At 31.9% G+C, this 115,343-nt stretch carries 94 protein-coding genes, 1 tRNA gene, 1 pseudogene and 1 riboswitch (2 of these 97 cut by a window edge); of the genes and pseudogenes, 56 read left to right on the top strand and 40 right to left on the bottom strand.

Going from position 1 to position 115,343, the window contains the following annotated elements; all coding sequences use genetic code 11:
* Nucleotides 1-258, top strand: the 3' portion of a protein-coding gene (locus GFJ99_RS05575; RefSeq protein WP_008254844.1) for a LexA family transcriptional regulator. 180 nt of this gene lie to the left of the window's left edge; 258 of the gene's 438 nt are visible here — the last part of the coding sequence; its start codon lies beyond the left edge, outside the window; its stop codon occupies nucleotides 256-258.
* Nucleotides 259-311: 53 nt separating this feature from the next.
* Here GFJ99_RS05575 and GFJ99_RS05580 read toward each other — a convergent pair whose 3' ends face one another.
* The 7 genes from GFJ99_RS05580 to GFJ99_RS05610 all read right to left on the bottom strand — a co-directional run bounded on the left by GFJ99_RS05580 (nucleotide 312) and on the right by GFJ99_RS05610 (nucleotide 7,909).
* Complete coding sequence (locus GFJ99_RS05580; RefSeq protein WP_153207885.1) at nucleotides 312-2,369, bottom strand: peptidylprolyl isomerase; 2,058 nt, start codon at nucleotides 2,367-2,369, stop codon at nucleotides 312-314.
* 100 nt (nucleotides 2,370-2,469) lie between these two features.
* Entirely contained in the window at nucleotides 2,470-3,735 is a 1,266-nt protein-coding gene (locus GFJ99_RS05585) for a hemolysin family protein (RefSeq protein WP_153207886.1), read from the bottom strand.
* Between the two features lie 6 nt (nucleotides 3,736-3,741).
* On the bottom strand, nucleotides 3,742-3,933 hold the full coding sequence (locus GFJ99_RS05590; protein WP_153207887.1) for a hypothetical protein: 192 nt from the start codon (nucleotides 3,931-3,933) through the stop codon (nucleotides 3,742-3,744).
* Between the two features lie 47 nt (nucleotides 3,934-3,980).
* On the bottom strand, nucleotides 3,981-4,508 hold the full coding sequence (gene lptC / locus GFJ99_RS05595) for an LPS export ABC transporter periplasmic protein LptC (protein WP_238990083.1): 528 nt from the start codon (nucleotides 4,506-4,508) through the stop codon (nucleotides 3,981-3,983).
* A gap of 34 nt (nucleotides 4,509-4,542) precedes the next feature.
* Nucleotides 4,543-5,904: a lipopolysaccharide assembly protein LapB gene (locus GFJ99_RS05600; protein WP_153207888.1), complete on the bottom strand. Its 1,362-nt coding sequence runs from the start codon at nucleotides 5,902-5,904 to the stop codon at nucleotides 4,543-4,545.
* A 21-nt stretch (nucleotides 5,905-5,925) separates the two neighbouring features.
* Nucleotides 5,926-7,182 (bottom strand): hypothetical protein, encoded by a 1,257-nt coding sequence (locus GFJ99_RS05605; RefSeq protein WP_153207889.1) that lies wholly within the window; start codon nucleotides 7,180-7,182, stop codon nucleotides 5,926-5,928.
* A complete protein-coding gene (locus GFJ99_RS05610; protein WP_153207890.1) occupies nucleotides 7,175-7,909 on the bottom strand; it encodes a type III pantothenate kinase in 735 nt (244 codons plus the stop codon). The genes GFJ99_RS05605 and GFJ99_RS05610 overlap by 8 nt, the downstream gene beginning before the upstream one ends.
* A gap of 122 nt (nucleotides 7,910-8,031) precedes the next feature.
* Here GFJ99_RS05610 and GFJ99_RS05615 point away from each other — a divergent pair.
* Nucleotides 8,032-8,104: transfer RNA gene (locus GFJ99_RS05615), tRNA-Phe, on the top strand.
* 49 nt (nucleotides 8,105-8,153) lie between these two features.
* On the opposite strand, the gene GFJ99_RS05620 is transcribed toward GFJ99_RS05615, so the two are convergent.
* Both GFJ99_RS05620 and GFJ99_RS05625 read right to left on the bottom strand, forming a co-directional pair.
* Nucleotides 8,154-9,068, bottom strand: coding sequence for a GYDIA family GHMP kinase (locus tag GFJ99_RS05620; protein WP_153207891.1), 915 nt, complete (start codon nucleotides 9,066-9,068; stop codon nucleotides 8,154-8,156).
* Nucleotides 9,069-9,082: 14 nt separating this feature from the next.
* Nucleotides 9,083-10,399 (bottom strand): hydroxymethylglutaryl-CoA reductase, degradative, encoded by a 1,317-nt coding sequence (locus tag GFJ99_RS05625; RefSeq protein WP_153207892.1) that lies wholly within the window; start codon nucleotides 10,397-10,399, stop codon nucleotides 9,083-9,085.
* A gap of 123 nt (nucleotides 10,400-10,522) precedes the next feature.
* Between GFJ99_RS05625 and GFJ99_RS05630 the strand changes: the two genes are divergently transcribed.
* From GFJ99_RS05630 to GFJ99_RS05650, 5 genes are all read left to right on the top strand, one after another.
* Nucleotides 10,523-12,694, top strand: a complete 2,172-nt coding sequence (locus GFJ99_RS05630; protein ID WP_153207893.1) for a S9 family peptidase — start codon at nucleotides 10,523-10,525, stop codon at nucleotides 12,692-12,694.
* A gap of 24 nt (nucleotides 12,695-12,718) precedes the next feature.
* Complete coding sequence (locus GFJ99_RS05635; RefSeq protein ID WP_153207894.1) at nucleotides 12,719-14,395, top strand: peptide MFS transporter; 1,677 nt, start codon at nucleotides 12,719-12,721, stop codon at nucleotides 14,393-14,395.
* A 79-nt stretch (nucleotides 14,396-14,474) separates the two neighbouring features.
* Nucleotides 14,475-16,133: a peptide MFS transporter gene (locus tag GFJ99_RS05640; RefSeq protein WP_153207895.1), complete on the top strand. Its 1,659-nt coding sequence runs from the start codon at nucleotides 14,475-14,477 to the stop codon at nucleotides 16,131-16,133.
* 1 nt (nucleotide 16,134) lies between these two features.
* The gene (locus tag GFJ99_RS05645; RefSeq protein ID WP_153207896.1) at nucleotides 16,135-17,637 is read left to right on the top strand and encodes a peptide MFS transporter; all 1,503 of its coding nucleotides are present in this window, start codon (nucleotides 16,135-16,137) and stop codon (nucleotides 17,635-17,637) included.
* A gap of 54 nt (nucleotides 17,638-17,691) precedes the next feature.
* Entirely contained in the window at nucleotides 17,692-18,159 is a 468-nt protein-coding gene (locus tag GFJ99_RS05650; RefSeq protein ID WP_153207897.1) for a thioredoxin fold domain-containing protein, read from the top strand.
* Between the two features lie 6 nt (nucleotides 18,160-18,165).
* On the opposite strand, the gene GFJ99_RS05655 is transcribed toward GFJ99_RS05650, so the two are convergent.
* The 3 genes from GFJ99_RS05655 to surE form a co-directional block, all read right to left on the bottom strand.
* Nucleotides 18,166-20,178 (bottom strand): ComEC/Rec2 family competence protein, encoded by a 2,013-nt coding sequence (locus GFJ99_RS05655; RefSeq protein ID WP_153207898.1) that lies wholly within the window; start codon nucleotides 20,176-20,178, stop codon nucleotides 18,166-18,168.
* 97 nt (nucleotides 20,179-20,275) lie between these two features.
* Nucleotides 20,276-21,391, bottom strand: coding sequence for a lipid-A-disaccharide synthase (gene lpxB / locus GFJ99_RS05660; RefSeq protein WP_153207899.1), 1,116 nt, complete (start codon nucleotides 21,389-21,391; stop codon nucleotides 20,276-20,278).
* A gap of 10 nt (nucleotides 21,392-21,401) precedes the next feature.
* Nucleotides 21,402-22,169, bottom strand: coding sequence for a 5'/3'-nucleotidase SurE (surE, locus tag GFJ99_RS05665; RefSeq protein WP_153207900.1), 768 nt, complete (start codon nucleotides 22,167-22,169; stop codon nucleotides 21,402-21,404).
* Nucleotides 22,170-22,312: 143 nt separating this feature from the next.
* Between surE and GFJ99_RS05670 the strand changes: the two genes are divergently transcribed.
* Together GFJ99_RS05670 and GFJ99_RS05675 are read left to right on the top strand one after the other, a co-directional pair.
* Entirely contained in the window at nucleotides 22,313-24,466 is a 2,154-nt protein-coding gene (locus GFJ99_RS05670; RefSeq protein ID WP_153207901.1) for a carboxy terminal-processing peptidase, read from the top strand.
* A 74-nt stretch (nucleotides 24,467-24,540) separates the two neighbouring features.
* Nucleotides 24,541-25,323, top strand: a complete 783-nt coding sequence (locus GFJ99_RS05675) for a DNA/RNA non-specific endonuclease (protein WP_370454301.1) — start codon at nucleotides 24,541-24,543, stop codon at nucleotides 25,321-25,323.
* Here the strand turns inward: GFJ99_RS05675 and rodA are convergent, their stop codons facing one another.
* From rodA to GFJ99_RS05710, 7 genes are all read right to left on the bottom strand, one after another.
* Entirely contained in the window at nucleotides 25,324-26,580 is a 1,257-nt protein-coding gene (gene rodA / locus GFJ99_RS05680; protein WP_153207902.1) for a rod shape-determining protein RodA, read from the bottom strand.
* Nucleotides 26,581-28,509: a penicillin-binding protein 2 gene (locus GFJ99_RS05685; RefSeq protein WP_008254809.1), complete on the bottom strand. Its 1,929-nt coding sequence runs from the start codon at nucleotides 28,507-28,509 to the stop codon at nucleotides 26,581-26,583.
* Nucleotides 28,506-29,009 (bottom strand): hypothetical protein, encoded by a 504-nt coding sequence (locus GFJ99_RS05690; protein ID WP_040470295.1) that lies wholly within the window; start codon nucleotides 29,007-29,009, stop codon nucleotides 28,506-28,508. Before GFJ99_RS05690 ends, GFJ99_RS05685 begins: the two co-directional genes overlap by 4 nt.
* Nucleotides 29,010-29,840: a rod shape-determining protein MreC gene (gene mreC / locus GFJ99_RS05695; RefSeq protein WP_153207903.1), complete on the bottom strand. Its 831-nt coding sequence runs from the start codon at nucleotides 29,838-29,840 to the stop codon at nucleotides 29,010-29,012.
* 10 nt (nucleotides 29,841-29,850) lie between these two features.
* A complete protein-coding gene (locus GFJ99_RS05700) occupies nucleotides 29,851-30,879 on the bottom strand; it encodes a rod shape-determining protein (RefSeq protein ID WP_008254806.1) in 1,029 nt (342 codons plus the stop codon).
* Nucleotides 30,880-31,022: 143 nt separating this feature from the next.
* Nucleotides 31,023-32,555: a bifunctional phosphoribosylaminoimidazolecarboxamide formyltransferase/IMP cyclohydrolase gene (purH, locus tag GFJ99_RS05705; RefSeq protein ID WP_153207904.1), complete on the bottom strand. Its 1,533-nt coding sequence runs from the start codon at nucleotides 32,553-32,555 to the stop codon at nucleotides 31,023-31,025.
* A gap of 181 nt (nucleotides 32,556-32,736) precedes the next feature.
* Entirely contained in the window at nucleotides 32,737-33,285 is a 549-nt protein-coding gene (locus tag GFJ99_RS05710) for a transposase (RefSeq protein WP_008254803.1), read from the bottom strand.
* Nucleotides 33,286-33,412: 127 nt separating this feature from the next.
* Between GFJ99_RS05710 and GFJ99_RS05715 the strand changes: the two genes are divergently transcribed.
* The 3 genes from GFJ99_RS05715 (at nucleotide 33,413) to GFJ99_RS05725 (ending at nucleotide 37,528) form a co-directional block, all read left to right on the top strand.
* A complete protein-coding gene (locus GFJ99_RS05715; RefSeq protein ID WP_153207905.1) occupies nucleotides 33,413-34,663 on the top strand; it encodes an ABC transporter permease in 1,251 nt (416 codons plus the stop codon).
* Nucleotides 34,664-34,704: 41 nt separating this feature from the next.
* Nucleotides 34,705-35,238 carry a hypothetical protein gene (locus GFJ99_RS05720; protein WP_153207906.1) on the top strand — a complete coding sequence of 178 codons (534 nt, stop codon included), beginning with the start codon at nucleotides 34,705-34,707 and terminating at the stop codon, nucleotides 35,236-35,238.
* A 94-nt stretch (nucleotides 35,239-35,332) separates the two neighbouring features.
* Nucleotides 35,333-37,528 (top strand): TonB-dependent siderophore receptor, encoded by a 2,196-nt coding sequence (locus GFJ99_RS05725; RefSeq protein ID WP_153207907.1) that lies wholly within the window; start codon nucleotides 35,333-35,335, stop codon nucleotides 37,526-37,528.
* 56 nt (nucleotides 37,529-37,584) lie between these two features.
* On the opposite strand, the gene accD is transcribed toward GFJ99_RS05725, so the two are convergent.
* The 3 genes from accD to GFJ99_RS05740 all read right to left on the bottom strand — a co-directional run bounded on the left by accD (nucleotide 37,585) and on the right by GFJ99_RS05740 (nucleotide 42,181).
* On the bottom strand, nucleotides 37,585-38,439 hold the full coding sequence (gene accD / locus GFJ99_RS05730; protein ID WP_008254795.1) for an acetyl-CoA carboxylase, carboxyltransferase subunit beta: 855 nt from the start codon (nucleotides 38,437-38,439) through the stop codon (nucleotides 37,585-37,587).
* Between the two features lie 75 nt (nucleotides 38,440-38,514).
* Nucleotides 38,515-39,582: a class II fructose-bisphosphate aldolase gene (fbaA, locus tag GFJ99_RS05735; protein WP_040470289.1), complete on the bottom strand. Its 1,068-nt coding sequence runs from the start codon at nucleotides 39,580-39,582 to the stop codon at nucleotides 38,515-38,517.
* Nucleotides 39,583-39,631: 49 nt separating this feature from the next.
* Nucleotides 39,632-42,181: a BamA/TamA family outer membrane protein gene (locus GFJ99_RS05740; RefSeq protein WP_153207908.1), complete on the bottom strand. Its 2,550-nt coding sequence runs from the start codon at nucleotides 42,179-42,181 to the stop codon at nucleotides 39,632-39,634.
* 36 nt (nucleotides 42,182-42,217) lie between these two features.
* On the opposite strand from GFJ99_RS05740, the gene GFJ99_RS05745 reads away from it, so the two are divergent.
* Nucleotides 42,218-42,943, top strand: coding sequence for an RNA methyltransferase (locus tag GFJ99_RS05745; RefSeq protein WP_153207909.1), 726 nt, complete (start codon nucleotides 42,218-42,220; stop codon nucleotides 42,941-42,943).
* 4 nt (nucleotides 42,944-42,947) lie between these two features.
* Here the strand turns inward: GFJ99_RS05745 and GFJ99_RS05750 are convergent, their stop codons facing one another.
* The 10 genes from GFJ99_RS05750 to GFJ99_RS05795 form a co-directional block, all read right to left on the bottom strand.
* Nucleotides 42,948-43,640, bottom strand: a complete 693-nt coding sequence (locus GFJ99_RS05750) for a porin family protein (RefSeq protein ID WP_203228776.1) — start codon at nucleotides 43,638-43,640, stop codon at nucleotides 42,948-42,950.
* Between the two features lies 1 nt (nucleotide 43,641).
* Nucleotides 43,642-44,373, bottom strand: coding sequence for a bifunctional demethylmenaquinone methyltransferase/2-methoxy-6-polyprenyl-1,4-benzoquinol methylase UbiE (gene ubiE / locus GFJ99_RS05755; protein ID WP_008254785.1), 732 nt, complete (start codon nucleotides 44,371-44,373; stop codon nucleotides 43,642-43,644).
* A gap of 176 nt (nucleotides 44,374-44,549) precedes the next feature.
* On the bottom strand, nucleotides 44,550-45,035 hold the full coding sequence (locus tag GFJ99_RS05760; RefSeq protein WP_008254783.1) for a dihydrofolate reductase: 486 nt from the start codon (nucleotides 45,033-45,035) through the stop codon (nucleotides 44,550-44,552).
* Nucleotide 45,036: 1 nt separating this feature from the next.
* Nucleotides 45,037-45,507: an energy transducer TonB gene (locus tag GFJ99_RS05765; protein WP_153207911.1), complete on the bottom strand. Its 471-nt coding sequence runs from the start codon at nucleotides 45,505-45,507 to the stop codon at nucleotides 45,037-45,039.
* 9 nt (nucleotides 45,508-45,516) lie between these two features.
* Nucleotides 45,517-46,341 carry a thymidylate synthase gene (locus GFJ99_RS05770; protein WP_153207912.1) on the bottom strand — a complete coding sequence of 275 codons (825 nt, stop codon included), beginning with the start codon at nucleotides 46,339-46,341 and terminating at the stop codon, nucleotides 45,517-45,519.
* A gap of 11 nt (nucleotides 46,342-46,352) precedes the next feature.
* Entirely contained in the window at nucleotides 46,353-46,697 is a 345-nt protein-coding gene (locus GFJ99_RS05775; RefSeq protein ID WP_153207913.1) for a hypothetical protein, read from the bottom strand.
* Between the two features lie 33 nt (nucleotides 46,698-46,730).
* Nucleotides 46,731-47,990 (bottom strand): nucleoside permease, encoded by a 1,260-nt coding sequence (locus GFJ99_RS05780; protein ID WP_040470287.1) that lies wholly within the window; start codon nucleotides 47,988-47,990, stop codon nucleotides 46,731-46,733.
* 18 nt (nucleotides 47,991-48,008) lie between these two features.
* Entirely contained in the window at nucleotides 48,009-48,638 is a 630-nt protein-coding gene (locus GFJ99_RS05785) for a bifunctional nuclease family protein (protein WP_153207914.1), read from the bottom strand.
* 206 nt (nucleotides 48,639-48,844) lie between these two features.
* The gene (locus GFJ99_RS05790; RefSeq protein ID WP_153207915.1) at nucleotides 48,845-49,813 is read right to left on the bottom strand and encodes an electron transfer flavoprotein subunit alpha/FixB family protein; all 969 of its coding nucleotides are present in this window, start codon (nucleotides 49,811-49,813) and stop codon (nucleotides 48,845-48,847) included.
* Nucleotides 49,814-49,902: 89 nt separating this feature from the next.
* The gene (locus GFJ99_RS05795) at nucleotides 49,903-50,649 is read right to left on the bottom strand and encodes an electron transfer flavoprotein subunit beta/FixA family protein (protein WP_153207916.1); all 747 of its coding nucleotides are present in this window, start codon (nucleotides 50,647-50,649) and stop codon (nucleotides 49,903-49,905) included.
* A 262-nt stretch (nucleotides 50,650-50,911) separates the two neighbouring features.
* Here GFJ99_RS05795 and GFJ99_RS05800 point away from each other — a divergent pair, with 262 nt between their 5' ends.
* The 8 genes from GFJ99_RS05800 (at nucleotide 50,912) to GFJ99_RS05835 (ending at nucleotide 64,393) form a co-directional block, all read left to right on the top strand.
* Entirely contained in the window at nucleotides 50,912-51,898 is a 987-nt protein-coding gene (locus GFJ99_RS05800; RefSeq protein WP_370454318.1) for a pyruvate dehydrogenase complex E1 component subunit beta, read from the top strand.
* 61 nt (nucleotides 51,899-51,959) lie between these two features.
* The gene (locus GFJ99_RS05805; protein ID WP_153207918.1) at nucleotides 51,960-54,443 is read left to right on the top strand and encodes a DUF5686 and carboxypeptidase-like regulatory domain-containing protein; all 2,484 of its coding nucleotides are present in this window, start codon (nucleotides 51,960-51,962) and stop codon (nucleotides 54,441-54,443) included.
* Between the two features lie 82 nt (nucleotides 54,444-54,525).
* On the top strand, nucleotides 54,526-55,056 hold the full coding sequence (locus GFJ99_RS05810) for an inorganic diphosphatase (protein WP_153207919.1): 531 nt from the start codon (nucleotides 54,526-54,528) through the stop codon (nucleotides 55,054-55,056).
* A 114-nt stretch (nucleotides 55,057-55,170) separates the two neighbouring features.
* The gene (locus GFJ99_RS05815) at nucleotides 55,171-57,777 is read left to right on the top strand and encodes a sodium-translocating pyrophosphatase (RefSeq protein WP_153207920.1); all 2,607 of its coding nucleotides are present in this window, start codon (nucleotides 55,171-55,173) and stop codon (nucleotides 57,775-57,777) included.
* 81 nt (nucleotides 57,778-57,858) lie between these two features.
* Entirely contained in the window at nucleotides 57,859-60,129 is a 2,271-nt protein-coding gene (locus GFJ99_RS05820) for a family 20 glycosylhydrolase (protein WP_238990101.1), read from the top strand.
* 6 nt (nucleotides 60,130-60,135) lie between these two features.
* Nucleotides 60,136-61,134: an isoaspartyl peptidase/L-asparaginase gene (locus GFJ99_RS05825; protein ID WP_153207921.1), complete on the top strand. Its 999-nt coding sequence runs from the start codon at nucleotides 60,136-60,138 to the stop codon at nucleotides 61,132-61,134.
* A gap of 81 nt (nucleotides 61,135-61,215) precedes the next feature.
* On the top strand, nucleotides 61,216-61,896 hold the full coding sequence (locus GFJ99_RS05830; RefSeq protein ID WP_153207922.1) for a copper homeostasis protein CutC: 681 nt from the start codon (nucleotides 61,216-61,218) through the stop codon (nucleotides 61,894-61,896).
* 94 nt (nucleotides 61,897-61,990) lie between these two features.
* Nucleotides 61,991-64,393 carry a glycoside hydrolase family 2 protein gene (locus GFJ99_RS05835; RefSeq protein WP_153207923.1) on the top strand — a complete coding sequence of 801 codons (2,403 nt, stop codon included), beginning with the start codon at nucleotides 61,991-61,993 and terminating at the stop codon, nucleotides 64,391-64,393.
* A 33-nt stretch (nucleotides 64,394-64,426) separates the two neighbouring features.
* Here GFJ99_RS05835 and GFJ99_RS05840 read toward each other — a convergent pair whose 3' ends face one another.
* From GFJ99_RS05840 to GFJ99_RS05850, 3 genes are read right to left on the bottom strand one after another with little or no spacing between them, the layout of a single operon-like run.
* On the bottom strand, nucleotides 64,427-65,017 hold the full coding sequence (locus GFJ99_RS05840; RefSeq protein WP_008254751.1) for a carboxymuconolactone decarboxylase family protein: 591 nt from the start codon (nucleotides 65,015-65,017) through the stop codon (nucleotides 64,427-64,429).
* Between the two features lie 6 nt (nucleotides 65,018-65,023).
* Nucleotides 65,024-65,638, bottom strand: coding sequence for a deoxynucleoside kinase (locus GFJ99_RS05845; protein WP_008254749.1), 615 nt, complete (start codon nucleotides 65,636-65,638; stop codon nucleotides 65,024-65,026).
* Complete coding sequence (locus GFJ99_RS05850) at nucleotides 65,638-66,435, bottom strand: hypothetical protein (protein ID WP_153207924.1); 798 nt, start codon at nucleotides 66,433-66,435, stop codon at nucleotides 65,638-65,640. The genes GFJ99_RS05845 and GFJ99_RS05850 overlap by 1 nt, the downstream gene beginning before the upstream one ends.
* A gap of 122 nt (nucleotides 66,436-66,557) precedes the next feature.
* Between GFJ99_RS05850 and GFJ99_RS05855 the strand changes: the two genes are divergently transcribed.
* Together GFJ99_RS05855 and GFJ99_RS05860 are read left to right on the top strand one after the other, a co-directional pair.
* Nucleotides 66,558-67,466: a GLPGLI family protein gene (locus GFJ99_RS05855; protein ID WP_153207925.1), complete on the top strand. Its 909-nt coding sequence runs from the start codon at nucleotides 66,558-66,560 to the stop codon at nucleotides 67,464-67,466.
* A 12-nt stretch (nucleotides 67,467-67,478) separates the two neighbouring features.
* A complete protein-coding gene (locus GFJ99_RS05860; RefSeq protein WP_162523969.1) occupies nucleotides 67,479-70,223 on the top strand; it encodes a carboxypeptidase-like regulatory domain-containing protein in 2,745 nt (914 codons plus the stop codon).
* A gap of 71 nt (nucleotides 70,224-70,294) precedes the next feature.
* On the opposite strand, the gene metK is transcribed toward GFJ99_RS05860, so the two are convergent.
* Complete coding sequence (gene metK, locus GFJ99_RS05865) at nucleotides 70,295-71,545, bottom strand: methionine adenosyltransferase (protein ID WP_153207926.1); 1,251 nt, start codon at nucleotides 71,543-71,545, stop codon at nucleotides 70,295-70,297.
* Between the two features lie 514 nt (nucleotides 71,546-72,059).
* Here metK and GFJ99_RS05870 point away from each other — a divergent pair.
* From GFJ99_RS05870 to GFJ99_RS13890, 7 genes and pseudogenes are all read left to right on the top strand, one after another.
* The gene (locus GFJ99_RS05870) at nucleotides 72,060-72,755 is read left to right on the top strand and encodes a phosphoadenylyl-sulfate reductase (protein ID WP_153207927.1); all 696 of its coding nucleotides are present in this window, start codon (nucleotides 72,060-72,062) and stop codon (nucleotides 72,753-72,755) included.
* A gap of 24 nt (nucleotides 72,756-72,779) precedes the next feature.
* A complete protein-coding gene (gene cysD / locus GFJ99_RS05875) occupies nucleotides 72,780-73,685 on the top strand; it encodes a sulfate adenylyltransferase subunit CysD (protein WP_153207928.1) in 906 nt (301 codons plus the stop codon).
* An 18-nt stretch (nucleotides 73,686-73,703) separates the two neighbouring features.
* Nucleotides 73,704-74,942, top strand: coding sequence for a sulfate adenylyltransferase subunit 1 (locus GFJ99_RS05880; protein WP_153207929.1), 1,239 nt, complete (start codon nucleotides 73,704-73,706; stop codon nucleotides 74,940-74,942).
* Between the two features lie 7 nt (nucleotides 74,943-74,949).
* Nucleotides 74,950-75,777, top strand: a complete 828-nt coding sequence (gene epsC / locus GFJ99_RS05885) for a serine O-acetyltransferase EpsC (protein WP_153207930.1) — start codon at nucleotides 74,950-74,952, stop codon at nucleotides 75,775-75,777.
* Between the two features lie 20 nt (nucleotides 75,778-75,797).
* On the top strand, nucleotides 75,798-76,709 hold the full coding sequence (gene cysK / locus GFJ99_RS05890; protein WP_153207931.1) for a cysteine synthase A: 912 nt from the start codon (nucleotides 75,798-75,800) through the stop codon (nucleotides 76,707-76,709).
* 81 nt (nucleotides 76,710-76,790) lie between these two features.
* Nucleotides 76,791-77,609, top strand: coding sequence for a uroporphyrinogen-III C-methyltransferase (cobA, locus tag GFJ99_RS05895; protein WP_153207932.1), 819 nt, complete (start codon nucleotides 76,791-76,793; stop codon nucleotides 77,607-77,609).
* A pseudogene (locus GFJ99_RS13890) lies at nucleotides 77,599-78,123 on the top strand (flavodoxin domain-containing protein); the annotation flags it as partial. The gene cobA and the pseudogene GFJ99_RS13890, both read left to right, overlap by 11 nt.
* Nucleotides 78,124-78,258: 135 nt before the next feature.
* On the opposite strand, the gene GFJ99_RS13895 reads toward GFJ99_RS13890, so the two are convergent.
* Nucleotides 78,259-78,441 carry a DUF3718 domain-containing protein gene (locus GFJ99_RS13895; protein WP_370514019.1) on the bottom strand — a complete coding sequence of 61 codons (183 nt, stop codon included), beginning with the start codon at nucleotides 78,439-78,441 and terminating at the stop codon, nucleotides 78,259-78,261.
* Nucleotides 78,442-78,462: 21 nt separating this feature from the next.
* On the opposite strand from GFJ99_RS13895, the gene GFJ99_RS13900 reads away from it, so the two are divergent.
* The 12 genes from GFJ99_RS13900 to GFJ99_RS05955 all read left to right on the top strand — a co-directional run bounded on the left by GFJ99_RS13900 (nucleotide 78,463) and on the right by GFJ99_RS05955 (nucleotide 95,307).
* On the top strand, nucleotides 78,463-79,260 hold the full coding sequence (locus GFJ99_RS13900) for a hypothetical protein (RefSeq protein WP_370454316.1): 798 nt from the start codon (nucleotides 78,463-78,465) through the stop codon (nucleotides 79,258-79,260).
* Between the two features lie 39 nt (nucleotides 79,261-79,299).
* Nucleotides 79,300-80,946: an NADPH-dependent assimilatory sulfite reductase hemoprotein subunit gene (locus tag GFJ99_RS05905; RefSeq protein ID WP_153207934.1), complete on the top strand. Its 1,647-nt coding sequence runs from the start codon at nucleotides 79,300-79,302 to the stop codon at nucleotides 80,944-80,946.
* Nucleotides 80,900-81,676, top strand: a complete 777-nt coding sequence (locus GFJ99_RS05910; protein ID WP_153207935.1) for a DUF2490 domain-containing protein — start codon at nucleotides 80,900-80,902, stop codon at nucleotides 81,674-81,676. The genes GFJ99_RS05905 and GFJ99_RS05910 overlap by 47 nt, the downstream gene beginning before the upstream one ends.
* Nucleotides 81,677-81,688: 12 nt before the next feature.
* Entirely contained in the window at nucleotides 81,689-83,131 is a 1,443-nt protein-coding gene (locus GFJ99_RS05915) for a TSUP family transporter (protein ID WP_153207936.1), read from the top strand.
* Nucleotides 83,132-83,551: 420 nt separating this feature from the next.
* Complete coding sequence (locus tag GFJ99_RS05920) at nucleotides 83,552-84,844, top strand: O-acetylhomoserine aminocarboxypropyltransferase/cysteine synthase family protein (RefSeq protein ID WP_153207937.1); 1,293 nt, start codon at nucleotides 83,552-83,554, stop codon at nucleotides 84,842-84,844.
* A 64-nt stretch (nucleotides 84,845-84,908) separates the two neighbouring features.
* On the top strand, nucleotides 84,909-85,874 hold the full coding sequence (locus tag GFJ99_RS05925; RefSeq protein WP_153207938.1) for an alpha/beta fold hydrolase: 966 nt from the start codon (nucleotides 84,909-84,911) through the stop codon (nucleotides 85,872-85,874).
* Between the two features lie 94 nt (nucleotides 85,875-85,968).
* Complete coding sequence (gene thrA, locus GFJ99_RS05930) at nucleotides 85,969-88,383, top strand: bifunctional aspartate kinase/homoserine dehydrogenase I (protein WP_153207939.1); 2,415 nt, start codon at nucleotides 85,969-85,971, stop codon at nucleotides 88,381-88,383.
* 116 nt (nucleotides 88,384-88,499) lie between these two features.
* A complete protein-coding gene (locus GFJ99_RS05935) occupies nucleotides 88,500-89,672 on the top strand; it encodes a PLP-dependent aspartate aminotransferase family protein (protein ID WP_153207940.1) in 1,173 nt (390 codons plus the stop codon).
* 152 nt (nucleotides 89,673-89,824) lie between these two features.
* A riboswitch (SAM riboswitch) is annotated at nucleotides 89,825-89,933 on the top strand.
* 80 nt (nucleotides 89,934-90,013) lie between these two features.
* Nucleotides 90,014-91,006, top strand: coding sequence for a homocysteine S-methyltransferase family protein (locus GFJ99_RS05940; protein WP_153207941.1), 993 nt, complete (start codon nucleotides 90,014-90,016; stop codon nucleotides 91,004-91,006).
* Nucleotides 91,007-91,166: 160 nt separating this feature from the next.
* Nucleotides 91,167-93,842: a methionine synthase gene (gene metH, locus GFJ99_RS05945; RefSeq protein WP_153207942.1), complete on the top strand. Its 2,676-nt coding sequence runs from the start codon at nucleotides 91,167-91,169 to the stop codon at nucleotides 93,840-93,842.
* Nucleotide 93,843: 1 nt separating this feature from the next.
* Complete coding sequence (gene metF / locus GFJ99_RS05950) at nucleotides 93,844-94,800, top strand: methylenetetrahydrofolate reductase [NAD(P)H] (protein WP_153207943.1); 957 nt, start codon at nucleotides 93,844-93,846, stop codon at nucleotides 94,798-94,800.
* A gap of 117 nt (nucleotides 94,801-94,917) precedes the next feature.
* The gene (locus GFJ99_RS05955; RefSeq protein ID WP_008254727.1) at nucleotides 94,918-95,307 is read left to right on the top strand and encodes a hypothetical protein; all 390 of its coding nucleotides are present in this window, start codon (nucleotides 94,918-94,920) and stop codon (nucleotides 95,305-95,307) included.
* Between the two features lie 80 nt (nucleotides 95,308-95,387).
* On the opposite strand, the gene gldA is transcribed toward GFJ99_RS05955, so the two are convergent.
* Nucleotides 95,388-96,290, bottom strand: coding sequence for a gliding motility-associated ABC transporter ATP-binding subunit GldA (gene gldA / locus GFJ99_RS05960; protein ID WP_153207944.1), 903 nt, complete (start codon nucleotides 96,288-96,290; stop codon nucleotides 95,388-95,390).
* Between the two features lie 266 nt (nucleotides 96,291-96,556).
* Here gldA and GFJ99_RS05965 point away from each other — a divergent pair, with 266 nt between their 5' ends.
* The 10 genes from GFJ99_RS05965 to aroA all read left to right on the top strand — a co-directional run bounded on the left by GFJ99_RS05965 (nucleotide 96,557) and on the right by aroA (nucleotide 106,604).
* Nucleotides 96,557-97,384, top strand: coding sequence for a prephenate dehydratase (locus GFJ99_RS05965; RefSeq protein ID WP_153207945.1), 828 nt, complete (start codon nucleotides 96,557-96,559; stop codon nucleotides 97,382-97,384).
* A gap of 42 nt (nucleotides 97,385-97,426) precedes the next feature.
* Entirely contained in the window at nucleotides 97,427-98,512 is a 1,086-nt protein-coding gene (locus GFJ99_RS05970) for a bifunctional 3-deoxy-7-phosphoheptulonate synthase/chorismate mutase type II (RefSeq protein WP_153207946.1), read from the top strand.
* Between the two features lie 90 nt (nucleotides 98,513-98,602).
* Nucleotides 98,603-99,124: a hypothetical protein gene (locus GFJ99_RS05975; protein WP_008254717.1), complete on the top strand. Its 522-nt coding sequence runs from the start codon at nucleotides 98,603-98,605 to the stop codon at nucleotides 99,122-99,124.
* A 144-nt stretch (nucleotides 99,125-99,268) separates the two neighbouring features.
* A complete protein-coding gene (gene rsgA / locus GFJ99_RS05980; RefSeq protein WP_153207947.1) occupies nucleotides 99,269-100,246 on the top strand; it encodes a ribosome small subunit-dependent GTPase A in 978 nt (325 codons plus the stop codon).
* Between the two features lie 64 nt (nucleotides 100,247-100,310).
* Entirely contained in the window at nucleotides 100,311-100,763 is a 453-nt protein-coding gene (gene dtd / locus GFJ99_RS05985) for a D-aminoacyl-tRNA deacylase (protein ID WP_153207948.1), read from the top strand.
* Nucleotides 100,764-100,848: 85 nt separating this feature from the next.
* The gene (locus tag GFJ99_RS05990; RefSeq protein WP_238990100.1) at nucleotides 100,849-102,687 is read left to right on the top strand and encodes a DUF3857 domain-containing protein; all 1,839 of its coding nucleotides are present in this window, start codon (nucleotides 100,849-100,851) and stop codon (nucleotides 102,685-102,687) included.
* Between the two features lie 6 nt (nucleotides 102,688-102,693).
* Complete coding sequence (locus GFJ99_RS05995) at nucleotides 102,694-104,697, top strand: DUF3857 domain-containing protein (RefSeq protein ID WP_238990099.1); 2,004 nt, start codon at nucleotides 102,694-102,696, stop codon at nucleotides 104,695-104,697.
* A 2-nt stretch (nucleotides 104,698-104,699) separates the two neighbouring features.
* Nucleotides 104,700-105,026 (top strand): nucleotide pyrophosphohydrolase, encoded by a 327-nt coding sequence (locus GFJ99_RS06000; RefSeq protein WP_153207950.1) that lies wholly within the window; start codon nucleotides 104,700-104,702, stop codon nucleotides 105,024-105,026.
* Nucleotide 105,027: 1 nt separating this feature from the next.
* Nucleotides 105,028-105,354: a multidrug efflux SMR transporter gene (locus GFJ99_RS06005; protein WP_153207951.1), complete on the top strand. Its 327-nt coding sequence runs from the start codon at nucleotides 105,028-105,030 to the stop codon at nucleotides 105,352-105,354.
* On the top strand, nucleotides 105,354-106,604 hold the full coding sequence (aroA, locus tag GFJ99_RS06010) for a 3-phosphoshikimate 1-carboxyvinyltransferase (protein WP_153207952.1): 1,251 nt from the start codon (nucleotides 105,354-105,356) through the stop codon (nucleotides 106,602-106,604). The genes GFJ99_RS06005 and aroA overlap by 1 nt, the downstream gene beginning before the upstream one ends.
* A 6-nt stretch (nucleotides 106,605-106,610) precedes the next feature.
* Here the strand turns inward: aroA and GFJ99_RS06015 are convergent, their stop codons facing one another.
* Both GFJ99_RS06015 and GFJ99_RS06020 read right to left on the bottom strand, forming a co-directional pair.
* Nucleotides 106,611-107,357, bottom strand: a complete 747-nt coding sequence (locus tag GFJ99_RS06015) for a LytTR family DNA-binding domain-containing protein (protein WP_153207953.1) — start codon at nucleotides 107,355-107,357, stop codon at nucleotides 106,611-106,613.
* A 1-nt stretch (nucleotide 107,358) separates the two neighbouring features.
* Nucleotides 107,359-110,238 (bottom strand): histidine kinase, encoded by a 2,880-nt coding sequence (locus GFJ99_RS06020; protein WP_153207954.1) that lies wholly within the window; start codon nucleotides 110,236-110,238, stop codon nucleotides 107,359-107,361.
* A gap of 180 nt (nucleotides 110,239-110,418) precedes the next feature.
* Here GFJ99_RS06020 and GFJ99_RS06025 point away from each other — a divergent pair, with 180 nt between their 5' ends.
* From GFJ99_RS06025 to queA, 4 genes are all read left to right on the top strand, one after another.
* Nucleotides 110,419-112,224: a T9SS type A sorting domain-containing protein gene (locus GFJ99_RS06025; RefSeq protein WP_153207955.1), complete on the top strand. Its 1,806-nt coding sequence runs from the start codon at nucleotides 110,419-110,421 to the stop codon at nucleotides 112,222-112,224.
* A 237-nt stretch (nucleotides 112,225-112,461) separates the two neighbouring features.
* On the top strand, nucleotides 112,462-114,648 hold the full coding sequence (locus GFJ99_RS06030; protein ID WP_153207956.1) for a LamG-like jellyroll fold domain-containing protein: 2,187 nt from the start codon (nucleotides 112,462-112,464) through the stop codon (nucleotides 114,646-114,648).
* A complete protein-coding gene (locus tag GFJ99_RS06035; protein ID WP_153207957.1) occupies nucleotides 114,648-114,974 on the top strand; it encodes a hypothetical protein in 327 nt (108 codons plus the stop codon). Before GFJ99_RS06030 ends, GFJ99_RS06035 begins: the two co-directional genes overlap by 1 nt.
* Nucleotides 114,975-115,145: 171 nt before the next feature.
* Nucleotides 115,146-115,343, top strand: the start of a protein-coding gene (queA, locus tag GFJ99_RS06040) for a tRNA preQ1(34) S-adenosylmethionine ribosyltransferase-isomerase QueA (RefSeq protein WP_008254706.1). Its footprint extends 852 nt past the window's final position; only the first 198 of its 1,050 coding nucleotides appear in the window; its start codon is at nucleotides 115,146-115,148; its stop codon lies off the right edge, out of view.

The raw sequence follows: 115,343 nt of genomic DNA on the forward strand, positions 1-115,343 counted from the left end.
GCTAGTGGAAATTCAATGATAGGAGCCGGAATAGACGATGGAGATATATTAGTAATTGATAGAAGTTTAGAACCTAGAAACAACGCAATTGCTGTTTGTTTTATTGATGGTGAATTTACTGTAAAGCGAATTAAGAAAGAAAATGATGAAGTATATTTAATTCCCGAAAACGCACAATACAAAGCTATTAAAGTAGCCCCTGAAAATGAATTAATAATTTGGGGTATTGTAACTTATGCAATTAAACAAATGAAATAAAAAAAGAGGCTGATTTTTAAATCAGCCTCTTTTTTTATAAGGAATCAATAAGATTAGAAATTTGATCTATTATCTTTAATTTCTGCTTTTTCTTTCAAAGCCATATAAGCCATTGAACTTGCATAAGATTGATTTTGTGATCTGTATTGAGTAATGTAAGTTGTATAACTTGGTACTTCTGGTGCTTTAGTTACAGCTTTAGCTCTTATCATAAACATACCCGAATTACCTTCAATAATTTCAGAAGTTTTACCTGCTGCTAAACCAAATGCTTTACCAATAACTTTTGGCTCGTTACCAATGTTAGGAAGGTTTGGTGTTTTTAATGTAACTCCAATTGCTGGCTGTACAGAAGCTCCAGATTTTTGAGCAACAGCTTCTAAAGAAGTGCCATTCATTTTTTTCTTGATAATTTCTGCTTTTTTCTGGTTTTTTATTAAAACTTCAACAGATTGTCTTGCGATATCAATTGGTAATAAACCACTTTCGTTTTTGTCTTTTAATTTTGCAATTACAAAACCTTGAGGTACTTCAAAACGTTTTACATCTCCAATTTCAGTATCTTTATTAAAAGACCATCTTACGATTTCTCTTTGAGAACCTACACCTTGAACATATTCGTCAGATCCTTTTAAGTTCGTTGCTGGAACTACTTCTAAACCTGCTTTTTTAGCGATAGCAGCAAAATCAGAATTTTCATTAGCATCTGCTTCTAATTGACTTGCTTTTGTATAAATAGCATCAATAGTTGCGTCAGATGGTTGAATTTTTTGAGCTACAGTTCCCATTAAAACAGAATTGTATTTATCCATTACTTTAATTACATGGAAACCATAGTCTGTTTCAACAACACCAATTGAACCAATTGCATTGTTAAATACAAAATCGTTAAATTGAGGAACCATTTGGCCTGGAGTAATGTTATCGTACTCACCGCCATTATTTTTAGATCCTGGATCGTCAGAATTTGCCATAGCTAAAACTGCGAAATTTCCTGGATTTGCTTTTGCTTGTGCTAATAAATTGTTAGCTAAAGCTTGTGCTTCTTCTTTAGTTCTAGTTGCAGAAGATTGTGGTGCACCTTTGTAAGCTAATAAAATATGACTTGCTTTAGCACTTGCATTCGCTTTTTTACTAATCATTCTAGAAATACATTGGTGTCCGTTGAAAACATAAGGTCCATAAACGCCACCAACAGGTAAATTGAATAATTGTTCTTGATAGTCAAGAGGTAAATCTTTTTTAGTTACATAAGTTGAATCAAATTTAATGTCTGAGTTTGCATTAACAAATTCTCCTACATTTACAACTGAATCAAATTTAACTTTAACATCACCAATAGATGATAACATAGCTTGCTCATCTTCTTTAGAAGGTTTGTTTTCTACTAAAACGAACTCAATGCTAGATGTGTTATCTGATTTGTATTTTTTAGGCGACTTTTTCATAAAGTCGATAATTTCTGAGTCAGAAACTTTTACCTCGTCATCATTTACAGTTGAAAAAGCAACTGTTACATAATCGAAATCAACTTTGTCGTTTTCTAAAGTATATTGAAATTTTCCTTCGGCTTTAGTAGTATAAACACCAGATTTAATCATAGTGTTATACATTTGCTCTACTGCATATTTTTCAATATTTTTTTCAAATTCTTTCCATTGTAACCATTGCGTTTGGTCTGGAGCGTTTTTGATGCCTTTTAAAGATTCTTTGAATTTATTTTCGTCAAACTGACCAGCAGCATTTAAAAACTGAGGATTTTGAGCTAAATTAGGGTTTTGTTTGATAACGTTAATTAATTGTTCGCTTCCAATTTTTAATCCTAATTTATCAAATTCTTCTGTAAGAATAATTTTTCTAACTTCTTGTTCCCAAGCACTATTCATTGCTTGTGTAGTACTAGTTCCTTGTCCTTGTTTTTCAATCATTGCAACATTTTGCATGAATTGTTGTGCTTCAATATCAGTCCCGTTAACAGAACCTACATCGTTTGCTCCTGTTCCAAATGTTCCACTTTGAATAACATCTGCTAATACAAATGAAAACAAAGCTAAAGCAATGATGATAATTAGGAAGAATGAACGTTGTCTAATTTTAGATAAAACTGCCATTTTTATTTGTGTTTAATTTTTTTTCAGAGGGCGAAAATACAATTATCTATTTAATAATAAAATAGTAAAGTCATATTTTAATTCAAATTTTTAAAGATTTTTATCTTTTTTCTTCTTTTATTGATAAACGAACCAATTCAATTTTTTTATTACTTGCCGAATGTATGATAATTTCAAAATTTTCTACATTAATTTTTTCTTCATTTGACGGAATTTCTTTGGTATGATTTACTATAAAACCGCCTAAAGTAGAATATGAATCTGATTCGGGAATTTGTAAATTGTATTTTTCGTTCAAAAATTCAACATCTAATCGTGCAGAGAATAAATAAGTGTTTTCTTCTACGACTTCATCTATTAAAGTTTCTTCCAAATCGTGTTCGTCTTCAATCTCGCCAAAAAGTTGTTCAATAATATCTTCCACAGTAATTATTCCAGAAGTTCCGCCATATTCATCTAAAACGACGGCTATACTTTTTCTTTTTTTAGTCAGTAAATCAAGCGCATCTTTTATAAAAATAGTTTCCGGAATATATTCAACAGGAATCATGATGCTTTTTATTGTTTTAGGCTTGTTAAAAAGTTCAAATGAATGTACATAGCCTAAAATATCATCAATAGAGTTTTGATAAATCAGTAATTTCGAATAACCGGTTTTTACAAATGTATTTTTTAAATCAACAACTGAATCTAAAATTTCTGCACCACTAATTTCTGTTCTTGGTGTCATGATATCCCGTGCTTTTAAATCAGAAAATTCAAGTGCATTTTGAAAAATTTGAATTTCTGAATCAATCTCGTTTTCATTAGACACATTATTCATTTGTTCTGTAATGTAGTTTCCTAATTCCACTTTACTAAAATAATCTTGTACTTGGTCTCCTGGAGTTTTAAAAAACTTTCTTAGCACAATATCTGAGATCCAAATTATAAATTTTGTTGGCCAAAAAAATAATTGATAAAAGAAATAACTTGGAACAGCAAAAAACTTAATAAATGAGTTGGCGTAAATTTGAAAAAAAACTTTAGGTAAAAATTCGGCCGTTAATAAGATGATAGCTGTAGAAATTAAGGTTTGCAAAAGTAACCCTACAAATGCTGTAAGATTGAAATATCCTTCGAGCCAATTGATAATTAAATCTCCTGAATAAATACCATATACTACTAGTACTACATTGTTTCCAACGAGCATTGCGGTAATAAATTGGGAAGGTTTTTCGGTAAGTTTGTTTAGAATAGAGGCATTAAAGTTTTGTTGTCTTTTCTCAATGGATAGATATACTTTGTTTGAAGAAATATAGGCAATTTCCATTCCAGAAAAGAAAGCAGAAAGCAACAAACAAACTACAATAATGGTTATTTCCATTTTAAGTTATTGCTTTTTTTGGTATTTGTTGTGAAAATGTCTTCTAAAGAAAAACATACCCACAGCTACAATAGCTATAGTTAAACTTAGAAGAATATCATTTAATTCTTTTCCTTCTTGATATTTTCTAAAAGCATCATATACAAAGAAACCTGCAAAAATTAAATAGATATATTGAATCAATTTTAAGTAAGACATAGTAAAATATTTTTATCAAATGTAATAAAAAGAGAAATGCAAAGCAATTATTTGTCTGTTGTGTTTACTTCGCCACTACTTTGTTGCATGTTAAATATTTTAAAGTCTTTACTAAAGTCTACTCCTGGACCTTCTAAGTAAACACCAGATTCATCTGAATATTTAAAATGTTTTTCGGTAAAAAACCATTCGTTTTTTTGATCAAAGTACAATTGTTCTGTTTCTAATTTTTTGCCGTTTTGTGAGCTAATAGTTACATTGCCTTGTAAGTCGATGATACTGGTTTTTTTATAAGATATGGCATAATCGGAAACAATAGTTGTGGTGTTTCCGTTGTTGTCAAATAGTGTAACGTGTATTCCTTTTGGAAATTCTGTAAAGGGATTTGTAATGCTACTGTAGTCTAGCATTTTTGGACTCTTTAAAATAGATTTTATTCGTCCAGAATCGGTGTATTTTAAATTTATTGTGTCGGCTTCCCCAGTAGGAATAAAAATAGTTTCGCTAAGATGCTGTACTTTTTTGATGTCGCTTTCACATGAAAAAAACATAGTCACGATTAAAATCGTGACCATGTTTAAAATATTATTTTTAATAAAGAGTTTCATCTTATAAACTTGGAACTACAATACTTTCTCCTACCCAACAATTAAAGGCAATTCTTTGGCCCGCTTTATTTTCTTGGAAAATTTCTGTTTTAGTAGGTGCAGCTGCTCTGTATTTTGCAGCATCGCTACTCGCTTTTCCTTTTAAAGTTGAATCTGCAGCAGCTGCTTTATCACAGTATTGAGCCGCTAACCAGTACATAGCTCTTTTTTCGAATTGAGTAGTTCCACATTCGTTTATGCTACTTCCGTAAAGAGATGCAATTAATAAGTATGCTTTTCCATAAGAAGGTTTTACTTGAATTGCTTTTCTTGCATACGCACGAGACTGCACTTTATTTGATTTACTATATAAACTTGCTATCTTGTAATAAATATTAGCTTTTTTAGTGTTATCTGTATGTAAATCAGCAGCTTGGTTAAAATACTCCATTGCTTTTGTTACATTTTTTCTTTGATATTCAACAACGCCTAATTTTTCAGCTGCTTCTGCACTTGGGTTTAATTTGTAAAGCGCTTCAGACATTTTAGAGAATAAAGGATCAGAATCACATTCTTTTGCTTCTAAACGATTAGTTGCTCTTTTTAACCATTCTTCATTGGTTTTGTTTTGCTCAAAACCTTTTTGATAGAAAGGAATTAACTTAGCACAAGTTGAAAGTTCTAGAATAATATTATCCATATCATTTCTTACGCTTTCAAATATCTCTAAATTATTTTCAAGTCTAGCTTTTCTTGTGTTTTCTTTGTCAGTTAAAGCTTGTCCAGCTTCTTCTTTACTTAATAAACCATCTTTTTCATTAGACAATTCATCTTCTTCTTCGTCTAATTTTTTAGATAAATCGTCATATTTATCAAATACTTGTTGTAACTCAACTCCTTTATTAGCTTTGTGGTTGCTTACTAAGATTTCAAAGTAAACATACATTGCTTTTGCGTATTTAAAATTAGCATAATCAGTTTTAAATGCCACATCTAATAATTGAAATACTTCGTCAGATGTTCCAATTTTATTATCAAATAAAGCCAATCCTTTTTTCATTTTATTTCCATAACCATTGTCTGGAAAAAACTGATCGTGTTCATCATATAATTTAATTAAATCACGAACAAATTTTTCTTTTTCCTGAGGATTTGTAGCTTTTTCAATTTTAAGTTTAATAGCTACTTCACCATATGAATAAATACTTTTATGAAAAGAAGGGCAATCTTTTCTTAAAGTGGTTAAATAATCATAGGCTGACACATCTTTAGCTTTAGCTGAAGTTACCATTAAACTTAATGTTTCAGTGCAAGCCTCTGAGTTTTGTGCTTGAACAAAAAAACTAGCTGTAGCTATAAGTAGCAAAGTTAATTTCGTTTTCATTTTTCTGCTTATAAATAATTATTAATCAATTTTTCTTCTTTCAAACCATTTTGCACTAAGATTTAATCCAATGCTTAAATTAAAATAGTTTTCTTCAATTAATCCGTTTGTTGTGGTTCCTCTTTTTCCAAATTCAAAACCTAAATCAACTTTAGAAAAACCTAGTGGTACACCTAAACCAAAATTCATGCCATAGTCTTTTATGCTTTCATTATTTATAACTAAACCTGTGTTTTCGTATTTGAAACCAGCTCTATAAACAATTCGTGCAAGGTAATTTGTAAAAGAATCATATTTTGGAATGTAATATCCGCCTAAAGCAAATCGTGTTGAATTTTCAAACGATACATTGGTGTTTTCAGCAAATCTATTAACTAAGTTTTTGTTTTGAGTAAAAGTAAGCTCAGTTCCTATTAACCATTTTTTATTTTCACCTAAACCTAAGCCTAAGCTTAATCGGCTTGGCATGATTAATTTTTTATTTGGTAAAGTAATATCTTCACTATCACTAGATAATTCTGTTCCAGAAGTTGTGTAAATAACAGTGGCTATGTTTCTAGAATTATCAGTACTTAATTTACCTTCAGTTGAATAAGTTAGGCTCGATTGTAGTGTTAATTTAGAATCTATTTTGGTGTTGTAAAGTAATCCTAAGTTAAATGAAACACCACTTAACTGAGTTATGTTTCTTTCGCGTGTTGAGTATTGTGTGAAATCTGGAGATAAAACTCTTTCGGTAAATTCATTAGTAAAATCACCAAAATGGTAAGCAATATCTGCACCAAAGCTAAAATTTTCATTAAAGGTATAAGAACTTCCTACGAATACTTTGTTGATAAATCCATTTCCTTGAGATTTGTAGTATCTTGTGTCTTCTGTAGTTTCAACCGTGTTTTCATTTCTATATCCAACGGCAGAATACGGCATTAATCCAAATGCTACTCCAAATTTACCTAAAGGCAATCCTATTGCTAGATAGTCAAAACTTGTTCTTTGCGCTTTTTCTGAAGCAACATCTGTGTTGAATTTTGTTGAAGAATTAGTTCCTCCAACTGCAAATGTTGTTAATTTTAATTTTGAATATGAAGCCGGATTCATTAGGCTTAGCTGAATACTATCTCCAGTTATTGCTAATCCTCCCATTGATTTAGAATCTTGTGTCCCTCTAAATTTTACTTCTCCTAATCCGTAAAAAGAATATGGTGATGCGGTATTGTCCTGACTCCAAGAAGCTATTGATACAAAAATACTAGCAAATACTATAAGTTTTTTAATCATTTTCATTTATGTATAGTGATAATAAGTTCAAACTTTCCAATAAGAAATTTGAATTGGCAAATATGGTGCTTTTTAATCTTTTAGCCAAAAAATCTGCATCTCCTCCTGTTAAAATTATTGTTAAATCTTGATTTTTAAGAGAATATTGTGAAATAAACCCTTCAATTTCAAAACATACACCATTAATTACACCACTATTAATTGAATTTTCGGTTGAATTTCCTGTTAAGTAATCAATTTCTTTTTTTTCTAAAAGTGGGAGTTTCGCTGTATAATCATTTAAACTTTTATACCTTGTTTTTATTCCTGGGGAAATAGCTCCTCCTAAATACTGGTTTTTATTGTCTACAAAGTCATAGGTAATACAAGTACCAGCATCAATTATTAATCTATTCTTGTTAGGATGTAAAAGTGTTGCACCAGCCGCTAATACCATGCGATCTATTCCTAATGTCTGCGGAGTTGCATATAAATTGGTAAAAGGAAATTTTGTTTTATGACTAATTTCTTCCGTTGGAAATCGGTTTTTTATAAAATGTAAAGTGTCTTCATCAAGTTTTCCTACCGAAGAAAGTATGATTTTTTTGATATTTGAATATTTTTCAAAAATATTTTCAAAGTTTTTTAAAGCATTTTTTGTCTCAAAAATGAAAAGCTCAATTTTCTTATTGTATTCAAATACAGCAACTTTAATTCTTGAATTTCCAACATCTATTGTTAAAAGCATGGTTTTGTTTTTGGAATTGCAAATATACAAATTGATTTTTTTTATTATTTGTTTTGGAAAATATAAAAATCGTTATATATTTGCACCCGCAATCAACAAGCAGTAATGCTCTAAATTGTTAAGGTACCTTAGCTCAGATGGTAGAGCAATGGACTGAAAATCCATGTGTCCCTGGTTCGATCCCTGGAGGTACCACTTAAATCCCGACATTGTCGGGATTTTTTGTTTTTAATAGGTTTTAAAATTATAAAACCATTTCTTCATAAGAAAAGATAGTTGGGTAACCTTTGTTTATAAAATAATTCGTTGGATTTTCTTTTGAAATAACCATTACAAAATCACCTCCCCAAGCGCCAAGACTTTTTACAACCCCTTTGAAATCTGGAAACAATTTTTCTTTAACTGTTTTGGTTTCTAATACATCGCTCATTATAATTTCATGTTGTTCCATTAGTTTAGCAAATTCTTTCCCTTCTGCAGAATCTATGGCTTGATATGTTATGGTGTTGATTTTTGAAATTATTTTAGTGGTTTTATGGCGTTGTGTTAAATAATTTGAAATCGCAGATTTACTACTTTGCTTTTGATTTAAATATACAAAATGAATATTTTCTTTAAATTTAGGATCAAAGTGTACGGTTTTAAAATGGGGTATTTCGTTTTCTAATTGGTAAATTATTGGCAAATTAGTTTGTGCACAGGCGATGTCATAACCACTACCACCAAAACTTTTGGTAAGTAATTCAAATGCGTTAATTTGCAGCCATTGTCCTATGTTGTTTATTAAAGTGGAAGAAGTGCCCAAACCCCATGCTCTAGGAAAACTTAAATGAGTTTCAACTTTATACCCTTCTTCATTTAAAAAGTTAGGATTTTGCAAATAAGCTTGATGTAAAATTTCTATTAAGGTATTTTTTACGCCCTCGTTTTTGTCTGTTATTTTTTCTTTTATAGAATCAAAAGAAATAGTGTCTTGAAACCAAATGCTTTTATCAGCATCAAAACTAACCCATTCTATTTGCTTATTGGTTCCTTCTTTTACAATAAGATTTTGGCCAAAACGTGTTGGTATGGCTAATGCTTTTGCGCCATCAAGTAAAACATATTCACCTGTAAGTAATAATTTTCCGTTACTATAAAACGTTTGATTTTGCATCATTTTGTAAGTGTCAATTACGCTCTTATTTTTTCTAAATAATCAATTACTAAGCTATGAGTTACGGTAGTATCTTTAAAATAAGCCACAACTTTTTGTTTTTCTTCTTTAGTAGCTTGATGTTGATTTAAGATATTCATCAAATGCATTTTCATATGTCCTTGCTGAATTCCAGTTGTGGTTAACGAACGCAATGCTGCAAAATTTTGGGCTAAGCCAGCTGCTGCAACTATTTGCATTAATTCTTCGGCAGAAGGATTTTGTAATAATTCCATTGAGAATTTCACTAACGGATGTAATGATGTTAAGCCACCTACAGTTCCAAGCGCTAAAGGAACATCCATCCAAAAAGTAAAAATGCCGTTTTCTATTTTAACGTGTGATAAACTTGAATATTGCCCTGATCTACTTGCGTATGCATGAACACCCGCTTCTACTGCTCTAAAATCATTTCCAGTTGCTACAACTACAGCGTCAATGCCGTTCATGATGCCTTTGTTGTGTGTAACCGCACGATAGGGTTCTATTTCTGCAATTTTAACTGCTGTTGCAAATTTTTGAGCAAATTCAGTTGAATCTATAGTTGTTGATTCTGAAAGCTGTTCAATTGGACAAGAAACTTCCGCTCGTACCAAACAATTAGGAACATAATTACTTAAAATACTCATGATAATTTGAACGTTTTTTTCTTCTGGTAAAAATCCGTCAAACTCATTTGCTTGCGATTCTAAAGTTTTAGCAAATTGTTCCAAACACGTATTAATAAAATTAGCTCCCATACTGTCTTTTGTGTTAAAAGTAGCATGTAATTGGTAATAGTTTGGAACTTCAGCTGTCTTGTCGCGCAGTTCAATATTTAAAATACCACCACCACGTTTTTGCATGTTTTTGGTAATTTCTGCAGTATCTAAAAAGAATTGCGGTTTTATTTGATTAAAAAAACTGTTTAATTTTTCTGATGTACCTTGGAATATAAAATGAACTTGACCAATTTTTTCGGTATTAATAATAGTGGTTTTAAAACCTCCACGTTCTCCCCAAAATTTTGCAGCTTTAGAAGCTGCGGCCACCACAGAACTTTCTTCAATAGCCATAGGTAGGGTGTAGTCTTTTTCGTTAATTATGAAATTTGGCGCTACACCATAAGGTAAATAGAAATTGGTAAGTGTGTTTTCGATGAATTCATCATGAAGTTTTTGCAAATTTTCATCAGAATTCCAATATTTGGTAAGACTGTCTTTTGCCTCATTTGGATTTGAAAAATAAGTGCTTGTTATCCAATTTATTTTTTCTTCTTTAGAAAGTTTAGAAAATCCTTTTATATTTTGATTCATATTTTATCAATAAACAACAAAGATAATAAATTTGAGATTATATGGATTTGAATAAATACAGTTAAAATTATGGTTATTTCATATATTTTCACTAAAATTGGTGTTTTTTAGAAATTAATTCTCATGAAAAAATATGTAATTACGCTATTATTTATCGTAGCGAGCTCATTATCAGTTAATGCCCAACAAAAAATCACTTTAGAAGAAATTTGGGGTGGAGCCTTCCGAACTAAAGGAATGGACGAATTAAACGCAATGAAGAACACCAACCAATACACGGTGTTAAATTTTGATAGAGCAACTAAAAGTTATCAAATAGATTTGTATGATTTTGCTACTTTAGAAAAAGTAAGTACTTTGTTTGATACCAAAAACCACAAGGAAATTTCTGCCATAGATAGTTATTCATTTGATCAAAATGAAAAGAAACTTCTTATTGCTTCTAACTCAAATCAAATTTTTCGTCATTCATTTACTGCTGATTTTTTTGTGTATGATATCGCTTCAAAACAAGTAAGTAAATTTACAAGCAATCAAATTCAAGAACCTACTTTTTCTGCAGATGGAACTAAAATTTGTTATGCTTTTGAAAATAATTTATATGTGCATGATATTATTTCTAGCGCTACCATTCAAATAACGCAAGACGGAAAGAAAAATCACATTATTAATGGTATTACAGATTGGGTATATGAAGAAGAATTTGCTTTTGTAAAAGCTTACGATTGGAATGTTACTGGAACAAAAGTGGCCTATATTAAATTTGATGAAACTGAGGTGCCTGAGTTTTCTATGGACATGTATAATGAAGGTTTGTATCCAACACAAACGGTTTTCAAGTATCCAAAAGCGGGTGAAAAAAACGCAATCGTTTCTTTACATATTTTCGATTTAAAATCGGGAACTACCAAGAAAATCAACTTAGGAGATTATAAAGATTTTTATATCCCAAGAATCAAATGGACTAATGACGCTGCCACTTTAAGTGTTCAGGTAATGAATCGCCATCAGAACAATTTAGACTTACATTTTGTAGATGCCAATTCAGGTGTAACTAAAATTGTTTTAAACGAAAAAGACGCTGCTTATGTTGATGTAACAGATAACTTAACGTTTTTAAAAGACAACAGTTTTATTTGGACTTCTGAAAAAGACGGATTTAATCATATTTATCATTATGATAAATCAGGAAAACTAAAAAAACAAATTACCAAAGGAAATTGGGAAGTAACTGCATATTATGGATTTGATGAAAAAGCAGGAACTGTTTATTATCAATCTGTAGAAAATGGTTCAATAAATAGAGATGTTTATGCTATTAAAATTGATGGAAAATCAAAAACAAGATTATCATCAAAAACCGGAACAAACTCAGCTACATTTAGCCCTAACTTCCAATTTTTTATAAACACCTATTCAAGTGCAACTTCCGCACCTATGTATACTTTAAATGATTCAAAAGCAGGAGCGGTTGTTAAAACAATTGTTTCTAACGAAGCGGTTGAAACTAAATTGGCAAAATATGATGTTACTCCAAAAGAGTTCTTCGTGTTGACTACAGAAAAAGGCCACCAATTAAATGCTTGGATGATTAAGCCAAAAAACTTTGATGCTTCAAAAAAATATCCAGTTTTTATGTTTCAATATTCAGGACCAGGATCACAGCAAGTAGCAAATCAATGGAATGGGATTAATGATTTTTGGTTTATGATGTTAGCGCAACAAGGATATATTGTAGCTTGTGTTGATGGAAGAGGTACAGGTTTTAAAGGTGCAGCTTTTAAAAAATGCACGCAAAAAGAATTAGGAAAATACGAAGTTGAAGATCAAATAGATGCTGCAAAAGTAATTGGAAAATACAATTATGTTGATGCGTCAAGAATTGGAATCTTTGGTTGGAGTTATGGCGGATTTATGTCTTCTAACTGTTTATTTCAAGGAGCAGATGTGTTTAAAATGGCAATTGCAGTGGCGCCAGTTACTTCATGGAGATATTATGATAGCATTTACACAGAACGTTACATGCAAACACCACAAGAAAACGCAAGTGGATATGATAATAACTCACCAATAAATCATGTAAGCAAATTAAAAGGTAACTTTTTATTAGTTCATGGAACTGCCGATGATAACGTTCACGTACAAAACACTATGAAAATGGTGGAAGCCTTGGTTCAGGCGAACAAGCAGTTCGATTGGGCTATTTATCCTGATAAAAATCACGGAATTTACGGTGGAAAAACACGCTTACAATTGTACACAAAAATGACAAATTTTATTAAAGAAAAATTATAATAAACCAAACTAAAACTAATTTAAATGAGCGAAGTAGTAGTAAAACAAGGACATCCAAAAGGGCTTTGGGTATTATTTGGAACTGAAATGTGGGAGCGTTTTAATTTCTATGGAATGCGTGCAATATTAACGTTATTCATGGTAAATGCTTTAATGATGAAAGAGGCCGATGCTTCCATAATCTATGGAGGATTTCTTGGGCTTTGTTATTTAACTCCAATGTTAGGTGGTTTTATAGCAGATAGATTCTTCGGAAACAGAAACTGTATCATGTTAGGTGGTTTAATGATGGCTGCCGGACAATTTTTGTTATTCTTTAGTGCAAGTGTATTTGGGTCTAATTTGTCTTTGGCAAATACATTACTTTGGTCAGCATTAGGGATTATCATTTTTGGAAATGGGTTCTTCAAACCAAATATTTCTTCAATGGTAGGGAGTTTATATCCTAAACAAGAAAAAAACAAATTAGACACTGCTTTTACAATTTTTTATATGGGAATTAACTTAGGAGCTTTCCTAGGTCAATTAATTTGTCCAATAATTGGTGACGTAAAAGATGCTGGAGGAATTAGAGATATTCATGCTTTTAAATGGGGATTTTTAGCAGCTGCTATTGCAATGTTAATTGGTACTGCTGTTTTCTATTTTTTAAAAAATAAATACGTAGTAACTCCGGAAGGCAGACCGATTGGTGGATTACCATCTAAAAATGATGCCTCAGATTTTGAAGAAGGAGAATCTCAAAAAGCAGTATTTTCTCAAACTGCTTTAATTGGAGCTGTTGCTGCATTCGTTGGTTTAGGTTTTCTTTTTCATTTTGCTTTTGGGCAAAATATTATTTATTCAGTAATTTATGCCAGTGGTTTAGCTTTGGCAGGACTAATTATTTCTGATTCTTCTCTAACTAAAATTGAAAGAGATAGAATTTTAGTTATATACATTGTTGCGTTCTTCGTAATTTTCTTTTGGGCTGCTTTTGAACAAGCAGGCTCTTCTTTAACTTTTATTGCAGACAACCAAACAGATAGAAATTTCTTTGGATGGAATATGCCTCCTTCTATGGTGCAAATTTTTAATGGTTTATTCGTTGTTATGTTTGCAGTTCCCTTCAGTATGCTTTGGGATAAATTAAGAGCAAACGGAAAAGAACCAATTTCGCCAGTAAAGCAAGCATTTGGTTTGGCTTTAATTGCATTGAGTTATTTTATTATTGCACACAATGTAAAAGATTTAGGAAATAACGGATTGTTAGCTATTCAGTGGTTAATTTTACTTTATTTAATTCAAACTTGTGCCGAGTTATGTTTATCTCCTATTGGCTTATCATTAGTTGGTAAATTATCTCCAAAACGTTTCGCATCTTTGCTTTATGGGGTATTCTTTTTATCAAATGCAGCTGGTTATGCTTTAGCAGGAACGTTAGGTTCAATTTTACCGGCAACGGGAGATAAATTTAATAAAGCAACAGAAATGGGTATCGATTTACAAGCTGTTTTAGACAAAAAAGTAGTTCCAACTGCTGAACAATTAGCTTTGTTAGATGAAAATCAAATTAGTGCTGTTAATCCTGTTTTTGCTGGATTTGAAATCACAAGTTTGTTTGAGTTTTTCATGGTATTCGTAATTTTATGTGGTTTAGCAGCTGTTATTTTATTCGCTTTAACACCAAAATTGAAAAAAATGATGCATGGCGTTAGATAATATATTTTAAAAATATTTTTTATATCTTTCAAACCTACAAGAAACCCTTGTAGGTTTGTTTTTTTTAATACAATAAATTATGTGGAAAAGTCATCCTAAAGCATTGCCTTACTTGTTTTTATCTGAAATGTGGGAGCGTTTCGGTTATTATTTAATGATTGGTATATTTACCTTATATCTTAAAGATGTTGAAGCTGGATTCGCTATGACCGAGAAAGAAGCGTCTGATTTATACGGAACTTTTATCGCATTGGTCTTCCTAACTCCTTTTATTGGTGGTTTAGTTGCTGATAGATATTGGGGCTACAAAAAATCAATCGTTATAGGTGGTTTAATGATGGGAGCCGGTTATTTCATGATGGGAATTCATGATATTACGATGCTATACATTGCTATGACATTAGTTATTGTAGGTAACGGATTTTTCAAACCAAATATCTCAACACTTTTAGGTAATTTCTATTCTGAAGATAAATTTAAAGACAAAAAAGACGAAGGTTACAATATTTTCTACATGGGAATTAATGTTGGAGCGTTCATTTGTAACTTCTTTGGTGCGGCTTTACAAATTTTATTAGGTTGGCAATATGCTTTCATGGCGGCTGGAGTTGGAATGTTCATCGGTGTTATTGTTTTCTTATTAGGAACAAAACACTATGGCACTCAAACCGAGAAAAAAGGAGTGCAACCTGGCGACATGCCTTTCTGGAAAATTGTAATGTTTATTTTAGTACCATCAGCAGTTTTTGGAGTTATTGGTTGGTTATTAAAAGGAGTAACGTCTGAGGCAAATCCAAACGGTTATATTTTTGGTTCGGATAGTACAGATGCCTTTATTTTTGCCTGTATTCCAGTAATTTTCTTCTACGGAAGTTTGTACTTCAAAGCTAAAGTGGAAGACAAAAGACCAATCGGAGCTTTATTAACCATTTTCGCAGTGGTAATTTTATTTTGGGGTGTTTTCAAATTGAATGGTTCAGCATTAAACACTTGGGCAGATCGTTATACAGATAGAGAAATCACAGGAACCACTCAAACGGTTTTTAATGGATTGAAACTAGCCAAAGAAGTAGAATACAAAAAAGACACAGTTGAATTATACGATGCCAGTTTCCGTATTCAAAAAGTAAATGGAGAAGTTCAAAAAACTGTAGATTATCCTGTTTATTTTAGAAATGTAGCAAAAGATAAATTACCTGAAGAAGGTTCAAAAGTATCGCTTTGGGCAACCAATTTAAGTCAGTCTATCAATCCAGGTTGGGTAATTATTTTAACGCCTTTAGTTGTGGCTTTCTTTACATTTTTAAGAAGTAGAAAGAAAGAACCTTCAACACCAACAAAAATCGCTTTCGGATTATTAATCTCGGCTTTGTCGGTTTTAGTAATGATTGCTGCGGTAAATATGGGTGCAAATGGTTCTGAAAAAGTAAGTGTTTGGTGGTTAGTAGCCAATTACGGAGTTATCACAATCGGAGAGTTATTCTTAAGTCCGATGGGATTATCAGTGGTTTCTAAATTGAGTCCAACGAACATTACTTCATTAATGATGGGTGGTTGGTTTTTATCCACTTCAATCGGAAATAAACTAAGCGGTGTGTTAGCAAGTCTTTGGGATACGTATGACAACAAACAAGATTTCTTTTGGATTAACTTCGGATTATTAATGTTTGCTACAATGTTGATGTTCATTTTATTGAAACAACTAAACAAAGTAATGCAAGAAAAAGGAATTCACTAAGATGCAAACAATAGAAGAAATTCAGAATTTTAAAGGAAAATATCCAAAACAGCTTTGGTATTTATTCTTTAGCGAAATGTGGGAGCGTTTCTGCTTCTACGGAATGCGAGGAATGCTTTATTTTTATATGGTTCACCATTTGTTAATGGACAAAGAAACAGCTAATCTTCAATACGGAGCAACTCAAGCTTGGGTGTATGCTTTTACATTTATTGGAGGTTTATTTGCTGATAAAATATTTGGATTTAGAAAGTCTTTATTTTGGGGTGGATTATTAATGATTGTTGGAAGTTTAATTTTAGCAATCGATCCTAAATCATTGTTTTTTGTTGGAGTGAGTTTTACCATTGTAGGTACTGGTTTTTTTAAACCAAATATTTCATCAATGGTTGGTAAGCTATACAGAGAAGGAGATTCAAGGACAGATGCTGGATTTTCATTATTTTATGCAGGTGTTAATTTAGGTGCTTTAATTGGCGGTTACGTTTGTATAGCTATTGGAAAAAGAGAAATGTTATCTTATATCATACCTGAAGGATTAGAATGGAATATTGCTTTTGGATTAGCAGCCGTTGTTATGGTTATTAGTTTGTTGACTTTTACACAAACTCAGAAAAATTTAGGAAATATTGGTTTGTCGCCTTTGCAACATATTGAATCTGGTAAAAGGAAAATTTATGAATGGGCTACTTATTTAGGCTCTATTTTGATTATTCCAATAATAATTGTAATGGTTTCTAATACAGAATATACAGATTATTTTATGTATACCATTGGGCCATTTTCATTACTATATTTAGCTTATGAAATGCGAGGGTTCTCAATAGCTGAAAATAAAAAATTAATTGCAGCAGTAATTTTTATGCTGTTTTCAATTGTTTTTTGGGCGTTTTTTGAGCAAAGTGGAGGTTCGTTAAGTGATTTTGCTGCCGAAAATCTAAATAATACAGTTTTGGGAATTACTCTAGATCCTAATGGTGTAAACAACTCAGCTAATTCATTCTTTGTAATTGCTTTTGCAGCATTAGTGGGTATGGTTTGGCTTTGGATGGCAAAGAAAAAAATTGAACCTAATACCATTATTAAATTTGGACTAGCTTTTCTATTTTTAGCAGGAGGTTTTTGGGTGTTTTATTATACCAAGTTCTTTGCAGGTCCAGATGGAAAAACTTCATTAGATTTATTTACATTCGGATGGTTTGTTATCACATTCGGAGAGTTATGTTTATCACCAATTGGTATGAGTGCAATGACTAAATTATCGCCCCAAAAAACACAAGCAGTTATTATGGGAATGTGGTTTTTAGCAAGTGCATATGGTCAATATTTTGCAGGTTTATTAGGTGCAAATATTGCAAGTGCGTCTAAAAATATGACAAATTTAGAAAAGTTAAATACTTATGCAGATGGCTACGAACAATTAGCTATTTATGCCTTAATCGCAGGAGTAGTTTTAATCGCAATTTCACCAATAGTTAGAAAATTAATGCAAGAAGTTAAGTAACTAACATTTTTTGGCATTCATTTTGCTTAATTTTGTTTTATTAAATTTTAAAATATGAAAAAAATAATAATTTTTGCTTTTATAGTATTGTCAAGTATAACAATACAAGCGCAAGACGGTTTAACTTGGCATACCGATATGTCTAAGGCATCTGAAATTTCAATGAAAGAAAACAAACCTATGTTTTTGTTTTTCACGGGTTCCGATTGGTGTGGATGGTGTATTCGTTTACAAAAAGAAGTTTTCAAAACACCAGAATTTATTAAATGGGCAAAAGAAAGTGTTGTTTTAGTTGAGTTAGATTTTCCTAGAAAAAACAATCAAACAGATGCTGTAAAAGCTCAAAACGCACAATTACAACAGCAATTGCAGGTTAGAGGATATCCAACAGTTTGGTTTGTTACAGCTACAAAAACTGCCGATGCTAAATTAAATTTAAATGCTTTAGGCAGTTCTGGTTATGTTGCAGGCGGACCTAAAGTATGGCTTGAAGGCGCAAATCAAATCATTAAGAAAAAATAAATATTTTTATTTTAATTTATAAAATCCCTTTTCGGCTATGGCATGAAAAGGGATTTTTTCTTTTCTGCAAGTAGCTTCCCAAAGTTTAACAGTGTTTTTATAATTGCTTTTGTCTGCCACAATTAATTTGGGTTTTATTTCTTGAATTAATCGGATAAGATTAATCTTTGGATTTTGAGTTAATACTACAATTTCTGGATGTAATGATGTTTTGTAAATTCCAACACTATCGATAACTAAAATTCTTTTGTTGTTAAATGAAAGCGTATTTTGAATTGGAAAAATGCGTAACGAATCAGAAAAAGTGCCTCTTACATAATGATTTAAAGTGGTGTTATGGTTTTCAGGAACATCGCTATATGCTATAACAGAATGGTTATTCTTTATTCCGATAAGTGTCGTTTTTTCATTAAAAATCACCAATTCGCTATTGTTATTTTCACTCCATTTTACAATGATGTAGCTCAATTGAAAAAGTAAAATGGTTCCCAAAATATATTTTATGTTTTTGGCTTTTGTGTGATACATCCAATAAATAAAAGCAATAATTACCAAATAAAGCGAAAAAGTAAGCCAACCTGTAAAGGAAATATTCGTAATAATTCCACTTTTAAATTGAGCAATCCAATGAATGTAATCGTTCATTAAATGGATGATAAATGATAATAATTTTCCCAAAAGAATTGCAAAATCAGGAATTACAAAATTGAATAGCAAAATAATAATTCCGCCAACTAAAACAGCTGTTGATAGTGGAATAATTACCAAATTCGCTAATAAAAATAACAAAGGCAATTGATTGAAATAATACAAACTCAATGGCAAAACACCAATTTGTGCTGCTAATGAAACCAAAACAATGTCAGTTAAGTAAATTCCGATTTTGTTTTCGGTAAAATAAAACTTTTTATAAAAAGGTTGAAACAAAACAATGGATAAAACAGCTGCATAACTCAATTGAAAGCCAATATCAAAAATAGCATTTGGTTTTACTAATAAAATTAAAAAAGCGGAAATTGCCAAAGCATTATAAATTGCTTTTGGTTGGTTAAAATAGGTTCCAATACTTATAAAACTGAATAATGTTACTGCTCTAGTTACCGAAGCTGGTAAACCTGTAAGTAAAGCAAACAACCATAAAATGGATAATACAAGTAGCAATTGAATTTCGGCTCCAAATTTTACTCTTTTTAATGGTTTTAATAAGAATACAATAAAGAAATAAATAATGGAGATATGTAATCCAGAAATGGCTAAAATATGTATAACTCCTGCGTTAGAATAATCGGCAATTGTTTCTTTGTCTAATTCCAATCGTTGTCCTAAAATTAGAGCATCGATAATCGCTTTGCTTTTGGGTTCAAAATGATGAATATCAAAACTCTTACTCAAATTATCTCTTAAATTTTCAATATAAAAACCAATTGTTTTATGCGTTTGAATGATTTTAATTTGATTTTCACGGGTATAAACCTGATGAAATACATTTTGCTTTTCTAAATAGTTTGAATAATCAAATTGATACGGATTAAAAGCTTTTGGAATTGGATAAACAGAAGCATTTAACCAAATTTCATCACCTGAGTGAAAGGTGTCTTTGTTTGTTTTTGGAACATAAAGTAATATTTTCCCAGAAGCTATTGAATCATTAAAATGCGAAAGCGAGATGAAATATTTATTATATTTTTCATTTGGTTTCAATGTATTCGTAACGATGGCTCGAATAGAATTGGTTTCTTCAATTGATTTTTTGGAATAATGATTTTTCGAATTCACATCCGAATGGACATAACAAGTTAGCATTCCTAATGTGAAAGCGAGTAGGTAAGTGGTAATTCCAAAACTACTATTCTGAAGTAATACTTTTTTACTTTTCCAGAATATTAAAGAAAAAATTCCGCTAGTAAAAACCAGAATTAAAATTAGGGTAAGAAACGACCATTGCATATAATATTCTGCAATAATTCCTATTGCAAAAATTATGGTAATCGTGAGTAAGGGAAACTTGAATGCTTTCAATTACCTTTGTTTTTGAAGTAGTTTCAGTTTAAGTAAGTTGGAATTTCTTTATCTCAAAAATATAAAAAAATCATTCGATGTTGCTAAATCTAGACAATTATTTTTTTAAAGAATTCACAATTAATTCAGCCGTTTTTTTGCTCGCGCCTTCGCCTCCTAAATTTTGTTTTAGTTGGGCATAATTTTCAAGTAAAACGGTACGACTTTCTGAATTCAAAATTTTTTCTAATTCGATTTTCAAGTTTTTCGTATTCAATTCTTCCTGAATTAATTCTTTAACCACCTCTTTGTCCATTATTAAATTAACTAATGAAATGTATTTTAACGTGATGATTCGTTTTGCAATTTGGTACGAAATATAACTTCCTTTATAGCAAACTACTTCAGGAACATTAAATAAAGCGGTTTCTAAAGTCGCAGTTCCAGAAGTTACCAAAGCGGCATGCGAATGACTTAATAAATCATATGTTTTATTCGAAATAAATTTCACATTTTCATTAGTTAAAAACGTTTGGTAAAATTCATATTCCTGACTTGGAGCACCGGCAATAACAAATTGATAATCAGGAAAGTCTTTCACTACCGAAAGCATAATCGAAAGCATTTTTGATATTTCTTGTTTTCTGCTTCCCGGTAATAAAGCAATAATGGGTTTGTCTGATAATTGGTTTTCTTTTCTAAAAATTTCATCCGAAACTTCTGTTCTATTAGCAATAGCATCAATTAACGGATGTCCTACAAAATGAACTGGGAAACTGTGTTTTTTCTCGTAAAAATCTTTTTCAAACGGAAGAATGACATACATATAATCTACATCGCGTTTAATGGCTTTTATTCTATTTTCTTTCCAAGCCCAAATTTGAGGTGAAATATAATAATGTGTTGGAATATTTCGCTCTTTTGCCCATGTTGCAATTCGCATGTTAAAACCAGGATAATCTATAAAAATTATGGCATCTGGCTGAAAGGTTTCAATGTCTTTTTTACAAATTTTGATGTTGTTCAAAATCGTTTTTAAGTTCATAATAACTTCAATAAAACCCATAAACGCTAATTCACGATAGTGTTTTACTAAAGTTCCGCCTACGTTTTGCATTAAATCGCCACCCCAAAAACGAATTTCTGCTGTTGGGTCTTTTTCATACAATGCTTTCATCAAATTTGAACCATGTAAATCGCCTGAAGCTTCTCCTGCTATGATGTAATATTTCATAAATTAGTCTTTATAAATCCCAAGAATTTAATTGTTGCATTGCATGATGTGCTGTTAAATCAAATTGCACGGGAACAATTGAAATATATCCATTTTCTAACGCCCATTCATCGGTGTCTGTTCCTTTGTCTAAATTAACAAATTTTCCAGTTAACCAATAGTAATCTTTTCCATGCGGATTGGTTCTTTTATCAAATTCTTCTTGCCACATAGCTTTCGCTTGTCGGCAAATTTTAGTTCCTTTTATGTCTTCTTTTGCTAATTTAGGAAAGTTTACATTTAAAATAACTCCTTCTGGTAATCCGTTTTTTAAAACTTCCGAGGCTATTTTTTTAATATGACTTTTAATAGGTTCAAAATTGGCATCCCAACTATAATCTAACAACGAAAATCCAATAGCGGGAATTCCTTCTATTCCGGCTTCAACTGCAGCACTCATAGTTCCAGAATAGATTACATTTATAGAAGAATTAGATCCGTGATTAACACCTGAAACACACAAATCTGGTTTTCTTTTCAGAATTTCATGTACTGCAATTTTAACACAATCTACCGGTGTTCCGCTACAGCTATATTCTTTTTCAACTTCATTGTCAATTTGTACTTTTGTAAGCTTCAGAGTGTCGTTTATGGTTATGGCATGTCCCATGGCACTTTGAGGACTGTCTGGAGCAACAACAACAACCTCGCCCAGTTCTTTCATTACGGATATTAAAGCTCTAATTCCTGGTGCTATTATGCCGTCGTCATTTGTTACAAGTATGAGTGGTCTTGCCATTTTTTGTACTTTTTTTGCTAAATTAAATAATTTAAACCGAAACCTTTTTTTTCAACACTGATTTTTGTTGGTTTAACAAAAATTTATAGTAATTTGCAGGCTTATGGCATGATTTTTTATGTAATTTAGTTGAAAATTTTTCAATGAAACGAATAGTTGAATTTATGAAAAGAAATTATAAGGTTATATTGTTGATAACTGCTTTATCAGCAATACTATGGAGTTTTGTACCGAGTGAGAAAAAAGAAGATCCAGAAAAAGATAAACTTTTATTGGAATTACTAACTTTTGTTTTAGAAAAAGGGCATTATAGTCCAATTGAGTTAAATGATGATTTTTCTAAAAAAGTTTATAAAAAGTATTTAGAAAATATCGATCCTACAAAACGTTTTTTTATTCAAAGTGATATGGATGATTTCAGTAAATATGAAACATCTATTGATGATATGATTAAAAGTAAAGATATTACATTCTTTAACTTAACAAACTCTAGATTGTTACAAAGAATGAAAGAATCAAGAGAAATTTACGAAAATGTATTAAGTAAACCATTTGATTTTAATAGTAAAGAAACTATCAATGTAGATTATGATAAACTTCCCGTAAGTAAAAATAAATCAGAGTTAGTAGAGAGATGGAGAAAGCAATTAAAACTATCGGCACTATCTTCTATAACGGATAAACAAAAATTAGAAGAAGATAAACATAAAGATGATGCTTCATATGAAATGAAATCTTTTGAAGTTATTGAAAAAGAAGTTCGAGAAAGTTCTCTAAAATCATTGAACGAGTATTTTGACTTTATTGAAAAAGAATTAGATAGAGATGACTGGTTTGCTATTTTTCTAAATTCAATTGTAGAACGTTTTGATCCACATACTTTTTATTTTTCTCCAGATGATAAAGAAAAATTTGATGTAAGTATGAGTGGAACTTTTCAGGGAATTGGCGCTCGATTACAAAAGAAAGAAACAGGCGTTGAGATTTCTGAATTAATTTCGGGAGGACCAGCTTGGAGAGGAAAAGAATTAGAAGCAGGAGATTTAATTCTTAAAGTAGCGCAAGGTAAAGAAGAACCTCTTGATATTGCAGGAATGCGCCTAGACGATGTTGTTAAAAAAATTAAAGGTCCTAAAGGAACTGAGGTTAGGTTAACCGTTAAAAAAGTAGATGGAACTATAAAAGTAATTTCAATTATAAGAGACGAAGTAGAAACGGAAGAAACGTTTGCTAAATCGAGTGTGGTGGAGAAAGAGGGTAAAAAATACGGAATTATTTATTTGCCAAAATTCTACATCAGTTTTGAAAATAAAGAAAATCGTGATGCTTTTAAAGACGTTGCTGCTGAGATTGAAAAATTAAAAGCTCAAAATATCGATGGTCTTATAATGGATCTTAGAGACAACGGTGGAGGTTCTTTAGAGACCGTTGTTAAAATGGTTGGTTTGTTTATTCCAGACGGTCCAATAGTTCAAGTGAAAGCTCCTGGTAGAAATCCGGAGATTTTACCAGATCCTGATAAAAAAGTGCAATATGATGGTCCGCTTGTAGTCATGATTAATAATTTCTCTGCTTCTGCTTCTGAAATTTTTGCGGCTGCTATTCAAGATTATAAAAGAGGAATTGTAGTAGGAAGTAAGCATTCTTACGGAAAAGGAACGGTTCAAAATGTAATAGATTTAAATCAATTTATCAGAGGTAATTCTTTTGGTGATTTAGGTGCTTTGAAAACAACAATTCAAAAATTTTATAGAATTAATGGAGGTTCAACACAACGTGAAGGTGTAAAAAGTGATATTGTTTTTCCAGATCGCTTCGCTTATTTAGATATGGGAGAACGCGATGAAGAAAGCGCTTTACCTTGGGATAAAATTGCACCAGCAAAATATGAACCATTAAATATTAATTACGATAATGTAATTGCAAATAGTAAGAAAAGAATTGCTACAAATAATACGTTTAAACTAATTGATGAAAACGCAAAATGGATTTATGAGCGTAAAGATGAGAATGTTATTAGTCTGAATTTAATTGATTTTAATAAAGAAATCGCAATTGCAGATGCTAAGATTAAGAAATTCAAACAAATTTCTGAATATAATAATAAATTTCAATTTCAATCATTGCCTGATGAATTGGCTTTATTTGAAAACGATACTTTGTTGAAACAAAAAAGAGAACGTTGGCACGAAGAAATGCAGAAAGATGTTTATATAGAGGAAACCTTAAATGTTATTGCTGATATTAAATTGCTAACGAAAGGAAAAAGCTTATCTCAGAAATTGAGTATGAATTAAAATATAAAGTCCCGTTTTTACGGGACTTTTAAATTATTGCCTGTTTGTCTAATTGCTATTTTAAATTTAATAAAATGAAGAAACCGTTCTTGTTTTTTTTATTTCTGACATTTTCTGCTTGCATGGAAAATAATCAAATCAAAAACAACGATATTGATGAATTAAACAATGATTCTTTACTTACTTCTGATTTCGATTTTTTGCCGACTTCTACAACTAATTCCGTTTATAACCACTCAGCTTATGTTTTTTCCTATTCAGAAATTCATGAACAAAGTGAATGGGTGGCATATTATTTAGATAATACCGATATAAATTCGGTTAATTTTAAAAGACCTTTTTTTGAGCAAGATCCTATTGTAGAAACTGAGTCGGCTGATTGGAGAAATTATAAAAACTCAGGTTATGACAAAGGACATTTGTGCCCAGCAGCAGATAGAAAAGGTTCTTTTGATGAGTATAACGAAACTTTTTTTACGTCTAATATTAGTCCACAAAATCATAAATTTAATTCGGGAATTTGGAATCGATTAGAAGAAAAAACTAGATATTGGGCAACTAAATGTAATGGTTTATATGTAGTAACAGGTGGTGTTTTAAGTGATGATTTAAAAACAATTGGAAAAGAAAATGTTGCTGTTCCTAATTACTTTTACAAAGTGCTTTTATCTAAAGATGGTTCTAAAATGATTGGTTTTTTGGTTCCACATGAAGATTCAAATAAAGCTTTGTATGAGTTTGTTGTATCTGTAGATGAAATAGAAAAATTAACAGGAATAGACTTTTATCCTAATTTAGAAGATAGATTCGAAAATCAATTAGAATCAAAATCAGATTATAAAGGCTGGAGCTTTTAACTACCATTCATTTACCTTATTAGCATCTAATTTAATAAAGATAAAGAGTAATATAGTAAATGACCACAAACTCGATCCACCATAAGAGAAAAAAGGTAGTGGAACTCCAATCGTAGGGAATAACTTAATAAGCATGGCAATATTTACAAAAAAATGGGTAAATAAATAGGTGGCAACGCAATACCCATAAACTCTACTGAATTTGGTTTTCTGATTTTCCGCCAAGTAAATAATTCTTAAAAATAAAGCTACAAATAGTAAGATTACGGTTAAGCTTCCTGCAAATCCCCATTCTTCACCTACAGTGGTAAAAATATAGTCGGTATGTTGTTCTGGAACGAAACCACCTTTAGTTTGTGTGCCTTCTAAATATCCTTTACCAATTAAACCTCCAGAGCCAATGGCTATCATAGATTGATTCAAGTTGTAGCCTTCTCGTTTCATGTCTACATCATCGCCAATTAACACATTAATACGGTCTTTTTGATGAGGTTCTAAAACCTTGTCATACACATAACTAACAGAAAATGAAAATCCTGCCATAACTAAGTATAATAATCCGTATACAATGGGGTTTCTGGAAATTTTTCTATTGAAAATATAATGTATTATCATTAAAACGAATAGTATACCTATTAAATAAATAGGTTGTATAACTAATGATAAAAAGAATAAAGCAACAGCAATAATTCCAGAGAAAAAATACCAACTTGGCAGACCTTCTCTGTTTAGAACAAAAATTAGTGAAAGAAAAATCATTGCACTACCTGCATCGGGTTGCATTAATATTAATAGTATTGGAATTCCTATTATTGATAATCCTATAATCTGGTGTTTTGTAAATTTTAAATTTATCTGCGAATAACTTAAATATTTTGCCAACAATAATGCGGTTGCTGTTTTTACAAATTCAGAAGGTTGAAACCCAAATCCACCAAATTGATACCAGTTGGTTTGTCCTTTTTTGGTAACTCCAAATACAAATAATCCAAGTAATAATAATATGCCTATGCCATAAAAAACAAAGGATAGGCGTTCAAATATTTTAGCATCTGAAAATAATATTATTAAAATTAGAGGAATGGTTAAACCAATGAAAAGCATTTGTCTGCCATAAATTTGAGTAATATCAAATATGGAAGTTTCTTCTAATGGTAAAGAAGCAGAATATATAGTCATCCAGCCCATTATTACTAAAGTAAAGTAAAGTAATATGCTGATATAGTCGATTCTATTTCCTACGCTTTGATTTTTCATTTAGTTTTCTTCCTCTTCTTTTTTAGCGTCACTAATTTCTACGTTTACTTTATTTAAAGAATCTTGAACCCTTGTCGGATCTACTTTTCTTTGAAAGATGATGTTTTCAATTCTTTTATATTCTTCTAATAAACTTCCATTAAGCATAGTGGTTTCTAAATCTTTTCTGGTAATTTTTCCAGTTACATATTTTTCTGCCATTAAAGTAGCTATAGGTCCTGCCCATCTGTTTCCCCAATATCCATTTTCAACTACCACTGCAATAGCAATTGTAGGATTTTCTTTAGGAGCAAAAGCTACAAATATTGAGTGGTCTTTTAATTGATATGTTTTTCCACCAACTCTAATTTTGTTTTCTGCTGTTCCAGTTTTACCGCAAATTTCTAATCCTTCTACTTTTAAATTCCAAGCGGTACCTACTTTGTACACATCAGATAATCCTTGTATCATTGGATCAAAATATTGTTCATCTATTGTAGAATAATGCTTTGTGGTAAATTTTTTATCTAAAACCTGCCCTTTTATTTTCTTAACAATATGAGGTGTATAGTAATATCCTTTATTTGCTACAACCGCCATCATGTTGGCTAACTGAATAGTTGAAGTAGAAACTTCTCCTTGCCCTATTGAGTTAGAAATGATATAGGAACTTCTGATTTTAGCTCCATTATACATTTTTTTATACATTTTAGAATCGGGCACTAATCCTTTTGAACCAATTGGCATATCGGTTCCTAAAAATTGCCCTAGCCCAAAACTTCTTACATGGTTGGCCCAATTGTCTACACTGTAATAGGAATCATTATATTTTTCAATGGTTCTCTTGTACGTGTTTCCAAAGTAACTATTACACGATTTATAAACGCCATTGTTTAATTGCAATGTATGTAAACCACAGTGGCATTTCATAAAACGACCAAAATTAGCACCATGATTACAATAAAAGGTAGTTTGTTCATCAATTACTTCTTCTTGTAAACCAATTAATCCTGTGATGATTTTAAAAGGCGAACCTGGCGGATAAGTTGCTTGAAGACCTCTATCATATAAAGGTTTTGCAATGGAATCGTTATATAGTTCTGTGTAATTTTTAGAACGTTGACGGCCTACTAACATGGCCGGGTCAAAAGTTGGTGCCGAAACTAATGCTAAAATTTCACCTGTTTTTGGTTCAATTGCAACAATTCCGCCTCTTTTGTTAATCATTAATTCGGTTCCATATTTTTGGAGTTCGTGATCAATGGTAAGTGTTAAGTCTTTTCCTTGTTGTGCAATGGTATCAAATTGACCATTTTTGTAAGGACCAATAATCTTATTGTGTTTGTCACGAAGTAAATATTTAACGCCTTTTATCCCTCTCAATATATCTTCGTATTGTTGTTCTACGCCTTGTTTTCCAATTAAATCGCCACTGTTGTAGTATTTATTCTTGTTAAGAATAGCTTCGTTAACCTGAGTAATAAATCCGAAAATATTAGCACCTTCTTTAACTTGATAATCTCGTAAAGCTCGCTTTTGAGTATAAAATCCCTCAAACTTTCTTTCTTTTTCTTGAAAAGCTGCGTATTCTGCTTTGTTTAATTGAGCTAAAAATACAGAAGGTAACATTGGACTATACACCTTTGCTTTTTCAATTTTTTTTATAAAATAATCTTTTGTAATGCGAAGTAAACTACAAAATTCTGTGGTGTCAATGTTTTTAATTTCTCTAGGAACAACCATTATGTCATACGATGGTTGGTTAGCTACTAATAGCTTTCCGTTTCGGTCGTAGATATAGCCTCTTTCAGGAAAATCGAACACTTTTTTAATTGCGTTATTTTCTGATTTAAGTTTTAAAGTTTCATCAATTACCTGAAGATAGAATATTCGAGTAATTAAAATAATTGAAGTAATAATGATTACGGCAGGTAATATAGCTTTTCTCATCGTTTACTTGGCTTAATTAAATAGATGATTAGTAAACAAATTACAAACGTAAAAAGAGTGCTAAAAAGAGTTCGAGATAAAATGGTAATAATTAAATCAAATCTAAAATATTCAAAAAAGAATAAAATAAAATGATGAATAAAAATGGCTAATAATAACAATGTAATACGTTCCGGAGAAACTTTATCAGCAATTTTAACGGTTTGATATTCATAACTCAATCCAAAAGAAAATTTAAATAAAGTAGGGCGAACGTAGGCTAAAACAATTGATGACATAGTATGTATTCCACCAGAATTACAAAACATATCTAAAAGTACTCCCATAGCAAAACTAGTAATTAGCAAAACACTTTTGTTGCTGTTTACTGGATATAATAAAATAAATAAAACATAAGGATATGGATTTAGATACCCAAACAGATTAATATTGTTGAATATTAAAATCTGAAGAAGTAAAAAAACTACAAATCGAATGCTATTTGAAATGTTATTGTTCACTTATTTTTTTGGTGCTATGGTTTGTGATTCTAATAGTTGTTTCTCTTTTTTTCTTTTGTTTTCAATAACATATACATAACCAAGCGATGTCATGTCGTTAAACAAACGAATATTGATTGTATAATAATTTGTTTTCTTATCAATGAAAATTTTGTCAATTTTCCCAATTGGGATATTCTCAGGAAAGATATCAGAGTTTCCACCAGTAACAATAGAATCTCCGTGTTTTAATGAAGCTAATCTTGGCACATCGATAAGTTGTGCATACCCTACATTTTTACCATCCCAAATTAAAGATCCAAAATGATTTGAATTTTTAATTTTCGCATTAATTTTCGATTTGGTATTTAAAACACTTTGTATGGTTGCAAAATCATTTGAGGTTTTTTCAATTAACCCTACAATTCCTTTGTCGTTAACTACTCCCATATCTACTTCAATACCAACGTTTTTGCCTGAATTGATGGTGATGTAGTTTTCTCGAGAGTTAAAAGAATTTTTTATCACTTTAGCCACTACAACATTATAATTGTTAAGATCGTTTCTAAAAAGTGTTTTCGAGGTTAAAATGGTGTCTTTTTTATTAAAAAGTAATTCTTTTAATAAGGCGTTTTCAGAAGCTAAGTCTTTATTTTTTTTCTTCAGACTAAAATATTCGTTTACTTCATTTACTTTTTCGTAATAGGTCCCTGTAACTGCATTTGCCGAATTTACATATTCGCTACGGTGGTAAGAATGCGATTTTATAATCAAAGAAAATGAGATGCCCAAAAGCAGCAAAAACAGCAATCGATGGCTGTTTTTTATGATAAAATTAATTATTTGCTGCATGGATTATTTTTTATTTAATCAGAATTCCTTTGTATTTGTTGATGTTCTTTAATGTCATTCCTGTTCCTCTTACAACCGCTCTTAATGGATCTTCGGCAATGTAAACAGGTAAATCTGTTTTTAATGAAATTCGTTTATCTAAACCTCTTAGCATCGAACCTCCACCTGCTAAATATATACCCGTGTTATAAATATCGGCAGATAATTCTGGTGGTGTTTGCGATAAGGTTTCCATAACCGCATCTTCAATACGTTGAATTGATTTGTCTAATGCTTTAGCAATCTCACGATAAGAAACATCTACACGTTTTGGTTTTCCTGTAAGTAAGTCTCTTCCGTCAACAGCCATATCTTCTGGTGGGCTATCTAAATCTTCTGTAGCAGCACCAATTTGTATTTTTACTCTTTCAGCAGTTGTTTCTCCAACAAATAAATTGTGTTGTGTTCTCATATAGTACACGATGTCATTTGTAAAAACATCTCCAGCAATTTTAACTGATTTATCACAAACAATTCCGCCAAGAGCAATGACTGCAATTTCTGTTGTTCCTCCACCTATATCAACAATCATGTTTCCTTTTGGTTGCATAATATCTAAACCAATACCAATAGCCGCAGCCATAGGTTCATGAATTAAGTATACTTCTTTTCCGTTAACACGCTCAGCAGATTCTTTTACAGCACGCATTTCTACTTCTGTAATACCAGAAGGAATACAAATTACCATACGTAATGCTGGAGTGAATAATTTCTTCTTTAAAGCAGGAATGCTTTTAATAAACATTTTTATCATCTGCTCTGAAGCATCAAAGTCAGCAATAACTCCATCTTTTAAAGGACGAATGGTTTTAATGTTTTCATGAGTTTTACCCTGCATCATGTTTGCTTCTTTTCCTACAGCAATAATTTTTCCTGTAATACGGTCACGAGCAACAATAGAAGGGCTATCCACTACGACTTTGTCGTTATGAATAATTAGTGTATTTGCGGTACCAAGGTCGATTGCGATATCCTCGGTCATGAAATCAAAAAATCCCATAAGTAAGAGAAGGGTTTAGCGTTTTTTGTATAATTGTATTCAACTAGCAAAATTATGAAATTTATCTGATATAACTTCAAATAAAAACGCATTAAAAAATAATATTTTAATGCGTCTTAAATTTTGGTATTTATAAGCAAATATTAGTGCTTAAAGTGACGTATTCCAGTGAATACCATTGCCATATTATTATCATTACAATAATTGATGCTTAATTCATCTTTTATTGAGCCTCCTGGCTGAATTACAGCTGTTATTCCGGCTTTGTTTGCAATTTCTACACAATCTGGGAAAGGGAAAAACGCATCACTTGCCATAACAGCTCCTGTTAAATCAAATTCAAATGAAGTTGCTTTTTCAATCGCATGACGCAAAGCATCTACTCTTGAAGTTTGTCCAGTTCCTGAAGCACACAACTGTTTGTTTTTAGCAAATACTATCGTGTTTGATTTAGTATGTTTACAAATTTTAGAAGCAAACAATAAATCTTCAATCTCTTCTGCTGTTGGAACTGCTGTTGTAACTGTTTTTAAATGCTCTCTTGTATCGGTAACATTATCTTTATCTTGAACTAAAACACCGTTTAAACAAGTACGAACGGTTGTTTGTGGTAATTCCACTTCGTTTTGAATTAAGATAATTCTGTTTTTCTTTTCTTCTAAAATGTCAATTGCTTCTTGGTCGTATGCTGGAGCAATTACCACTTCGCAGAATAATTTGTTTATTTCGTTTGCTGTGGCTACATCAATATTTCCATTAGCAATTAAAACACCTCCAAAAGCTGAAGTTGGGTCACCTGCTAAAGCATCTAAATACGCTTCAACCATAGTATTTCTAGTTGCTATACCACAAGCATTATTGTGTTTTAAGATGGCGAAAGTTGGATTGTCGTTTTTGAATTCGTTCATTAAATTCACAGCCGCATCTACATCTAATAGATTGTTGTACGATAATTCTTTTCCGTGAGTTTTAGTAAACATTTTATCAAAATCGCCAAAGAAAAATCCTTTTTGATGTGGATTTTCACCATAACGAAGTACAGTTCCGTTTTGTTCGCTGATTTTTAGAACAGCTTCTTCGTGCGTTTGATTGAAGTAGTTAAAAATGGCCGAATCATAATGAGAAGAAACATTAAAAGCTCTTGTTGCTAATAATCTTCTGTTTTCTATAGTTGTAGCACCATTGTTTTCGTTATAGAAATTTAAAAACGGAGCGTATTCGTTTACCGAAGCAACAATTACGGTGTCTTTGAAATTTTTTCCAGCTGCTCTAATTAAAGAAATTCCACCGATGTCGATTTTCTCAATAATATCAGCTTCGCTAGCACCAGAAGCCACCGTTTTTTCAAACGGATATAAATCCACAATTACTAAATCGATTTGCGGAATGTTGAATTCTTGCATTTGTTGCACATCACCTGCATGATCTTGACGGTTTAAAATTCCTCCAAAAATTTTTGGATGCAACGTTTTTACTCTTCCACCTAAAATTTCAGGGAAAGACGTAATATCTTCTACAGCAATAACTGGAATGCCTAAATCTTTAATGAAAGTTTCAGTTCCGCCAGTAGAATAAATAGTTACATTGTTTTGATGAAGGGCTTTAACAATTGGTTCTAAACCTGTTTTGTCAAATACAGAAATTAATGCCGAAGCAATTTTTTTTGTTGTGTTCATGGTGTTGTGTTGTTGTATCTGAATCGGTATCGGATAAATGATGTTGTTTTCGTGGTGCAAAAGTAGTTATACTTCTTAAAATAGTCAAACTTTATTGGAAGGGATTTTTAAAATGTATTTTATGTTTTAAAATTATAAGTTTTACATTCGCTAGCGCGAGCGTCACGCTCGTGCCCACAATCTAATTCAAGTCAATTTCTATAACTGTTTGATCGTTATTTCCATAATTTCTGGCGCTACTGTATTTCCAATCAATTGGATCAGTAACAAATCCAGTTTCTACAGGATTGTTGTGAATATAATTTAATTTTTGTTCAAATACTTTTAAAGACCAAATTTCAATAGGTTGGTTGTTTTGTTGCCAAAATTGACTTTTTTCAATATTACTATTTTTCTTTCCAGCTTTTTCAAACATCCAAAGTAACCAATCTTTTCTGCTTTCTTGAGGATTTTCTGCAATTGCCTTTAACATTTTTCTGGATGTAAAACCTTTAAAATCTCTCATTAAGCCTGATGGGTCGCTTAAGGATGAACGAAAAATTAAATGAATGTGACTTGGCATAATACAATAACCATAAATTTCCATTCCTTTATTTTTTCTACAATAATCTAAAGATTCAATTATGGTGTCAAAATAATCAATTCTTGTAAAAACATCTATCCAATATACAGTAGCAAATGAAACGAAATAAGCTCCGTCTTTTTCGACAAATTTGTATTTTCTGCTCATAGGGTTGTTTTTAATTTCTTTGTGGGCACGAGCGTGACGCTCGCGCTAGCGTTGCAAATTTAAATAAATCCGCTCCAATTGTAACATTTTCCATCAATAGTCTACTTATATACTATAGATTAGTATTATGCTTTTATATTTACGATTACTTTCAGAAAGTTTCAGTTTTGCCATTAACGCATTGCGCAACAATAAATTGCGTACGCTTTTGTCGTTGTTAGGCGTTACCATTGGTATTTTTTCCATTATTGCGGTTTTGGCTGCGGTAGATTCTATGGACAAAAAAATCAAGGAAGATTTGAGCGATATGGACATGAATACCGTGTACTTAATGCGCTTTTCGTTTGGTCCTTCTGAAGTGCCTCGTTGGAAAAGAGAACAATTTCCTAATGTTACTTTTGAAGAATACGAATACATTAAACGTAATGTAAACGGAATTGATAAAATTTCATTCAATTTATTTACCCGAAACGAAAACATTAAATACGAATCTAAAACAGTTAATTCAATTCGTGTAAAGCCTTCAACGGAAGATTTTTTTGATATAGAACCATTAAAAATTGATAAAGGTCGATTGTTTAATGCGGCCGAATCCAATTCGGGAAGTCCGGTTATTGTAATAGGAAGCGAAGTAGCCACAGGTTTGTTTGAAGGAAATGACCCTATTGGAAAAAAAGTGCGTTTATATGGTCAAAAATTCACCGTAATTGGAGTATTAAAAAAACAAGGACAAGGCATGTTTGGTGATAGTGGTGATGTTGCTGTTTTTTTTCCGGTTAATTTTTTAAGAAGATTGTATGGCGATAACAATAAATCCTTAACACCTGCTATTTTAATTAAACCTGAAAAAGGAATTGATGTAGAAGAATTTAAAGCCGAATTAGCTCAAAAATTAAGAACACATAGAGGTGTTAAAACAGGTGAAATTAATAACTTTTTCATGAATGTGCTTTCTGGTTTTACTGATTTTATTGATAATATCATTGGTCAAATGAATATGATAGGTTGGATTATTAGTGCTTTTTCACTTTTAGTGGGTGGTTTTGGTATTGCTAATATTATGTTTGTTTCGGTAAAAGAACGTACCAACTTAATCGGAATTCAAAAAGCATTAGGTGCTAAAAATAAATTTATCTTGTTTCAGTTTTTATTTGAAGCCGTTATTTTGTCTTTAATTGGTGGAATAGTTGGAATGTTTTTAGTTTGGATTATTGCTTTAGTGCTTTCTAGCGCATTAGATTTCGAGTTTGTTTTAAGCGCTTCTAATATGTTGTTAGGTTCAGGATTAGCTGCATTAATTGGATTAATTTCAGGTATTATTCCTGCAATTACTGCTTCTAAATTAGACCCTGTTGAGGCCATCCGAAGCGGTATGTAACTTCTTGTTTTTTTATTATATTTGGTGATTAATTTCCCAAATTGAAAAAACAAATCATTAGTATTTTTTTATTGCTATTGTTAATAGCCCCTGCCGTTGTAACCTATACATGGATACAACAACGCAAACGTGCTGTAAAAAAAGAAGTAAAATGGAAAATGATTGCAGGAATTGATAAAAGTGAATTGGTGCTTTTAAAATTTTCAAAAGAAGAAATAACCACTAAGTTAAATTGGAAACACGCAAAAGAATTCGAATTTAATCACCAAATGTATGATGTTGTAGAAAAACAGGTTTCTAAAGATTCTATTCAATATTGGTGTTGGTGGGATTTTAAAGAAACAAAATTAAGTAAGCAACTAGATGATTTGTTGGCTGGTGTTTTTCAAAAAGATTCGCAATCAAAAGAAAAACAAAACAAAATTTATTCATTTTATAAGTCAATTTATTTTCAATCGGTTTTTTCTTGGGAGCCTTTTATATCTTTAACGAATAAAAAAAGAGGTAATTCACACCTTGTTTTTTATCAAATAAAGTATACTCAAACTAGTTCGCCACCTCCAAAATTTGTGTAGTTTTTTAAATACATTGCTTTGTAATTTGCTTTACAAGCATGATTTTATTTTTAAAGGTTAAGCTAATGAATTAGCTATTAACAAAATTATACAAATGAAAAAATATATTTTTTACATCACGGTAGCATTGCCAATTTTAGGATGGGCACAAACACCAAAAGATACTATAATTACCGAATTAAACGAGGTTGTAGTTTCTACAAAAGTTCCTAAAAATTATGAAAAATTACCAAATCAGGTTGAGGTAATTACAGCAAAACAAATTGATTTTCAGAATTTTCAAAGCACAGCCGAAGTGTTGTCAGACTCGGGTTCTTTGTTTGTTCAAAAATCACAACAAGGAGCTGGAAGTCCTGCGATTAGAGGATTTGAAGCAAGTAGGGTTTTATTGTTAGTTGATGGAGTTAGAATGAATAACTTGATTTTTAGAGCTGGACATTTACAAAATATTGTAACAGTTGATGAAAGTATTTTAGATAATGTTGGGATTTTTTACGGACCATCTTCTACTTTATTTGGAAGTGATGCCTTAGGCGGAACAGTAGCAATGACTACAAAAAGAGCCAAATTTTTATCTGAAGTTAAAAATAAATTTACAGGTGGAGTTGCAACACGCTATAGTTCTTCAAACGAAGAAAAATCGGTTTCTTTTAATTTAAATTTTGCCACTTCTAATTTTGCCTCATTTACATCGTTAGCTTATAATGATTTTGGCGATTTGAAAATGGGAAAAAGAAAGAATCATAATGGAGATTTTTTTGGAGAACGTCCTTTTTATGTTTCTACTATTAGTGGAGTTGATCAATTAATGGTAAATGATGATAAATACGTTCAAAAAAATTCAGGTTATAAGCAATATAATTTCATGCAGAAATTAGCCTATAAGACAAACTCTGGATTTGAACATGGATTAAATTTACAATTTTCTACCTCTTCAAATGTACCTCGTTACGATAGATTAACAGATCCATCATCCTCTACTGGTTTAAGAAATGCCGAATGGTATTATGGGCCACAACAACGTGTTTTAGCAATTTATTCCTTAACTAAAAATAATGCTTTTTTAGGTAGTAACATGAAAGCAAATTTTGCTTATCAAAATGCACAAGAAAGTCGTCATAATAGAAGATTTGGGAATTATAATTTGCAACATAGAGAAGAAAATGTAAACATGTATTCGGCTTCTTTAGATTTAACAAAAAAGTTCAGTAAAAGCGAATTGTTTTATGGTTTTGAATCGTATTTTGAAACTTTGAAATCTTCAGCTTACGCGAAAAATGTGAATACTGGAGTTCAGACAAATTTAGATACCAGATATCCAAATGGCGATAATAATATGATGCGTAACGATTTTTATGTTTCATACAATCATACTATTTCTAAAAATACTTTTTGGAATGCAGGAGGTAGAGTAGGATATACTACTCTAAAAAGTACAATTGCTGATGATACTTTTTTTCCATTGCCATTTAATAGTATTTCGCAAGGAAATTTAACGTATAGTGGTGCTTTAGGAATTGTTCATAACGCATCTAATAATGTAATGTTAAAAGCAAACTTATCTAGTGGTTTTAGAGCGCCAAATATTGATGATTTAGCAAAAGTATTTGAGTCGGTTCCAGGAACTTTAATTGTACCAAATGAAGATTTAAAGCCTGAAAAAACCGTTACTGCAGATTTAGGATTTGTAATAAAATCAGATTCTAAAAGATTCAAATTAGAGAATACTTATTTTTATACAAGATTGTATGATGCAATTGTTACCGCTCCATCTACATATAATGGTTTAAATACTATTATTTATGATGGTTCTCCAAGTGCTGTTTTTGCTAATCAGAATAAAGGAAAAGCATTTATTACAGGATTATCTACAAATGTTACCATTGCTGTTTTAGATAATCTTCATTTTAATGCGGGTTTTAATTACACCTTAGGAAGGGTTGTTGAAAATGGAAACCAAAGTCCATTAGATCATATTTCTCCATATTTTGGTAAAATCGGATTTTTATACAATCAAAAATCAGTTAATCTTGAAGCCTATATGTTGTATAACGGTAAAAAAGCACTAAGTGATTATTCTTCTAGTGGTGAAGATAACTTAGCGTATGCGCCAGCAACAGGAATGCCAGCTTGGGAAACCTATAATTTTAAAGCAGGATTTACTTTAATTGAAGGCGGAACTTTGTTTGCCGGTGTTGAAAACATATTAGATATGCAATACCGTACTTTTTCTTCGGGGATTAATGCTCCTGGGCGTAATATTTATGCCGGATTGAAATATACTTTTTAATAAAAATTAGGTTGAAAGAAAAAAAATCCCGTTAGAATTTCTAACGGGATTTTTATTTATCTAACTTCTTGATTTTGTATCAAATCTAAATACAAGTTAATTTTATCTTTTAACTCTTTTCTAGGGGTAATAAAATCTAAGAATCCGTGTTCTAATAAAAATTCAGATGTTTGAAACCCTTCAGGCAAATCTTTACCAGTTGTGTCTCTAACAATTCTTGGACCAGCAAAGCCAATTAAAGCACCTGGTTCTCCAATGTTTATATCGCCAAGCATTGCGTAAGAAGCTGTAGTTCCTCCCGTTGTAGGGTCGGTACATAATGAAATGTAAGGAATTTGTTCTTCTGCTAATTGCGCTAATTTTGCTGAAGTTTTTGCTAACTGCATTAATGAGTAAGCAGCTTCCATCATACGAGCTCCTCCTGATTTTGAAATTAACAGAAAAGGAATTTTGTGTTTTATTGAATAATCAATTGCTCTCGAAATTTTTTCTCCAACAACTGCTCCCATAGAACCACCAATGAATGCAAAATCCATACAAGAAACAACTAAGTCTTTTCCTTTAGATTTTCCAACACCAGTTCTAATAGCATCTTTTAATTTCGTTTTGTCCATTACATCTTTTAAACGATCACTATATTTTTTAGTGTCTTCAAATTTTAAAGGATCTTTCGAAGTTAATTTTGCATCAAGCTCTGTAAATTCGTTATTATCAAATAATATTTCAAAATATTCTTTACTACCAATTCGTACATGATAATCGTCTTCTGGACTTACCCATAAGTTTCTTGCCAATTCATCTTGGTCGATGATTTTTCCAGTTGGTGATTTATACCATAACCCTTTTGGAACATCTTTTTTGTCCTCTGTTGCGGTTGTGATTCCTTTTTCTTTTCTTTTAAACCAAGCCATAATTTTGTTTCTTGTTTATTGTTAATGGTTTATAGTTTGTTGATAACAATAAACAACAAACTACAAACAACAAACTTATAAAGTGTTTACGTTATTTAAATCGGCAAAAGCTTGTTCTAATCTTGTGTTAAAAGTAACTTCTCCTTCGCGAATCCATTTTCTAGGATCGTAATGTTTTTTGTTTGGGCTATCAGCTCCGTCAGGACTACCAATTTGTGTTCTTAAGTAATCTACTTTGTTAACCATATAATCACGAATTCCTTCTGTGAAAGCAAATTGTAAGTCAGTGTCAATATTCATTTTAATAACTCCGTATCCAATAGCTTCTCTAATTTCTTCTAAAGTAGAACCAGAACCTCCGTGGAAAACAAAATCAACTGGATTATTACCTGTATTAAATTTGTTTTGAACGTATTCTTGAGAGTTTTTTAAGATTTTTGGAGTTAATTTTACATTTCCTGGTTTGTAAACACCATGAACATTTCCAAAAGAAGCTGCAATTGTAAATCTTGGGCTTACTTTCATTAATTCTTCATATGCGTAAGCAACTTCGTCTGGTTGAGTATATAATTTTGAACTGTCTACATCTGAGTTGTCTACTCCGTCTTCTTCACCACCTGTAATTCCTAATTCGATTTCTAAAGTCATTCCCATTTTACTCATTCTTTCTAAATATTTTTTAGAAATTTCTAAGTTTTCTTCAATAGGTTCTTCAGATAAATCAATCATATGAGAACTAAATAATGGTTTTCCAGTTTCTGCAAAATGTTTTTCAGAAGCATCTAATAAACCATCAATCCATGGTAACAGTTTTTTTGCACAATGGTCTGTGTGTAAAATTACGGTTGCTCCATAAGCTTCAGCTAATGTGTGAATATGTTTTGCACCTGCTACTGCTCCTAAAATTGCTGATTTTTCATTTTCATTAGATAGCCCTTTTCCTGCATTAAACTGTGCTCCTCCATTAGAAAATTGAATAATTACAGGCGCATTTAATTTAGCTGCTGTTTCAATTACACCATTAATTGTGCTTGATCCTACAACATTTACTGCAGGTAAAGCAAATCCTTTTTCTTTAGCGTAATTAAATATCTCTTGTACTTGATCTCCGGTAGCAACACCTGGTTTAATATTGTGACTCATAGTTGATTGTTTTTTAATATAGTTTTTGCAAAAATAATAATTTAAAAAATTAGAATGGATAATTAATGCCAAAATTTAGCACTGTTTTGCTAAAGTTGACTCCTTTTAGCCATCTGTCGCCCACTTCTCTTCCCGGATCATAGGTTTTATAGCCTAAATCGAATCGGAATACAAAAAAGCTAAAATCATATCGTAAACCAATTCCAGAACCTAGGGCTAAGTCTTCAAACGATCTAAAACCATTAAAGGTGTAATCTTCATCTGTAATATTGTCAAATATATTCCAAATATTTCCTATATCTGCAAAAAATGCACTGTGAAAATTTCCTCCTACTCTAAAACGGTATTCTAAACTATATGCTAGTTTTAAATTTGCTTCATTGAAGTCGTTAATTCCGCCACTTCTTCCTGGTCCTAAGCTATAAGCTTGCCAGCCTCTATTGTCATTAGAACCTCCAGAAAAATAACTTCTTGAAAAAGGAATTGATTGTCCGTTACCGTAAGGAACTGCTAATCCTGCAAAAGCGCGCATAGCAAGGGTGTTTTTCTTTCCAAAATCCCAGTGTTTTATAAAATCTATTTCTCCTTTTATGTATTGCGAATATTCTATTCCAAATAAAGTTTTATTTCCGTTTTCATTTAACGGTTCGTTCTTTGTGTTGGCTAATAAAGATAATACATTACCCGAGGATTCTACTTTAGCTTTTATCGAATAAAAATTATTATCGAATAAATTAGCTTTCGTATTTCTAAAAAATGTAATAGCAGATGAAAGAATTAAATTGTTTTCAATTAAACGTTCTCTCCTTTCTCCAATACTTCTTATAATCTTATACTCTTGATCTGAAGGTAATAATGATGTGCCACCACTTTGAACTTCTTCAATAAAATTCACAGCGCCTTGCGTGGTTAAATTTCCGTTTTCTAAATTAGTAGGGTCAACATTATATGTTTGAGCTAAATCATTTAAAGTATTGTACGAAGAAGTATATACATTGAAATAATTTTCTGGATTCAAGTTTTTAATAAATTGAATATTTAATAAATCAAATCTAATCGTATGTTTTTGCTTTGGAGTCCAATTGTAATTAAAAACTCCGGTTAAATTTTCTTTGTCTAATCCAATATTTCGTTGGCTTGTTAAACCCACATTTACATTAGTCGAAGGAAGCATTTCTTTTTTTATAATATTGCGAGTATTTACTGGAAATACAATTCTAGGAAAGCTTAGTTTTCCTTCAATACCATATTCTGAAATGTTAAAAAAGACATCATTAGGATTTGCTAAATCTTTTGAAGAACCAATATTTCCTTTTGCAGATAATTCAAATGTTTCTGCTCTTTTAAATAAGTTTCTCCAAGTAAAGGCCATTCTGGCGCTTATTCCAAACTCTTGAATATCTGAAGTAGTTACATCGAGTGATGGCTGCCAAATATACTTTGGCTTACTCATTAAATAAATGTTTGCAATAAGTGATGTTTTGGTACTGTCGTTTGGGTCTTCTATGTATTCAATGTTTGGATACGTAAATACTTTTAAATTGCTTAATGATTTGGTAGTTAGCGTTCTGTCGATATCACTAAATAGTTTGCCTTTTTCAATAAAAATAGCATTTGTAATAGCTTTTGGTTTGTATTTTAATTTACCGGCACTGTAAATTGTAAAGTTATTATAGGTTATACTATCATTAAACTGATTACTTTCTTTTCTTGATGTGTTATTGGTAAAAATATTAACATGGCTAATTTTATAAACCGAAAAAGGACGTTTTGTTAAGAGGTCGCCATCTTTTACATATCGATCTTCAATCTTTAAATCGATATTCATTTTTTGAGTAGAATCATCAAATATTGCATTGTATTTAATGTTGCTTTCTTGGAAATGATATACGCCATTATTTCTTAAATATTGAGTAATTCTCTTTCTTTCACTATCAAAATTTATAAAATTGTACTGATCTCCTTTTTTTATAAAAGTCTTTTTTTCTTGAAGTGTATATAAACTGTCTATAACAGGAGTTTCGATATATTTAAATATAGAATCAATAAAATAAGGTTTTCCTGTAGTTACTTTGTATACTACTTTTCCTCTTTTATTTCCAACAGAATCTATTGTCATAGTTACATTATTTCTTATGTAACCATTGTTGTAATAATAACCGCTAAGACGATCTTTAGATTTTAGTGCTTTTTTCTCATCTATTATTACAGGCGCTTCTCCTGTTTCCTTCATAAATTTAGGTAATCCACTAACAAAAAAAGATTCGCCTAATCGTTTTACTTGTTTAGCAGATAAAAACTTATTTAATCTTTTTATTCTGTTAGGTTTTTTGGTTAACCAAGCTTGATAGGTGGAATCTGGATTTGGTTTTGCACTGTTGTATAATAATAAACCAAAAGGATAATTTAAGAATTTAGTATTGGGTTGTTGTACTACTAAATTATTAACACGATCTTCTTTTATAAGTTCTTCATTAACAAAAACTTCATTTTTGGTCAATAATTTTTCGCTTTCGGGTACTCGTTTAACTAACGAACACGAATAAATTATTGTACCGATTACAAATAATAATGTTATTTTTGATAAATTATTTCTCAAAGCACTTTTTAAAAGTTAGTCAAAAATACAATTTTTATGGTTAGTAAAAACCAAATTAAACTAATTACAAGTTTACAGCAAAAAAAATATAGAAAACAAGAACAACTTTTCTTTGCCGAAGGCGTAAAGGTAGTTCAAGAATTGTTAAATTCTAACTTTGAATTGCAAGATTTGTTTACTACAAAGGAAGATTTTCCATCTGTTTCTAAAAACAAAGTTCATGCCGTTTCTGATTTAGAATTAAAAAAGATTAGTGCATTAACAACACCAAATACTTGTTTGGCAGTATTTAAAATGCCAAAAGCTAAAAATTTTGTTGAAAGCGGTTTAATTTTGGCTTTAGACGATGTTCGCGATCCAGGAAATTTAGGAACAATTATCCGTTTGTGCGATTGGTTTGGTATTGAAACATTGTTTTGTTCAGAAGAATCTGTAGATATATATAATCCAAAAGTAGTTCAGGCTACAATGGGTTCTATCAGTAGAGTGAATGTAGTTTATGGAAGTTTAGAAGCGTTTTTAACGAAAACTAAGTTGACAGTTTTTGGAACTTTTATGGATGGTTCAAACATTTATCAAGAAGCACTACCAAAAGAAGGAGTTATAGTAATGGGTAATGAAGCCAATGGAATTTCGCCTTCAGTTGAAAAGTTAGTTTCGGAGCGAATTGCAATTCCACGTTTTGGAAATATACAACTTACTGAAAGTTTAAATGTAGCAACAGCAACTGCAATAATTTTGAGCGAATTTAAAAGAAACTAATTTTTTAATGAAATGAAAAATTAATAAAAAATCCTCTAGTTTTCATTTCTTGAACATTTCCTGTCCACGGACTATTTGGATCATTATCTCTAATTAATTCATCATTCATACTGAATACACCTCTTATGGAAGGAGAAAATATAAAATATTCAAGATATAAATCAATTCCAAATCCTACTTCGTAGAAATTAGTCCATTTAGTAGTTCTAAATCGATTGTTTAAATTATCATCTGGCGAATTTGAATTACTACCTAAATTTAAAGCAGTTGAAACTCCTCCAACTAAATAAGGTCTAACATTTCCTGTTCGTAAAGCCGAATATTTTAGCAATACTGGAAAAAAAATATATGTAGATTTAACTTCTCTTAATCGATCACCCGTGTCAATTAAATTTGGATAAGTTAAATTACGTTGAGTTATGTATAATCCGGGTTCAAATCGCAAATCAAAATATTCTGCCAATCTAAGATTTCCAATTAATCCTACATTAAAACCGGTTGTTGTTCCTACTTCAATATCTTCTGTTACTGATAAATAATCAAATTTAAAATCTAAGTTGTTAAATCCTAAGTAATATCCCCAGTGCACACGCTGTTTGTTCCAATTTTCTTTGTTGATAATTGGGTCTTTACTAAACATGCCTTCTTGTGCAAAAAGGATTGGAGAAAAAAGTAATAAAAATAAAAACTGCTTCATGTTATTTTTTAGATGCATGATATATTGTTGCTACGCCAAAAGTTTGAGGTAGATGCTTTACATCTATAAACCCAGTTTTTCTTAAAATATTGTTTAAAACTTCTCCAAATGGAAATTCGTTTGCAGAATTTGATAAGTAAGTATAGGCTGTTTTGTCTTTAGAAAATAATTTACCGATTAATGGAAGAATTACTTTTGAATGAAAGGCATAACCTTGTTTAAACGGAAATTTAGTAGGAACCGAAGTTTCCAAAATAATAAATTGTCCGCCAGGTTTAAGTGTTCTTAAAATTTCAGACAATCCTTTTTCAAGATTTTCAAAATTACGAACTCCATAAGCCACAGTAATTACATCAAAATAATTATCAGCATAAGGAATATTTTCGCCATCGCCTAAAACCATTTGAATTTTCGAATCTAAATGCTGAGCTTGAATTTTTTTCTTTCCAATATCTAACATGCCTTGCGAAATATCTAATCCAATAATTTCTTCAGCAGTTGTACTAGCAAATAAAATAGCCAAATCACCGGTGCCAGTTGCAATATCTAAAATTGATTTTGGTTGACTTGCAGTAACCATCTTCAAGATTTTTTGCTTCCATTTTGCGTCGGTGCCAAAAGAAATTACTTTATTAAGGCCATCATAGTTGCCAGAAATGTTATCAAACATTTGAGCAACTTGTTCTTTTTTGCCTAATTCAGAATCTTTGTATGGCGTTATATTTTTTGACATTATATTAATTTTGGACAACAAAAGTACTGATAAAAAATCAAATACAAGGGCAAAATACAATTTCAAGTTCAAAAATCAAATAGAAGAAATGTTTTTAGGAACACAGATTTAAGAAATTTAAAAAATCTGTGAGAATCCGATAAATCTGTGTCCTCTGCGTTCTGAAAAACTTGAAATTATTTTTTAACGTATGTCAAAAAAGTAAAATCGTAATCGTGTTTTTCGTCTTTAGAATGGAATTCCTCAAAGACCAATTCCCATTTATCAGTATCAATTTCAGGGAAAAAAGTATCGGCTTCAATGCTAGTGTGCACACGCGTCAAATCGATTTTATCTGCTATTTCGATAGATTGATTATAGATTTCGCCTCCACCAATGATGAAAACTTCTTCCTCTTTTGGACACAAAGTAATCGCTTTTTGTAAGCTACTCGCTACGAAACAACCTTCTGGAACTTCATAGTTTTTTTGTCTTGTGATGATAATGTGTGTACGATTAGGTAATGGTTTCGGAAAACTTTCAAAGGTTTTTCTTCCCATCACAATATAATGACCAGAAGTCAAACTTTTAAAACGCTTGAAATCATCTGGCAAATGCCAAACCAATTGATTGTCTTTTCCTAAGGCATTGTTTTCAGATGCAGCTGCTATTATGGTAAGCATGTTATAATTTAAAGTTAATTGGTATTGCGTACTTTACTTTCACAGGTTTTCCTTTTTGCATTCCTGGTTTCATTTTTGGTAAACGGCTAATAATTCTAAAAGCTTCTTCCTCTAAAAGCGGATGTGGTCCTCTTGTTGTAATTTTTTCTACTTTACCTTCTTTGTTAATGATAAATTGTACCAATACTCTACCTTGAATGTTATTGTTTAATGCGTATCTAGGATATCTAAAGTGTTTTACGATATGTTCGCTAATTTTAGTATTAAAACAACTTAATTGTTCTGATCTTTCCGACTTTTCACATTCTGGGAAAAGAGGAATTTGTTCAATGACTGCAAATGGGATGTTTTCAGTGTTTTTGTTTACAGAATCATTTGAGGTTACAATTATTTCTTTAATGTTTTCGGTTTCATTTTGAGAAAAAGCAGTAACAAAAAGTAATATAAAGCAAAATATAAATAATTTTTTCATAACTTAAATTTAAACTGCCACAACACCTTTAATATGCGGATGTGGGTCATAACCTTCTAATGTAAAATCCTCAAACTTAAAATCGAAAATGTTTTTAATTTCTGGGTTCAATTTCATCGTTGGTAAAGGGCGACAATCTCTAGAAAGTTGCAATTCTACTTGCTCCATGTGATTGTTGTAAATATGCGCATCACCAAAAGTGTGAATAAAATCGCCTACTTGTAAATCGCAAACTTGCGCAATCATCATGGTAAACAATGCATAAGAAGCAATATTAAACGGAACGCCTAAGAAAACATCAGCACTACGTTGGTACAACTGGCAACTTAATTTTGCATCCGCCACATAAAACTGAAAAAAGGCATGACATGGAGGCAAAGCGGCTTTTCCATTAGCAACATTTTCAGCAAACGAAACCGAAGTATCTGGCAAAACGCTAGGATTCCAAGCGGAAACTAACATTCTTCTGCTGTTTGGATTGTTTTTTAGCGTTTCGATTAATTCGGTAATTTGGTCAATTTCTTCGCTGTTCCAATTGCGCCATTGGTGCCCGTAAACCGGACCTAAATCGCCATTTTCATCTGCCCATTCGTCCCAAATTTTCACACCGTTTTCTTGTAAATATTTGATATTGGTGTCGCCATTTAAAAACCACAACAATTCGTAAATAATCGATTTTAAGTGTAATTTTTTAGTGGTTACCATCGGGAAACCCTCGCTTAAATCAAAACGCATTTGGTAACCAAAAACACTTAAAGTTCCTGTTCCTGTACGGTCGCCTTTTTGGTTGCCGTTTTCTAATACGTGTTTTACTAAATCGTGATATTGTTTCATGCTTTTTAGGTTTATTCCTTTATTTTGTATCTGTTAAATGCATTAACAGTGCTTTTTTCATTTCCGTATGTTAATATTGGAGCTGCTGTTCCGGCACTTGTGATAATTATAATTTTATCTGAAATAAATAACAAAACTATAGCTATTACAAAAGATACTCCAGCAACAATGTAAATAGGCAAATTATTAACCGAAGCGTAAATTTTATTAATATGAATTTTTGTTTTTAAATGACAAAATTTACATGTAACATTGGCAAATTCTCCTTTTTTCATTTGATATTCACCTCTGTCATTTTCAGAAATTTGTATTCTATTTTCATTTCTGCAATTTGGACATTTAAAATGATGTTTCATTTTATGTTAGTTCAAACCTGTCAGGTTTTTAATTTAATGATTAAAAGCTTCTACTTCTTTTGGATTGTGTTTGTGTTTGAATAAAATTGCAAATGCAATTGCTATTACTAATGCATAAGCTGCAAACGTTAACCAGATGTTGTGCCAATCTTTTTCTCCAGTTTTAATATCTGTAAAATATAAACTGATAATTTGTCCACTTACAACACTTCCTAAAACCGCACCGAAACCATTAGTCATCATCATGAATAAACCTTGCGCCGAAGAACGAATTTTAGAATCGGTTGAGGTTTCTACGAATAATGAACCTGAGATATTGAAGAAATCAAAAGCCATTCCGTAAACCACACATGATAAAATAATCATCCATAATCCGTCGCCAGGATTTCCGTAAGCAAATAATCCGAAACGTAAAACCCATGCAATCATACTAAACAACATTACTTGTTTGATTCCGAAACGTCTTAAGAAAAACGGAATCGCTAAGATGAATAAGGTTTCTGAAATTTGAGAAATCGACATAATTAAAGTCGAATATTTTACTACTAATGAATCAGCGTAAGTTGGATCGTGTTTAAAATCATCTAAAAATACATCTCCGTAAGCGTTGGTTAATTGTAAAGCAGCTCCAAGAAACATACTAAATACAAAGAATAAGGCTAATTTATAATCGGCAAATAATTTAAACGAACTTAATCCCATAAGTTCCATAAATGATTTATTTTCTGTAGTATTTCCTTCTGGTTCACATTTTGGTAATGTAAAGGAATATAATCCTAAGAAAATAGCAGCAATAGCCGCAATATAAAATTGATTTTCAGAGGCTTTATTTCCGGTTAAGTTGGTAATCCACATCGCTACAATAAAACCAATAGTTCCCCAAACGCGAATAGGTGGAAAATCTTTTACCACATCTAAACCGCCTTTTTTCAAAGCGTTGTAAGCAACTGAATTAGAAAGAGCAATGGTTGGCATATAAAAAATCATCGCTACTAAAATCACCCAAAAGAAATCAGATGGATTGCTAACTTGTGGAACATATAAAAGTGTTAAACCTCCTAAAATATGAAGAGCTCCGTATAGTTTTTCAGCGTTTATCCATCGGTCGGCAATAATTCCGCAAAGGGTTGGCATAAAAATCGAAGCAATTCCCATAGTTGAAAAAATAGCTCCGAATTGTGCTCCATCCCAATTTTTAGTTCCAAACCAATAATTTGCTACTGTGATAAGCCAAGCTCCCCAAACGAAGAACTGGAAAAAGTTCATTATCGTTAATCTGAATTTTACATTCATACTGTTATAGTTAAAGTATTAAGATTCCTTTTTTGAGATTTCATCTCTAATTTTTGCTGCTTTTTCATAGTCTTCGTTTTGTACGGCTTCTTCTAACTTGTCGTACAATTCTTTAAGTGAAAAACCAGAGTAGCTATTAGCTGGAATTACAACATCATCTTCTGTTCCAAAAGTTTCTGGAGTAGAAAGAATGTCATCGTTTTCCTGATTTTCGTTTCCGTCTTCAGAAGGATTAATGTTAAGGTAAATTCCTGCTTTGTCTAAAATGTTTTTGTAGGTAAAAATAGGGGCATTAAATCGAAGCGCTAATGCAATGGCATCAGAAGTTCTGGCGTCGATTATTTCTTCAATTTTATCTCTCTCGCAAATAATACTAGAATAGAAAACACCATCCACTAGCTTGTGAATAATAACTTGTTTTACTACTATGTCAAAACGATCGGCAAAACTTTTAAATAAGTCGTGAGTTAATGGTCTTGGAGGTTTAATTTCTTTTTCTAAAGCAATAGCAATTGATTGTGCTTCAAAAGCGCCAATAACAATTGGAAGTTTTCGATCGCCATCTACTTCATTTAATATCAAGGCATAGGCTCCGTTTTGCGTTTGGCTGTAGGAAATACCTTTTATTGTTAATTTTACTAAACTCATTTCAAATTGTTAATTATCATTTCTTTGATGCCTGATTTGGATTTTTAAACATCATCACAAAGTCAGAAAATGGCTAACAGAAAAACGGTTAGCCATTACTTCGTCAATTCGTTACCACTCGGGTCGCTCCAAAAATAAAAAAAAGAGCTATCTAAACAAAGATAACTCTAATTTTAATTTAATATATTTTTTAAACAACTATTTTATTACGAGTTGCTTGCTTTAAATGCTTTTAATTTTTCAATTAATTGAGGTACTACAGTGAAAGCATCACCTACAACTCCATAATCTGCTACTTTAAAGAAAGGTGCTTCAGGATCCGTATTGATAACTACTTTTACTTTTGAAGAGTTGATTCCAGCAATATGTTGGATAGCTCCAGAAATACCAACGGCAATATATAAGTTAGAAGCTACTGGTTTTCCAGTTTGTCCTACGTGCTCACTGTGAGGTCTCCATCCAATATCTGAAACTGGTTTAGAACATGCAGTTGCAGCACCTAATACAGAAGCTAATTCTTCAATCATTCCCCAGTTTTCTGGACCTTTCATCCCACGTCCTGCAGAAACTACAATTTCAGCATCAGCAATCGTTACTTTTCCTGAAACTTTTTCTACGTTTTCTACTTTAATTCCGAAATCTGCATCGTTTAATGATGGAGCAAAAGCTTCTTCTGTCATTGAAACAGCATCTTCTACTAATCCGAAAGAGTTTTTAGCAATTCCTAATACTTTTAATGGAGTAGAAACTTCAGTTATATTAAAAGCTTTGTTTGAAAAAGCAGTTCTTTTTACTTGAAATGGAGAAGTGCTTTCTGGTAATGCTACAACATTAGAAACATAACCAGCTTCAAGAGCAACCGCAACAAGAGGTGATAAATATAAACTATCTGTAGTTGATGAAACTAATACGATTTGAGCTCCTTCTTTTTTAGCCGCTTGAGAAATTACGTCAGCATATGCTTTTGCACTAAAGTTTGCTAATTTATCGTTAGTTATGTTTAATACTTTGTCTACTCCGTAAGCAGCTAAAGCAGTATTGTCTGAATTATTAATTGTTACAGCCGTAACTGTTGTTCCCATTGAAGCAGCTACTTTTTTAGCATATGAGGCTAATTCTAAAGCTACTTTCTTTATTTTTCCTTCTGCTGATTCAGCATATATTAATATCGACATGTTTTTATAAGTTTAAAAGTTTAATAAAGTTTATAAGTTTAAAAGTTTGAGTTCTGTTTTAACTGAAAACTGAGACTGAACACTGAAAACTAAATAACCTTTGCTTCGTTGTGTAACAAACTGATTAATTCATCTAGATTATCAGCGCTTACTAATTTAACTGCTGATTTAGCAGCTGGTTTTTCAAATTTAACGGCTTTAGTTGCTGATGCGTCTCCTGTTGGTTCTACTAAAGTTAAGGCTTTAGTTCTTGCCATCATGATACCTCTCATGTTAGGAATACGTAAATCTTTTTCTTCAACTAAACCTTTTTGACCACCAATGATTAATGGTAAGCTTGCAGAAACTGTTTCTTTACCACCGTCAATTTCTCTAGTTACTTTTGCTTCGTTTCCGTTTACATCGATTCCTACACAAGCATTTACGAAATTGTAACCTAATAATCCGGCCACCATTCCTGGAACCATTCCGCCATTATAATCTAACGATTCTTTTCCAGCAATTACTAAATCATAACCTCCGTTTTTAACTACTTCAGCTAATTGTTTAGCAACAAACATTCCGTCAGTTGGATTGGCATTAATACGAATAGCTTCATCTGCTCCAATAGCAAGTGCTTTTCTTAATGTTGCTTCTGCATCTGCACCACCAACATTTACTACAGTAACATTAGCGCCTTGTTGTTCTTTAAACCAAATAGCTCTAGTTAAACCAAATTCGTCATTAGGATTAATAACAAATTGAACGCCATTAGTATCAAACTCGCTGTCGCCATTGATGAAATTAATCTTTGAAGTAGTATCAGGTACGTGACTGATGCAAACTAATATTTTCATTTTTATGTATTTTGTTAGTGAATATTTTCAGACCAAAAATACAAAATAATTTCTAAATAAAAACTATGCATGCATAATAAATATGTTTTTATTGTTTAAATAGGTTTTTTTTTATGAATACTTTAATAAAGATGTCTTTTTTAATCGTTTGATTGAATATTATTCGTTCTAAAACGTTTTAGTAGAATTTGAAGCCATTTTTTTTTTAATCGATATAGAATAATTTTATTTTTCTTACTTTTGTCAATTAAAATTCAAAGAAATTAATTTCATGAGAACGATACAATTTAGAGAAGCTATTTGTGAAGCGATGAGCGAAGAAATGCGTCGCGATGAATCAATATATTTAATGGGCGAAGAAGTAGCAGAATATAATGGAGCTTATAAGGCTTCAAAAGGGATGCTAGATGAGTTTGGTCCAAAACGTGTAATTGATACTCCAATTGCGGAGTTAGGATTTGCCGGAATTGCTGTAGGTTCAGCTATGAATGGAAATCGTCCTATTGTAGAATTCATGACATTCAACTTCTCATTAGTAGGAATTGACCAAATTATCAATAACGCAGCAAAAATGCGTCAAATGTCTGCTGGACAATTTCCAATGCCAATGGTATTTAGAGGTCCAACAGCTTCTGCAGGGCAATTAGGAGCAACTCACTCTCAAGCTTTTGAAAACTGGTTTGCTAATACTCCAGGTTTAAAAGTAGTAGTTCCTTCAACTGTATATGATGCTAAAGGTTTATTAAAATCAGCTATTCGTGATAATGATCCAGTTATTTTCATGGAATCAGAACAAATGTATGGAGACAAAGGTGAAGTGCCAGAAGGTGAATATACTATTCCATTAGGAGTTGCAGATATTAAAAGAGAAGGAACTGATGTAACTATTGTTTCTTTTGGTAAAATTATTAAAGAAGCTATTTTAGCAGCAGATGAATTAGCAAAAGAAAATATTTCATGTGAAATTATCGACTTAAGAACTGTGCGTCCTATGGATTATGATGCAATTTTAAATTCGGTTAAAAAAACAAACAGATTAGTAGTGTTAGAAGAAGCTTGGCCATTTGCTTCAGTAGCTTCTGAGATTACTTATATGGTACAAGAAAAGGCATTTGATTATTTAGATGCTCCTGTTCAAAGAATTACAACAGCAGATACACCTGCTCCATATTCGCCAACTTTATTGAAAGAATGGTTGCCAAATTCGCAAGATGTAATTAATGCAGTTAAAAAAGTTTTGTATAAATAACAATTAACTTATTATATTTGAAACTTCATCAGTGTTTTTCTGATGAAGTTTTTTTTTCCCTATGAAGACAAAAATTGTAATATTCTTTTTATTTCTAAGTGCTTTTCTTTTTGGTCAAACCAAAGTAGGAGGTAAAGTAACAGATGAGTTTGGTGAACCAATTGCTTTCGCTAATGTTGTTTTTAAAAACTCAAAAGAAGGAGTAATTACTGATGAAAACGGAAATTTTTATTTTGAGTCTAAAGAAAACTATGCTACTTTAATAGTTTCATACGTAGGTTTTGAAAAAAAAGAAATTACTTTAAAATCGGGACTAAATACTGGGTTGAAAATAAAATTACAATCGGGTACTACATTAAAAGAGGTAGTTATTTATACTGGTAAAACTTCAAAAAAGAATAATCCTGCGTTAGACATTCTCCGAAAAATTTGGGAAAGAAGACGTAAGAATGGTCTTAAAATGTTTAAGCAATACGAGTACGATAAATACGAAAAGGTTGAATTCGATTTAAATACTATTGATTCTGCTTTTATGAGTAGTAAAGTATTTAAAGGGATGGAATTTATTTTTGATCAAATCGATACTTCAAGCATTTCAGGAAAAACCTATTTACCAATTTTTATCAATGAAACCTTAAGTGAGGTTTACGGCGATAACAAACAAAAAAAATATAAAGAAATTACAAAAGCAAATAAAAATTCTGGATTTGGTTCAGGAGATGGAGTGAATACCTTCATTAAAGATTTATATGCTGAATTTGATATTTATGATAATTATCTAAAATTTTTCGACAAAGATTTTGTGAGTCCATTGTCAAGAACCGGAATCAATGTTTATAATTATGTATTAAATGATAGTATGTTTATTGATAATAAATGGTGCTATAATATTGTATATTATCCTAGACGTAAAAACGAACTGACTTTTAAAGGAGATTTTTGGGTAAATGATACCACTTTTGCAATCAAGAAAATCAATTTAGAAGCTAGTAAAAGTGCCAACATCAACTGGGTAAAAGAAATTTATATTGAGCAAGAATACGAAGTAATGAACGATTCTGTTTTCTTGTTAAAGCGAGATTATATGATGTCCGATTTTAGTTTTTCCAAAAAAGAGGAATCAAAAGGGGTGTATGGTAAGAGAACTACCTTGGCAAAAAATCATAAATTCGATATTCAAAAAGAAGATAAATTCTATAAAGAAGAAGTCAATTTTTATGACAATGCTGTTTTCAATAAGCCCGATGAATATTGGGAGGCTAATCGATTTGAGGCTTTAAATAAAAACGAGCAGGGTATTTATAAAATGCTCGATACTCTAAAAGAAGTGCCTAAATTTAAGCGAATTTATAGTCTGGCTTCAATTTTAGGAAGTGGTTATATCGAAATTCCAAAATGGAAAATGGATTATGGTCCAATATTTTCAACCTTTGGTTATAATGATGTTGAAGGGCAACGAATAAGAGCCGGTGGTAGAACTTATTTTGGTTCTAATGACACTTGGAGAATTCAAGGTTACACAGCATACGGATTTAGAGATAATCAATTCAAATACGGAATTTCAGGTCGATGGATGGTGAATCCAAACAAAAGGTTGATTTTATCTTTAGGAAATCGTCGTGATGTAGAACAAATGGGGGTGAGTTTAACAACTTCGAATGATGTATTAGGTAGAAGTTTTGCATCATCGGCACTTTTTGCAAGTGGGGTAAATAACCAATTAACTTCTGTGAATCTTACAACTTTAGGATTTGAAATTGAGCCGGTAAAGAATTTTACTTTTCAAACCAATTTTACATACAGAACTTTAAAATCAGCATCAAGCGAATTTAGTTTAGATTATTACACCGATTTAACTCAAACCGAAATCAAAAGCGAAGTTAAACAGTCGGAAATTAACTTAGTTGCCGAGTATACTCCAAACCGAAAAACGGTAGGTTATGGTGTAGATCGTATGGATGTTGATTTTAATTACGCTCGCTTTTTTGTAAGTTATAGCAACGGGATAAAAGGGGTTTTAAATAGCGATTTTAATTATCAAAAGCTGCAATTGTATTACCGCCAGCCTGCATTAATTGGTGGTTTTGGTCGTTTGTTTACTACTTTCGAAACGGGAAAAATATTTGGCGAAGTACCGTTAGGTTTAATGGGGATAATTCCAGGAAATCAATCGTGGTTTGTCATTGAAAACACATATAATTTATTAAATTACTACGATTTTGTCGCTGATGAATATGCCTCATTGCATTTTGAACATCATTTTAATGGAAGATTGTTTTCAAGAGTTCCGTTACTAAGAAAATTGAATTTACGCGAAATCATTGGAATTAAAGGTGTTTATGGTAGAGTTTCTGATGAAAATAGATTGTTAAATGCTTCTGGTTTAACTTATACTGCACCTGAAGATATTTATTGGGAATATCATGCAGGAGTGGGAAATATCTTTAAAGTGCTAAGAGTAGATTTTGCTTGGAGAGGAAGCTATTTGGAAATGCCAGATGCTCGAAAATTTGCTATTAGAGCTTCTTTTGGTTTCTATTTTTAAAACCTATACTTTTTTTGCAAAACTCTTTTGCTTCTCATGTTTTATAATGGTAACTTTGCACCCGTTTAAAAAACATAAGTAAATGACAGCAGATAAAATTACTACATTTGATGTATTGATTGAAATTCCTAGAGGAAGTAGAAACAAATACGAATACGATTTTGAATTAAAAAGAATGCGTTTTGACAGAATGTTATTTTCGTCAATGATGTATCCAGCAGATTACGGATTTATTCCAGAAACTTTAGCTTTAGATGGTGATCCATTAGATGTTTTAGTTTTAATAAACGAACCAACTTTTCCTGGTTGTGTAATGGAAGTAAAACCAATAGGTGTTTTCCATATGGCAGATGATAAAGGGCCGGATGAAAAAGTAATTTGTGTACCCGTTTCTGATCCTATTTGGAATAAATTAAACGATTTAAGCGATGTAAATCCTCACTTAATTAAAGAAATCGAGCACTTCTTCCAAGTGTATAAAGATCTAGAAAATAAAAAAGTAGATGTTGAAGGTTGGGGAGATGTAAACGAAGCAAAAGAAATTTTGATGAAGTGTACCAATCGTTTTAACGAAATTGAAAATAAACCAGAAGGATTGTTTAGTATTAAATAGTTTTTTGGAAATTATAAATAAAAAGGCAGTATTTTACTAAAAATATTGCCTTTTTTGTTTTATTTTCTTAATATTACCATAAAATAAACTAACAAAATAACTAAATTATACTTTATGGAATCAATGATGATTTATGTGCCAATCGTAATGGCACTAATTGGTTTGGCTTTTATGGCAGCCAAGCGCGCATGGGTGCTTAAACAAGACGCCGGAGATGGTAAAATGAAAGAAATTTCAGATTACATTTACGAAGGTGCATTAGCTTTCTTAAAAGCAGAATACAAATTATTAACTATTTTTGTTATTGGAGCAAGTGTTATTCTTGCAGGAATTTCATTTTTTGTACCTACAACTCATTGGTTGATTGTTATAGCTTTCATTTTTGGAGCAATTTTTTCTGCATTAGCAGGAAATATGGGAATGAAAATCGCGACCAAAACAAATGTAAGAACTACGCAAGCGGCTCGTACTAGTTTACCACAAGCATTAAAAGTTTCTTTTGGTGGTGGAACCGTTATGGGATTAGGTGTTGCTGGTTTAGCAGTTTTAGGATTAACAGCTTTTTTTATATTCTTCTTCTATTATTTCATGGGAGGTGTTTGGGAATCTACAATGTTTGATGGACAAATGAAAAACCCTACTGAATTAATGACTATCGTTTTAGAAACTTTAGCAGGATTTTCGTTAGGAGCAGAATCTATCGCATTGTTCGCACGTGTAGGTGGAGGTATTTATACCAAAGCAGCTGACGTAGGTGCTGATTTAGTAGGAAAAGTCGAAGCTGGAATTCCAGAAGATGATCCTCGTAATCCAGCAACTATTGCAGATAACGTTGGAGATAATGTTGGAGACGTTGCAGGTATGGGTGCCGATTTATTTGGCTCGTATGTAGCAACTGTTTTGGCTGCAATGGTATTAGGAAATTATGTAATTAAAGATATGGGTGGTAAAATCGATGACGCTTTTGGCGGAATTGGACCAATTTTATTACCAATGGCAATCGCTGGTTTCGGAATTTTATTTTCTATCATTGGGACAATGTTAGTGAAAATTTCAAGTGACGATGCTAAAGAAGCACAAGTTCAAAAAGCATTAAATATTGGAAACTGGGTTTCTATTGCTTTAACAGCTGTTGCTTGTTTTTTCTTAATAGATATGATGTTGCCAGAAACTATGCAAATGTCATTCTTTGGTGAAGGAATTCAAGATATTTCTTCAATGCGCGTTTTCTATGCTTCTTTAATCGGATTATTTGTTGGTGGAGCAATCTCATCAGTAACGGAATATTATACAGGATTAGGTACAAAACCAGTATTAGCAATTGTACAAAAATCATCTACTGGAGCAGGAACCAATGTAATTGCTGGTCTAGCAACAGGTATGATTTCAACTTTCCCAACAGTAATTTTATTTGCTGCGGCTATTTGGTCAACTTATGCTTTAGCAGGTTTTTATGGTGTGGCTTTAGCTGCTTCTGCAATGATGGCTACAACGGCAATGCAATTAGCAATTGACGCTTTCGGACCAATTTCTGATAACGCTGGTGGTATTGCTGAAATGAGCGAATTACCAAAAGAAGTGCGTACAAGAACTGATATTTTAGACTCAGTTGGTAACACAACGGCTGCAACAGGAAAAGGTTTCGCAATCGCTTCTGCTGCTTTAACTTCGTTAGCTTTATTTGCTGCTTATGTAACTTTTACAGGAATTGATGGTATTAATATTTTCAAAGCTCCTGTGTTAGCCATGTTATTCATAGGAGGTATGATTCCTGTAGTGTTCTCTGCATTAGCAATGAATTCAGTAGGAAAAGCAGCAATGGACATGGTGTACGAAGTACGTCGTCAGTTCAAAGAAATTCCTGGAATTATGGAAGGAACGGGCAAACCAGAATACGGAAAATGTGTTGAAATTTCTACTAAAGCCGCTTTACGCGAAATGATGTTGCCGGGTATTTTAACAATTGGTTTCCCAATTGCAATTGTATTATTAGGTAAATTAGTTTATGCAGATAACAACCAATTAATTGCTGAAATGTTAGGCGGATATATGGCTGGAGTTACCGTTTCAGGTGTACTTTGGGCAGTTTTCCAAAATAATGCTGGTGGTGCTTGGGATAACGCTAAAAAATCTTTTGAAGCTGGAGTTATGATTAATGGTGAAATGACATATAAAGGTTCTGATGCGCACAAAGCAGCTGTGACTGGAGATACTGTTGGAGATCCATTTAAAGATACTTCTGGACCATCAATGAACATCTTAATCAAATTGACATGTTTAATTGGATTAGTAATCGCTCCTATTTTAGGAGGTCACGGTGCTACAACTGAAAAAGGGGCATGTTGTGCAACAACTGAAATGACTTGTCATGAAGGAAAATGCGATATGTCTAAATGTGCTGATATGACAAAAGATGAATGTGCAAAAATGTGTGAAGCAAATGGATGTTCTAAAGAATGTATGGATAAATGCATGTCACAATACGATGAAAACGGAAAATATATTGGTAACGCTGCTCACGTTCACGGACCAAGTTGCAACCATGACGATCATCAAGAAATCATCAATATGGATGTAAAAAAAGTAAAAGACGCTAACGGAAAAGTGAAAGCAACAGTTACTTTAACTAAAATGGTTGATGGTAAAGAAACAATTGAAGAAAAAGTTTTTGAAGGAGACGATTTAGAAGTAGAAGCAAAAATTGCTGAACTAGGAAAATAATCTTTTTCAATAGAAATAATCAAAACCGCACAGCAATGTGCGGTTTTTTTATTTAATTTTAGCCAAACAAACACAACTCCAATGAAATACAAAATACTGACTTTGTTGTTTTTATTTTCTATGCTTGGCATGGCGCAGCAAAATCTGAATATTATTCCGAAGCCGAATTCAGTAGAAATCAAAAAAGGACATTTTGTTTTAAATAAAGAAACGGTAATCGTAGCTGATGAAAATTCTTTTGAAGCAAAGTATCTTCAAAATGAAATTAATAATAGAACAGGATTAGAAATAAAAATCTCATCAAAATATCGTTCTAAAAATAGTATTCAATTTGGTGCTAAAATTCCGGATACTACAAATTTTGATAGAGAACAATACTATATTGAAGTTTGGAGCAATAAAATTCATATTTCTGCCTTTTCACATCAAGGAATTTTTTACGGAATCCAAACTCTAGTCCAAATGATTCCTTATGAAAAATCAAGTGAAATTAAATTAAAAGAAGTTTCTATTTCCGACCAACCCAAATTCCAATGGCGCGGTATGCATTTAGACGTTTCTCGTCATTTCTTTCCAAAAGATTTCATCAAAAAATATATTGATTATTTAGCAATGTATAAAATGAATGCCTTTCATTGGCACTTGACTGATGACCAAGGTTGGCGCGTCGAAATCAAAAAATATCCAAAATTAACCGAAGTCGGGGCTTGGCGAAACGGCTCCATGATTGGACATTACACCGATCAAACTTTCGACGACATTCGATATGGCGGATTTTATACGCAAGAAGAAATCAAAGAAATTGTAGCTTACGCGAAAGAACGCCACATCACTATTGTTCCCGAAATCGAAATGCCGGGTCACGCTTTGGCTGCTTTAGCTTCGTATCCTGAGTTTTCTTGTACGGGCGGACCTTTTGAAGTAGGAAAAACTTGGGGTGTTTTAGAAGATGTTTTCTGTGCGAAAGACGAAACGTTTACTTTTTTAGAAAATATTCTGACTGAAGTAATTGAATTATTTCCTTCCGAATTCATTCATATTGGGGGCGATGAATGCCCAAAAGTGCGCTGGAAAAGTTGCTCACATTGCCAAAAGAGAATCAAAGAGGAACATTTAAAAGACGAACACGAATTACAAAGTTACTTCATTCAAAGAATCGAAAAATTTGTCAATAGCAAAGGCCGAAAAATCATCGGTTGGGACGAAATTTTAGAAGGCGGATTAGCACCAAACGCAGCCGTTATGAGTTGGCGCGGTACAGAAGGCGGAATCGCAGCAGCCAAACAAAAACATTTTGTAGTGATGTCACCTGGTTCTCATTGTTATTTTGATCATTATCAAGGCGAACCCAAAAACGAACCAATTGCAATTGGAGGTTATACCAATGTGGAAAAAGTGTATTCTTTTGATCCAATTCCAAAGAAACTTTCAGCAGATGAATCGAAATATATTCTAGGTGCTCAAGCCAATCTTTGGACAGAATATATCACTACGCCTGATCATGCAGAATATATGTTGATGCCAAGAATGGCAGCGCTTTCCGAAGTGCTATGGGGAACTTCAAATCCAACTAATTATAAAGAATTCGAAAAACGATTAATTTCACATTTTGAAATCTATGATAAAAAAGGAATCAATTATAGTAAAGCCATTTTTGAAGTAACTTCTAAAGTAAATCGTAATGGAAATGGTGAAGGTGTATTATTTGAATTAAAATCAGCGAATAGCTTCAATGGAATTCGTTACACAACAGATGGTTCGGAACCTAATGTAAATTCAATTCAATATTTAAAACCTATAGAAATAACAAAAGGTCAAACCATAAAAGCGGCTTTATTTGAAAATGAAAAACAGAAAAGTACAATTTTAGAACAGAAATTTTTTTGGAGTAAAGCTGTTGGAAAAAACATTAGCTTAATAAACCAACCGCATGAAAATTACAATAATGGTGGAGCTTTAACCTTGGTTGATGGATTAATTGGAAATAGAAGTAAATTTGGTCGTGATTGGTTAGGTTTTTCTGGTAAAGATTTAAATGCAACTATCGATTTAGGTAAAACGGAAACAATAGACAAAGTAATTCTTTGCGTACTTGAAAGCAAAGGAAGCTGGATATATTATCCAAAAAAAATTGAAGTATTCATTTCAAATGATGGTAAAAATTTCGAGAGTGTTTCTAAATTAAATCTCTCCGAAATTCAAGATGTTAAAGGCGAAGTGGTATTAGAAGTTAAATCTAAAAAAACTCAATTTGTGAAAGTAATCGCAACTAATTTTGGTAAAATAACAGATGGAAATCCAGGAGCTGGTTCAGATGCTTGGTTGTTTGTTGATGAAATTGGTATTGAATAAAAAAATATGACAAACAGAAGAAATTTTTTAAAAACAACCGCATTAGCAACTGCTGGCGTAGCTTTTCAATCGTTTCAATCGAAATCTGATGAAACAGAAATGGATATCAATTCAGGAAAAGGAACAAAACCAATTGTACTTTCCACTTGGCGTTTTGGAATTGAAGCCAATGAAGCGGCTTGGGAAATTCTTAAAAATAAAGGTCGCGCTTTAGATGCGGTGGAAGCTGGCGTAAAAATTCCGGAAGGCGATCCGAATGAAAGAAGCGTTGGTTACGGCGGTCGCCCAGATAGAGATGGTCGCGTAACATTAGACGCTTGCATCATGGACGAATTTTCTAATATTGGTTCGGTAGCGTGTTTGGAACACATCAAACATCCTATTTCTGTAGCAAGAATGGTGATGGAAAAAACGCCTCATGTAATGTTGGTTGGTGATGGCGCTTTACAATTTGCTTTATCGCAAGGGTTTCAAAAGGAAAATTTATTGCTAGAAGCTTCCGAAAAAGAATGGAAAGAATGGCTAAAAACCAGTGAATATTTACCAAAAGCCAACATCGAAAATCACGATACTATCGGAATGATTGCTTTGGATGCACAAGGCAATTTATCTGGAGCTTGTACTACTAGCGGAATGGCTTTCAAAATGCATGGAAGAGTTGGAGATTCTCCCATTATTGGTGCAGGTTTGTATGTGGATAACGAAATTGGAGCCGCAACCGCAACAGGTCATGGCGAAGAAGTAATCCGAATTACAGGTTGTCATTTAGTAGTAGAATTGATGCGTCAAGGAAAATCGCCACAAAAAGCATGTGAAGAAGCCGTGATCCGAATTGTAAAATTGACGCAAAATCGAGGAAAAAATCTTAAAGATATCCAAGTTGGGTTCATTGCCTTGAATAAAAAAGGAGAATACGGTTCATATTGCGTGCAAGGTGGTTTCAATTATGCCGTTCACGACTCAAGTGGAAATAAATTAATCGATGCGAATTATTATTTAAAATAATTTTTTGCCACAGATTAAAGGATTTTAAAGATTTTTTAATCCGTGTGAATCTGTGTAATCCGTGGCCAATATTAATGACTTATGCTTCAAAATAAAAAAATCGAAATCGCTTGTTTTAACCTTGAATCTACTCTAATTGCTCAAAAAGCTGGAGCCGATAGAGTAGAATTGTGCGCTGATATGTCGGTTGGCGGTACAACTCCAGTTATCGAAACGATTCAACAAGCTCGCAAAAATCTAACCATCGATTTATATGTAATGATTAGACCAAGAGGAGGGAATTTTGTGTATTCGGATTCAGAATTGGAACAAATGAAATTCGAAATAGAAACCATCAAAAAACTTGGAATCAACGGATTTGTTTTCGGAATTTTGAAAGAAGATAGAACAATTAATATCGAACAAAATAAAGCTTTGATTGATATAGCAAAACCATTTCCATGTACGTTTCATAGAGCTTTTGATGAAGTTTTAGATTACGGACAAGCATTAGAAAACGTGATTTCTTGCGGATTTTCAACTATTCTGACTTCTGGAACTATTCCAAATGTCATGGAAGGAAAAGAAGTTTTAAAGCAATTAGTAATTCGAGCCAAAAATAGAATCGAAATCATGCCTGGTGGCGGATTGCGTTCGACTAATATTTCGGAATTAAATGAAATGGTAAATGCCAATTGGTATCATTCTTCCGCTATTACCGATGGAAGTGAGATTGCAAATCCGGAAGAAATCATCCAACTAAAGAAAAAGTTACAATCTTAAATGAACTTATATGCCTTATAGGGTTAAAAAAATCTTCGTTTTTCTATTCTGTCTAAATTGTTTTTTCATTTTTGGACAAACTTCCTATCGCAATTTGTCGTCAGAAAACTGGACATTCAACAAGCAAAACGAAACTAAAAAACACAAGGCAACTATTCCCGGAACGGTTCACACCGATTTATTTCAAAACCAATTAATCCCAGATCCTTTTTTTGGTAACAATGAAAAACAATTGCAGTGGATTGAAAATGAGAATTGGGAATACGAAACACATTTTACATTATCAAAATCCGAATTAAAAAATCAAAACATCGATTTAGAATTTGAAGGTTTGGATACGTATGCAACAATTTATTTGAACGGAAAAGTAGTTTTAGAAGCCGATAATATGTTCCGAAAATGGACCATTTCTGCTAAATCACATTTGAAAATGGGAAGTAATCATCTAAAAGTGATTTTTCATTCCGCAGTTCAAAAAGGAAAAGAGCAAGCTTCAAAATTATCTTATACCTTACCCGAAAAAGAACGTGTTTTTGTTCGAAAAGCGCAATATCAATTTGGTTGGGATTGGGGACCAAGATTTGTAACAGCTGGAATTTGGAAAAAAGTCCAATTGAAATTTTGGAATTCGGCTAAAATTGAAAATATAAAGTACAGCCAAATTGAACTGAATGATAAAAAAGCGATTTTAGAATTTACAACCGAAATTTACGTTTCCAAAGTCAAAACGATTCAGTTAAAAATCAATGAAAAAATCGAAACGTTCAACCTGAAAAAAGGAAAGAATAAAATTAAGATGCAATATGATATTACGAATCCAAAATTTTGGTGGTGTAATGGTTTAGGTGATGCGAATTTGTATCCTTTTACTTTTGAAATCAGTCAAAAAAATCAGTTTTTAGACGCAAAAAAGTTGAATATTGGTTTGCGAACGATCGAATTGATTCAGGAAAAAGACCAAGTTGGGAAAAGTTTTTATTTCAAATTAAATGGAAAATCGGTTTTCATGAAAGGTGCGAATGTGGTTCCTCCCGATAGTTTTTTACCAAGAGTTTTGGATTCCACTTATTTTTCTTTAGTCGAAAATGCCAAAAAAGCGAACATGAATATGCTTCGTGTTTGGGGTGGCGGAGTATATTTTGATGATGCGTTTTATGAAGCTTGCGATGCCAACGGAATTTTAGTTTGGCAAGATTTTATGTTTGCGTGTTCGATGTATCCTGGCGATGAAAAATTTGTCCAAAACGTAAAACAAGAAGTAATTGATAACGTGAATCGTTTGCAAAATCATCCGAGTATTGCGCTTTGGTGTGGCAATAATGAAAATGATGAAGGTTGGCACAATTGGGGTTGGCAAAAGCAATTTAATTATTCAAAAGCGGATTCAACCCAAATTTGGAATGATTACAAAAAAGTATTTCATGAAATGATTCCGAAGACTTTAGATAGTTTGCTTCCGAAAGAAAAAAATATCTATTGGTCTTCATCGCCATCCATTGGTTGGGGAAGAAAGGAAAGTTTGTTACAAGGTGATTCGCATTATTGGGGTGTTTGGTGGGGAAAAGAACCGTTTGAGATTTATGAAAAGAAAGTAGGACGTTTTATGAGCGAATACGGTTTTCAAGGCATGCCCAATTTGGAAACCTTGCAAAAAGTAATGCAAAAAGAGGATTTGAATTTTACTTCCGAAGCTTTTAGAAATCATCAAAAACATCCAACAGGTTATGAAATCATAAACGAATACATGGAGCGCGATTATGTGGTGCCAAAAGATTTTGAGGATTATCTTTATGTTTCCCAATTGTTGCAAGCTCGTGGCATGAAAACAGCCATTGAAGCCCATCGAAGAGCAAAGCCGTATTGCATGGGATCGCTATATTGGCAGTTGAATGATTGTTGGCCCGTTACGTCTTGGAGTTCGTTAGATTATTACGGATATTGGAAAGCCTTTCATTATCAAGCGAAGCGAAGTTTTGAGAACGTGCTTTTGTCAGTTGAGGAAACAGATAGTGGAATTTATAAGTTTTTTGTTATCAATGATGGAATACAAAATTATGCAGGAGAATTAAAAGCTGAAATTAGAAATTTTAATGGTCAACTTTTATGGCAGAGAAAATCGTATTGTAAATCAGATGCTAGTTCAAATGTGGCAGCTATATTATTACCTTTTCCTTCATTAAATGAAATTGACACGCAAAATTCATATTTAAAAATGGAATTTATTTCAGACGATAATCATTGGGAATCTAATTTCTTTTTCGAAAAACCAAAAAATTTGAAATTATCAAAACCCAACATTCAAATCATAACTATTGATGAATTAACTATTGAGATTTCCACAGATGTTTTAGCGAAGGATGTTTTTCTGTCATCGGAAAACGATACTTTTTTTGAAGATAACTATTTTAATTTATTACCAAATGAAAAGCGAATCATCAAATTGTCCAAACCAGTTCAAAACATTAAAGTAAAATCGTTGTTTGATACTTTGGAATAAAATAAATCCTCAAATGAAATTTGAGGATTTATTTTATTTGTGTTTCCCGATTTCCCAGCCGGTTTTTCCTAAGTATTTTTCTCCACTTTCAATCGCACCATCTTCAACTACAGTTCCCATAGAATCATTCCAACGGTTTAGATAGCCAAATAATGAAATTACACCAAGCATTTCTACTATATCGCCTTCTGTCCAATACTTGTAAAGTTCTGTTTTAATTGCTTCGTCAACTGCATTAGGAATAACAGCTGCAGCTAGAGCAAAATGTAAAGCAGCTCTTTCCGCATCAGAAAAAGCAGGATGTGTTTTATATTCCCAAATATTATCTAATTTTTCTTGTTCTGCACCATATCGTTCAGCAGCTCTAATAGTGTGTGCTTGACAATATCTACATCCAGCAGCATTACTAGTTACCCAACCAATCATTCTTTTTAAGGCAGAAGTTACATTTCCTTTGTTTTCCATTACAGCCATATTTAATTGAATAAAGGCTTTAGAAATGGCAGGACGATGTTGCATCGTTAATACAGAATTGGGACAAAACCCTAGGGTTTCATTAAAAAACTCAGCTAATTTTTTTGTTTCTTCATCATGGTTTGATGGGAGTGGATTAACTAAAGGCATAAGATATTAAAATAATCCGTTTAATTCTGCGTCAATTCGATTGATAATGTTTCCTAAATCCTCTGGATTGTTTACAAAATCGATATTGTCTACATCTATAATTACTAATTTACCTTTATCGTAGGTTTGAATCCAAGCTTCATATCGTTCGTTCAAACGACTCAAGTATTCAATCGAAATAGAATTTTCATAATCGCGTCCTCTTTTATGAATCTGACTCACTAAATTCGGAATCGAACTTCTTAAGTAAATCAACAAATCAGGCGCACCTACTAAACTTTCCATTAATTCAAATAACGAGGTATAATTGGTATAATCTCGATTAGACATTAAGCCCATAGCATGAAGATTAGGAGCAAAAATGTGAGCATCCTCATATATTGTTCGGTCTTGAATAATGTTTTTTCCGCTTTCACGAATTTGTAATACTTGACGAAAGCGACTATTTAAGAAATAAATTTGAAGATTAAAACTCCAACGCTCCATTTGGTGGTAAAAATCATCTAAATACGGATTATCTACAACGTCTTCAAAGTGTGGTTCCCATTTAAAGTGTTTGGCTAATAATTTAGTTAAAGTGGTTTTTCCTGCTCCAATATTTCCTGCTACTGCTATGTGCATTATGGTAAAATTATTTTGTAATTAGTAATTTCATTTTGGGTAAAAATAGATAAAATTCCATCTCTAAAGAAAAAATTTGAAATGATTTTTTCATCAATTGCTATTTTGTTACTGATATTGGACTTTAGGTTGTAATAATACAATTGATTGTTTGTTTTGTAAATACAAGTATTGTTTTTTGTTAGTTGTATAGAATCAAAATTTGGAATAATTCCTAATTTTTCAATGGTTCCATAAATAGATATGCGGTATGTAATATATTGGTTATCAATCCAATAAAAATGAGTGTAGTCGGATTCGTAATACACAATAGTGTTTTTTAACATTGTTGAAATCCATTTAATGCTGCCAGTGTTTACATTATGCAAGCCAATTTTTGATGAAATGCTATCGTAAATCCATATTTGATTTTGAGAAGATAAAGCAGTCGCTTCAATATTTATCGGATAAGAAAACAAATTATAGTCTATTTTTCTAATTTCGTTTAGTTGATTATCTAATAGCACAACGGTATTAAAATTTTTATAAAAAACAACTATTTCTAAAGGGTTCTGAAAGTCAACTTTAGTGATTATTCCCAAACTTAAATTATTGTATTGATAAGATTTTGTTTCACTTTTTTTGTTGAGAACATTGTTTTTTATACTGTAAGTGTTTTTCTGATTGTCAAAACCTAAGTACTTGTCGCAATTAGTATTTAGTGCTTCTATTTTTGTAGCAAGAATTTCTTCCTGACTAATTACAGAAAGGGAGAATAAATTAAAAATTGTAACTAAAAGTATTTTTTTTAATGGCATTCGTTAAACTATTTCATAAAATAATGGTCTAATGTACAACTTTAACATAAAAAATGCTGTTATATTGTGTAACAAAATACACTTTTAATAGTCTATATATACATCTAAAACATCTTAAAACAATGAAAAAAATTATTATTGCATCAATTTTAATGATTTCTGGGTTCATGAATGCTCAAGAATTTCAAGGAATGGCAGTCTATGAATCAAAAACGAGTACTGCTGACTTTATGAAAGGTATGGGTGGAAACCGAGATATTACTCCCGAAATGCAAAAACAAATAGAAGAGCGTATGAAAAAAATGTTTGAAAAAACATTTATTTTAAATTTTGACAAAACGGCTTCAATATACAAAGAAGAAGAAAAATTAGATGCGCCAGGACAGCAAGGTGGAGGAAGAATGATGATGTCGATGATGGGCGGAGGTGGAACACACTATAAAAACGCAAAAAGCAAACAATATGTTGTAGATAAAGAGTTTTTTGGAAAAGAGTTTTTAATTAAAGATTCATTACCTAAATATGACTGGGTATTAGGAAGCGAATCTAAACAAATAGGTGATTATTTTTGTTTTAAAGCAACTGCAGTTGTTAAAGTAAGCGAGTCTGATTTTAGAAATTTCAGATTTAGAAACAGAAATAATGACAAAGAAGAAGGTAAAAAATCAGAAACGGTAAAAGATACTGCTGCTGCTAAAAAAACCAATTTTACTGATGATTGGGAAATGCCAAAAGAAAACACAATTACGGCATGGTATTGCCCAGAAATTCCTATAAATCAAGGTCCAGAAAATTATTGGGGTTTACCAGGTTTAATTTTAGAGGTAAACGATGGTAAAACCATAATATTATGTTCTAAGTTAGTAATAAATTCTAAAGATAAGGTTGAAATTAAACCAGCTTCTAAAGGTAAAGTGGTAACTCAAAAAGAATACGACGAAACCGTTAAAAAGAAAATGGAAGAAATGCGCGAAATGAATTCTGGACCAGGTGGACAACGTGGAGGAATGAGAATGGGCGGAGGAAGATAATTTATTTAAAATATGAAAAAAATAGTATTACTACTTATAATGGCACTTTCAACAAGTGCCTTTTCTCAAAATATTCGTTTCGAAGGAACTGTTAAAGATACAACTGGAGTTGGTTTAGAAATGGCTAATATTATGGCTATTAATCAACAAACAAAAGCAATGGATGCTTATGCAATTACTAATGAAACGGGCAAATTTATTTTAAATTTAAAAGCCAATACTGCATATACATTAAAGGTAAGTTATATTGGATTTCAAACTTTTGAAAAAGCAGTTACTACACAAACTACAAACATTAATTATCCTGTTGTGTTAAAAGAAGGAACACAATTAAGAGAGGTAGAGGTTGTGCATGTAATGCCTGTAACTGTCTCCGGAGATACAATTATTTATAATTCCGATTCATTTACAAATGGAACAGAACGTAAACTAGAAGATGTTCTTAAAAAATTACCTGGTGTTGAGGTTAATAAAGATGGTGAAATTGAAGTAGAAGGTAAGAAGGTTCAAAAAGTAATGGTGGAAGGAAAAGATTTTTTTGATGGCGATACTAAATTAGCTACTAAAAATATTCCTGCGGATGCGTTAGATAAAATTCAGGTTTTACGAAATTATAACGAAGTTTCTAATTTAAAAGGATTAGAAAATAACGAAGAAAGTATAGCGATAAACATCAAACTTAAAGAAGGAAAAAAGAATTTTTGGTTTGGAGATATGTCGGCTGGTATTGGTGTAGGAATGGAAGATACTCGATTTATAGTTAATCCTAAGTTGTTTTTCTATAGTCCAAAATACAGTTTAAATGTAATTGCCAATGTAAATAATATTGGAGAATTACCACTAACAGCTCAAGATTATTTCAAATTTACGGGAGGTTTTAAAAACATGATGCGAAAAGGAGGTTCTTCTTTTAATGTAACCTCAAATGATTTAGGAATTATAGGACTAAGAAATAATCAAGCAGCAAACATTGAAACTACGTTTGGAGCAGCTAATTTTAGTTTCAATCCATCAAAAGCTTGGACATTAAGTGGTTTTGGAATTCTATTAGGAAATAAAACAGAAATTGAAAATAGAACTATTTCAAATCGTATTGATAATTTACCTGATGGTTCAACAGAAACTATTTCAGAAACAAGAGATGATTTTACAAAACAAGATAGTAAACAAGTTTTGTTTAAATTAAGTTCAAGTTATGTGCCTTCAGAAAAAGCGCATTTTGATTATGATGCTTTAGTTAAGTTTTCAGATCAGAAAGAAAATACAAGTGTGTTTTCAAGTTTATTATCTGATATTTATACTGGAAAAGGTCAAAATCCTTTTTCAATAAATCAGAATCTAAATTATTATTATACATTAAATGAAAAGCATGTTTTTGCTTTTGAAATGCAACATTTATATCAAAATGAAGATCCGTTTTATAATGCAAATTTAGAAACGTTACCTTTTGCTCCTTTGTTAACAGGTTATGTAAATGAAGGTGTAGGTGTTAGAGATGATATAACTCAAAATCGTTTTGTGCAAACTAATAAAGTAGATTCAAAGTTTGATTATTATTATATGCTTACGCCAAAAAGTAATATCAATTTAACATTAGGAAATACGTATTCATATCAAAATTTTGATTCTTCTATTTTCCAGATATTAAATAATGGGACTCAGAATACTCTAACAGATGCTACTACATTTAATAATGTGAATTATGCTTTTAATGATGTATTTTTAGGAGTTCATTATAAATTTTTATTAGGAAAATTTACTTTTAATCCAGGATTTAGTGTGCATCAATACAATACTAGAGATGAGCAATTAGGAACGTCTCATAGATTAAACTTTAATCGTATACTTCCAGATGTATATGCGTTATGGCAAATTAAAAAATCAGAAACACTAACGTATAATTATTCGCTTTCAAATAATTTTACCGACATTAATAGATTGGCTCAGGGCTACGTATTTTCAAATTACAACAGTTTGTTTAGCGGAAATAGATTTTTACAAAATTCAACATCTCAAGTACATTCATTGCGTTATTTTAAATACAATATGTTCAATTTTGAGAATATTTTTGCAAATATTACCTACACACGACAATTAGAAGCGGTAAAAAATAGAGCATTGTTATTAGGAGTAAATCAAATTTCTTCTTCTGTGAATATTAATTCTGATTTTCCAGACGAAACATTGTCGGCAAGTGGTAATTATGGTCGTTCGTTTGCAAGATATTATAAAGCGAATTTTAGAGCAGGATTTAACTGGTCAAAAAACAACAATATTCGTGTCTATCCAGATGGTGATACAGATCCAAATAATAATCCATCAGAAATCCAAACTATTGAATCGTATTCTCAGAGTTATAGTTTAAGTTTTTCAACTAATTATAAAACGTTGCCAAACTTGAGTTTAGGATATAACTTTTCAATTAATGATAACTTTTCGGATGTTATTTACATAGATAGTCCAACATTAACGTTAGAATATTTTTTCCTTGATGCGTTTTCGTTTGTTTCAGAATATTCGTATTTCCATAATAGAAACAAAACAAAAACTATTGATAGCGAATATGATTTCTTAACCGCTAGTTTAATGTATCAAAAGAAAAACAGCAAATGGGAATGGAAACTTTCAGGAACCAACTTGTTAGATACAAAATCTTTAGATACAAATAGTTTCAGTCAATTAGGAGGAACAAGTAGTTTTTCTAGTTATAGAGTGCAGCCAAGATTTGTAATTTTAAGTTTAAAATATACATTATAGTTCTTTCGAGTATAGAGATAAAAAAAACCATTCGTTAATGCGAATGGTTTTTTTATTAAAGAAAGTATTTCTTATATTTTAAAAGCAGCTTTTACTTTGTCTACAAAATCTAATTTTTCCCAAGTAAATAATTCTACGGTTAATGTTTTAGATTCACCACCTGGAGCAGTAAACGTTTTAGTTACGGTTTCAGGAGTTCTTCCCATATGTCCGTAAGCAGCCGTTTCGCTGTAGATTGGATTTCTTAATTTTAAACGTTGTTCAATAAAGTACGGACGCATATCAAAAATGCTTTCTACTACTTTGCTGATTTCCCCGTCAGTTAAATTTACTTTTGCAGTTCCGTAAGTATTTACGTTGATTGATGTTGGTTCAGCAACTCCAATCGCATAAGAAACTTGTACTAAAATTTCATCTGCAACACCAGCTGCAACTAAGTTTTTAGCAATATGACGTGTAGCATAAGCAGCAGAACGGTCTACTTTTGATGGGTCTTTTCCTGAGAATGCACCACCACCGTGAGCTCCTTTTCCACCGTAAGTATCTACAATAATTTTTCTTCCTGTTAAACCAGTGTCGCCGTGAGGTCCTCCAATTACGAATTTTCCTGTTGGGTTAATGTGGTATTTAATTGCATCATTGAATAAATGAGCATATTGAGGATTTTTAGCAATTACTCTTGGAATCAAAATTTCAATAATGTCTTTTTTGATTTTTGCTAACATCGTTGGTTCATCAGCAAAATCATCGTGTTGAGTTGAAACTACAATAGCATCAATACGAACCGGTTTGTTATCATCAGAATATTCTAAAGTAACTTGAGATTTAGCGTCTGGACGTAAGTAAGTGATTTCGTTGTTTTCTCTTCTTAAATCCGCTAAATCTTGTAATAGTTGATGAGACAATTTCAATGCTAACGGCATGAACTCAGCAGTTTCGTTTGTAGCGTAACCAAACATCATTCCTTGGTCACCAGCGCCTTGCTCTTCTTTACTTGCTCTGTCAACTCCTTGATTAATATCGGCAGATTGTTCGTGAATAGCAGATAAAACTCCGCAAGAATTTGCTTCGAACATATATTCGCTTTTCGTGTAACCAATTTTCTTGATTACATCTCTCGCGATAGTTTGTACATCTAAATAAGTGTTTGATTTTACTTCTCCAGCTAAAATTACCTGACCTGTTGTAACTAATGTTTCACAAGCTACTTTTGACTCAGGGTCAAATGCTAAAAAGTTATCAATTAATGCGTCTGAAATTTGATCCGCAACTTTGTCAGGATGTCCTTCACTCACTGATTCTGACGTAAATAAATAAGCCATAATAAATTATTTTTTAAAATTTAGCGAGGAAAAATAATTGCAGAGATTGCGTAAAGGAGTAGTAATACTGCTTTAGCATTTTTTTAATGAGGTTGCAATCAGTTCAAATTTTTCCTCTTTGTTTTCGTTTGCAAATGTATGAAATGAAATTGAATTCCAAATAGTTGTTCACTTTTTTTTATAGTTTATTAATTGAAGAATTATGAAACCGTCTTTTTTATAGATTATTTTTCCATTAATAATTCATTTTTAATGAAAATAAATCTATTTTATTTAATTTAAACAACAAAATTTAGAAAAATAATCTATTTATTTTTTTATTGTAGAAAATAAATCTAATTTTGCCCTGTCAAACTAAAAGAAATAAAAATGAACTTTACAATGTGCAATATGTGTATGATGATGTGGAACAATCCGCAGAGGAAACCTATTGCATAATTTTAAAAGTAAATTAATTCAATATAACCTCTGTCGAAAACAGAGGTTTTTTTATGTCTAATCTCAAAATAAATTTATGAATACAAAGCTTATACAGTTTTTAGAAACCACTAATAATCTAGAGCTTGAACTTGATTTTTTAGCTAACAATTTTAATGAAAAGATAGTTTTTTCGACCAGTTTTGGGATAGAAGATCAAGTAATATCGCATGAAATTTTTTCTCAAAATTTAAACAATATAGAAGTATTTACATTAGACACGGGACGATTTTTTGCGGAAACCTATGCGGTTTGGGATAAAACATTACTTCAATACAATAAAAAAATAAATGCTTATTATCCCAATACTGAAAAAGTAGAAAACTACGTAAATGAAAATGGAATTAATGCCTTTTATAATACTATAGAATTAAGAAAAGAGTGTTGTTTTATTAGAAAAGTAGCGCCGTTGGGAAGAGCTTTAAAAGGCGCTAAGATTTGGATCACAGGTTTACGTGCAGAACAATCGGAAAATAGAAATACTTTAAAAAAAATAGAATGGGATGAAGAAAGGCAGTTGTACAAATATAATCCATTACTCAATTGGTCAACAGAAGATGTGGTAACGTATTTAAAAAAATTTGGAGTTCCATACAACACGCTTCACGATGAAAACTTTGTAAGTATTGGTTGTGCTCCATGTACCAGAGCGTTAAAACCAGGGGAAGATTTTAGAGCAGGACGTTGGTGGTGGGAAGATAAAACAAAAAAAGAATGCGGCTTACACAGATAAATTACTAACCGAAAAAGAAATAAAATGGCAATAACTAATCATTATTTAGAACAATTAGAAAACGAAGCGATTTATATCCTTAGAGAAACTGCGGCGCAATTTGAAAAACCAGCATTACTATTTTCCGGAGGTAAAGATTCCATTGTTTTGGTGCACTTAGCATTAAAAGCATTTCGACCAGGAAAATTTCCGTTTCCTTTAGTGCATATTGATACCGGACATAATTTTCCTGAAGCAATTGAATTTAGAGATTACTTAGCTAATATAATTGGTGAAAAACTAATTGTTGCTTCGGTAGAAGATAGTATAAAAAAATACAATTTGCAAGAAACAGCAGGTCGTTTTCCATCTAGAAATGCGTTGCAAACTTACGCGCTTTTGGATGCGATTGAAGAAAATCAATTTGATGCTTGTATTGGTGGTGCAAGAAGAGATGAAGAAAAAGCAAGAGCTAAAGAACGTATTTTTTCGGTTAGGGATGATTTTGGACAATGGGATCCAAAATTACAGCGCCCCGAATTATGGGATATTTTAAACGGAAAAGTGCAAAAAGGACATAATGTTCGGGTTTTTCCAATAAGTAATTGGACTGAATTAGATGTTTGGAATTACATTCAAAAGTATAACATTGAATTACCAAGTTTATACTTTGCACATGATAGAGAATGTATTGTTCATCAAGATAAATTGGTAGCAACATCCAAATTTATTCAACCTATAGAAAATGACACAGTTGTTGTAGAGAAAGTACGATACAGAACGGTTGGTGATATGACATGTACGGCAGCAGTTCCTTCTGAAGCAGCAACTATTCAAGACATTATTGATGATATTATTCAAACTAGAATAAGTGAAAGAGGACAAACTCGTTTAGATGATCAACTCTCAGAAGCGGCTATGGAAGACAGAAAAAAACAAGGATATTTTTAAACTTGAAACAAAAAAAACATGAACACATTACGATTTATAACAGCAGGAAATGTAGACGATGGTAAAAGTACTTTGATTGGGCGTCTTTTATATGATTCTGATAGTATTCATACGGATCAATTAGGGGTTTTACAAAAACAAACGAAACAGGAAGGTGTTGCTATCGATTTGTCATTAATCACCGATGGACTTCGTGCTGAACGTGAACAAGGGATTACAATTGACGTGGCTTACAAATACTTTTCTACTAAAAAGAGAAAATTCATTATAGCGGATGCTCCAGGACATGAACAATACACGAGAAATATGATTACGGGCGCTTCCAATTCTGATTTGATTATTATTCTTGTTGATGCCAGAAAAGGGATTACAGAACAAACCAAGCGACATGCAAGTATTGGCTCGTTAATGGGACTTAAGAAAGTAATTATTGCAGTGAATAAAATTGATTTACTAAACTACTCTGAAGCGGTTTTTAATCAAATTAAAGCTGATTTTGAGGTCATTAAATCAGAATTAAATTATAACGAAATTAGTTACATACCAGTGAGTGCTTTGGTTGGGGATAATATCGTAACAAAATCTGAAAATACGTCTTGGTACCAAGGAAAAGCATTGTTAGAAACGTTAGAAGATATAGAAGTTGAAACCACATTAAATCTAGAATCTCGTTTTCAGGTGCAATGGGTCATTCGTCCAAAAGATGAAGTAAATCACGATTATCGAGGTTATGCCGGTTTAGTTTTAAGCGGAAGTTACAAAGTAGGTGATGAGATAACCATTTTACCCGCAAGAATAACAACTAAAATTGTAAAAATCGAAAACAATTTAGAAACAATCGATGTAGCAAAAGCAGGAGATAATGTGGTGTTGCATTTTGAGAATAATATTGATGTCAGCCGAGGTGATACAATTGTACTATCAAATCAATTACCAACAGAAGCCAATCAAATTAATACTTGGATTTCTTGGTTAGATAATGCCCAACTTCAATTAGGGAAAACCTATTTGCTACAGCATCGATTTAAAAATGTAAGAGTAAAAGTTCAATCGATAAATCAAAAATGGAATATTAATGAATGGCAATTCACACCAACAGAAGAAATCAAATTAAACGATATTGCTCAGATAACTTTAAAAACTAATCAACCCTTGTTTTTTGATCCTTTTGATAAAAATGCAAAATCTGGAAATGCTATTCTAATTGATGAAACCACATTTAATACGGTAGGCGCTTTAATGTTTTTAGAAAATTAAAAAGAATATGAATCAATCCAATTTCAATAGCGAACTGTTATTCCAAAGGAATTTAAAAGAAAAGCGAAACTTTCTTGATAAAACCAAAGCAGAAAATTGGTTGGAAAATCTATTTGCATGGTTGTTTTGCACTCAAGAAGAATGTTTGGACTATGATTCGTTTCAAGAAAAGGAATTGATTTTAAGAAATGAGTTACAAATATTGTTAAAGCAATCAAAAGTTGTTTCGGAAATAGATTTTACAAATAGATTTTTCGAGAGTTTAGTTGCAATTCATTCCGATTTGTTGTCCGATTTAGAAGCTATTTTAGATTTTGATCCAGCTGCAAAATCAAGAGCCGAAGTGCTTCTAGCTTATCCTGGTTTTTTTGCCATTTTCGTTTATCGAATTGCAAATAATTTATGGGTGCATAGAGTGAATATTTTGCCTAGAGTACTTTCAGAATTGGCACATAGTAAAACAGGTATTGATATTCATCCTGGAGCTAATATAGGAAAGCGTTTCTTTATCGATCATGGTACTGGAATTGTAATTGGTGAGACAGCAAAAATAGGAAGCAATGTTAAAATTTATCAAGGTGTAACACTTGGAGCATTAAGTGTTAGTAAAAAGAAAGCAAAAGAAAAAAGACATCCTACGATTGAAGATGATGTAATAATTTATGCCAATGCCACAATTTTAGGAGGAAATACAACTATTGGAAAAGGAGCTGTAATTGGCGGAAATGTATGGATAACCGAATCCATTCCTGCACAATCGCTAGTGTATCATAAAAGCGAAATCATCGTGAAAACAAAAATAGAGTACAACAACATTATCGATTTTAGTATTTAAAAAAAATAAAACTTAGTAAGATGAAAGTAAATAATATCTTAGAAACCATTGGAAATACGCCAGTTGTAAAAATAAATAAGCTTTTCGGAGCTAATAAAAATGTATTTATAAAATTAGAAAGAACGAATCCAGGAAACAGTATAAAAGATAGAATTGCATTAGCAATGATTGAAGATGCTGAAGCAAAAGGATTACTAAATTCAAACAGCGTGATTATTGAACCAACTTCTGGAAACACCGGAATTGGATTGGCGCTTGTAGCAGCTGTGAAAGGCTATAAAGTAATTTTAGTAATGCCAGAATCGATGAGTGTGGAACGTAGAAAATTAATGGAAATTTACGGTGCCGAATTCGATTTAACGCCAAGAGAAAAAGGTATGAAAGGAGCTATTGAAAGAGCTGCTGAATTAGTTTCTCAAACACCAAATGCATGGTCGCCTTCACAGTTTAAAAATCCAGCAAATGTTGAAGTGCATCAAAAAACAACTGCTCAAGAAATTTTAGCTGATTTTCCAAATGGATTAGATTATATTATTACTGGTGTAGGAACTGGTGGACATATTTCTGGAGTAGCTGCAGTTGTTAAGGCTAAATTTCCAAATGTAAAAGTAATTGCAGTGGAACCAGAATTATCACCGGTTTTGAGTGGAGGAAGTCCTTCGCCACATCCGCTTCAAGGAATTGGTGCTGGATTTATTCCCGAAAATTATCACGGAAATTTAATCGATGAGGTGATTCAAGTTTCAAAAGATGAAGCCTTTGAATATACCAGAAATATTGCCAAACAAGAAGGGATTTTAGTAGGAATTTCCACAGGAGCATCTCTGGCAGCAGTAGCAAAAAAAGTAGCCTCATTACCTGATGATGCTGTAGTGTTAACCTTTAATTACGATACAGGAGAACGATATCTTTCCATAGAAGGATTGTTCTAAAAATCAGTAATTTATTGTAGAGATTTCACTCCGATTTAAACACGGAGGAGCCATTTCTATGCCTAATTTCAAAAAAATACAATGATACAAATAGCAAAAAAAGGAAAGGTAATTTTAGCTGGAGCAGGTCCTGGAGACCCCGATTTAATAAGTCTGAAAGCCCTAAAATACTTGCAAACTGCAGATGTAGTTTTAACCGATAGATTAGTTTCGCCTGAATTAATTGAAGAGTATGCGCGTAAAGATGCTGAAGTAATTTATGTTGGCAAACAATGCTCTAAAGGAATTTGGACACCTCAAAAAGATATTAATGAACTTATTGTTGAGTTTGCATTGCAAGATAAACTAGTGTTAAGATTAAAAGGTGGTGATGCTAGTCTTTTTTCTAATATTTTAGATGAATTACAGGTGGTAAAAAACAATAATATTCCGTATGAAATTATTCCAGGAATTTCAGCTGCTTTTGGTGCGGCTTCTTACACAGGAATTCCTTTAACAGCTAGAGAATATTCAAGAGGAGTGCGTTTTTTAACCTTGTATGATTTAAGCACCGTGAAGCAAAATCAATGGCAAGATTGGGCAACAACAGAAGATACTTTGGTTTTTTATATGAGCGGTCAACGATTAGATTTGCTGACAAAACAGCTTTTAAATTTCGGAATTGATACTTCTAAAGGAATTGCTGTAGTGCAACAAGCGACCACTCCAAATCAAAAAACAAGTGTGTTTTCTTTTGAAGAAATACAAAGTAAATCTTTACCAGAATTCGAATATGTCCCCACCTTATTAATCATCGGTAAAGTAGTGAATTTGCATCATGATTTTGCTTGGTTTACTGAGAAAAACTCATCCGAATCCTATTTCGATAATCATAAAAATATTTACCAAAATGCTATCTGAAACTAAACTATCACTATTACAACAATTGGTGCAAAGTGCATCAACAGAAGAAATTATTTGGACAAAAGGCTATTTAGCTGGGTTTATAGATAAAAATCTGATTAAAAATGCGGTTCCAACTATTGAAAACCCAATTGCAGTTACTGTAAAACCGTTAATTATTTACGGAACTGAAACAGGAAATTCTAAAAAAGTAGCCTCTAGTTTATTGGCGAATTTCAAAAAGAATAAAATTCAAGCTAAAGCGATTGATGTGTTCCAATTTGATATTGCAAAATTAGAAAAAGAAAACTTAGTTCTTTTCGTAATGAGTACACAAGGCGAGGGCGAATTCCCTCAAAACGCGGTAAGTTTTTACGAAAGTTTAAAAACGTCAAATCTAAATCTTAATAAAGTATCTTTTGCGGTTTTAGGATTAGGAGATTCTTCTTATCCGTTATTTTGTAATGCAGGGGTTTTGTTAGATGAAGTTCTATTAGAAAAAGGAGCAAATCGTTTGTTACCCTTGGTAAAAGCGGATGTTGATTTTGCAGAAACAGTTTCAATCTGGGAATCCGATTTACAAAAAGCATTTCTAAATTTAGGTTCAAATGTTACGAACGAAGTTAAACCAACAAGTTCAATAGTTTCTTCTGGTAAGAAAAATTATTTAGGAAAAATCAGTCACAAGGTAGTGTTGAATGATACAGGTTCTAACAAAGAAACCTATCATATCGAAATTGAATCGGATGACGAAATTAGTTATGAACCTGGCGATGCTTTGGGAATTGTTCCGAAAAATAAAGAAGAAGAAATCATCGCCATTGCAACTTATTTTAATGAAGAAAATTATTCAATTCTTGTAGATAAAAACGTGAGAGGTTTGTCAAAAAAATCACTACAAGCTTTTTCAAAATTGTTTGAAGTAGAAATTATTGAGGACAAAGCTAATTTGTTAGATGTGATTCATAAATACCAACCTAAAAAAGTAAAATTAGAAGAAGTAATTGCTTTGCTTTTGCCAATTGCACCAAGATTGTATTCCATTTCTTCGTCTTCGGAAGCGCATGACGGACAAGTACATTTAACTGTAAATCTGAATAAATTTAAAGTAGATGAGGAAATAAAATCGGGTTTAGCATCAGAGTTTTTAGCCGATTTTCCTATAGATGAATCATTAGAATTCTACATTCATAAAAATCAAAATTTCCGACTACCAAGTGAAGAAACAGATATCATTATGATTGGACCAGGAACTGGAATTGCTCCATTCAGAAGCTTTTTAGCAGAAAGAGATGTCACTGGCGCCGAAGGTAAAAACTGGTTGTTTTTTGGAGAACAACATTTTGCACTCGATTTTTATTATCAAACCGAAATTCAAGAATGGCTAACCACAGGTGTGTTAACCAAATTAGATACAGCTTTTTCTCGCGACCAAGAACGTAAAATTTATGTTCAAGATAGAATTCGTGAAAAAGCAACAGAATTTAATTCTTGGTTAGAAAACGGCGCAAGTATTTATATCTGCGGTCAAAAAAATCCAATGAGTCAAGATGTGGAACAAGCTATTGTTGCCGTAATTGCTCAAGAGAGAAATGTGTCAAATGAACAAGCCAAACAAGTTTTGGAGGAATTAGAAAATCAAGGAAAATATCAAAAAGACGTGTATTAACGTAAAGACGCGATTTATCGCATCTAAAATAAAAACAAAATGAGCGAAAAATTATCACCTATAGAAGATATCAAGACCAAAAGCGATGGTCTTAGAGGAACTTTAAAAGAAAGTATCGATTTAGATAATCATACAGGAAATGTCCGACCAGACGACGAAACTTTAGTGAAGTTTCACGGTATGTACGTGCAAGACGACCGTGACCGAAGAGCAGAAAGAGCTGCCAAAAAACTAGATAAATTGTATTCATTTATGATTCGGTTACGAATTCCAGGCGGCGTAATTTCTTCAGAACAATGGTTAGCAACTCATGAAATTTCGGAACAATTCGGAACGGGAACGTTGAAAATTACGACAAGGCAAACGGTACAATTACACGGATTGTTAAAACATCAATTACGACCAACGATTCAAGCTTTCAATATCGCAAAATTGGATTCAATTGCAGCATGTGGCGATGTCAACAGAAATGTAATTGTGAGTTCGCATCCACAAATTTCTCCAATTCATCAGCAGATTTACGAATATGCAGACAAAATTTCAACTTTATTATTACCTAAAACGCAATCTTATTATGAGGTTTTTATCGATGGTGAAAAAATTTATGAACGTTCTGCAGAAGCCGATGCTTTGTATGAAGATAGATATTTACCAAGAAAATTTAAAATTGCTATTGCTATTCCGCCAAGCAATGATGTAGATGTTTTTGCAAATGATATTGGATTGATTGCTATAATTGAAAATGATGTATTGAAAGGATTCAATATTGCAATTGGTGGCGGATTAGCTACAACGCATGGAAATCAAAATACATATGCGCGCTTGGGAAGTATTATTGGGTTTACCGATACGGAAGAAAAAACATTAAAAGCAGTGTATGAAATTCTTACCGTACAACGTGATTTTGGTAACCGTGTGGATAGAAAATTGTCTCGACTAAAATACACTGTCGATAAATTAACGGTGGAGGGTTTCAAAAAAGAATTAGAGAGCAGAATCGGATTTGATTTGTTGCCAGCGCAACCATTTAAATTTTCCGAAAGAAACGATCGTTTTGGTTGGGAACAAAATCATCAAGGTAAATGGTTTTATACATTGTTTGTTGAGCATGGAGTAGTGAAGCCTTATCAAAAGCAATTCTTGTATGAATTAGCGCAATTAAAAATTTCAAACTTTATTTTTTCGGGTAATCAAAACCTAATTTTAGGAGAAATCAATGATGACGATAAGTCAAAAGTCGAAGCTTTATTGGTTGCTCACAGTATTGAAAAACAAGTAAGCGCACTTAGGAAAAGTTCAATGGCTTGTGTGGCTTTACCAACATGTCCGTTAGCCTTGGCAGAAGCGCAACGCTATTTACCAGAATTAGTAACTAAAATAGAACCTTTATTAGAAAAATTTGGTTTAACAGAAGATGAAATTTCAATACGAATGACAGGTTGTCCAAACGGTTGTGGTCGTCCTTATGTAGCAGAGCTTGGTTTTATTGGAACTGGTGCTGGACAATATAATTTTATGTTGGGAGGCGATAGATATGGAGAAAGATTAAATTTTTTATACAAAGAAAAGCAAACAGAAAGTCAAATTTTAGAAGAAGTAGATAGTTTGTTTTCAAATTATATAGCTAACAAAACAATTGATGAAACATTTGGAGATTTTGCTTTTAGAACCTTTTTTAAAGATTAAAAACCATTTAAAAGTAGCATTGGTTTTATCAGTGCTACTTTTTCAAAATAGTTATGGTCAGAAAAAGACACAACATCAAAAGTTAATTTGGTATGGCTATTACAATACTTTGCAATTGAATCCAAATTGGAAACTCCATTCAGAAATCCAAGAGCGTCATTTTATTAATCCAGTGGCGCAACATCAATTGGTTTTTAGAGCAAATATCGAAAGGAGACTAGTAAATAATTGGTCGACATTAATAGGAATGACTTTGTTTTTACAAAGCCCACAAGATTCAAATTCGCCATCAAATTTAATGGTTCCAGAACTTCGCCCAAGTATTGGTTTTGTAAATTTTGAACGTTTTGGTTTATTAAAAATGAACCACAAATATCAGTTGGAAGCCCGCTTTTTTCACAATCAAGTAAATGGAGAATTGACTTCGGGATATGCTTTTTCAAATTTCCGTTTCCGATATCAACTGGGTTTCGATTATCCATTGCTAAGAGTTGATGAATCAGATAAAATTATACTAAAAATAAAAGATGAAGTAATGTTAAACATTGGGAATCAAATAGTAAAAAACACCTTTGATCAAAACCGGATTTATTTGGGTTTGAATTATGTAGTTACTCCAAATTTAGCTTTTGAAGTGGGTTATATGAACTGGTTTCAGCAACAGCAAAACGGAACGGATTATTATGATAGAAACATAATTCGATTTTCAATTTTTCATTTCATTTCTTAAACAGAACTAATTATGACGAATACACTTTTTCCAGTTTTTTTAAAAACCGAAACCGCTCATTTTCTAATTGTTGGTGGTGGAAATGTTGGTTTGGAAAAAACAGAAACCTTACTCAGACAAAATCCTGAAATTAGAATTACAGTTGTTGCTACCTATTTTCATCCAAAATTAGTTGAAATTGGTAACAAGCATCAAAATATTACTTTTTACGAAAGACCGTTTGAAGAAATCGATTTGTTAAATAAAGATTTTGTTATCATCACAACAGATAAACCAGAGGTGAATTTGGCAGTACGTGAATTAGCCAAATCTAAAGGAATAAAAGTAAATGCGGCCGACCAACCAGCTTTATGTGATTTTTATTTGGGCTCGATTGTAAATAAAGGAAGTTTAAAAATAGCTATTTCAACCAACGGAAAATCGCCAGTTCTTGCAAAGCGAATGCGAGAATATTTTACAGAAGTAATTCCCGATAATATTGAGGATAGTTTAACGATTTTAAACGATTATAGAAGCAAGCATAAAGGCGATTTTAGTCAAAAATTAGCCGATTTAAATAAGTTGACAGAAGGTTTTCAAAAAAGCAGAGAAACCAAGAAGTATAAACGTTTGGCCTTTACATTGGCGACTTCTTTTCTAATGTTTTTTATTGGGTATGGTTGTTCTACTTTAGTTTCCCTTTCTGATATTCAAAATGGACTAAGTCAGGTGCCAAATGAGTTTTATTATATGCTTTTGATTGGTTTTGTTGCCCAATTAATCGATGGAGCAGTGGGTTTAGGTTATGGGGTTACTTGTGCTACGAGTATGATGATTTTAGGTGTTAAATTGCCTGCCATAAGTGGAAGTATTCATACTGCAGAAATGTTTTCTAGTGCCATCAGTGGTTTCTCTCATTACAAGTTCGGAAATGTAAACAAGAAATTACTTTTTTGGTTGGCTTCTTTTGGAGTAATTGGTGCGGTTTTAGGAGCTTTATTTTTAGTGTATTTAGGAAATGAATATGAAAAATTAGCCTATTTGATTTTATCTGCATATACTTTTGTTATTGGTATACGATTAATCGTGATTGCTTTTAAAAAGTTTCAGTTCAAAAAGAAAATTAAATTTTTAGGCGCGTTAGGATTCACCGGAGGATTTATGGATGCTTTTGGAGGAGGAGGTTGGGGACCAATAGTCACATCAACATTATTGGCAAAAGGAAGAAAGTCTAAATATGTGGTAGGAACAGTTAGTTTGGCTGAGTTTTTTGTAACACTTGCTGCTTCAATAGTGTTTTTTACCTCTTTAGGAGTGAGTCATTGGTATATTGTTTTGGGGCTTATTCTGGGTGGGGTTATTGCCTCGCCAATTGCGGCAAAATTAGCAGGAAAATTGCCTCAGAAAGCAGCTTTGTTATTTGTGTCTTTCTTAGTTATAGTGTTTAGTGTTAGGGTGTTTTTAAAAATTGTTTGAGATTTTGAAATAATTTAGATTTATAAACTTTTATTTTGTTCTCAATAAGATATTTTTTCTACAATAATATATTTAAATAACAAAATTTAGAAAAATAATCTATTTATTTTTTTATTGTAGAAAATAAATCTAATTTTGTCCCATCAAACTAAAAGAAATAAAATGAACTTTACAATGTGCAATATGTGTATGATGATGTGGAACAATCCGCAGAGGAAAACTATTGCATAATTTCAAAAGTAAATTAATTCAATATAACCTCTGTCGAAAGCAGAGGTTTTTTTATTTCTAATAATACAAATAATATATGAAAATAGCCATTTACAATCCAAGACGATGTTGTCGAATGTGTAGCTGAAAAGCAAACTTCGAAAAAAAAATCTTAATACTTAATACAAATACCTTAATACTTAAAATACCATGAGCACAAATAAATTTGCAACAAACGCATTACACGCAGGACACGATACCACTAAAAACGCTGGAACAAGAGCCGTTCCAATTTATCAAACTACATCATACGTTTTCAATAATTCCGATCACGCTGCCAATCTTTTTGGTTTAGCCGAAGCTGGGTTTATTTACACACGATTAAATAATCCAACAAACGACATCTTAGAACAACGCTTAGCCAAATTAGAAGGTGGAATAGGAGCTGTCGTAACCGCTTCAGGAACCGCAGCCATCTCAACTGCTTTGTTAACGTTGCTAAAAGCTGGCGACCACATTGTAGCTTCTAACAGTTTATATGGTGGAACTTATAATTTATTAAACGTGACTTTGCCAAGATTAGGCATCACAACAACCTTCGTAGATCCATCAAATCCAGAAAATTTCTTAAATGCAGTACAAGAAAATACCCGTGTGTTCTTCGCTGAAAGTTTAGGAAATCCAAAATTAGATGTACTCGATTTAAAAGCCATTTCAAAAGCTGCACAAACCTACAAAGTGCCTTTTATTGTGGATAACACAGTGGCAACACCCTTTTTGCTAAACCCAATCGAACACGGAGCCAATATCGTAATTCATTCCTTGACCAAATATATTGGTGGAAACGGAACTTCACTTGGAGGTGTCATCATCGATGCAGGAAATTTCGATTGGAGCAACGGAAAATTTCCAGAATTCACAGAACCTTCAGCAGGTTATCACGGATTAAAATACTATGAAGTGTTAGGCGCAGCTTCGTTCATTGCAAAAGTTAGAATAGAAGGTTTACGCGATTTAGGCGCTTCTTTGAGTCCATTCAATGCATTTCAAATCATTCAAGGATTAGAAACATTGGCTATCCGAATCAAAAAACACAGTGAAAATGCATTAGAATTAGCCAAATGGTTGCAAAAACGTCCAGAAGTAGCTTGGGTAAATTATCCAGGATTAATTTCATCAAAATATTATGATTTAGCGCAAGAATACTTACCAGAAGGACAAAGTGGCATCGTAACTTTTGGATTAAAAGGTGGTTATGAAGCCGCTAAAAAAGTAGCTGATGAAACTCAATTTTTCTCTTTATTGGCAAATATCGGTGATACAAAATCATTGATTATTCATCCAGCAAGTACAACGCACCAACAATTGTCAGAAGAACAACAAATTACAACCGGAGTAACGAAAGATTTAATTCGTTTATCCGTTGGATTAGAAGATATAGAAGACTTGAAATCCGATTTACAAAGTGTTTTCGAAAAATTGCCAGTTCAAAATTTAGTTTAGTTTTTTGTTTGTTTGAAGGCTGCCGATAGACCTACCTAAAGGCAGCCTTTTTTTAAAAAGAAAGATGAGTAAAATTCAAAAAATAGTGTTCCAAAATGTTCCATTGCAAATTGGAGTAGTGCAAGCAAAAGTGATTTTGTCCTATCAATTATTTGGTCAATCTATTGGTTCGGCCCCTTTGGTGGTGGTGAATCATGCTTTAACTGGAAATTCACAAGTTATTGGTGAAAACGGTTGGTGGCAATCGCTCATAGGTGATGATAAAATTATCGATACCAAAAAATATGCAGTTTTAGCTTTCAATATTCCAGGAAACGGTTATCAAGATGCAGAAAATTTAATTGAAAATTATCAAGATTTCACCACTTACGATATTGCCAATTTATTTTGGAAAGGAATCGATTCGTTTAAAGTAAATCAAGTTTTCGCTATTATTGGTGGAAGTTTAGGCGGAGCAATTGCTTGGGAAATGGCTGCTATTCGACCAAAAGCGATTGCGAATTTAATTCCGGTAGCGACAAATTGGAAAGCTTCCGATTGGTTGATTGGAAATGTGTTAATTCAAGATTTGATTTTGAATAATTCCAAAAATCCAATTCACAATGCCAGAATTCACGCTATGTTATTATATCGAACGCCTGAATCATTGCAAGAAAAGTTCCATGCCAAATTGCAAAATTCGGAAGGATTGTTTCAAGTGGAAAGTTGGTTGTTGCATCACGGCGAAAAATTGCAAAACCGATTTCAACTTTCGGCTTACAAACTCATGAATCATTTATTAAAAACTACGGATATTTTTAAAAACAACAGCAAATCGGAAGTCATTACAAACATCACATCGAACATTCATTTAATAAGTGTGGATACCGATTACTTTTTTACGGCAAACGAAATCAAAACGGCTTTTCAGGAAATTAAAATTTACAAAAACAATGCATTTTATCACGAAATCAAATCCATTCACGGGCACGATGCTTTCTTGATAGAATTTGAACAACTAAACAACATACTTAAACCTATATTTAATTAGAAAAAATGAAATCGCTCACAAAACTATTTGCGGAAGCAAAATCAAATAAAAAAGCGATACCATTTGTTGCCAATAAAAAATAAAATCTAAACAAATGAAAATACTAAAATTTGGAGGAAAATCATTAGCAAACGGAGAAGGATTGCAAAAAGTAATTCAAACGATTGCTCAAAAATATTTCAATAACGAACCTATTGCGGTGGTCGTTTCGGCAAGAGGAAACGCTACAGACGAATTGGTAATTCTACTAAAAAAAGCACAAGCCAACATCAATTTTCAAGCGGATTTTGAGCAATTCAAAAAATACCAATTGGAAGGCTTGAAAGAAAACATATTTGAAGAAGAATTCTCAGTTTTACAGAAATTACTAGAAGGTGTTTCGCTTTTAGGAGATTACAGCGAAAAAATCAAAGACCAAGTCATTGCATATGGCGAAATTCTATCCGCAAAATATGTGGCTAATGTTTTAAACGAAAATAGCATCAAAGCACAATTTTCAGATGCTCGTCAGTTAATTAAAACCGATATAAACTTCGGGAATGCGCAACCAATTGATGCTGTTTCAAAGCGAAATGTCTTGGATTATTTCGAAAAAAATACGGATAAAGTTAATATTGTAACTGGTTTTATTGGTTCAACGTTACACAGTGAAACCACGACTTTAGGAAGAAACGGAAGTAATTATACCGCTTCTTTATTGGCGAATTATCTAAATGCCGAAGAATTTCAAAATTACACTCACGTTGACGGAATTTTTACCGCTAATCCTGATTTAGTTGCTGATGCAAAAAAAATAGAACGATTATCTTTTAATGAAGCGAATGAGTTAGCGAATTTCGGAGCACAAATTTTACATGCCAAAACCATCATTCCTTTGGTGGAAAAAAACATTCCGTTACGTATTTTAAATACTTTCAATCCTGAAAATAACGGAACTTTAATCACTGCCGAGCAAACCAATGAAGGCATCAAATCGCTTTCGGTTTTAACCAATGTGTCACTTATAAATTTAGAAGGAAGAGGTTTGTTGGGAAAAACAGGTGTTGATGCACGAATTTTCCGTGTAATGGCTGAAAACGATATTAGTGTTAGCATTATTTCGCAAGGTTCTTCAGAAAGAGGAATTGGTTTAGTGGTGAGTTCTGATAAGGCTTCCAAAGCTTTGGTTGGTTTGGAAAAAGAATTTGAAACCGATTTTTACACAAAAGATGTCAATAAAATTTCGATAAACGATAACATTGCGGTGATTTCGATTATTGGGCAAGATTTAACGAATTTTCACAAACCTTATACGGCTTTAATCCGAAATAAAATCACTCCAATTTTATTAAATAATACGGTTACGGGAAGAAATATCAGTTTGGTTATCAGTCAAGATGAATTCAAACGTGCTTTAAATGTAATTCATGGCGAAATTTTTGGTGTAGCGAAAAAAATCAATATCGCAATTTTTGGCCACGGAACGGTTGGCGGAACTTTGATTTCACAAATTCTAGAATCAGCAAAAAATATCGAAAAACGAAAAGGAATCAAGTTGAATGTATTTGCGATTGCGAATTCAAAGAAAGTGTTGTTGAATAAATTTGGAATTAGTGAAAATTGGAAAGCTACGTTAGAAGATAAAGGTCAGGAATACAAAGTTGAAGACATAATTGCTTACGCGAAAGAACATCATTTGGAAAATTTAATTGCAATAGACAACACCGCAAGTTCAACTTTTATTGAAAATTACATTTCGTTAGCCGAAAATAGTTTCGATTTAATTTCGTCAAACAAAGTAGCGAATACCGTAAGCTTCGATTTTTATAAAACGTTGCGAAAAGTACTAAAAGATAACCAAAAAGAATATCTATATGAAACCAATGTGGGTGCTGGATTACCATTGATTGATACAATAAAATTATTGCATTTATCAGGTGAGAATATTACTAAGATTAAAGGCGTTTTTTCAGGAACATTGAGTTATTTATTTAATAATTTTTCAGTTGAAAACAAGAAATTTAGTGAAGTTTTAAAAGAAGCCATCGACAAAGGTTTTACAGAACCTGATCCAAGAGAAGATTTAAACGGAAACGACGTTGGAAGAAAATTATTAATCTTAGCACGCGAATTAGATTTACAAAACGAATTCGAAGAAATCCAAATTCAAAACCTAATTCCAGAAGCTTTACGCGAAGGAAGTGCAACCGATTTTCTGAAACGTTTATCAGAATTAGACGGAATTTACCAAAACATCAAAGACGCTCAAGGTCCAAACGAAGTATTGCGTTACATTGGTGAATTATCAGGCGATTTGCAACAAGATAAAGGAAAATTAGAAGTGAAATTAATTTCCGTTCCAGCAAACTCAGCTTTAGGTTCTTTAAAAGGTTCCGATTCTATTTTCGAAATTTATACCGAATCTTATGGAGAGCAACCTATCGTAATTCAAGGCGCCGGAGCTGGAGCTTCGGTAACTGCAAGAGGCGTTTTTGGCGATATTTTACGCTTATCCGAAAAAAAATTATAACCACAACCTGCAAGGTTTTTTTGAACTTTGTAGGTTTTTAAACTTAAATGAACTTAAACTATTCTTTATAAGTCAAGTAAAACTTATATGACTTATATGTTTAAAAAAACAAAACCATGAGCAACCAAAATTTAGGATTAGAAACCCAAGCCATCAGAACGCAATTAGAACGCACACAATATTTAGAACATTCCGTACCCTTATATTTAACTTCCAGTTTTATTTTTGAAGATGCAGAAGATATGCGCGCTTCATTTGCGGAGGAGAAGGAGCGCAATATTTACAGTCGATTTTCCAATCCCAATATATCCGAATTTGTTGAGAAAATTTGTTTGATGGAAGGAGCAGAAGACGGTTACGCTTTCGCAACCGGAATGGCAGCGGTGTATTCTACTTTTGCTGCTTTATTGAATTCGGGCGATCACATTGTTTCGGCAAGTAGTGTTTTTGGTTCGACACATACGTTGTTTACTAAATATTTTCCAAAATGGAATATTACGACGAGTTATTTCGATGTCAATCAACCAGAAACGATTGAAAATTTTATTCAACCAAATACGAAAATTCTTTATGCGGAATCACCAACCAATCCAGCAGTTGATATTCTAGATATAGAATTGTTGGGGAAAATTGCTAAAAAGCATAATCTGATTTTAATTATCGATAACTGTTTTGCTACTCCTTACATTCAAAATCCTATTCAATTTGGAGCCGATTTAGTCATTCATTCTGCCACCAAATTGATCGATGGCCAAGGTCGTGTTTTAGGCGGAGTCATCGTTGGACGTTCTGATTTAATTCGTGAAATTTATTTATTTTCTCGAAATACTGGACCTGCTTTGTCGCCTTTTAATGCTTGGGTGTTGTCAAAAAGTTTAGAAACGTTGCCAGTTCGTATTGAAAAACATTGCGAAAACGCTTTAAAAGTTGCTGAATTTTTAGAAAATCATTCCAATGTTGCTTCGGTAAAATATCCTTTTTTGAATTCGCATCCACAATATGAAGTCGCTAAAAAGCAAATGAAATTAGGTGGAAATATTGTGGCTTTCGAAATTAAAGGAGGAATTGAATCAGGTAAAAAATTCTTGGATAAAATCAAATTATGTTCCTTATCTGCAAATCTAGGTGATACGCGTTCGATTGTAACACATCCTGCTTCTACAACGCATAGCAAATTATCAGAAGAAGAACGTTTGGCTGTGAGTATAACCGATGGTCTGGTGCGCGTTTCTGTTGGTTTAGAAACCGTTCAAGATGTAATTAATGACTTAAAACAAGCGTTAGAATAAAAGTTTTTAAATTATTTTATAGATTTATATCCTTAATTTAAGATTAAAATAGGAATATAAATCTATAAACAATATTTTTTTAATGAAATTTCAGAAAATATTTCATTATTTCAATTTTGTCACTACATTTGCAGTGTTCATAATTTTAGTGTTTGTTATCACGAAAGCTGGAGGGAATAGACCCTATGAAAGCTTAGCAACCTCTCGCCCTTGCGGAAAGGTGCTACATTCTATTCCGATACTATCGGAAGCAGATAACGTTAGAATTGCTCTCCAACTTTCTACGGTAACAAATTAGTTAATCAAGAAAATTAGGCAATTAGCCTTTGCGAGAGAATAAAATGTCAAAAATTCAAGAAGAAATCAAAAAACGAATTCTCGTGCTCGATGGAGCCATGGGAACGATGTTACAACGTTATAAATTTGAAGAAGAAGATTTTAGAGGCGAACGCTTTAAAGATTTTCCGCATCCTTTAAAAGGAAACAACGATTTGCTTTCCATTACTCAACCAGAAGCTGTAAAATCAGTACATCGCGCTTATTTTGAAGCGGGAGCTGATATTGTAGAAACCAATACTTTTTCGGGAACGACTATTGGAATGGCGGATTATTATTTGGAAGATTTAGTTTACGAACTGAATTTTCAATCCGCTAAAATCGCCCGAGAAGTCGCAGATGAATTTACAGACAAGTCAAGATTTGTGGCTGGTTCAATAGGTCCAACCAACAGAACAGCATCTATGTCACCTGATGTAAACGACCCAGGATTTCGTGCGGTGAGTTTTGACGATTTAAAAATCGCTTACAAACAACAAGTTGAAGCTTTAATTGATGGTGGTTGCGATTTACTTTTGGTAGAAACAATTTTCGATACACTCAATGCAAAAGCGGCTTTGTTTACAATTGAAGAAGTAAAAGAAGAACGTAATATCGATATTCCAGTAATGGTTTCAGGTACAATTACCGATGCTTCTGGAAGAACATTATCGGGACAAACTGTAGAAGCTTTTTTAATTTCGATTTCACATATTCCATTGTTAAGTGTTGGGTTTAATTGCGCTTTAGGAGCTGACCAATTGAAACCATATTTAAAAACATTAAGTCATAATACGCAATTGAATATTTCAGCTCATCCAAATGCTGGTTTACCCAATGCCTTCGGACAATACGACCAAACTCCTGAAGAAATGCAACAATTAATTCGGGAGTATTTACAAGAAAATTTAGTAAATATCATCGGTGGATGTTGCGGAACTACACCAGAACACATCAAATTAATTGCTGAGGTTGCAAAAGAATTCAAACCTAGGACGCAACAATTGAAATCTGTTTAATTGGTGAAATTCGTGGCAAAAAATATTACAATGAAAAACAGAACAATAAATATAAATTTCGAATCATTTTTAAATTCACAACGATGTTGGGTTTGCCAATATGTTAGTGATAGTAAAGTCTTTTGGAAGTCTGTTGCAAAACACTATAAAAGAATAAGTAATGAGTTATAATTCCGATAAATATTTAAAATTATCAGGTTTAGAACCTTTGATTGTAACTCCAGAAACCAATTTTGTAAACGTTGGAGAACGAACAAACGTTACAGGTTCGCGAAAGTTTCTTCGTTTAATCAAAGAAGAAAAATACAACGAAGCGCTTTCGGTTGCACGAGAACAAGTAGAAGGTGGTGCGCAAATCATCGATGTCAACATGGACGAAGGAATGTTGGATGGCGTATATGCCATGACTAAATTTCTGAATTTAATCGCAGCCGAACCTGATATTGCCCGAGTTCCTGTTATGATTGATTCTTCAAAATGGGAAATCATCGAAGCAGGTTTAAAAGTGATTCAAGGGAAAGGAGTTGTGAATTCGATTTCTTTAAAAGAAGGAGAAGCTACTTTTATTCATCATGTCAAATTAATCAAACGATACGGTGCGGCAGTAATTGTAATGGCTTTTGACGAAAATGGTCAAGCGGATACTTTTGAAAGACGTATCGAAATCTGTAAAAGAAGTTATGATATTTTGGTTAATCAAGTTGGTTTTCCTGCCGAAGATATCATTTTTGATCCCAATATTTTTCCAGTGGCAACCGGAATGGAAGAGCATAAATTAAATGCATTAGATTTCTTCCGAGCAACCAAATGGATTCGTGAAAATCTTCCGTATGCGAATATTTCTGGTGGTGTGAGTAACGTGTCTTTTTCTTTTCGTGGAAATGATAAAGTGCGTGAAGCAATGCATTCTGCCTTCTTGTATCATGCGATCCAAAACGGAATGACAATGGGAATTGTGAATCCTGAAATGTTGGAAATTTATGACGAAATTGATCCTATTTTATTAGAACATGTGGAAGACGTTTTATTAAATAGACGTGAAGATGCCACAGAGCGTTTGTTAGATTTAGCGGAAAGTTTCAAAGGTGATGTGAAATCAAATGAAAAAGTAATTCAAGAATGGAGAAATGGTTCAGTTCAAGAGCGATTAACGCATTCGTTAGTAAAAGGAATCGACGAATTTATCGAAATTGATATTGAAGAAGCACGTCAGTTGGCTAAAAAACCAATCGAAGTTATCGAAATCAATTTGATGGCCGGAATGAATGTGGTGGGTGATTTGTTTGGTTCAGGAAAAATGTTCTTGCCACAAGTAGTAAAATCGGCCCGCGTGATGAAAAAAGCGGTGGCTTATTTGCTTCCTTATATTGAAGCTTCAAAAGATGGTTCTACTTCGTCAAGTGCAGGAAAAGTATTGATGGCGACTGTAAAAGGCGATGTGCATGATATTGGAAAAAACATAGTTTCAGTAGTTTTAGCCTGTAATAATTTCGAAATCATTGATTTAGGTGTGATGGTTCCGCCAGAAAAAATTATTGAAATAGCTATTAAAGAAAACGTAGATATTATTGGTTTGAGTGGTTTGATTACGCCTTCGTTGGACGAAATGGTGTATTTAGCTAAAGAAATGGATAAATTGAATATCAAAATTCCAGTAATGATTGGTGGTGCGACAACTTCTCGTGCACATACTGCTGTGAAAATTGCTCCAGAATATAAGGAAACCGTTGTTCATGTTAACGATGCTTCTCGTGCGGTAACTGTTGCAACGAATTTATTACAGCCCGATACAAAAGTTACTTATGCAAAATCACTTCGTGAAGAATATGACACGCTTCGTGAAGGTTATTTAAACAGAAGTCGAGAGAAAAATTTCTTATCTATTAAAGAAGCAAGAAAAAATAAATTCAAAATTGATTGGGAAAATTACGAACCTATAAAACCCAATTTCATCGGAACAAAAACCATTGAAGTGGAACTTTCCGAATTGGTAGATTTTATCGATTGGACACCCTTTTTTCAATCGTGGGAACTGTATGGGAAATATCCAGCGATTTTAACCGATGAAATTGTAGGTGAACAAGCCACTAATCTTTTTGAAGATGCGCAAAAAATGCTTTCTCAAATTGTTTCCGAAAAGTGGTTTTCTGCCAAAGGGATTTTGGGAATTTTTCCAGCGAATACAGTAAATGATGATGATATTGAGCTTGTCACTTCGAGCGGAGTCGAGAAGTTTCTGAGTTTAAGACAACAATCACAAAAAACGGTTGGAGCTCCAAATATCGCATTGGCGGATTTTATTGCTCCAAAAGAAATTGGCAAACAAGATTACATTGGATGTTTCTGTGTGTCAACCGGTTTTGGAGTGGATGAGAAAGCGTCGGAATTCGAAAAACAATTGGACGATTATAATTCGATTTTGGTAAAAGCTTTGGGAGATAGATTAGCAGAAGCTTTTGCAGAATATTTACACTTAAAAGTTCGAAAAGAAATTTGGGGCTACGCTTCTGATGAGGTTTTGTCAAATGAGGATTTAATCAAAGAACAATACAACGGAATTCGTCCCGCACCGGGTTATCCTGCTTGTCCAGATCATTTAGAAAAGCCAACTATTTGGAAATTATTAAATGTAGAACAAGAAATAGGAGTAAAGCTAACCGAAAGTATGGCAATGTGGCCAGCTTCATCGGTTTCAGGATATTATTTTGCGAATCCAGAAAGTAAATATTTTGGTTTAGGAAAAATTAAAAAAGACCAATTAGAAGATTACGCCAAAAGAAGAAATAGTAGTGTTGAACAAGCCGAAAAATGGCTCTCACCCAATTTAGCAGATTAAAATGAAAGTAACCGAACATATACAAAACGCCAACGGAAAACCTTTGTTCTCCTTCGAAATTTTACCGCCGTTAAAAGGACAAAATATTCAATCTATTTTTGATAGTATTGATCCGTTAATGGAATTCAATCCGCCGTTTATTGATGTAACCTATCATCGTGAGGAATATGAATTTAAAGAATTAGCAAATGGTTTGCTTCAAAAAAAAGTAGTAAAAAAACGTCCGGGAACCGTTGGAATTTGTGCTGGAATTCAGAATAAATATGAAGTGGACGCTATTCCGCATATTTTGTGTGGTGGTTTTACCAAAGAAGATACTGAAAATCTGTTGATTGATTTAGATTTCTTGGGAATTGACAATGTAGTGGCACTTCGTGGTGATGCAGTAAAAAGTGAAATTTACTTCAAACCCGAAAAAGAAGGACATTCGTATGCTTCAGAATTAGTAACACAAATTAGCAATTTAAATAACGGAATTTATTTGGATGAAGATTTACAAAATTCGACTAAAACTGATTTTTGCATTGGAGTTGCGGGTTATCCAGAAAAGCACATGGAGGCGCCTAGTTTAGATAGCGACATTCATTTCGTAAAACAAAAAATAAAAAACGGAGCCGATTATATCATTACACAAATGTTTTTTGACAATAAAAAATTCTTCGATTTTGTTAAAAAATGCAGAGCCGCCGGAATTACAGTGCCTATTATTCCAGGATTAAAACCTATCGCAACAAAGAAACAATTGAATTTAATTCCACATCGTTTTAGTATTGAATTACCCGATGATTTGATAATGGCGGTTGTAAAAGCCAAAGATAATGATGCAGTGAAACAAATTGGAATAGAATGGTGTACGCAACAAAGTAAAGAATTAGTTGCGGCAGGTATTCCCGTTTTACATTATTATTCAATGGGTAAGGCTGAAAATATAAAAACTATTGCAAAAGATATATTTTAACCATTTTTTCGTTCTTTTAAAAGGCTGATAAATAGAGGGTTTTTAATATTTTTTTAATAAAAGCTTGTAGGTGTAATTTTTATTTCGTAACTTCATAGAAATAAAAATCAAGTTATTATGAAAAATTTTATATTCACTTTCGTAATAGTGCTTGCAACCCAAATTGGATTTGCAGGTGAATTAGACTCTGTTTTAATTAAAGCTAGAGCATTAACTGAGAAAAAAGATTACACTGAAGCAATAAAGGTATATGAAAGTTATATCAAATTGTCTAAAGGTGAAAACTTAAAAGATGTATACATAGAAGTAGCAAATTGTTATTTCTATCAAGGCAATAAAAAAGAAGCTGTAAATAATATTAAAGCTGCTATTGTAAAATCTGGTTTTACAGAAGAAGATTTTATTTATAGTTCTATTTTAGATGAAAAATTATCTTCATATGCGCTTTCTGTTTTATATGATGATTATTTTAAACTTAGAAATAAGTATTTGGCAACGTTAAATTAATATTTTTTAGCCAATGCTTTTTTGGAATCTCCTTACAAGGTTTATTTGTAAGGAGATTTTTTTATTGCGTATTATGTGATTTACTTTTTCCCTGTTTTTTCTCTAAAAATCTGCTCTAAGTTTTTACTTTTTAATACAATTTGTAAAGTTCTTAATTGGTTTGCTTGAGCAAAGTCAAATAAAACGGGACGCATATCAGTTGCTGCAGTAAAAGTAAGTTCCCAAACTAAATCGTGAGTGTTTTTTGCTGATTTTAAATTTGAAAGAGAACTAAAAATATTTTCATCAACTTTTTTATCAAATTCTACTTCAATAACTTGTTCTGGATCTTCAGCAACTAAGTTGTTTAATTTTTTGTCGGTTACAATCTTTCCTTTGTCAATAATAATAATTCGATCACAAATAGCTTCTACTTCTTGCATAATGTGCGTTGATAGAAAAACCGTTTTATCCTTACCAATGTTTTTAATCAAATCACGAATTTCAACCAACTGATTTGGATCTAAACCTGTTGTTGGTTCATCCAAAATCATTACATCAGGATTGTGTAATAAGGCAGTTGCTAATCCTACACGTTGGCGATATCCTTTAGAAAGTTCACCAATTTTCTTATGACTTTCAGGAGTTAATCCTGTCAAAGCGATTACTTCATCAATTCTCGATTTGGCAACTTTGTGTAAATCGGCATTAAAAGCCAAATATTCTCTCACATATAAATCCAAATACAACGGATTATGTTCTGGTAAATATCCAACCGACTTCTGTACTTCTTTTTGTGCCAAAGTTACATCGTGTTCGTTAACCACTGCGGTTCCACTATCGGCTGTTAAATAAGTGGTCAAAATTTTCATTAAGGTTGATTTTCCAGCACCATTAGGACCTAAAAAACCTACGATTTCTCCTTTTTTTACAGAAAAACTAATGTTGTCTAACGCTTTTTGGTCTCCGTAATTTTTTGAAATATTTTGAACTTCTATTGACATATGATGTAAATTTTAGCAAAAGTAACTTTTTTTAAAAGAACTCAAATTTATTTAAAAAAGTATTTCAATTTCATTTTTTTTACTACTTTAGCAAAATATAATAACAAAGTCATAATGCTTAACAACAGCACGTTTTTTTATAACAATTCTTTTAATTTCTTCTGGAAACAGTTGAGGGATTGTTGTGCTATTATATAAATCAAAGAAATTTATTTTAAAAACATACAATCCCGATGCAAATCGGGATTTTTTTTTTGCTCATAATTATGGAGATTAAAATCGCAATTCAGGGAATTCAAGGGTCGTTTCATCACCAAGTAGCACATCGTTATTTTGGTGAAGCAATTGGTTTGGATGAATGTGTTACATTTAGAGATGTAGCTAATAGTCTAAAAAATAACCAGTCAGACAAAGCGATCATGGCGATTGAAAACTCAATAGCGGGCGCTATTCTACCAAATTATGCTTTAATCGATTCATACGATTTACACATTATAGGAGAGCATTTTTTAGACATACACATGAATTTGATGGTGTTTCCTGGGCAAACTATTGAAGAGATTCAAGAAGTACATTCGCATCCAATTGCTTTGTTGCAATGTGCCAATTTCTTCAGTCAATATCCACATATTAAATTGGTAGAAAGTTCGGATACCGCAATCACCGCAAAACGAATTCAGGAAAATCAATTAAAAGGAATCGGTGCTCTTGGCGGACCAGTTGCTTCCGAAATTTATAATTTGGAAATCATTGCAAATGGAATTCACACCGTAAAAAGTAATAAAACACGCTTTGTTGTTTTAAAAGCTTCCAATAAAGAAATTCCGAAAGAACTCATCAATAAAGCATCGATAAAATTTGAATTAGATGACATGCCGGGTTCGTTGGCAACGGTTTTAAATGTTTTGAATAATTGCAAATTGAATTTAACGAAAATTCAATCACTTCCTATTATCGAAACACCTTTTACTTATGCTTTTTTTGTGGATGTAGTTTTTGAAAAATACAAGCACTTTGAAAAAGCGAAAAAAGTAATGGAAATTATGACGACGCATTTCAAGGTTTTGGGCGAATATGAAAGAAGTAAACAATAATAATTTAAGAATAAATAGTAATTTTACAGTGAAATAAGGATTATGGAAAATAAAAAAGAATTACGCACTTGGTTAGATGATTTTCAGTTAAATCATCCGCTTGTTATAGCAGGGCCATGTAGTGCAGAAACCGAAGAACAAGTTTTAAAAATTGCACACGAATTAAAAAATTCGGATGTTTCGATTTTCCGTGCGGGAATTTGGAAACCTCGCACGCGTCCAGGCGGATTTGAAGGAGTGGGAGAAATTGGATTAAAATGGTTGCAAAAAGCCAAAGCAGAAACAGGTTTGTTAATGGCAACCGAAGTAGCAACAGCAGCTCACGTAAAATTAGCATTGGAACACGATATTGATGTGCTGTGGATTGGAGCCAGAACTACTGTAAATCCATTCGCAGTTCAGGAAATTGCTGATGCATTAGAAGGAACTGATAAAATTGTTTTGTTGAAAAATCCAGTTAATCCTGATTTATCTTTATGGATTGGTGGTTTAGAGCGATTGTATAATGCGAACATCAAGAAATTAGGTGTAATTCACAGAGGGTTTTCCACTTACGAAAAAACAAAATATCGCAATAATCCCGAATGGCAAATAGCGATTGATTTACAAAATCGTTTTCCTGATTTACCTTTAATTTGTGATCCTTCCCACATTACAGGCAAGCGCGATATGATTCAAGAAGTGTCGCAACAAGCGTTAGATTTGAATTACGACGGATTAATTATTGAAACACACATTGACCCAGATAATGCGTGGAGTGATGCCGCACAACAAGTAACACCTGCTACATTGAAGCAAATGTTCATCAATTTACGCGTTAGAAAAGTGTCGGATGATGAAAGCGAATACAACCAAAAAATGGCAAAACTGCGTATGCAGATTGATGAATATGATGGAAAGTTGTTAGAAATTTTAGGAAATAGAATGAAAGTAGCCGATAAAATAGGCTCATTAAAGAAAGATAAAAACGTTGCAATTCTTCAAAACCAACGTTGGAATGAAATTTTAGGGAAAATGATTTTGGAAGGCGAAGAAAAGGGTTTAAGTAACGATTTTGTAATGTTGTTGTTTAAAGCGATACATCAGGAGAGTATTAATCATCAAGAAAAAATAATTCGTGAAAATTAATTTTGTTAAATAAGGCAATTGCCTTATATATTTATTTATATATTTTCATTAATATTGTATTTTAATAATTAACATAAATTTTAAAAAAAAATGAAAAAATTCTTATTATTAGCTGTAGCATTTTTAGGTTTTGCAGCAAACGCTCAAGTTGACAAAATTTATAAACACAGCGGTGAAGTTGTAGAAGGTAAAGTACTTAGATTAGACGAATATACAGTTGTATTCAAATATGATGGTGAAGATGCTGAAAATACATTTGGAAAATATGCAATTGAAAAAATTGTTTATGGTAAAACAGGCCGCGTTGAAGAAGTTACAGAAAAAATCATAATCAACGGTGAAGCTGATTGGGAAAAAGTAGTTATTTTAGAAGATAAATCTTATATCGCTGGATTAAAAAAAGGTGGTGAAGTAAGAGGTAAAACAGGATTAATTAACTTCCAAACAGGAAATACTGGGGATAAAAAAGCTCAAAAGAAATTAAAAATGGATGCAGCTAAGCAAGGTTGTCCTTTTATTCTGTTAACAGCTGATAAAACTACTGTAGGAGCAAACTCTAATGCATTAGGAGGATCACAAGCAATTAAAACAGGTGTTTCTTATAAATACTAATTTTAGTAATACAACATCAAAAGGCTACTTAATCAAGTAGCCTTTTTTATTTATAGTTTTTAACAAGAAACACTATCTTTGTTGAAAATAATTATTAGTTATCCTGAGCTAGTCGAAGGACTAACTTCTAACTTCTAACTTTGCATGACTGGAATCGTATATAAATCTACAGGAAGTTGGTACACCATTAAAACTGAAAATGGTGCTTTTTTAGAGTGCCGTATAAAAGGTAAATTTAGAATGAAGGGTATTAAAAGTACCAATCCTATTGCGGTGGGAGATGTAGTAGATTACGATATCGAAAATACAACCGATGAAACTACGGGAGTAATTACTACTATTCACGAACGTAAAAACTATATTGTTAGAAAATCTGTGAATTTATCACATCAAATGCATATCATTGCATCGAATATTGATGTGGTTTTTTTATTGGTTACCATCAATAATCCACCAACAACAACAAGTTTTATCGATCGTTTTTTAGTTACTGCCGAAGCTTACGGAATTGAAGCGGTAATCGTTTTTAATAAAATTGATACGTTTGATGACCCAACATTAGATGAACAATTGTATTTACAGCATGTTTATTCTTCAATTGGTTATAAATGTTTACGCGTTTCTGCTAAAGATGGAAAAGGAATTGACGAATTAAAAGCTTTAATGAAAGATAAAGTTTCTATGTTTTCTGGGCATTCAGGTGTTGGGAAATCAACTTTGGTAAACACGTTAGAACCTTCGTTAAATTTAAAAACCAAACAAATTTCGGAATCACACGCACAAGGAAAACACACTACAACTTTTGCTGAAATGTTTGATTTGTCTTTTGGAGCACAAATTATAGATACACCCGGAATTCGTGGTTTTGGAATTGTTGATATGGAAAAACAAGAAATTGGAGATTATTTTCCAGAATTCTTTGCTTTAAAAGACCAATGTAAATTTAATAATTGTTTACATAAAGACGAACCACATTGCGCCATAAAAAATGCGTTAGAAAAAGATGAAATTGCGTGGTCACGTTATAAAAGTTATACCCAAATTTTAGAAGGAGACGAAGAGCAATATCGCGCCGACATTTACGATGCAGAGAGAAGAGCCAGCGATGAAACTAGAAAATAAATTGTTTTTACGGATTTACGTAAATCTTTTCTGATATTTTTTATATTTTTGACCTTTATTTTCAATGAAAACAGTAATTCAACGGGTTTCCGAATCATCAGTTTGTATAAACAATGAAGTTGTAGCTCAAATTCAACAAGGCTTATTAGTTTTAGTTGGAATTGAAGACGCCGATAATCAAGAAGATATCAATTGGTTAACATCAAAAATTGCTAATCTTCGCATTTTTGCTGATGAAAATGATGTGATGAATTTGTCATTAAAAGACATTAATGGAGAAATGATAATTGTAAGTCAGTTTACATTACATGCTGCAACAAAAAAAGGAAACCGGCCGAGTTATATCAAAGCCTCAAAACCAGATGTTGCTATTCCGCTCTATGAATCTTTTGTCCAACAAATGGAAGCAGAATTAGGAAAAAAAATACAAACCGGTCAATTTGGAGCCGACATGAAAGTAAGCTTAGTTAATGACGGACCTGTTACGATTATAATTGATACAAAAAATAGAGAGTAAATTTAAGAATTTAAAATTTGTTATGATTAAGAGAATTATTTTATTGTTCGTTTTTCCAATATTTTGTTTTTCCCAAGATTTTAATTTGACAGCATTATCTATTCCTAAGGAATTATCAGAAAATGCGAATAGTGTTGTTAGAAATCAAAAAATTGAGATAGAAATTCCGTCTCAAAAATTAATGATAATTAAAAAATCAAAGACAATTACTATATTAAATAGCAAAGGATTAAATAATATAGATGCTATTGAATATTATGATAAATCTAGAAAAATTAAAACCATTGAAGCTATAATTTACAATGCTTTTGGTAAAGAAATTAAGAAAATTAAACAGAAAGATTTTAAAGATCAAAGTGTAGCCGATGGTTTTTCAGTTTATAACGACAATAGAGTTTTATATTTAGATTATACTCCAATAGGGTATCCTTTTACAGTTGTTTATAATAGCGAAATTGAAACATCTAATACAGCTTTTATCCCTAGTTGGAATCCAATTGAAAATTTTTATGAAAGTACTGAAGAAACATCTTTATTAATAAAGTATAAAACAGAACTTAATTTAAAAGTAAAAGAATTTAATTTTTCAGAAGGATTTTTAATTGAAAAATTAGAATCTTCAAATTCAATAAGTTATAAAGTAAATAAAATTCTAGCTAAAAAGTATGAAGAATTAATGCCAAATCATAAAAAGGTTTTTCCAATTATTTATTTTGGATTAGAACATTTTCAACTTGAAAACGTTACAGGTATTTCTAGTAATTGGAATGATTTCGGGAAATGGTATTATAATTCGTTACTAGCCGATACCGAAGAAATTTCAGAAGAAACTAAAAATACAATAAAAAAATTAGTAGGAACTGAAAAAGATACTATTGAAATAGCTAAAAAAATATATAGTTATGTTCAAGAAAAAACCAGGTATGTAAGTGTTCAAGTTGGTATTGGTGGTTGGAAGCCTATGTTAGCAAATGATGTAGATAAGTTAGGATATGGAGATTGTAAAGCATTAACAAATTACACAAGAAGCTTGTTGAAATCTGTAGGGGTTAACTCCTATTATTCTGTTGTATGGGCAGGTAACGAAAAGCGTAATATTGATAATGATTTAGCTAGTGTACAAGGAAATCATGTTATTTTATCTATTCCTACAAATGATAAATACATTTGGCTAGAATGTACAAGTCAAATTAATCCATTTGGTTTTCAAGGCGATTTTACAGATGATAGAGATGTTTTATTAGTTAAGCCTGATGGCGGACAAATTGTTAAAACAGAAGTGTATGCTGAAAATAAAAATTTAAAAGAAATTAAAGGTTCATACGAAATTAGAGAAAATGGTAGTTTGTATGGTAAGATTAAAACAATTTCTACTGGACTTCAATACAATAGAGAGTTTGTAAAAGAAAGATTAAGTAGAGAAGAATTGATCGAAAGATTTAATGATGATTTATCTGCAATAAATAATTTAAGTGTAAAAAATATTAAACTTAATAATGATAAAAATAAAATCGAATTTATTGAAGAAATCGAATTTGAGGCCGAAAGTTATGCGCAAAACACTAATGGTAAATTAATATTTGCTTTAAATGCTATAAATCAGGAATCTAATATTCCGAAAAAATATAAAAATCGCGAATTTCCATTCGAAATTCAAAGAGGTTTTACCGAAGTTGATCAAGTAGAAATTATTTTACCTAATGGATTTACAATTGAGGCAATGCCAAATGGAATAGAAATCAATTCAGATTTTGGATACTATAAAATAGAATTTTTAAATATTGATTCGAAACAAATTATTTGCAAACGTAAGTATGTATTAAAAAAAGGATTTTATGAAAATGATAAATATGAAGCTTTTAGAAAATTTAAAGAAACAGTAGCTAAAAACGATAATTCAAAAATAATACTAACCAAATTATAATTTACCATGAGAACCCTACTATTACTACTAACAATTACATTTTCATTAAGTATGCAATCGCAGAAAAATGAATTAGGAAAAGTAACTGCAGAAGAACTTAATCAAAAAAAACACCCAACCGATACTAGTGCAGTAGCTGCAATTTTATTTAAGATGGGGGATGTTAGTTTTGAATATAGTCAACAAAGTGGCTTCTTTATTAAGACAAATATTAAAAGCAAAATAAAAGTTTATAAGAAAGAAGGTTATGATTGGGGTAACTTTGAAACGTTACTTTATAACGAAAATAACGCTAAACAAACTTTAGATATTAAATCGGCATATACTTATAATCTTGTTGGAGATAAAGTTGAAAAAACAAAATTAAAGGCTGATGGAGTTTTTGACGAAAAAGTAAATGAATATTGGTCTAAAAAAAAGATTACAATGCCTAATGTAAAAGAGGGATCAATAATTGAAATTGAATACACAATTAAAGATGAAGGTACAGGATTAATTGATGAATGGACATTTCAAGAGGAAATCCCAGTGGATTATTCAGAATACACTACAAGAATTCCAGAATATTATGTTTATAATACTCATTTTAGAGGTTGGTTATCACCAAAAATAATAAACGAAGATTTAAGAGAATCTGTTGAATTAAGAAGTAAAGTAGGACAAGAAACAGGAAATTCAAGAACAACTTTTAATACAGAACAATTAAGTTATAAATTAAAAAAGACGAATTATAAACTAGAAAATATTCCAGCAATTAAAAATGAATCTTTTACAAACAATATAAAAAATTATACGTCTTCACTTGTTTTAGAACTTGCAATGACAAGATTTCCAAATCAAATGACACAAACTTATTCCACAGATTGGGAAACAGTAACAAAAAAGATATACGATTATACCGATTTTGGTCCTGAATTAAATAAAACTGGATATTATGAAAAGGATATTGATGAATTGTTAAAAGGAATTTCATCACCTTTAGAAAAAATTGGTTTAATTTTTAGTTATGTTAAAAACAGAATGAATTGGAATGAAATGTATGGATATTCATGTAAAAGTGGGGTACGTAGTGCATATAAAGATAAAACAGGGAATGCTGCAGAGATAAATCTTATATTAACTTCTATGTTACGTTATGCCGGTTTATCAGCCAATCCAATTCTTATAAGCACACGCTCAAACGGAATTGCATTATATCCTTCAAGATCGGCTTTTAATTATGTAATTTCGGGAATAGAATTAGAAAATCAGATTGTTTTATTAGATGCAACTAATAAATATTCGTTGCCTGGAGTATTGCCAATTCGTGATTTAAATTGGTATGGGCGAATAATTAGAGAAAATGGTAGTTCAGCAACTGTATCTTTAACCCCACAAAAAAAATCAATAGATGCAGTAACTTTAATGGGTAATATAAACAATGAAGGGGAAATTTCGGGAAAGGTTAGAAAAAAACTGTTTGATTATAATGCTTATGTTTTTAGAAATAATTATAATGGAGTTTCAAAAGAAAGTTATATAGAAAAATTAGAAAAAGAAAATTTAGGTTTAGAAATTGAAGAATATGAAGTTCAAAATAGTGTTAACTTAAATGAACCCATTGTTGAAAATTATTCTTTTAAATCAACAAATTCAGTAGAAGTCATAGGGGATAAATTATATATATCACCTTTACTTTATTTTACATTTAAAGATAACCCATTTAAACAAGAGAATAGAGAATATCCAGTTGATTTTATATTTCCAAATCAAGATAATTTCAAAATTTCACTTACTATACCTGAAGGATATAATATTGAAACTTTACCAGAATCTAAAGTAATTGCAATGCCAGATAATATTGCGAAGTTTTCTTATGAAATTTCTAAAAACAATAACCAGATACAACTTTCTTATATTTTTGATATTAATAAAGTTGTAATTGATAACGGATATTATGAAACTTTAAAAGACTTTTTTAAAGAATTAGTTAATAAAAATAATGAGCATATTGTTCTTAAAAAAATATAGAAATGAACCTAAAAAATTCCCAACAAGAAGTTGATAACTGGATTGCAGCACACGGTGTTCGTTATTTCAATGAATTAACAAATATGGCGCAACTTACTGAAGAAGTAGGGGAAGTAGCCCGAATTATTGCGCGTCGTTATGGCGAACAATCAGAGAAAGAAAGTGATAAAAATAAAGACCTTGGTGAAGAACTTGCCGATGTTGTTTTTGTAGTTTTGTGTTTAGCCAATCAAACAGGAGTTGATTTACAAGCAGCTTTTGATAAAAAAATGGATTTAAAAACCAAACGCGATCACGATCGTCATCATAACAACGAAAAGCTAAAATAAATTGAACTGGATTTTACTCATAATCGCAGGTTTATTCGAAGTAGGTTTTGCAACTTGCCTCGGAAAGGTAAAAGAATCAACAGGAAATGTTTCCTTACTTTGGTATGGAGGTTTTTTGGTGTGTCTTTCAATTAGCATGCTATTATTAGTAAAAGTAACTAAGGAATTACCGATTGGAACAGCTTATGCGGTTTGGACAGGAATAGGCGCTGTAGGAAGTGTTTTAGTTGGAATTATCGTTTTTAAAGAACCTGCAACTTTTTGGCGTGTGTTTTTCATCTCCACATTAATTTTATCCATTGTTGGATTAAAAATAGTTACTAAATAATGAATTTATTACTTCAGTCATCCAGCATCCAGCATCCAGCATCCATTAAAATCACTGGTAGTAAATCAGAGACTAATAGGTTGTTATTGTTGCAAGCATTATATCCAAATTTAGTTTTAGAAAACACCTCAAATTCTGATGATTCTGAAGTAATGCAGAAAGCATTAACTAACACCCATTACCCATCACCCATCACCAAAACAATAGACGTTCACCATGCAGGAACAGCTATGCGTTTTTTAACTGCTTTTTTTGCTATTCAAGATGAGAAAGAAGTGGTGCTGACTGGTTCAACTCGTATGAAAGAGCGTCCAATTAAAATTTTGGTAGATGCTTTAAATCAGTTAGGAGCCGAAATTTCCTATGAAGAAAATGAAGGTTTTCCGCCATTACGAATTAAAGGCAAAAAACTCACAGAAAGCAAAGTATCACTTCCGGCCAATGTAAGTAGTCAGTATATTTCAGCTTTGTTGTTAATTGCACCTAAATTAGAAAATGGTTTAGAGTTGACATTAGAAGGTGAAATAACTTCAATTCCATACATCAAAATGACGTTGGCTTTGTTAAATGAAATTGGAGTAGAAACTTCATTTGAAAACAACCTCATTACTGTCAAATCGAGCGAAGTCAAGATTAATTCAAAATTAATTACAGTTGAATCCGATTGGTCATCGGCATCTTATTGGTTTTCTATTGTAGCCTTATCAGAAATTGGCACACAAATTTCGCTTTCAAGTTATAAGCAAAATAGTTTACAAGGTGATAGCGCTTTAATAGAAATTTACAAGGATTTTGGTGTTGAAACAGTTTTTAATAGTGATAATTCAATCACAATTTCAAAAGAAAGAATTCATAATTCGCAACTCGCAACTTGTAATTCACAACTCAACAATTGTCCCGACATTGCTCAAACAATCGTGGTTACTTGTTTTGGATTAGGAATAGGTTGCGATTTATTTGGATTACATACTTTAAAAATAAAAGAAACTGATCGTTTAGAAGCGTTAAAAGTTGAGTTAATTAAATTAGGTGCTGATGTTATGGTTACTAACGAATCGTTGCATTTAAAAGCCTCAAATTTAATTAATAAAGATATTGTCATAAAAACCTATCAAGACCACAGAATGGCAATGGCTTTTGCTCCTTTAGCATTGAAAGTCCCAATTATTATTGAAGATGCTGAAGTGGTTTCAAAATCCTATCCTACCTTTTGGGAAGATTTAAAATTAGTTGGCTTTAAAATGGATTAAGATTGGCTATCGCTTTACAATTTGAATTTGCTCTAAAATAAGTTGTACCCTGTCTGGTGAAACCGGAATATGAACTCCCGTGCTTAATTCTAAACTACCGCCATCAGATTTGTTATACGCTACAACTTGTTCAAAATTAACAATGTAGGATTTGTGAACACGCATAAATCGTTTGTCTGAACATAAAATATCTTCGAAATTCTTTAAGTTTCTGCTTACTAAGTTTTTAGTGCCAGTTATGCAAAAAACCTCAGAATAAGCTCCTTCTCCTTTTATATGCGCAATTTTTGTAGTGTCTAAAAAAATTAAGGTATTGCCCGAAGGAACTGCAATTTTGCTTAAACTTTCTTGTTGAATGTTTTCTTTTAAGATTTTGAAATTTTCGAGCTTTTGTTTTTGTTTTTCTAATCGAGCAATTGCATCAGCTAATTGTTCTGGATTAATAGGTTTTAATAAATAATCAATGGCAGAAAACTTAAAAGCTTGCAACGCATATTCGTTATAAGCAGTGGTGAAAATTATAGAAAAATTGATATCGTTTTCATCAAAAAAATCTAATAATTCTAACCCACTATGACCTGGCATTTCTATGTCTAATAATACTAAATCTGGATTGTATTTTCTTATGGCTTTTACACCTTCAGGTAAATTTTCACATTCGGCTACTATTTCCACATTGGGACAATATTCCTGAATTAGTAAGTTTAAAGAAACTCTAGCTCTTTTTTCGTCATCTATAATTATTGCCTTCATTTTAATACGTAATTGGGATTTCAAAAACTACTTTAGTACCAATAGACTGATTACTTAAGTTTGTTTTATCAATATATTGAATTGAAATATTTTTTTGATTGTATTGATTAAGTAAATGAACTCTATTTTGCATGGCTTCTGTAGCAAAAGAATTGTGATTTTTATTTTTTATAGTGTTTAATTCAGCACTTTTATTGCGGCCTATACCATTATCATCAATGGAAACTTTTATATGTTCAGCCTCTTTTTCAAATAGAATAGTAACTAATTTTTCTCCTTGTTTATGAAGTAATCCATGTTTTACCGCATTTTCTACATAAGGTTGTAAAAGCATGGTTGGGATTTTAATGTTTTCGGTATCAATAGCTTCGTTAACTAAAATCTGATAACTAAAATCTTCTTCAAAACGCGCTTTTTCAATATCTAAATACAAACTCAGTGTTTTTATTTCCTCGGCAATAGAAATAGTTTCTTTTTCCGTCATTTCTAAAATGGTACGCGTTAAATTTGAAAATTTAGATAAATAATTTACGGCTTGTTTTTTGTCGTTTGATAAAATAAAAGACTGAATAGTATTTAATGCATTGTAGAAAAAATGCGGATTCATTTGTGATTTTATGGCTTTTAATTTTGACTGATTTAGGTTTTTTTCCAGATTTATTTTTTCTAATTGCAACTTGTTTTTGTATTCTATTTTACGAATTTGCCATTTGTAATACATGTAAATTAAACCTAGAAACAGTAACCCAAATCCAATTAAAAATAAGGGTTTTAGCCAAAATGGTTTTTTGATTTCAAATTGAATCGTTTGTAAATCAATTTTAGCATTATTGTAATTTATAATTAACTGAATTTTGTAATTTCCTGAAGATAAAGAAGAAAGCTTTAAGTTTTTGTCTGTATAATCTAAGGTTTTCCATTTGGAATTATTTATTTTATAGGAAACGCTGTAGTTTTCATTAGGAACAAAAGATAAAGTAGAAAAATGAATTGCTATATCATTTTCATCCGGATGTAGTTCGTTTAATTGGTTCAGCTCTTTACGTTTTCCATTTACTGAAATTTCATTAATGATCAGTTTAGGCTTTGGAAAACCCTCAATTTCTTGTCTTTTTTTAATTACAATTCCTTTTGAGGTAGCAAATAAAAGCTGATTATTTTTTAAAACAACATCTGTAACTTCAATGTCATTACTTAACGACATTACTTTTTGTGTGTTTTTCGTCTCCAAATCATATTCATAAATACTATTTGCTGTAAATAAATAGCAATAGTTATTTCTAATAAAAAAACGGTTAAACTTTTCTTTTGCAAGAAAATTTGGAAGTTTAAAAATAGAAATTTCGTTTTTTGAATTTAAAGAATATAATTTTTCTGCAGTTGATAATCCAATAATGTTATCTTTATATTTTTGAATTCGAATTAAAAATAAAGTTTCGTTTTTGTATTTTATTTCTTTGTTTTTTCCGTCGTTAGTAATTGCAATTAAACCATTATTGGTAGCGTAGTATAAGGTGTTGTTTTTAGAATTATATTCGGTAGATTTTCCATTTGTATTTGTTAATAACAAAGCTTGATTAAACCCAGAAAAACCTTTGTCTTTATTTTTTTCGAAAATTACATCCCAACTACTTTTTAAGTTTTTGTCAATATAAAAAATTCCTAAAAGCCCACTTGCAGCAAACGAAAAGTATTTATGATCTACTTTTTTAATGTCTTTAACAGCAATAGAATATTCTTTTGTTAGTTTGTTGTTTTTGTTTAAAATGTGAAATTTAAATGAATTAAAAAACACATTATCGTTAATGGTATCGGCAAATATCTGACTAATAGCATGATTGCTTTCTGTTTCGAAAATTTTTTCTACTTGTAATGAATTGCAATCGAGTTTGTATACCAAATCTTTTTCTGCACCGATAAAAATTTTGTTTTTACCCATTGCTAAAGAGTTGGGTCTAGGGTATAAATCGATATAATTGTTTGAAAAATCTTGAATATATAAAACCCCTTTATTTAGCGTGGAAACCCAATAATTTTTATGCTTGTCTTTAAATACAAAAGATATGTTTTGATCCGTAAAATAGGTTTTATTGTGGTTTAATGTCAAATCGTTTTTATAAACCCCGTTAGGTGTGCAAATCCATATAGCATCATCTGTTATGGATGTGTTTTGAGTAAATTCAGCTGGATTGCTTAGTTTGTGTTTATGAAATCTTCCTTTTTCAAAACTATAATAGTTAGCCGTTGATTTAGAATTAATAATAATTTTTTCTTCCCAAGTGTTAATAATTGGAGTAATGATTTCTGCATAAAAATCTTCAGGTAATTTATGTTTTTTAATTTCATTTTTATTGCCCAATTCATATAAATAATTGCCTAAAACATAGAATTTTTCTTTAGTAGCAAAACAAAAACGAACTTCTTTATCATTAATAACGTGTTTTGCTTTTACTTTTAAAGATTTTAAATCATATACTAAAACAGCGCCAGGTTGAATTAAAAAAAGTTCATTATTTATAATTCCAAATCTAAAATAACCTAGAGAAGTTCCTTGAGGTAATGCTTTTAAATTACCTTTTTCAACAAAATATAAAAAGCCATCAAAATTTGCATACCAAATTCTTCCATATTTATCTTCTTGAATACAAGAACCCGATTTAGAAGTTTGAAAATCGGCAGTGAATAATTTAAAGTCATTTCCATCATATCGGCACAATCCTTTTCCAGTAGCAAACCACATAAAACCTTTGCTGTCCTGAAAAATATCATACACGCTATTTGAAGGCAATCCAGAAGTTTTGTCGATAGTAATGTGATACGGATTTTGACTAATGCCTAAATTCGATAGAAAGATAAAAATTATTAAAATTGAAATTCGCAATTGGATTTGATTTTAAACAAATGTATGAAATACACTTTTAATATTACAAATGAGTTTACCAAACCTAGTTATGGATTAACGAAAATTTATTTCGTAAACCGAAAATAGGGTTTGGTAAACTGTCTTTCTTTTAAAAATGTGAAGTAAGATACTTTTGAGTAAATTTTAAATCATTTTAATATGAAAACACGCTTGCTTTTTTATTTTTTACTTTTTCAATTATCTGTTTTTTCACAATGTTGGAATCAAATATCTGCTGGATATGAACATTCTGCTGGAATAAAATCCGATGGAACTCTCTGGACATGGGGAAAAAATACAAATGGACAACTTGGTGATGGAACATTAGTAAATAAACCTAATCCTACACAAATAGGAACTGATGCTGATTGGACTATGGTAAGTGCTTCATATTCTCATACAGTTGCCTTAAAATCAAATGGAACAATGTGGTCTTGGGGAACTTCAAGTGGTCAGGTAGCAAATTTTTCTTCAACTTTATTGGTTCCTACACAAATAGGAACTGATGCTGATTGGACATATATTAATACTTCTTCAAATTTAACATTTGCTATAAAATCTAACGGTGAATTGTGGACCTGGGGATCAGATAATTATGGTAGAATTGGAAGAGTAAATAACGCTGCTCTACCAGCAAAAGTTATAACAACAGGAGGGCAAATTTGGGTTGAGGCTGGAGGATCTGCAACACATTCGGTGGGTTTAAAGTCTGATGGAACTATTTGGGCTTGGGGTAATGGTGCCGATGGTAGATTAGGTAATTCTTCTTTTACCAGTCAAGTAATTCCTGTTCAAGTGGGTACTGATACTAACTGGAAATCTATAAAAGCAGGAGCAGATTACAGTATAGCTGTAAAAACAACAGGAACGCTATGGGCTTGGGGTAAAAACGATTTAGGGCAACTAGGTACTGGCTCTTTAGCTAGTCCAATAATCTATCCTGTTCAAATTGGATCGCTAGCTACATGGGATAAAATATCGGCAGGTGATAATCATAATTTAGGTATTAAAACAGATGGTTCTTTATGGTCTTGGGGAAGTAACGGTTTTGGACAACTAGGAACAAACAACACTGTGATGTATACTTTTCCTATACAAGTAGGAGTTTTATACAATTGGACTAATGTGGAAGCAGGATTTTTACATTCAAGCGCATTAAATAATTATGGAATTGGAAGTGATTGGGCTTGGACTTGGGGAAATAATGGTTCTGGTAGATTAGGTAATAGTAATATAAATACTTTAATTCCAAATACGATTAATTGTCCATTAACTATAGTTACACCAGTTTTTAACCAAATAGCTGCCCAATGTTCAGGAGCAACTTTTGTTTTACCTACTATATCAACTAATGGTATTACTGGTACTTGGTCACCCGCTATAAATAATTCCGCAACAACTACTTATACTTTTACACCAACCGCTGGTCAGAATGCCACAACTACTTCAATGACAATAGAAGTAAATAATCCAATAACTCCAACAGGTAACGCTGTTCAAAATTTCACAATTACATTATTACATAATAAAACACTATCAGATATTGTTGTTTATCCATCAAATGTTGTTTGGTATCCAAGTATACGTAATGCTATTTCTGGTACAAATCCTTTACCAAATAACACACCATTAGTAAGTAGGAATACGTATTATGCCGTAAATGTTATTGGTACTTGTAGGAGTGCACCTTTTGCAGTAACTGTAAATATTACTAATTTTTCTAACAGGAATAAAATGGGGATAAATTCAGATATTAATGTTTTTCCAAACCCGGTTAATGATGTTTTAAACATAGAAACTGTTTTAGATATTCAATCAGTTGAAATTTATAATATTCAAAGTCAAAAAGTATTGTCTTCAAATCAAAAAGAAATTAATGTTTCTGATTTAGCTACTGGAATGTACATGGTTCGTATTCAAGATGCAGACAATAACATTGCAACTAAGAAAATAGTAATTAAATAATAAATTATGAAGCAATCAAAATTAGAAGAATACAAATTAGAGTTGTTATTGTTTGTTTTATATACTTCTCTATTTACACTCGTTTTTAATTTGTTTTTTTAATAATAAGGAAGCACTCTTAGGAGTGCTTTTTTTATTTTATGCTTTCGTAAACTGAAAATAGGGTTTGGTAAACTCACTATTATAAAGATGATTTTACTCAAGTACTTTTGAATCAAACTTTAAAAATTACTTATTATGAAAACAAAATTACTAATATTGTTATTATTGGCATTTTCTATGTCAAATGCACAAACTATTTCTACTAGAGTTGGTTCAACCCCGGGATATGTTGAAGGAACAAGTGCAACTGCTCGATTTGATCGTCCGAAAGGTATCGCAATAGACGGCGGTGCTGCAGTGGTTGTTACAGATCAAAATAATAACAGAGTTAGAAAAGTATTTTCTGACCATTCAACTGCCTTTTGGGCAGGAAGCGCCACAGGTGGTACCATTATAAACGGAACTGGCGCGGCAGCAAGGTTTAGTTCTACTGGTTTGGAGGGTGTTGCTCGTGATGGTTTTAATAATGCTTACGTTTGCGATGCTGGAAATAATGCCATTCGTAAAATAACTTCTGCTGGTGTAGTAACAACTTTTGCTGGGGGAACTCAAGGAACAGCAGATGGTACGGGAACAGCAGCCCAATTTAATTATCCTGTAGGAATTGCTATTGATGCTTCTGGAAATCTATATGTTACCGATGCAAGTAATCATCGTATTAGAAAAATTACACCAGCAGGTGTAGTAACTACTTTAGCAGGAAGCGCAAATGGTTACGCCGATGGAACAGGAACAGCAGCTCAATTTAGTTTTCCTATGGGAATTGCTGTTGACGCCTCTGGAAATGTATTTGTAGGTGAAAACTGTAGAATTAGAAAAATAACACCAGCTGGTGTAGTAACAACTTTTGCAGGTGGTACAGTTGGTTACTTAGATGGTAATGGAACAGCCGCTAAATTTAACAATGGTATATTAGGAATAGCAATTGATAATTCAAGTAATTTGTATGTAGCGGATTCGTACAATTACAGAATCAGAAAAATTACTCCGACTGGTGATGTTTCAACTTATGCCGGTTTAGGTTATTCAGGTACAACTGATGGTGATGTATCTGTTGCTACTTTCGATGTGATAACAGGAATAGCAATAAATACTGCACAAAATATTTTGTATATTGTGGATCATTTTAACAATAGGATTAGAGAAATATTGCCACCAGTACCAGCAACTGTTCCAACAATTTCCGGAGTTATTGTAAGTCAAATAACAACTAGTTCCGCTAGAATATTTTATTCGTTAAATGCAAATAATGGAGCTACGACATCAATAGTAAAATATGGTTTGTCAAGTGGGGCTTTAACAAATCAAATAACAGGATTTTCTACTACAGGAAATACTGCAAATCAGGGATATGTAAATATATATGGACTTTCGCCAGGAACAACTTATTATTTTCAAATAGAAGCTACAAATACAGCAGGAACAGCTACAAGCACAATAGGAAGTTTTACAACGCTTTCACCGCCAACTCCATTAACAATTGCAGAATATAGTTTTGATAATACATATAATAATCTTTTAGGTTCTGCTCCGTTTGCTTCAAATGCTGGAACTTCATTTACAACAGACAGACATGGTAATACGTCTGGCGCTATTAATATTAACGGTACTGGTTCAACAGCTACAATTACAGGTTTACCTTATGGAAATGAAGCACGTACGGTTTCTGTTTGGGCAAAAGTAAATGCACACAATTCTGCATTTCCATTTCATAACACAATATTCTCTTATGGAGCATCTAGTAATAGTAACGCTTTTGGGTGTTCTATAACTGATGGATCTACAATGGCTCTAGGCTATAATGATAATTATGTGGCATTAAGTACAAACAATTTGTCTACATGGGACCATTATGTTTGTGCGTATGATGGAACTAATGCAAAAGTTTATAAAAACGGCACATTGTTAGGTTCTCAAGCTAAGGTGTGGAATACAATTAACAATTCCGATGTATTCAGAATTGGAATTGGTGTTGGAGGAGAATTTTGGTTCAACGGTGCAATTGACGACCTAAAAATTTATAATTACGCTTTAAATGCAACAGAAGTTTCTAGCTTATACACAAACAACACTTTGACTTCAGAAAGCTTTAATTCAAACAATTTAGAAGTTGCTTTGTATCCAAACCCTGTTCGTAATATATTAAACATTGAAACTGCTTTGGAATTAAAATCAGTTGAAATTTATAACATTCAAGGGCAAAAAGTATTGTCTTCTAATCAAAAACAAATCAATGTTTCTGATTTAGCTGCTGGAATGTACATGGTTCGTATTCAAGATGTAGATAATAATATCGCAACTAAAAAAATTGTAATTAAATAATGAAAAAAGTAATCATCATTGCTGTTTTGTCTTTAGGGTTGTTATCCATGAACATCATATCATTAAAGCAAACTAACGCAATTATTAAAGAAGAAGCAGTTTCTGAAAAATTCGATATCAAAATCAAAAATGATACAGGTAACGAAGTAAAGGTAATCAACGCAGGAAGTGGCGGTAGTTATTCGTTGTCAAAAGGAGCAACAACAACTATAAAAATGGAAGAAGGCGATAAGTTGCATTATTACGAAAAAGGAAAAAAAGGAGCGTTAATCTTAACCGCTTCTAAAGATATGCACAATAAAGTACAACTATTGAGTAAGTTATAATAAGTAGTTTTTTTAGTTTTGATTTGGGCGTTGTTCAGTAAACAGTGGAAATTTTAAAATAAACCGCTTTTTACTTGACAACGCCTATTTCATAATCGTATATTTGCAGCCTTGTTTAGGAGTTCAAAATCTCTTTAAACTTTTAAACCATAAACTTTTAAACTTAAAAGAATGAAATTATCTCATTTTCAATTCAATCTTCCTGAAGAATTATTAGCTGAATTTCCTACCGAAAATCGCGATGAATCTCGATTAATGGTAGTAAACAGAAAAACCGGTACAATAGAACACAAATTATTCAAAGATGTCATTGATTATTTTGATGATGGTGATGTAATGGTGTTGAATAATACTAAAGTTTTTCCAGCG

The organism is Flavobacterium sp. LMO6, from assembly GCF_009495795.1.
Lineage (GTDB): Bacteria > Bacteroidota > Bacteroidia > Flavobacteriales > Flavobacteriaceae > Flavobacterium.

Excerpts from the sequence above, each read along its gene's own strand:
- gldA (WP_153207944.1), bottom strand. The coding sequence starts at position 96,290 with ATGTCAATAGAAGTTCAAAATATTTCAAAAAATTACGGAGACCAAAAA.
- GFJ99_RS05765 (WP_153207911.1), bottom strand. The coding sequence starts at position 45,507 with ATGAAAAAATTATTTATATTTTGCTTTATATTACTTTTTGTTACTGCT.
- GFJ99_RS06025 (WP_153207955.1), top strand. The coding sequence starts at position 110,419 with ATGAAAACACGCTTGCTTTTTTATTTTTTACTTTTTCAATTATCTGTT.
- GFJ99_RS05745 (WP_153207909.1), top strand. The coding sequence starts at position 42,218 with ATGGTTAGTAAAAACCAAATTAAACTAATTACAAGTTTACAGCAAAAA.
- GFJ99_RS06015 (WP_153207953.1), bottom strand. The coding sequence starts at position 107,357 with ATGAAGGCAATAATTATAGATGACGAAAAAAGAGCTAGAGTTTCTTTA.
- GFJ99_RS05855 (WP_153207925.1), top strand. The coding sequence starts at position 66,558 with ATGAAAAAAATTATTATTGCATCAATTTTAATGATTTCTGGGTTCATG.
- GFJ99_RS05670 (WP_153207901.1), top strand. The coding sequence starts at position 22,313 with ATGAAACGAATAGTTGAATTTATGAAAAGAAATTATAAGGTTATATTG.
- lptC (WP_238990083.1), bottom strand. The coding sequence starts at position 4,508 with ATGGTCACGATTTTAATCGTGACTATGTTTTTTTCATGTGAAAGCGAC.
- GFJ99_RS05970 (WP_153207946.1), top strand. The coding sequence starts at position 97,427 with ATGGAAAATAAAAAAGAATTACGCACTTGGTTAGATGATTTTCAGTTA.
- GFJ99_RS05790 (WP_153207915.1), bottom strand. The coding sequence starts at position 49,813 with ATGTCGATATTAATATATGCTGAATCAGCAGAAGGAAAAATAAAGAAA.
- GFJ99_RS05715 (WP_153207905.1), top strand. The coding sequence starts at position 33,413 with ATGCTTTTATATTTACGATTACTTTCAGAAAGTTTCAGTTTTGCCATT.
- GFJ99_RS05650 (WP_153207897.1), top strand. The coding sequence starts at position 17,692 with ATGAAAAAAATAATAATTTTTGCTTTTATAGTATTGTCAAGTATAACA.
- GFJ99_RS05610 (WP_153207890.1), bottom strand. The coding sequence starts at position 7,909 with ATGCTTTTAACAATAGATGTTGGAAATTCAAGAATTAAAGTTGCTGTA.
- GFJ99_RS05710 (WP_008254803.1), bottom strand. The coding sequence starts at position 33,285 with ATGAGCAGAAAATACAAATTTGTCGAAAAAGACGGAGCTTATTTCGTT.
- GFJ99_RS05590 (WP_153207887.1), bottom strand. The coding sequence starts at position 3,933 with ATGTCTTACTTAAAATTGATTCAATATATCTATTTAATTTTTGCAGGT.
- fbaA (WP_040470289.1), bottom strand. The coding sequence starts at position 39,582 with ATGAGTCACAATATTAAACCAGGTGTTGCTACCGGAGATCAAGTACAA.
- GFJ99_RS05840 (WP_008254751.1), bottom strand. The coding sequence starts at position 65,017 with ATGCCTTTAGTTAATCCACTCCCATCAAACCATGATGAAGAAACAAAA.
- GFJ99_RS05580 (WP_153207885.1), bottom strand. The coding sequence starts at position 2,369 with ATGGCAGTTTTATCTAAAATTAGACAACGTTCATTCTTCCTAATTATC.
- GFJ99_RS05905 (WP_153207934.1), top strand. The coding sequence starts at position 79,300 with ATGAGCGAAAAATTATCACCTATAGAAGATATCAAGACCAAAAGCGAT.
- GFJ99_RS05785 (WP_153207914.1), bottom strand. The coding sequence starts at position 48,638 with ATGAGTTTAGTAAAATTAACAATAAAAGGTATTTCCTACAGCCAAACG.
- GFJ99_RS05920 (WP_153207937.1), top strand. The coding sequence starts at position 83,552 with ATGAGCACAAATAAATTTGCAACAAACGCATTACACGCAGGACACGAT.
- GFJ99_RS05700 (WP_008254806.1), bottom strand. The coding sequence starts at position 30,879 with ATGGGATTTTTTGATTTCATGACCGAGGATATCGCAATCGACCTTGGT.
- GFJ99_RS05805 (WP_153207918.1), top strand. The coding sequence starts at position 51,960 with ATGAAGACAAAAATTGTAATATTCTTTTTATTTCTAAGTGCTTTTCTT.
- GFJ99_RS06035 (WP_153207957.1), top strand. The coding sequence starts at position 114,648 with ATGAAAAAAGTAATCATCATTGCTGTTTTGTCTTTAGGGTTGTTATCC.
- GFJ99_RS05795 (WP_153207916.1), bottom strand. The coding sequence starts at position 50,649 with ATGAAAATATTAGTTTGCATCAGTCACGTACCTGATACTACTTCAAAG.
- lpxB (WP_153207899.1), bottom strand. The coding sequence starts at position 21,391 with ATGAAATATTACATCATAGCAGGAGAAGCTTCAGGCGATTTACATGGT.
- GFJ99_RS05605 (WP_153207889.1), bottom strand. The coding sequence starts at position 7,182 with ATGATTAAAAAACTTATAGTATTTGCTAGTATTTTTGTATCAATAGCT.
- GFJ99_RS05850 (WP_153207924.1), bottom strand. The coding sequence starts at position 66,435 with ATGCCATTAAAAAAAATACTTTTAGTTACAATTTTTAATTTATTCTCC.
- GFJ99_RS05860 (WP_162523969.1), top strand. The coding sequence starts at position 67,479 with ATGAAAAAAATAGTATTACTACTTATAATGGCACTTTCAACAAGTGCC.
- mreC (WP_153207903.1), bottom strand. The coding sequence starts at position 29,840 with ATGCAGCAAATAATTAATTTTATCATAAAAAACAGCCATCGATTGCTG.
- GFJ99_RS05630 (WP_153207893.1), top strand. The coding sequence starts at position 10,523 with ATGAAAAAATATGTAATTACGCTATTATTTATCGTAGCGAGCTCATTA.
- GFJ99_RS05870 (WP_153207927.1), top strand. The coding sequence starts at position 72,060 with ATGAATACAAAGCTTATACAGTTTTTAGAAACCACTAATAATCTAGAG.
- GFJ99_RS05975 (WP_008254717.1), top strand. The coding sequence starts at position 98,603 with ATGAAAAAATTCTTATTATTAGCTGTAGCATTTTTAGGTTTTGCAGCA.
- rodA (WP_153207902.1), bottom strand. The coding sequence starts at position 26,580 with ATGAAAAATCAAAGCGTAGGAAATAGAATCGACTATATCAGCATATTA.
- GFJ99_RS05935 (WP_153207940.1), top strand. The coding sequence starts at position 88,500 with ATGAGCAACCAAAATTTAGGATTAGAAACCCAAGCCATCAGAACGCAA.
- GFJ99_RS05825 (WP_153207921.1), top strand. The coding sequence starts at position 60,136 with ATGACAAACAGAAGAAATTTTTTAAAAACAACCGCATTAGCAACTGCT.
- GFJ99_RS05910 (WP_153207935.1), top strand. The coding sequence starts at position 80,900 with ATGAAACATTTGGAGATTTTGCTTTTAGAACCTTTTTTAAAGATTAAA.
- GFJ99_RS05675 (WP_370454301.1), top strand. The coding sequence starts at position 24,541 with ATGAAGAAACCGTTCTTGTTTTTTTTATTTCTGACATTTTCTGCTTGC.
- cysD (WP_153207928.1), top strand. The coding sequence starts at position 72,780 with ATGGCAATAACTAATCATTATTTAGAACAATTAGAAAACGAAGCGATT.
- surE (WP_153207900.1), bottom strand. The coding sequence starts at position 22,169 with ATGGCAAGACCACTCATACTTGTAACAAATGACGACGGCATAATAGCA.
- GFJ99_RS05760 (WP_008254783.1), bottom strand. The coding sequence starts at position 45,035 with ATGCTTACCATAATAGCAGCTGCATCTGAAAACAATGCCTTAGGAAAA.
- GFJ99_RS05625 (WP_153207892.1), bottom strand. The coding sequence starts at position 10,399 with ATGAATCAAAATATAAAAGGATTTTCTAAACTTTCTAAAGAAGAAAAA.
- dtd (WP_153207948.1), top strand. The coding sequence starts at position 100,311 with ATGAAAACAGTAATTCAACGGGTTTCCGAATCATCAGTTTGTATAAAC.
- aroA (WP_153207952.1), top strand. The coding sequence starts at position 105,354 with ATGAATTTATTACTTCAGTCATCCAGCATCCAGCATCCAGCATCCATT.
- GFJ99_RS06000 (WP_153207950.1), top strand. The coding sequence starts at position 104,700 with ATGAACCTAAAAAATTCCCAACAAGAAGTTGATAACTGGATTGCAGCA.
- GFJ99_RS05880 (WP_153207929.1), top strand. The coding sequence starts at position 73,704 with ATGAACACATTACGATTTATAACAGCAGGAAATGTAGACGATGGTAAA.
- GFJ99_RS05770 (WP_153207912.1), bottom strand. The coding sequence starts at position 46,341 with ATGAAACAATATCACGATTTAGTAAAACACGTATTAGAAAACGGCAAC.
- cobA (WP_153207932.1), top strand. The coding sequence starts at position 76,791 with ATGATACAAATAGCAAAAAAAGGAAAGGTAATTTTAGCTGGAGCAGGT.
- rsgA (WP_153207947.1), top strand. The coding sequence starts at position 99,269 with ATGACTGGAATCGTATATAAATCTACAGGAAGTTGGTACACCATTAAA.
- GFJ99_RS05635 (WP_153207894.1), top strand. The coding sequence starts at position 12,719 with ATGAGCGAAGTAGTAGTAAAACAAGGACATCCAAAAGGGCTTTGGGTA.
- cysK (WP_153207931.1), top strand. The coding sequence starts at position 75,798 with ATGAAAGTAAATAATATCTTAGAAACCATTGGAAATACGCCAGTTGTA.
- GFJ99_RS05940 (WP_153207941.1), top strand. The coding sequence starts at position 90,014 with ATGTCAAAAATTCAAGAAGAAATCAAAAAACGAATTCTCGTGCTCGAT.
- metK (WP_153207926.1), bottom strand. The coding sequence starts at position 71,545 with ATGGCTTATTTATTTACGTCAGAATCAGTGAGTGAAGGACATCCTGAC.
- GFJ99_RS05725 (WP_153207907.1), top strand. The coding sequence starts at position 35,333 with ATGAAAAAATATATTTTTTACATCACGGTAGCATTGCCAATTTTAGGA.
- GFJ99_RS05780 (WP_040470287.1), bottom strand. The coding sequence starts at position 47,990 with ATGAATGTAAAATTCAGATTAACGATAATGAACTTTTTCCAGTTCTTC.
- GFJ99_RS05845 (WP_008254749.1), bottom strand. The coding sequence starts at position 65,638 with ATGCACATAGCAGTAGCAGGAAATATTGGAGCAGGAAAAACCACTTTA.
- GFJ99_RS05810 (WP_153207919.1), top strand. The coding sequence starts at position 54,526 with ATGACAGCAGATAAAATTACTACATTTGATGTATTGATTGAAATTCCT.
- GFJ99_RS05685 (WP_008254809.1), bottom strand. The coding sequence starts at position 28,509 with ATGAGAAAAGCTATATTACCTGCCGTAATCATTATTACTTCAATTATT.
- epsC (WP_153207930.1), top strand. The coding sequence starts at position 74,950 with ATGAATCAATCCAATTTCAATAGCGAACTGTTATTCCAAAGGAATTTA.
- purH (WP_153207904.1), bottom strand. The coding sequence starts at position 32,555 with ATGAACACAACAAAAAAAATTGCTTCGGCATTAATTTCTGTATTTGAC.
- GFJ99_RS05620 (WP_153207891.1), bottom strand. The coding sequence starts at position 9,068 with ATGATGCAAAATCAAACGTTTTATAGTAACGGAAAATTATTACTTACA.
- GFJ99_RS05640 (WP_153207895.1), top strand. The coding sequence starts at position 14,475 with ATGTGGAAAAGTCATCCTAAAGCATTGCCTTACTTGTTTTTATCTGAA.
- GFJ99_RS05995 (WP_238990099.1), top strand. The coding sequence starts at position 102,694 with ATGAGAACCCTACTATTACTACTAACAATTACATTTTCATTAAGTATG.
- GFJ99_RS05815 (WP_153207920.1), top strand. The coding sequence starts at position 55,171 with ATGGAATCAATGATGATTTATGTGCCAATCGTAATGGCACTAATTGGT.
- GFJ99_RS05600 (WP_153207888.1), bottom strand. The coding sequence starts at position 5,904 with ATGAAAACGAAATTAACTTTGCTACTTATAGCTACAGCTAGTTTTTTT.
- accD (WP_008254795.1), bottom strand. The coding sequence starts at position 38,439 with ATGGCTTGGTTTAAAAGAAAAGAAAAAGGAATCACAACCGCAACAGAG.
- GFJ99_RS05585 (WP_153207886.1), bottom strand. The coding sequence starts at position 3,735 with ATGGAAATAACCATTATTGTAGTTTGTTTGTTGCTTTCTGCTTTCTTT.
- GFJ99_RS05820 (WP_238990101.1), top strand. The coding sequence starts at position 57,859 with ATGAAATACAAAATACTGACTTTGTTGTTTTTATTTTCTATGCTTGGC.
- metF (WP_153207943.1), top strand. The coding sequence starts at position 93,844 with ATGAAAGTAACCGAACATATACAAAACGCCAACGGAAAACCTTTGTTC.
- ubiE (WP_008254785.1), bottom strand. The coding sequence starts at position 44,373 with ATGTCAAAAAATATAACGCCATACAAAGATTCTGAATTAGGCAAAAAA.
- GFJ99_RS05775 (WP_153207913.1), bottom strand. The coding sequence starts at position 46,697 with ATGAAACATCATTTTAAATGTCCAAATTGCAGAAATGAAAATAGAATA.
- GFJ99_RS05830 (WP_153207922.1), top strand. The coding sequence starts at position 61,216 with ATGCTTCAAAATAAAAAAATCGAAATCGCTTGTTTTAACCTTGAATCT.
- metH (WP_153207942.1), top strand. The coding sequence starts at position 91,167 with ATGAGTTATAATTCCGATAAATATTTAAAATTATCAGGTTTAGAACCT.
- GFJ99_RS05750 (WP_203228776.1), bottom strand. The coding sequence starts at position 43,640 with ATGAAGCAGTTTTTATTTTTATTACTTTTTTCTCCAATCCTTTTTGCA.
- GFJ99_RS05925 (WP_153207938.1), top strand. The coding sequence starts at position 84,909 with ATGAGTAAAATTCAAAAAATAGTGTTCCAAAATGTTCCATTGCAAATT.
- GFJ99_RS05965 (WP_153207945.1), top strand. The coding sequence starts at position 96,557 with ATGGAGATTAAAATCGCAATTCAGGGAATTCAAGGGTCGTTTCATCAC.
- GFJ99_RS05955 (WP_008254727.1), top strand. The coding sequence starts at position 94,918 with ATGAAAAATTTTATATTCACTTTCGTAATAGTGCTTGCAACCCAAATT.
- thrA (WP_153207939.1), top strand. The coding sequence starts at position 85,969 with ATGAAAATACTAAAATTTGGAGGAAAATCATTAGCAAACGGAGAAGGA.
- GFJ99_RS05645 (WP_153207896.1), top strand. The coding sequence starts at position 16,135 with ATGCAAACAATAGAAGAAATTCAGAATTTTAAAGGAAAATATCCAAAA.
- GFJ99_RS05915 (WP_153207936.1), top strand. The coding sequence starts at position 81,689 with ATGACGAATACACTTTTTCCAGTTTTTTTAAAAACCGAAACCGCTCAT.
- GFJ99_RS06030 (WP_153207956.1), top strand. The coding sequence starts at position 112,462 with ATGAAAACAAAATTACTAATATTGTTATTATTGGCATTTTCTATGTCA.